This is a genomic window from Marinomonas sp. ABL3_031 (assembly GCF_056161265.1).
This window is the reverse complement of sequence record NZ_JBSWYU010000005.1, coordinates 115,344-230,686: the sequence shown is the minus strand read 5'-3', so window position 1 is coordinate 230,686 and position 115,343 is coordinate 115,344. Positions and strand designations below refer to the sequence as shown.

Genomic DNA, 115,343 nt, shown 5'->3' with positions numbered 1-115,343 from the left:
CCATTTTCTTACCGTAGACCTTTAAAAAAGATTCCGCCTATACCCCACAAACCGTACAAACAAAATACCGTCATCAGCACCAGAGAAGGCTCTAAAGCGATCAACACTAGTACCAGCACCGCTATTAGAAGCACAACAAAAGGCACACGCCCTTTCAAATTTAAATCTTTGAAACTGCGGTATTTAACATTACTGACCATTAAAAGACCCACCACGGGCACTAACAAAGCCATCAAGGTAGACAAACTTGAACCCGCTACATCACTTTCATTCGCAGCCCAAATAACACCAGCCACAATAGCAGCAGCCGCTGGACTTGGTAGTCCAGTAAAATAACGTTTTTCTTCCACGCTCAACATGGTATTAAAACGCGCCAAGCGCAATGCTGCCCCAACCGCATAAATAAAGGCGGCTATCCACCCTACCTTGCCAAGCGGTGCTAACGACCAAGTAAAAGCAACTAACGCTGGCGCGATACCAAAGGACACCATGTCCGCTAATGAATCGTATTCCGCGCCGAAAGCACTTTGGGTATGAGTTAAACGCGCCACACGACCATCCAACCCATCAAATACCATGGCAATAAAAATCGCTACTGCCGCATGGCCGTAGTCACCATTCATGGCTGCAATAATAGAGTAAAAACCTGAAAACAAAGCCGCTGTGGTAAATAAATTAGGTAGCAAGTAAACACCTTTTCTCGGCTGTTTAGGGTCATCCTCTACTTCGGCTGTCGAATCTACCTCGTCGAATTCATCCGCTACTGATTCTTTAACATCATCATTTGACATGACACAAACCTTCTAAACTCGTTTATTTCAGCTTAGCAAAAGCACGTTTTGCTGCAGCGATGGTAAAATCAATATCTTCATCCGTATGTGCTTGTGAGATAAACCCAGCCTCAAACGACGCCGGAGCAAAATACACACCTTCTTGCAGCATGTAATGAAAAAAAGCTTTGAACTTTTCTAGATCACATTCTTGAACTTGAGCAAAACTGGTTACCTTATCCGCTTCAGTAAAAAAGAAGCCAAACATACCGCCCACACTCACCGTACAAAATGGCACGCCTATTTCGTCCGCTGCGGCTTTAAGTCCGACCACCAAGCGCTTGGCTTTTTCCGCTAATCTTGTATGAAAATCTGGCTCACTGATTTTATTCAAAACCGCCAACCCTGCCACCATGGCAACCGGATTACCAGATAAAGTACCCGCTTGGTATACTGGGCCTAAAGGAGAAATACACTCCATAATTTCGCGTTTACCACCAAATGCACCAACCGGCATACCTGCACCTATCACCTTACCTAAGGTTGTCAGATCAGGTTGAATATTATAATGCTGCTGGGCACCACCTAGCGCCACTCGAAACCCCGTCATCACCTCATCAAAAATCAACACTGCACTGAATACGTCACAGACCTCACGTAAACTCTCTAGAAAGCCATCGACGGGAGGAATGCAGTTCATATTTCCCGCAACAGGCTCGACAATTATACAAGCAATTTGCTCGCCGATTTCGGCAAAACACTGTTTAACTCCGTCAATATCATTGTATTGCAAAGTAATTGTATGTTGCGCAAGGTCAGCAGGCACCCCGGGAGAATTTGGCACACCAAGTGTCAAAGCTCCAGAACCTGCTTTCACCAACAGAGAATCAGAATGCCCATGATAACAACCTTCAAACTTAACAATTTTATCGCGCCCAGTATAACCACGAGCTAGGCGAATCGCGCTCATGGTCGCTTCGGTACCCGAATTCACCATACGCACCATGTCCAACGACGGAACCAGCTCACAGACCTTTTCGGCCATGGTAATTTCCACTTCGGTAGGCGCACCAAAACTTAAACCTAAGTCCAATTGCTGACGCACTGCATCCAACACAGTTGGATCAGAATGACCAAGAATCATAGGCCCCCATGAACCGACATAATCAATGTAGCTTTGCTGATCTTCATCATAAACATAAGCCCCTTCACCACGATGAAAAAAAACAGGGGTTCCACCTACACCATTAAAAGCTCGAACAGGGGAATTCACGCCACCAGGAATACGACGTTGGGCGCGGTCATAAAGGTCTTCTGAGCGACTCATATTTTACTTAATCCTATCATTTATGTTGTCTCACAAAGACTGTGAGTAAATGCGTTAATCTTCATTTTTTAGCAGAAACTGATCCAATTTGCGTTTTGAAACTAAACCATAAGACTGCTTAGAAAAGCGTATCAATACTTTGTTATGATGCGTTTCTTGGAACCAGTTTAATAACTCTTCTAAAGAAGCCGGCTCATCAATCACAGCCACCTCTTCTGGTAATACAGCGCAGCTTAAATCCATCACATTGGTTTCATTCTCAATATCAAGCCAAGCTTGAGGACCTACTTCTAGAGTTTGCAATGCATCCAGCACTGCTGAAGAATGCACCCAGTAACATTTATGTTGACTGGTAAACACCACATAGCTTACCACATTTGAAGCCAAATCTTTTACCTGATCTAAAGACGGTTTTTGCGACCAATACAACACATTTTCCGAAACAGAAGAGACTTTATGATGACGTAAATGACGACGAAAAGGATTGATGGTAGAAGACATTCCCATATATTTTAATCGTTCAACAAAAATAGATTCTTGATGACATACCACCTTCACCAATAAGCAAGACAACACAATGACTAATAAAGCTGGCACGATAGAGGCTGAGGAATGTGTCATTTCAATCATGGCAACTAATGCGGTAAGCGGCGCCTGAAAACAAGCTGCCATCATTGCCGCCATGCCAAGCAAAGCGAACAAAGCCAGCTCTTCTACCGGCACACCAAACAACAAGGCTACCAATAAACCAGCCAAGCCACCAATCACAAAAGCAGGCCCTATCATACCGCCAGGAATACCCAAACCTATGGTGACAGCCGTTAATACAGTCTTAACCAATATCAATACAAATAAGAAATAAATGACCAGATCCGACAGCAGCAAACGACTCAAAGCACCGTAACCTATTCCCAAACTTTCAGGAAGGTAAGCCGCACTGATGGCCGTCAGCATAGCCACTACAGCAAAGCGCCACCACACAGACAAACGATGAAAGCGCCATGCTAGTTTTTGTGTATGAAAAAATAAAGCTGCCAACAACACAATCATCACGACCAGTAATAAACAAGCCGCAAAAAGTGCTGGCGATAACACCACATGACTAAGGGCCTGCACATTAAAAATGTTTAACGGCCCAATCACATAATGGCTCACTAACGTAGCCACCACAGAAGATAATAATACGGGCAAAACGTATCTTTGACGGTATTCTAAAAAAATCACTTCAAAAGCGAACAATACACCCGCCAATGGCGTCTGGAAGATTGCGGAAATAGCCCCCGCCACGCCGCAAGCCAATAACGCCTCCACCCCATATTGTGGCAATTTGGCTTTGCTGGCCACCACACTGCCTAAGGTAGCTCCCAAATGAACCGCCGGCCCCTCTTTTCCCATAGACAAACCACCAGCCAAACCGATGGCCGCAGAGAAAAACTGCACTACACCATTCCAAATCGGCAAATTACCGCCGTGGTAAGTTAATCTTTCCACGACATAGGGCACCCCCACTTTACAATACGTCTTAGGTATAAAATGAAACAGCAACGCTAAGCAAAAGCAGGCCAATACTGGGATAAAAATACGAATGGGTAAAGGTAAAGTCGAAAAAGAGTCAAATTCCATATCGATAAAGTAGCGAGCAGGCAAGTACATAACCATATAAAAAAAAGCCATTACAAAACCGCAAACTAAACCACATACGCCACCCAACAATGACATTTTAAACAAGTCATCGTAAGATTTTGCCGTTGCCAGCCATTTTTCCTTTAAATTTAACCCTTTCAGAACGCATCCTCACTTTTATCGAAAGCAAATTTCGTGCACTATTCAATCAGTTATCATAAACATTCGCAATCGCCTGTGTGCAAACCAATCGGCTGTACAGGCAACAATTAATAGGAAAACATCGTGTATAAAATAGGTATCGTTGGTGGTACGGGTTACACCGGAGCCGAATTATTAAGGCTACTTGCAAATCATCCACAAGTTGACGTGGTATCCATTACCTCTCGTAGCGAAGAAGGCAAACTGGTTTCTGATATCTACCCAAGTCTACGTGGGCATTATGATCTACGTTTCACCACACCAAGCCTTGATGAGTTGGCACACTGTGATTTGGTCTTTTTTGCCACACCTCACGGGGTTGCAATGGACCAGGTGCCTGAACTAATTGATCGTGGCGTCAAAGTGGTGGATCTGGGCGCTGATTTCCGCATTAAAGATACCGTAGAATGGGCTAAATGGTATGGCATGGATCATAGAACGCCAGAATACGTTGCAAAAGCTGTCTATGGCTTACCTGAGACCAACCGCGAAGCCATTAAAAATGCTTTACTGGTCGCCAACCCTGGTTGTTACCCAACGGCGACTCAATTAGGTTTGATACCATTATTAGAAGCCGGTATTGTCGACCCAGCGCACTTAATAGCGGACGCTAAATCTGGTGTAAGTGGTGCCGGCAGAGGGGCAAATGTTGGTACATTATTATGTGAAGCCAGCGAAAGCTTTAAAGCCTATGGCGTTGCAGGACATCGCCATTTGCCAGAAATCAAACAAGGCTTGAAGGCCGTTTCCAACAAAGAGATTGGTTTAACCTTCGTACCTCACCTAGTGCCTATGATTCGTGGTATTCACTCCACCATGTACGCAACCTTAACCGACACGACTATCGATCTTCAGGCGTTATTTGAAGAGCGTTACAAAGACGAGTTTTTCGTTGATGTGATGCCTCAAGGAAGCATACCCGAAACTCGCAGTACCAAAGGCGCAAACTTCTGTCGCATTGCCGTATATCGCCCACAAGATGGCGACAAAGTGGTGGTGCTTTCCGTGATCGACAACTTAGTGAAAGGGGCTTCTGGTCAAGCCATCCAAAACATGAACATCATGTTGAATTTACCTGAAAGCATGGGCTTAACTGCCCTAGGTATGATGCCTTAACAGTATATCCAAAACATAAAAAACGGATTAACGTGAAGTGATCCCCATTAGTTGGACTAATCCCATTAATGGGGATCTTTTTATGTCTCTAAACGATTCAAAACACAAGACTATTACCAGCGGTCTACACGCTTAGCCAAGCACATGTGTGTTACTACCTTATCCAAGTTCGGCCATGAGTCCATTTCACTGCGAATTTGATGCAAACGCGCCATAGAAGGGGCTTGCACAAGTACCATCAAATCCACATCACCGCTAATAGAGTGCGCCAATTTCACTTCCGGTATGGCATCGATGAGCGGCTGCACCAGATCACATGACAAAGGACGGAAAGTTAATGCCAAATAGGCAGTAACACCCTCTTCTTTTGACACCGAAGTATGCGCATGATAACCCGTAATGGTTCCCATCTCTTCCATACGCCTGATCCGATCCGTCACGGCTGAACGAGACAAATTCACCTGTCGACTGATATCCGACACAGACAAACGCGCATCTTCCACTAATAACGCCAGAATCTTTTGATCATACTGATCCGCCACTCAACACCTCTTTTTCTTCCGTCAGCCGAGACAAAGTGACGGAACTTCCGTCATTTTGCGCCTCAATGGCGTCATCTTGTATCGTTTCTTATTGAGCGCCTTATTTTATGCTAGAAGCCATAAAAAAACAGCTTATTCATACAGGCATAATATGACTCAATACCATCAAACTCTTGGCCCACTGCAGGGCATGGCAATGACAGTAACCACCTTCATAGGGACAGGTTTAATGATCTTACCTGCTATGTCAGTCGCACAAGCTGGCTCTTTTGCTTTTTACGCTTGGTTGATTACCGCTGGGATGATTATTCCCATCGCCTTTATCTTTGCTTTCTTGGGTGCCAAGTACCCATCTGCGGGCGGTGCATCACATTATATTGGTCGAGCCTTTGGTGGCGGCATTGAAAAAGCCGTAGGTTGGCTATTTTTAAGTATTTTACTGGTCGGGCCTGCCGTTGCCATAAAAGTTGCTGCCGCCTATCTCAGCATCATTTTCAATGTCACGGAATATTGGATTCTCACTTTTAGTCTCATCACCCTAGCTGGCATGATGCTGTTTGCCATAGCTGGCATTCAAACTTCCGCACGTTTCCAAAGTGGTGTGGTCATCGCCATGATTGCGACCATCATTTTGTTATGCTTTTTAGGGGATATTCCCTCCAGCACACAAGTGATTCGTTCACCTGCTAACCTAGTGGATTGGCAAACCACACTGTATGCAACAGGTGTTATTTTTTGGTGCTTTTTGGGCATAGAAGTGATGGCACATATGGGAGCTGAATTTAAAAATCCTACTCGTGACTTCCCAATTGCATTGTTGGGAGGAATTGTCATTGTGATCATTGCTTATCTCAGTCTAGTACTCCTAATTGCTTGGCATCAGACCTATGGCGACGAAGTCACCAACAGTCAATCGCTTGCTCTCTTGGTCAGCAAGTTACTGGGTGATACTGGTAGCCGTATTTTTGCCATTGGCGCTTATGTCATTGCCTTTGCTAATGTTGCGATTTACATCCTAGGCTTTTCTCGTATGGTGCAAACCATGGCGCAACAAGGCGCATTGCCATCCAAGTTTAATCAACTCAATACCCAAGGAGCACCTGCCAAAGCGGTATTTTTAGTATGCGCAATTACCTTGTTGTCGATTGTCTTCTCTGAACTATCAGGTTGGAAAATGGCGTGGTTTATTGAAATGACCAATGGCAGCTTTCTGCTCATTTACACCCTAACTTGCGTAGCGGCCATCAAGCTTTTAAACAAACATTTAAAACTGTTCGCCGTTCTGGCACTTTGTAGCTGTATTTTCATGGCTTTCTTTATCGGTGAAAATATGCTGTTTGCAGCGATTATGTTTAGCACGGCGCTTTTTTATGAATGGATAAGGCCCATTAAAAGCGGCAGTAAAGGCATCAATCTTAATGTATAATCTGGCTAAGTTCATTTTCACACACGATAAGCAGCATGCCTTAATTGCTGCAAAGGAGAGAATCTATGCCACTTCTAGACAGTTTCCGTGTTGACCACACTCGTATGGATGCCCCAGCCGTTCGTGTTGCTAAATCCATGTCGACACCAAAGGGCGACGAAATCACGGTTTTTGATCTACGTTTCTGCGTACCAAACAAAGAAATTCTATCTGAAACCGGTATCCACACACTTGAGCACTTGTTTGCAGGTTTCATGCGTGATCACTTGAACAGCGATCAAGTCGAAATCATTGACATTTCTCCTATGGGTTGCCGTACCGGTTTCTACATGAGCCTAATTGGCACACCATCTGAAGAGCAAGTTGCGACGGCATGGAAAAATGCCATGCAAGACGTGCTAGAAGTGAAAGCCAAAGGGGATATTCCAGAGTTAAATGAGTACCAGTGTGGTACTTACGAAATGCACTCTTTGGAAGAAGCAAAGAAAATTGCTGAAATGATCTTAGCCCGTGACGTCAAAGTAAACAGTAATGATGAACTTTACCTAAGTGAAGAGTTTCTAAAAGAACACAGCTAATTGAAAGCGCAGCTTAGATAGTAAAAGGTGACTCAAGGTCACCTTTTTTATAACCAGCATTCCCATCAAGCTGGCCATTCTTTCTTTTCTATCGAATTTATGAGCGCGTTGCCGTCGCAAGAAAGACACTGGCAAGAACAAAGACTCCACCCATACCACGATTCAGTGTTTTCATACCGCTTGGTTTCTTAATCAAACGGCGAATTTGTTTACCACCAAATGCATACACGTAAGCCGCAATAAACTCAGTCACGCAAAAAGTCACCCCTATCCAGAAGAATTGCATTGCCACAGGCTGTGTTAAATCCAGCATCTGTGGAAAGATCGCCGTAAACAATAAAATGGCTTTGGGGTTACTAATAGCAATCAAAAACTCTTGGCGCATACGAGCAAAATGATTGGACTTTGCTTTAACGCCATTTTCCGATTCATGTTCCTGAAGAGCCGTGGCGGCACTGCGCCAGGTTTTTACGCCAATGTAAAATAGGTACACCACTCCAAGCCATTTGATCACACTAAACCAAAATACCGAGGACACAATGATGGCCCCTAAACCTAACGCCGACACCAGCATCAAGATGCTGAACGCCGCATTACGTCCAAATACGGCAATCACCGCAGGTACAGCGCCGTATTGCATTCCGTTATGCATGGCAGTGAAATTATTCGGCCCAGGCCCAAGCGACAACAACATAATTAAAGGCGCAATCGTTAACCACAAACTCAAGGTCACTTCAGCTTACTCCTATATTGCAGACTGATCAGAAAACCATCAAAAGGAGCGACACTTTACCTTGAGTTTGTCCTTCTGCCAACTGCTTTCATCGCCCTCAATAAAAGACTTTTGAAGAAGCTCGCAGCAAGCTGTTTTTTCGTAAGTCATAGTCCCGGTTTTCTTTCGATTCTAAAGCCAATGGCTTGCCATACCTTGCCTTGCTTATGTCGTAAAAGATCACTTAGCCCTACAATTTCCATTCTTGCAAACAGACTGCTTTTAAACCTATTAAATAAGAGAAATAAAGATGACAATTTCCCATTTGTTTTTGTGGCTAACCGCTACGATTTGGGGCTTTGCCTTTGTCGCGCAAAGCGTTGGAATGGAATCCCTAGGCCCTTACAGCTTTAACGCTGCTCGCTTTACCTTGGCGGCGTTATCCATGTTGCCATTAGCCTATCTATTTGAACGTCATCGCAAGACAGACATTGGTTTAACCATAAGAGCGGGTGCGATTGCGGGTTTGATTCTGTTTTCTGGTGCGACCTTACAACAAATTGGCCTGCTTTATACTACAGCCGCCAACGCGGGCTTTATCACCACTATGTACATGCTTATTGTGCCAATCGCGGGGTTATTTCTAAAACACACCATTGAACGTCATACTTGGTTGGGTATCCTGCTTGCTGTTATTGGTCTATACACTCTTACCGTTGGACCCAACTTAAGCGCTCAAAAAGGCGATGCTATTGAGTTAGCAGGGGCTTTTTTCTGGGCCGCACACGTATTGGTAGTCGGCTTCTATTCACGAAAAGTGCCGATCATTAGCTTCACAATCGTACAGCTCATCATTGTTGCGGTACTTTCTTGGATTCTTGCTCTAATAACCGAACAGCCAAGCTGGCAAAACATTCAGCAAAGTTGGGTGCCACTGGTATATGCGGGTATTGCCTCTTCTGCCATTGCGTACTCTTTGCAAACCCTTGGGCAAAAAAATGTTGCCCCCAGTTCTGCTGCCTTAATCTTATCAACAGAAGCGGTTTTCGCTGCCATTGGTGGTTGGTTATTGATGAACGAATATCTATCAAATCGTGAGTTTATGGGCTGCGCACTGATCTTTGTCGGCATGATCATCAGCCAGTGGCCGCGACAAAATAAAATGCCAGCCAGTGTCGCTCAATAAGTCTCTGGGGGCTTCTCACTACCCGCCGGTATCTCTCGAGAGACCGGCGTCGACATTATCATCATGGTATTGGTATCACTTAAATCAATAAGACGTTCCAGTAATTGATCTAACTTAGACATGGAATGTACCGCTACACGTAACACAAAAGCATAAGGTCCTGTCACGTTATAACAATCTAATACTTCGTCTAAACTTATTACCAAGGCTTTAAATTCCCTCTCTTTTGTGCGATACACCTGACACTCCACCAGTGCCGTGATAGGAATACCCATTTTTTCCAGATTCACCTTAGCGCGATAACCTGTAATGACACCCGCCTCTTCTAGCTTGCGGATACGTTCTGCCACCGCAGGTGCAGACAGATGCACCAGTTTGCCCAACTCCGCATACGATAAGCGTGCATTTTCCTGTAATGCTTTTACCAATTTCCAGTTTGTTTTATCCATCTTGTTTATTCACTAAAACACTTTCTCGTTAGAAATAGAAAAGCCGCGATGATCGCGGCTTTTAGCAATAACAGCCTACATGGCTTTAGTACTCAATGATCAAAGTGATAAAGTTTTTTCACCCCGTGCGATACCAGACACACCAGTACGCACCACTTCCAATAAATGAGTACCACCTAAGGCTTGAAGGAAGCCATCCAACTTATCTGACTCGCCGACAATTTGAATAGTGTAAATAGAAGGAGTCATATCGACAATATTGCCACGGAAAATGTCTACGGTACGTTTCACTTCGGCACGTTGTGCGCCTGTTGCACGTACTTTAACCAACATCAATTCACGCTCGATGTGTTGTCCTTCCGTTAGATCCACCAGCTTCACCACATCAATCAGCTTATTCAGTTGCTTGGTGATTTGCTCAACGACCTGATCGGAACCAAACGTCGTCAGAGTAAGACGAGATAAACTTGGATCATCCGTCGGCGCTACGTTCAAAGACTCAATGTTGAAGTTACGCTGCGAAAACAAACCCACAACGCGCGACAAAGCACCAGGCTCGTTTTCCATCAATACAGAAATAATATGTCGCATAATTAGGTTCGCTCCGTCTTACTCAAGAACATATCGCGCATAGAGCCACGAGGCACTTGCATTGGATAAACGTGTTCTTCCGGGTCCACATAACAGTTGATGAATACCAGCTGGTCTTTCATTGCAAACGCCTCTTCCATCTTGGCATCCAATTCATCTTTGCTACGAATCTCAACGTATTTATGGCGGTAAGCGTCCATCAAGACTTTGAAATCAGGCAATGAATCCAAGTAAGAATTCGAATAACGACCTTCATAGTTCATATCTTGCCATTGGCGAACCATGCCAAGATAACCATTGTTAAGACATAAAATCTTCACTGGCAAACCATATTGCAAACAAGTAGACAGCTCTTGGATATTCATCTGAATACTGCCTTCGCCTGTTACACAAACCACGGTTTCATCTGGGAAGTTCATTTTAACCCCCATGGCTGCCGGTAAACCAAAGCCCATGGTTCCAAGACCACCAGAATTCACCCAGCGATTTGGCTTATCAAACTTGTAGTATTGAGCGGCAAACATTTGATGCTGGCCAACATCAGAAGACACAAAAGCATCACCTTTTGTTGCACGCCAACAGGCTTCTATCGCCGCTTGCGGTTTGATTTGCTCACTGCTGGTCTCATAACGGCCACCATGAACAGCACGCCATTCGTTAATTTGCTTCCACCAGGTTTCTAAAGCTTCAGTATTGCCTTTTTCGCCCGCCACCAAAGACAGCATCTCTTCCAATACTTGACGCACTGGCCCAACAATCGGCACATCGGCACGGATTGTCTTAGAGATAGCTGCAGGGTCAATATCAATATGAATGATTTTGGCACCCGGACAGAACTGATCAGGGTCATTGGTCACACGATCATCAAAACGCGCCCCTACGGCCAAGATGACATCACTGTGGTGCATGGTCATATTAGCTTCGTAACTGCCATGCATACCAAGCATGCCAACGAATTGGGGGTCTGTGCCCGGGAAACTACCTAACCCCATTAAGGTATTAGTGACAGGTACATTCAAGGATTTCGCAAGAGCAGCCAGCAATTCCGATGCGCCACCCATGATGACACCTCCACCAGCGTAGATAATTGGACGCTTCGCTGCCAACAATAAGTCCACCGCTTTCTTTATTTGCCCACTGTGACCTTTAGTCGGTGGCGTGTAAGAACGTAAACTTACCGATTCAGGGTATTTATATTCGTACTTTTCACCTGGCATGGTCATGTCTTTTGGCACATCAATCACCACAGGACCAGGTCGGCCGCTGGTAGCAATGTAATACGCCTTTTTCATGATGGCTGGTATTTCAGAAGGATGTTTTACCGTAAAACTGTGCTTCACGATTGGCCGAGATACACCCACCATATCGGTTTCTTGGAAAGCATCTTCACCAATCAAGTAGCTCATTACCTGACCACAAATAACCACCATGGGAATAGAGTCCATATAGGCTGTTGCAATGCCGGTTACTGTATTGGTTGCACCTGGGCCTGAGGTGACGAGTACGGTACCTGCTTTACCTGTTGCGCGCGCATAACCATCTGCCATGTGAGTAGCTGCTTGTTCATGCCTAACCAGAACGTGCTTAACATCAGATTGACGATGCAATGCATCATAAATGTGAAGTGCGGCACCACCTGGGTAGCCATAGATGTATTCAACCCCCTCATCTTTGAGGAAGCGGGCGATCATTTCACCACCGGATAATAACTCCACCTTGTTACCCTCTATAATATTTATCTGCTATTAAGATTATGAGTGGCGGCTATTGTAACCGCATACGACAAGCAGATTAAAGTTGATAGAACGAAGTTTGCTGAACTAACTGAGGTAACTTTAAAAAAAGAACACTCAAACGCAAGAAATCGCAGTTTTTACACTGCCCGCGTCTTTTCGCGAGGAGAAGCATAAAACAACCATATTGTGTCATGTTACGCTTGTGTTTATCAGATTGACTCTGACCGAAATGAGCTAGTGGCTCAAGAGTAAGACTTTAGTGACAGGGTGACGTCGACTTAAAAGGTTCACAATTCTCCCTTCGCTGCAAATTTTTGTCAATACTTAAGGGGGGAAAGACACAGAAAAACTTGCTCTAACGCCCGCTTCATGGTGTCATACGCAGATTATTTGACTAGGAGTTTTAATATGGCTAATGAACTAAATCAACAACGCATCATTGATGAATTCATGCGCTGCTTTCGTAAACTGCTGATGGATCCAAAACTTGCTGAAGAGTTAGTTCGCATCGCCAGAGAAAATATTAATCAACCTAATGCCTACCAGCGAATTGCTGAAGAAGTGTCTAGTCAAACTACCTTGAAAATACCAGAAGAGCATAGTGAAGCAGATCGTATGTTTATCAAGTTATTGATGGACGTGGTAAAAGGCGACGCTTTACTCTACTAATCAATTTTTGACGTTGGGCGGAACACCCTTTCTTCCCAGCGTGGAACCTGCATGGAATTGTCTTGCTCCCTTCGTCTTTATCCACTCCAAAACAACTTCAGCAACTGGCCACAGACATTAAACTCTGGGCTGAGGAATTTGGTTTTGCTGAAGCTCGCATCGTTGAACCTCAGCTTGCTCAGCACAAAGAGGAATTCAAGCAATGGCTGAACAAAGGCTACCACGCTGGCATGGATTATCTCGCCAACCATGGCGATATGCGCTTCTATCCAGAGCAACTTCATCCAGGCACGCAACGAGTTATCTCCCTGCGAATGCACTATTTGCCGCAATCCGTGGAGACGGTAAAACGCCTACAGACCAAAGAAAAAGCCTATATCGCGCGTTACGCACTAGGTCGTGATTACCACAAGCTAATCCGCAAACGCCTCACCCAGCTAGCAAAGAAAATCCAAGAACAAGTTGGTGATCATGGTTATCGCGCCTTTGTCGACAGCGCGCCGATTCTGGAAAGACAAATAGCCGAGCAAGCCGGCATGGGCTGGATTGGTAAAAACACACTCCTGTTAACCCCAAAGGCAGGCAGTTGGTTTTTGCTTGGAGAAATCTTCACTAACCTGCCTTTACCAGTTGATGAGCCCAGCGCCAGTCGACACTGTGGTAGCTGCGATGCTTGCTTAACACAATGCCCTACCGATGCCTTTGTCGAGCCCTGGGTATTGGATGCCAGCAAATGCATTTCCTATCTCACCATTGAGCACAAGGGTGCTATACCAGAAGAACTAAGAAGTAAAATGGGCAACCGTATTTTTGGCTGTGACGATTGCCAACTAGTGTGCCCATGGACCAAGTTTGCTAAGCATACTGAGGAAGCAGACTTTCAACCCAGACATAATCTGGATTCAGCGGATTTAATAGCGCTATTTGAGTGGGACGAAGAGACTTTCCTAAAAAATACCGAAGGTTCTCCTATCCGTCGCACCGGCTTTGAAAACTGGCGACGAAACATTGCCATTGCCCTTGGTAATGCTCCTAGCTCAGTAAGCACCCTCCAAACACTACAACAGGCTCTTGAACATGCCACACCACTTGTTCAAGAGCATATTGAGTGGGCGCTGAAACAGCATCAGCAAAAATAACGGCTGCTGAACCATCCCCTCACCTTAGGTTATTTGTTTTTCGAATAACGAATCAAACCTTCCTGAGCCGTGGACGCAACCAACGCCCCTTTTTGGTTAAAAATTTCCCCTCGAACAAAACCACGCGCCGCACTAGCAGAAGGAGAATCCGCCACATACAACAACCACTCATCCAAACGGAATGGACGGTGAAACCAAATAGCATGATCTAGACTAGCAACATTCAAATAAGGATTACCAATCGATATGCCATGAGGCATTAATGCTGTTTGAATAAAACCATAGTCTGTCGTGTAAGCCAGCATAGACTGATGAACCAACTCATCATCCGGTAAGGGTGCAACACTGCGAATCCACATATGACGTTTGGCAATACCAGGACGTGGGCGGAACGGATTTTGGTTCTCCACAATACGATATTCAATAGGACGATCAGCCGTGAACAATTCTCGTACTTTTTCTGGAATTTCTTCTGCGTGCGCGCGAAATAGTGACAATTCAGACTTGAATGACTCAGGTCCTGGCACATTTGGCATGGCATCTTGATGATCTAAGCCCGGCTCTTGCAGGTGAAAAGACACCGTCATCACCAAAATACTTTTACCAAACTGAGAGGCCACCACACGACGTAGACTGAAACTGCCGCCGTCACGTACGATTTCCACTTCATAATGAATGGGTTCAGAGGCATCACCTGGACGTAAAAAGTAGCAATGCAAAGAATGAGGAAAACGTCCATCAAGCGTTTGCGTAGCGGCACTTAAACCTTGACCAATCACATGACCACCAAAGAGTTTAGGAAACCCTAAATCCTGACTACGGCCAATAAATTCAGTTTCGGATAAGCGTTCTAATTTCAATAATTCAATGAGATTATTAACGACTGGGTTCAAGATGCCACTCCTAGACAAAAATAATTGTCTCTTATTATGACGTTTTTTACCTCATGCCACGATCCGAAAATTCAGATAAAATATGAATTCCTTGAATAAATGTTGCGAAAACCACCTTGCTACTTTACTAACACAGGTCTTTTTTGTTTCTATGACACTCTGCAAGTGGGAAAAATGTCTTAGCCATGTCTGAATTGATCGATCCTTTTGGTCGCAAAATTGATTATTTACGCATTTCGGTTACCGATCGATGTGATTTTCGTTGCACCTATTGTATGGACGAAGACGTTTCTTTCTTAGCCCGTGAACACATATTATCGCTAGAAGAAATTGTCTTTGTGGCGCAAACCTTTATTGCCATGGGCACCAAACGCATTCGTATAACAGGCGGCGAGCCGTTAGTTCGCAAAAACATTTTGTGGGCCATTGAACAAATCGCCAACACACCAGGGATAGATGAACTCACTATTACCACCAACGGTTCTCAATTGGCTAAAATGGCCCCAGCTTTACTCAATGCTGGTGTATCACGCATCAACATCAGCTTGGACACGCTAAAGGCTGAACGATTTTATCAACTAACGCGCCGAGACAAATTTCAACAAGTCATTGATGGGATAGAAAACGCGGCGCAATTGCCTTTTAAACGCCTCAAACTCAATAGTGTTATTCTCAAAGGCCGCAATGATGATGAAGTAACCGATTTAGCAGACTTTGCCCTGAGTCGAGGTTTGGACATCAGCTACATAGAAGAAATGCCCTTGGGCGTGATCCACGACCACGATAGAGCGGCGACTTACATGTCCAGCGATGATGTCATTGCCAGTTTAGAACAAACTTATCAACTCACTTCTAGTACAATGAAAACTGGCGGCCCAACTCGGTATTACCAGGTAGAAGGCTACCAAAATCGTATTGGTACCATTTCTCCACACAGCCACAATTTTTGCGATACTTGTAATCGTGTTCGCCTCACCGCAGAAGGCCGTTTATTACTCTGCCTCGGCAATGAACATTCGAAAGACCTGAAATCGCTTTTACGATCTCACCCTAATGACCGCCAGTTATTACAAGCTGGTATTATTGACGCTTTGGCTTTAAAGCCACAGCAACATCACTTCAATCTTGATGAAGCGCCGCAAATACTTCGCTTTATGAGCGCAACAGGCGGCTAAGAAGGAACACAATGGCGAAAACAGCAACTCCATTTCGACCACTGAACATCAGTGTTTTAACCGTTTCCGATACCCGTACATTAGCCGAAGATACCTCCGGTGACGCCTTAATTGATATGTTAAGCAATGCAGGTCACCACTTGAATCAGCGTAAAATCGTTAAAGACGACGTTTATCAAATGCGCGCTGTGGTATCACAATGGATTGCTGATGAGACAACTCATGTAGTACTCATTACGGGAGGCACTGGTTTTTATGCCCGTGATAGCACCCCAGAAGCCATGACCCCATTATTTGATAAAACCATTGAAGGCTTTGGTGAACTTTTTCGTCAGATTTCCTACGACGAAATTGGCACATCCACCATTCAATCTCGTGCGATCGCTGGGCTTGCCAATCGCACCTTAATCTTTTGTTTACCTGGTTCAACAGGCGCCTGTCGGACGGCGTGGAATGGCATTCTCAAAGAGCAACTTAACGCCACTCATAAACCTTGTAATTTTGTCGGCATGTTACTGGGCCCTTATTCTGCCAATGAGCAAAATGGAGCGCAGACCTAATGTCAGGATTGATGACATTTGAAGCGGCATTAACAGCCATTGAAGCGTCCGCGCGCCCTTTAGTCAAAACCCAAACCCTCGCCTTAACCAATGCGCTGGGGCATGTGTTGGCGCAAGATATCAAGGCCCCGATTAATGTTCCACCCGCAAACAACAGTGCAATGGATGGTTACGCGCTGGCCTTTCAAGATTGGCAACCAGACAAGCGTTATCAAGTCACGCAGCGCATTGCCGCTGGACACGCTCCCAGTTCGCTTGAGCCGGGCAGTTGCACGCGCATTTTTACAGGCGCCATGCTTCCCGCTGGGGCGGATACCGTCATTATGCAAGAAAACGCAGAGGTTACAGGTGACCAGGTTCGTTTTCTGGTCGCACCAGAGCAAGGTGCCAATGTGCGTCCCAAAGGACAAGACATGCAACAAGGACAAACGGTGTTGCAGGCAGGTCAGACCTTACAAGCCATTCAGATTGGTTTATTGGCCAGTCTCGGTATTACTGAGGTCAAGGTCTATTGTCGCTTAAAGGTCGGTATTTTAACCACAGGCGATGAATTGATCACAGCGGGACAGAGCCTGAAAACCGGACAGATATACAACTCCAATGGTCCTATGCTAGAAGCTTTAGTAACACAAGCAGGCCATCAAGTCAGTCACCTTGTACACGCAGCCGATACCCCACACGCAACGGAAACAGCACTGCAACAGCTTTTAGCCTGCAGTGATGTCATTCTCTCATCAGGTGGCGTTTCCGTGGGCGAAGAGGATCATGTCAAAACCGTATTGGAAAAACTCGGACAATTGCATTTATGGAAGATTGCCATCAAACCGGGTAAACCTTTAGTGCATGCAACGCTCAATGGCACTCCTTTCCTCGGCTTACCCGGAAACCCGAGCTCCACCTTAGTCACTTTTCACTGGTTTGCTCGTCTACTCTTGTCTGTTTGCGCTGGAAAAACCGCTAATCGCCCTCAAGGCTTCGCTGTTCAGGCAGGATTTGAACGCAGCAAGGCCATTCAACGAGACGAATTTTTGCGTGTACATATTGATGGTGGCAAAGCCTACCCTCACCCACAGCAAAGCTCTGGGGCTTTATTGGCTGCTAGCAACAGCGATGGCTACCTGCACATTAAAGCTGGCCAGAGCATCGACTTGCATATCCATTATGATTTTTATCCCTTTAGTGGTTTTTAATCACCAAACTAGAGGTTTCATTTCGCAATTTTCATTTCCTCTCCTACACTAATAAAACGCACTGAGTGCAGTGCGTTTAGCCTCTAGGAGAAGTAAAAATGAGAAATCCAGACTGGGAAAACGCACTCTACGAACATCAACACAGCATGATCAGACGCTTGGATGGCTTTCGAAAGCAAGCAAACAGCACATCATACGACAATGATGAGATGATGATCATTGAACACTCCTTTCAGTTACTGGTTGCCTCCATGCTGGATTTGGCAAGGTACGTTCTAAAACACCATTATCAAGTAGAAATATCATCGCGAGAAGATGTCCTGGAGGCACTGATTAGCAATAAAGACGTGACCTTTGAGCAAGCTGAGCAAATGAAGTATCTAATCAAACTGAGAGACACCATACTGCACGATTATTTGGAGGAAAACTTTGACCAGTTAGCCGAAGCCATGACCTTAAGACGCTACAGCCTAGTTGAGGTGTTAACCAAAGAATGGATAACGCGTTTATCTAACCTAAACAATTAAACTTGAGTCGCCTGCAAAAAAGCTTGTCTTAATAAGCCGCGAAACCATATATGAGCGGCGTCATGTTGAACACTTTCATGCCAAATCATGGAGTAATCAAAACTGCGGGTTTCAAAGGGTAATTCATGTAACACAATATTCGATGCGGTTTGCACCATATCTTCCGCAAACAAACGCGGTACAGTCAGCAGCAAATCACTGTCCATGACCGTTCGTGCCGCGGGTACAAAGTTGGGCAGATGAACCGCCACATGACGCTTGTGTCCTAATTTATCTAGCACTCTGTCTACGGCAAAAAACTCTCGCCGCCCAAGTACCACTTGAACATGATCTGCATTGAGATAGGCATCCAAGGTTAATGTATCGCCAATCAAAGGATGACCTTTACGTGCCAAACACACTATTTGATCACTCTGCAATCGCATTGCTCGAATCCCTGCAGGCGGTTCTTTAGACAACACAGCAACAGCAAGGTCAATGTTACTTTGATCAAGTTGCCCAACCATGTCTTCATCCCAAGACTTTACATCCAAAACGGCATTGGGCGCCTCTTGTCGAAATTGATCCAGAATTTTTGGTAATACGGTTAAAGTACCAAAATCTGTGGTGGATAAGCGAAAGCGGCGCTCACTTGTGGCAGGATCGAATTCAACCGGCTGAATCAGGCTCTCGAGAGACTTCAAGGTTTCCGTTAAAAACGGCTGCAAACTTTGCGTTTTCGCGGTGGCACTTAATCCATGCGAGGTACGAATGAACAATGGGTCATCAAATACATCACGCAAACGTGATAGTGAACGACTAACTGCAGGCTGTGATACCTTCAAACGTGCCGCGGCTTTGGTCACATTTTGCTCTTCTATCAGAACATGCAATACGTACAATAAATTAAGATCGATATCCGATAACTTAAGTTCAGACAAAACATCACCTCATGCGAGTTTATTATTATAGTGTGAAATCATAACCAGCTTTCCTTGCAGACAGTAGTCATCAATATAATATCTTTACAACTTTCTATTCAAAATAAGCTGTGTTTAATCATTTATCTCGCAAATTTCGGCAGAAGTCATACCCAAAAGGTATAAGATACCATCTAAACCTAATTGATTCATCGGACAAGGCGCCTGTTCACGGACCATAGGCTTAGCATGTAAAGCCACCCCCAAGGCCGCTTTATTCAACATTAATAGATCGTTTGCACCATCACCACAGGCAATGGTTTGCGACCAATCCACTTGTTGTTGAGTGACAATGTTTTCCAATAGAAATCTCTTTCTAGCACCGTCAACAATCTCACCTAAATGCTTACCTGTGAGTTTATCATCAACGATTTCAAGCACATTGGCATGCACTTCGCTCATCTTATAAGCATCTTTAACACGATCGGCAAAATAGGTAAAACCGCCGGACAAAATCGCAGTATGCCAACCAAAGTGATTTAACACCTTCATTAGGCGTGCAATACCATCCATTGGTTCAATACGTTGATACACGCCATCCATCACCTCACTACTTAAGCCATCAAGTAGCGCCAAGCGCTGCACAAAACTTTCGACAAAATCAATCTCGCCACGCATGGCGCTGGCCGTAACCGCAGCAATTTGCTCACCAATACCTGCCTCAACAGCCAACTCATCCATCACTTCAGCTTTGATCAAAGTAGAATCCATATCAAAGACCGCCACACCCGCTTTATGAATATCCACCCATTGTGTTTGCAAGATATGATCTATACCAGTGTTATCAGCTAACTTAAGTAAATCCTCTCGCATCTCACTATGATCAGACACTGGCGACAAAATTTGCCATTGCGCCACGCTGATAGCGTCGTCTTCATTGGACAAAATGCGCACATTTGCCGTCAGTTGACGATCCGATAACCAAGTTTGAAATTGCTCTAGATATTCAGCACTAAAAGCACCGATCAGAGTAATACTAGCTGACATAGGACTTCCTCATTCAATGTGGCGCCTACTATAACAAATCGCCTAACTTTCGCTAAGTAAGAATTACATTGTCCTAAATTATTGATATTGTAGTCAAAGCCAAAAAGTTTAGAAAAATAAAAACTTTACAAAATGCAAGCATCTGGGCTTAAGAAAACAGAAAATCGCCGTTATCATGTGTATACTTAAGTCATTGTTCTGTGAGTAAGCACCAAAGGATTTGAATGGAAACCCTATCTAAAAAGCAGGCCTTTTCCGCATTCGTTCGAAAAAGACTCAGTGCTGCAACCGTTACCGTCACAACCTTTCTTAGCCTAATGGTGCTAACCGTCTCCATTTTTTGGTACACAATGACCCATGCTCTGGGCAATTACCTCAATCAACAAACTGAAGTCTTAGGCAGTAGTCTTGCCACCCAAGCTGCATTCAATGCCACACAATCAATACTCACCAACGACTTACTGAGTTTGAACGTATTATTGAATCGCTTAGTGGTAGACGAAAACATTCTCAGCGCCCGGGTCTACAATAAAAAAGACGAACTGCTTGCCGAGGCAGACAGCAGTGGTGTAACAAGCCTCACCAAAGAGGAAGAATTGCGTCCTAATGAGCAACGCCGAGTTTACAGTTCAAGCATTAAATTTCGTGATGAAATTGTTGGCCATGTGCTCATCACATTAGACAGAACACCTTCTCAAGCCACTCTTCAACACTTAAATCATTTGTTGATTGGTGTAGCCATTTTCGTCTCAACCATTGCTCTCTTACTCATTGTCTTAGTCACTCGATGGCTGTTTAACCCAATCAATGACATTGCCGATGCCATGGTCAATTTAGACAAGAAGCAACGTCAAACCGCTCTAGATGAACCAATTTATAAAGAAGCCAGACAGCTCCACAAAGCTGTTACTGAAACACGCCCGCGTAAAAAAGCTAAGACAATCAGTCACAGCACTGACAATCTAGAATTATCAGAAGAGAAAGAGACAAAAAGCACTGATGACAGTCAATCCGCTATTGAAAAAGCGCAATTTGAAATCAATTTTGACGCCATTTTTGAGGAATCCAAACAACGTAGCTGCTTACTCTATTTCGATATTCTAAATCTAGATACATGGCGCGAATCTTTGCCCCCACTTCAGGTGGCCAACTTACTAACCCCCATTTATCGCGCTATGTTTCAAGCCAGTGAGACCTATTTAGGACAAGTTCATCAATATCAGAATGACGCCGCTATCATTCTGTTCAGTGCAGAACATAGCGAAGACAGTCTTTATATGAATGCGATTAGTACGGCTCAGCTCTTTATTGGTTTGGTAGATAAACTGTATGAAAATACGCTCTACGAAGCAGCACCCAAACTCGAATTCCACCTAGGTTTACATCAAGGTAATGTGCATATTTCGCACATGATCAAAGAAGACAAGTTAGAACCAGAGAAAATTACCAAATTGTTAGAAAAAGTGGCACAAATTCGTAATACAGAACATACCAATAAACTGGTCATTACCGATGACATTTTTACTCTGTCACAAATTCAGAATCGCGTTTTCACCAGCCTACCAGACATTATCGAAGAGGGTGATGAAGAAGTGTTAGCTTACGAAGTAAAAGGCATGTCAGACAAATACACCGCACTAATACAACAACACATCAACGACATAAGCACAGAAAAAGCCGAACAAGAATAAAAACTTAAACACATCGCTAATAGGCAACACAAATCAGCAAAGATAATAAACAACAAAAAATGCCCAAGCAGTATCGGCTTGGGCATTTTTTATAAGTGGCTGATTAATCAGCCTTGCATACCAATCACATCATCCAAAGACAGACCTTCTTTGTCTAATATCAAACGCAATTTGCGCAGTGCTTCGACCTGAATCTGACGGACTCTTTCACGTGTCAAACCAATTTCAGCGCCCACATGTTCAAGCGTACTGGCTTCGTGTCCACGCAAGCCAAAACGGCGCGTGATCACTTCACACTGTTTTTCACTTAACTCATCAAGCCATTGCTCAATGCCTTGTAACACATCACCATCTTGTCGATCCGCTTCAGGTCCTTGGTGTAAATCGTCGGCCAACACTTCTACCAAGCTTTTGTCGTTATTTTCGCCACCAAATGATGCATCAATTGAACTGATTTTTTCATTCAGACTCAACATTTTTTGCACGTCTTCTACTGGGCAATCCAGTTTCTGGGCAATTTCTTCTGGGCTGGGTTCGTGATCCAAGGTTTGCGTCAACTCACGGGCTGCGCGCAGATATACGTTCAACTCTTTTACCACATGAATAGGTAAACGAATGGTACGAGTTTGGTTCATGATGGCCCGTTCAATGGTCTGACGAATCCACCAAGTAGCGTAAGTAGAAAAGCGAAAACCTCGCTCAGGATCAAATTTTTCAACGGCTCGTATAAGACCTAAATTGCCTTCCTCAATCAAGTCAAGCAAGGATAATCCCCGGTTCAAATAACGACGCGAAATCTTAACCACTAAACGGAGATTGCTTTCAATCATACGCTTACGTGCTTGTTCATCACCTTTCAAAGCCAATCGCGCAAAATGTACCTCTTCTTCGGCCGACAAAAGAGGTGAAAAACCAATTTCACTCAAATACAACTGAGTGACGTCTAAACTTTTCGAAGAAGAATCATTGTGATCTGCATAACGAGCATTAACGGCAGATTCAAACTCTTCATCCACTACATCTTCTTCGTAATCATCAAGTGTATCAAGGTCAAAATCTCGTACATTAGAGACTTTGTTTGCGCTTTTATCCATACTTGCTAACTTCATACCCCCCCTCCTTAAAACGTCAGTTTTTACTCAATTTTTGGGTAATACATCTAACGGGTCAATCGGCTGTCCATCTCGGCGAACTTCAAAGTGAAGCAAGGGTCTATCCGCCCCCTTACCACCGATTACAGCAAGGGAATCACCTGCTCGAACACTTTGCTTTTCTTTAACTATTATTCTTTCGTTGTAAGCGTATGCACTCAAATAAACATCATCATGTTTTACGATCACCAGATTTCCATAACCAATAAGACCGCTGCCTGCATACACAACGATTCCATCTGCTGCAGCTTTCACCAAAACACCTTTCTGCGCCTTGATGTCTATACCTTTACTACTAACCCCAGCGTTTGAAAACCCCCTCTTCACTTCACCATCAACTGGCCAAGTCCATTTGATGTCTTTTGTAACTGGAGTGGAAATTTTTGTAGTCGCCGGAGAAGCCCCTTGAGCAGCAGTTGAAGAAGCCGATTTCGCAATAACTTGTGACGATTTTGTGTTCACTTTTGGTGTGGCTTTCGCTTGAGTTGCGGCCAAGGATTTAGCCTCTCTAAGGTGAATTTTTTGATTCGGGTAAATGGTATAAGGAGCGCTAATATTATTCGCCTTAGCCAAGGCTCGATAATCCAAACCATAGCGAAAAGCAATAGAAAACAGGGTGTCGCCACTACTTACTCGATGATAACCAGAAGATGGTAAGGACGACTCACGAGCATGACTAGACGAATAAGACGATAGGTTTTTATCTGGAAAATGCAGCACCTGATAGGAACAACCAGATAGAAAAAAACACGACAAAACCAGTCGCCCTAACCAATTAGTCAGAACTGATTTTGATGACTTCTGTAAATCCCACTGGCGAATAATTTATCCCTCAAACCATAGAATTGTAGCGTTTATTATCTTTTGTCTTCATTTCGTAAATAAATGTAACGTGAACAAAAAATCACCAAAAAACCAATTAAAATGAGAATCATTGGCAACAAAAAATCCGTCGTAAAATGATAATTCGATAATTGCCAAGGCAGCATCAAATGACTCTCCACAGGCAAATTTTTATCCCCTATCTGCTCCCAGCGTAATGTTTCTTTCCATGGCCAAACTTTCACTAAAGCGCCAAGCATAATGCCAGTCAATACAGATAAAGTCATAGCGTGGGCTCGTTTAAGCATAAAATTCAATAACTTAGAAAAACTCAACAAGCCAATCAAAGCACCACAAGCAAAAATACCAATAATCAGTAAATCCAAATTTTTCACGGCACTTAAGACATAACCATAAAGCCCCATGATCAACAGCAAAAAACTGCCTGAAATACCAGGTAAAATCATCGCACAAATAGCAATCATACCGGCAAAGAAAACCATCAGATGACTGGTCTCCAAGCGAGTAGGCACCAACAAAGACAAACTAGCACCAACGGCGATTCCCACTAAAAGCGCCAACAAATGACGCCCCGTAAAGCCCTTAATCTGCTGTAGCAAAAATATCGCTGAGGCCAAAATTAAACCAAAAAAGAAACTCCACACAAATACCGGATACTCAGCCAGCAAGTAAGTAATCACCCCAGCTATGAAAAAAATACTTGTGGCAATACCTGTTCCTAAAATAAACAGAAAAGTTCCATCAAAATGACGCCATAAGCCTTTGATATTACCTTTAAACAACATCATTAAACTGTCTTTATTGACACCACTAAGTGCCGCAATCAATCTATCATAAATACCTAAGATAAAGGCGACGGTTCCACCAGACACTCCGGGAACCACATCAGCAGCGCCCATCAAGGCACCACTTAAATATATTTTTAGCCATTTAGGCATGTTCCATTCCTTCTAATAATGGGACAAAAGAAGCCACTTCGCTCCCCAAACATTTCCAATGATCACCTTCTTTACGCCAGCAGCCAATTTGAGGTGTTGGATGATCGATTGGCATAATGAGTATGCCTCTGTCTTTTAAGCAATTGGTTAAAGCCAAAGGAATTTTACTGGCCATCGCAGTAATAATAACCGCATCCATTTCAATCTTATGTGGCCAACCCGCCTGACCATCAGCAAATAGATACTCTACATTTTTAATGCCCATACTTGCCAAACGCTGACGCGCCTTTGAATAGAGACTTTGTTGTCTCTCTATGGTGTGCACCTTGTTAAAGAAATGAGCCAATATGCAGGTCTGATAACCAGACCCTGTACCGATTTCCAATATTCGGCCTAGTCGCGCATGATGCAATAGCCATTCCGTCATGCGAGCTACCGTTAATGGCTGACTGATGGTTTGATTTCGTCCGATCGGCAAAGAAGTTGCTGAATAGGCCAAATGAGAAAAAGCAGGTTCCACAAAGTCATGACGTGGAATATTCCCCATCAAAGCCAATAGCTCAGGATGAGTTATGCCCTGCTGTTGCAATTGCTGGATCATACTAGAAGCACGAGGTTCAGTATGAGTGACTAAACCATTGAGATCATATTGGCTCATAAGGTAACAACATCAATCCACTTTTCGAGAGAGGTTTTCGCTTGATAACAAGTCATATCGGTATGTATCGGCGTAATGGATACATAACCATTGGCCACTGCATCAAAATCTGTCCCAGGTGAAGCATCATAAGGTTCTGACAATGCACCAATCCAATAACTCGGCAAGCCTCTTGGATGCTGAGCAGAAATGGGGGCTTGCGCTTGATGGCGATACCCTAACTTGGTCACTTTCAAGCCTTTGATTTGTTCATATGGCAAATCCGGCACATTGATATTCAATAACACACCCGCTGGCATTTGCAGGGTATGCGTATCCTTTAATAGGGCCATGACAACCTGAGCAGCACTATCAAAATGATGCGTACCCACTAATGATACCGCCAAAGCTGGACGCCCTAGATGCCTAGCTTCCATCGCCGCTGCTACGGTACCAGAATAAATCACATCGTCGCCCAAGTTGGGGCCATGATTAATACCAGAGACGACAATGTCGACTTGTCCATCAATCACCCCAGACAACGCCAGATTCACACAATCACTTGGCGTGCCATCGACTTTATAAGCATGCTCAGCAACTTTACTGGGTTGCAAGGGACGGGTTAAAGTCAGTGAATTACTCGCACCACTGCGATTTCGATCGGGAGCCACCAATAAGGTGCCGTATTGCGCTGATAAATGACGAGCAAGAGTTTTAATACCTAATGCATCAATACCATCGTCATTCGCGATCAATATTCTCATGAAGTTTCTCAGCAGATTTATCGGTAAAATCCAACATCTCGCGCAACACACTGGTTGCAAAACAACCTTTCGGCAACGAGAATTCTAAAATCAATTGTGGCTTTTCAGCACTATCGGTTCTCTCATTTAGCAATTCCCAGGCCATGTTCATCGGCATCAATCTGGCTAAACGACTATCACGTGACAATCCAAAGCTCATTAATCCTTCTACTAAAGACCAAGAGTCTACCAGTGAGGCTTTTATGGCCGCTTCACGTGCAGCTCCCGTACCAGCTTGCCAACCTTCACACAATAACGGCAACACAGGGCTGATCTGGCCTTGCTGCACTTTGAGGTGCATTAATGCCGACATCTGCTGAACCCGAAACTGTTCTTCATGGTGCTGAAATTGAGCAATGTCACCATCACACAAGCGCGCCCACATGCCGTTTGCTACCTGATCACTTAAGGCCTGATTGAAGCACCATGAACGAATCGCGGACAACCAAAAAGATTCTGTCTTAGATAATTTGCGACGACTTTGCCGCCCTTTGAGCACAAAGTCTTTGCCGTTATGCAGATTATTTCCGTTAATCCCAAAACGCTGTGGGCCATAATAGTTAGGCACACCCGCTTGCTTGATCAGCTGTAAACGCGCATTCAACTCCGCTAAATCGCCATCGACATTACGCAAACGAATCACAAAACGGTTGGCAAAATGGGTGCCCGTTTTAAGCTTCTTTGAGTGTTTTAATTGCGCGACTACACGCACACTTTCGGGCTCACGAAAAGCCTGCTGTATGTCACTTAAATCTGGCTCTTGGTTCAGTGTATGCAGACAGAACCATTGACGGGTACAAGCATGACGATCTTTTACACCACTGTAAGTCACCTTGTTAGGCGCAATGCCTGCAAGCTGCGCAAGACGCTTGGCTAAAAAATCCGTATTTACCCCATTCTTTTCGATGAATACATAACAAAACTCACCCTTCCCATCCGGCTCGAACCCCAATTGCTCTTCAACGTAAAAGTCCTGAGCAAAAGTTTTTAGATCGCCTGTATTAGAAGGTTTTGACCAAGCATAATGCCAATCAGTATTCATAAATGTCCTTTCTGTCATTGATAAAGCAAAGCAACCGCTTCGACCGCAATGCCTTCTTTACGCCCAGTAAAACCAAGCTTTTCTGTGGTGGTGGCTTTGACATTAACTCTGTCTACGGGCAAGTCTAAGTCTTCTGCAATATGAGCGCGCATGCCATCAATATGTGGGCGCATTTTAGGCGCTTGCGCCAATATGGTCACATCTACATTACCCACTTTATGACCTAAGGTTTTGATTTCAGCAAAAGCACGTTTTAGTAATACACGACTGTCTGCATTGGCAAACGCAGCATCCGTATCGGGAAAATGCTTGCCTATGTCCCCTAAAGCCGCCGCTCCTAATAAAGCGTCAGTTAACGCATGAAGCACCACATCACCATCAGAATGAGCGATCAACCCGCGCTCATAAGGAATACGCACACCCCCTAAAATAATGTGGTCACCTTCACCAAATTTATGTACATCAAAACCATGACCAATACGAAATGGCAACATAATCCTTCCTCTCTTAGACCGGATCAATCTGTTGCAGATGCGCAAATAAGGCTTCCGCAATCAATAAATCTTCCGGCAAGGTCACTTTAATATTACTGTTTTCACCCATAACCAAATCAGGTTGCCAACCCATGAGTTCCATAGCGGAACACTCATCCGTTACCGTGAGGTCTTGCTCAGCCGCCAGTTCTAGCGCTTTTTGCAATGCGTTGAATGGGAATTTCTGTGGCGTTTGCGCCAACCAAATATGACTTCTGTCTAGGGTTGACGATACTTGAGCGGTATCGTTTGTTTGCTGTTTAACCGTATCTCGAGATGGCATGGCCAACAAGGCACCTTGTCCTGCATTGTGTTCTATAATACGCGTTAATGCCTGTTGGGATAACAAAGGTCGCGCTGCATCATGCACCAATACGGCTTGCTCTGGGTCGCTGATTTGAGACTGAATACACAGCAAACCTTGCAGCACGGTATCACAACGCTCAGCACCACCAATAAATGTCATTACCTTGGGGTGCCTCACCCATTTAGACTCAGACCAATAGTCATCTTCTTCACTCAATCCTACTGCAACTCCCGCAACGTGTGGATGCGCTAAAAACACGCCAATAGTACGATCAAGTATGGTTTCTCCGGCTAACTGTAGATATTGTTTTGGGCAATTTGCCTGCATACGCTTGCCCACTCCAGCCGCGGGAATAATAACCCATAAAAGCTGACTCATTTTTTTTCCACCATACGATAAAACACTTCCCCTTCTTTTATGTATTGCAGCTCAGTTCGAATATGCTCTTCCACTGCCTCTTCGCCTAGACGCAAGTCTTCCACTTGCGCACGCAAAGCATCATTACGATGCTTTAATCTTTGATTAATGCGCTCCTGATAAGCAATTTGCTTTGCCAACCCTTCTTGTCGCTTAATGCCTTGCTCGCCAAAATACAAGTGATAACACTGATAACCAATGGCACAGACAAAAAGAGCCAATAACAAACGCGCCATAATATCCTCTATGCTGAAAACCCATTTTCCTATTATCAAAGGAATCGCATTAAAAAAAAATAAAAAAAGGGAGAACTGAGTTCTCCCTTTTTCAGATCAAGGCGATATTACGCCTGACCTTTGATCTCAGAAAGACCATTGTAAGGTGCTTTGCCACCCAATTGCTCTTCAATGCGCAACAATTGGTTATACTTAGCAACACGGTCAGAACGGCACAAAGAACCGGTTTTAATTTGACCCGCCGCAGTACCCACCGCCAAATCGGCAATGGTTGCATCTTCTGTTTCGCCAGAACGATGAGAAATAACGGCTGTGTAACCAGCGTCTTTCGCCATCTTGATTGCTTCCAGAGTTTCCGTCAAAGAACCAATCTGGTTGAACTTAATCAAAATAGAGTTAGCGATACCTTCATCGATACCACGCTTCAGGATTTTCGTATTGGTTACGAACAGATCGTCACCAACCAATTGGATCTTGTCGCCAAGAATCTTAGTTTGGTAAGCAAAACCTTCCCAATCTGATTCGTTTAAACCGTCTTCAATGGAAACAATTGGGTATGTTTCACACAGTTCAGCAAGGTAATCTGAGAAACCTTCTGAAGTGAAGACTTTGTTTTCACCTTTCAGATTATATTTACCCTCTTCATAGAACTCAGACGCCGCACAGTCCATCGCTAGAGTAATGTCTTTGCCTAGCTCGTATCCAGCCGCAGCAACCGCTTCTTTGATTACCGCCAAAGCTTCAGCATTAGAAGATAAATTTGGTGCGAAACCACCCTCATCACCCACGGCCGTGTTCAAACCACGAGCACTTAATACTTTTTTAAGTGCGTGGAAAATTTCCGCACCGTAACGCAACGCTTCACGGAAGTTCGGCGCACCCACTGGCTGAACCATGAATTCTTGAATATCAACATTGTTGTCGGCGTGCTCACCACCATTGATGATGTTCATCATAGGTACTGGCATTGAGTACTGACCAGACGTACCGTTTAGGTCTGCAATGTGAGCGTATAAAGGAACTTTCTTAGACGCTGCAGCGGCTTTTGCAGCAGCCAAAGAAACCGCCAGAATCGCATTGGCACCGAAAGTCGATTTGTTTTCTGTGCCATCCAATTCGATCATGGTTTTATCTAAATCTGCTTGCGCCAATGCATCTTTACCGATCAAGGCATCACGGATAGGGCCGTTTACAGCAGCCACAGCTTTTAAAACACCTTTCCCTAGGTAACGGCTTTTATCACCATCACGTAGTTCCAAAGCTTCGCGAGAACCGGTTGATGCGCCAGAAGGCGCACAAGCAGAACCAACAGAACCGTCAGCCAAAATCACATCCGCTTCGACGGTAGGGTTACCACGAGAATCCAATACTTCACGTGCTTTGATATCAACGATTTGACTCATAACAAACCTCTTTAAATAGATAAAAAATCACAAACAGCTTGTTTGCTTTAGAAAAGCCTTGGCAAGACAAACGCCTTGCTCATCCCTTTCTTTACTTATTTTTCTTTTCCTGCATATTTCAATGCCGCGTGAACGAAAGCACTGAATAAGCCGTGACCGTATCTAGGTGTTGACGTAAATTCTGGATGGAATTGACAGGCGACAAACCAAGGATGATCGGCGATTTCGACCATCTCAACCAAAGAATTGTCTTCTGAACGACCCGAGATCGTCAGACCTGCCTTTTCTAACGCAGACACATAAAAGTTGTTTACTTCATAACGGTGACGATGACGCTCTGTGATGACTGCACTGCCGTAAGCTTCGGAAGCTTTCGTGCCTTCCGTAAGATTACAGTTTTGCGCACCCAGACGCATAGTCCCCCCCAGATCGGATTCCTCTGACCGGATTTCTTTGGAACCTTCTGCGTTAGTCCATTCTGTAATCAGACCAACAACTGGATTCTCTGTTTTTAGATTAAACTCGGTACTGTGCGCACCTTGTAGATTTGCTACGTTACGAGCAAATTCGATGACCGCTACTTGCATACCTAAACAAATACCTAGGTAAGGCACTTTGTTTTCACGAGCATACTGAGCCGTCAAAATTTTCCCTTCTACACCACGTTCGCCAAAACCTCCAGGCACTAGAATTGCGTCCATATCGGTTAGTACATCAGTGCCATTTTCTTCAATGCTTTCAGAATCTATGTAGTGCAGTTTTACTTTAGTACGAGCATGGATACCCGCATGATCCATGGCTTCAATCAAAGATTTATAAGCGTCCAACAATTCCATGTATTTACCTACCATGGCAATGTTGATTTGTTTTTCTGGATTCAATTTTGCTTGTGCTACCTTGTTCCAGATTTCCAAATCGGCAATGTTGCAATCCAGATTAAAGCGTTGCACGATCAAGCTATCCAAACCTTGGTCAGCTAACATTTGCGGAATTTTATAGATGGTATCAGCATCTGGGAGAGACACAACAGCACGTTCATCCACATTGGTGAACAAAGCAATCTTCTTACGCTCAGGTGCCTCGATAGACACCTCGGAACGACATACTAGAATGTCAGGTTGAATACCGATAGAACGCAACTCTTTTACTGAGTGCTGAGTGGGTTTGGTTTTGGTTTCACCGGCAGTACGGATATAAGGAACCAAAGTCAGATGCATAAACAAAGCACGATGAGAGCCAAGTTCAACTTTTAATTGACGAACGGCTTCGAGAAAAGGTTGCGACTCAATGTCACCCACTGTGCCACCGATTTCCACCAAAGCCACATCGGCGCCTTCTGCGCCCGCAATCACACGACGTTTGATTTCATCGGTAATATGAGGAATAACCTGTACCGTACCACCAAGGTATTCACCACGGCGCTCTTTTTTCAGAACATGTTGATAAACACGACCACTGGTAAAGTTATTGCGTTTGCCCATTTTAGTGGAAATGAAACGCTCATAATGGCCAAGGTCAAGATCGGTTTCTGCGCCGTCTTCAGTAACGTACACTTCACCGTGTTGGAAAGGGCTCATAGTACCTGGATCAACGTTGATGTAAGGATCCAGTTTTAACATGGTGACTTTTAGCCCACGAGACTCAAGAATGGCCGCCAAAGAAGCGGATGCCAATCCTTTACCAAGAGATGATACAACACCACCTGTTACGAAAATATATCGTGTCGCCATGAGTGTTTAGCCCGCCTTAAAAATAGATAAAAATAAAATTTGATGGCGCAAATCAATGCACCTTCAGGACGGGAGCAAATAATAGCATCGCTGCCTTCATCACTCAATGTAAAACATCCCTATTTTGCATCCCGATGAAGGCTGTGAGTTATTGGTAAAAGTAGGTTATAAATCCAATTCCAAAATAGCGGATTTCGATCTTGAACAGCAAGGCATAACCCACTGGCCGCTTCGCTTTTCCTGTTCAGTCAAAAACACGTCTTTGTGATCAGGCGTGCCTGAAATAACAGCAGTTTGACAGGTTCCACACACGCCAGATTCACAAGATACAGGAAGATAAACACCATGTGCATCCAGCGCTTCAAACATACTCTGGTCGGGTGTCACAGTAATAAGCTCTCCTGTACTGCGAACTTTCACCTGAAAAATCTCGTTGTCGCTTGCAAGATCATCTTGTTCTGGGGCAGCAAAGAATTCCTTATGCAACCTATCTTCACTCCACCCCAACATTCTTGCCTGAGTTAATACTGCGGTAATAAAATCAGCTGGGCCGCAAAGATAAAGCTCGCTGCCAACCGCATGTCGTGACAGCACACTCACCAAATCCATTCGTCCAGAACCTTCTACCTGGCTAAAGTGAAAGTGCATTTTGTCAGCAAAGCTACCTCTTTCCAGTGCTTCGACAAAAGCTGCTTGATTGGGCGACTTGGCACAATAATGAAAGTCAAAAGGCCGACTCCCTTGTTGTAAAGTCTGCGCCATTGGCAATAAAGGCGTGACCCCAATGCCACCTGCTATAAGCAAGACGTGCCCCAGACCTTGCTGTAACCGGAAATGGTTACGAGGCTCACTGATTGCTAACTCAGTACCAATCATAAGATTATGCACTTCAAGAGATCCTCCGCGAGATTGAGGATCTTTTAACACAGCAATTTCATAATACTCGGGCTCCACTTGCAGTCGACAAAGTGAATATTGTCGAATTAAGCCACTAGGGAGATGAATATCAATGTGGGCACCAGCCGAAAAACTTGGCAAACTCTTTCCGTCTGATCGAGCCAATACCAAACGCACCACATTTTGAGTTTCCATCACACGATTTTTTACTACTACTGGAATCATACTCACTGCCTTCTCGTACGCTTAAAAAGTAATGACTTGCAAAGGTTTGTCACTTGTTTGCGCAACCTGCTGAGTCATTTCTTCAGCAATAACACGTTCAATGATTCTACGCGATTGAACGCCCCCCGCATCTATATCTAACTTTAGTAAATCATAGTCGGGAAAAGCGAGTAAATTTTCTTGTTGTCTTTCCAGCACTTCTAGGTCTTCGGCAAATATTTTACCTTGCCCCTCACGAATACTGTCGGTCAAAGCCTTATCCTCTGGCTTGAAATGTCGAGCCATTCCCCAAAAATACCAAATCGACGTTTCGGTTTCTGGTGTAATGAAATCCACTACCGTACTACTGGCTTTGTATTTAGCATCCGCTTGATAACCACCATGCCCTGCATGCGCTACTCCCACATCTATCATGACATGAGATGGCGGACTAAAACGGCAAATTTGCCAACGATCCACAGGTACATTATCCGCTAAACCATTGCCACGTAGAGCGGCTTGCCAGAATGGCGGTGGCATGATGTTTTCCATAAAACGACTGGTAATAACCTTGTCACCATCCACTTCCGTACTGACTGGAGATTCATCAATTTCTTTTTGCCCAATGCTGGAAGCATGAACATAGGTTTCGTGAGTTAAATCCATGAGGTTATCTATCATTAAGCGATAATCGCAATGGATGTGATAAAGACCGCCACCATAAGCCCACTCTGGGTTGACTGCCCACTCCAGATGGGGAATCAAATCTTTATTTGCTTTACTTTGATCGCCCGGCCAAACCCAAATAAAGCCATATCTTTCTTCCACCGCATAAGACTTCATACACGGAAAGCCTTTGACCCTTTGTAAAGGCATGGCTTGAGTTTTTCCGTCTGCCCCCATCTTTAAGCCATGATATCCGCATACTAGTAAACCATCTTCTACATAGCCTAGTGACAGAGCGGCACCACGGTGAGGGCAAAAATCCAATACTGCCGCGATTTGATTTTCTTCGGCTCGATAAAAAGCAATACTTTCACCACAGATCTTTCGGCCAAGAGGTTTGCTGCCCGCTACCTCTTCCGCCATGGCGGCAACATACCACGCATTTTTAGGATAGGTTTGTTGTTTCATTGGTTGACTCCTGCTTTGTTATTTTTATCTATTGGATCCAATATAAAACAAAAATCAAAAATAGAAAGCTAATATCCACAAAATTGGATCCATAAAATCATTTTTGAATGACTTAATCCTCTATAATAGGAAGATCAACAAAAGAAATGGATCCAATACTCTATATCTGGCAAGATTAAACGACTTTTAAATAGGTAAGCAGCGAGCATGAGCAAATCAGGACAAGAAGTAATCAGTCGACTTAGACAAATGATTTTGTCAGGCGAGCTCAGTGCTGGCCAACGTATCGCAGAGATTCCTACTGCTGAACAGTTAGGCGTTTCCAGAACTCCAGTACGAATCGCTTTTCGCAGTCTCGAGCAAGAAGGCTTACTGACCAAGCGCCCATCACGGGGTTACTGTGTTCGTGAAGTAACCTTGTCGGATATTACAGGTGCGATTGAAGTAAGAGGCGTACTGGAAGGATTGGCAGCCAGACAAGCAGCCGAGCGCGGGTTAACGGAACAACAAAGCACAGCCTTAAAAACACTGCTTATACAGGGCGATGCTTTGTTTGAAAATGGCCAAATTTCGGAGCATGATCTCACCCAATATCATGATATAAACCAAAGTATCCATCAGCTTATCATTGACGCAAGCGGCAATCAGGCCATCGCTGAAGCGCTCAGTCGGAATGAGCACCTACCTTTTGCCTCAGTACGATCACTGGCTTTTGATCACAATAATTTGGCATTAGAATTTCGCCGTTTTAACTTCGCTCACATGCAACACCACGCAGTATATGATGCCATCTGTCAGAGGCAAGGCAGCCGAGCGGAAGCCATTATGAGAGAACACGCTAACGCCACGCTAGGTTACGCCAAAGTGTTCTCGCAAAAAGAAAACAGCACAGACAAAATGAAAATGTTGCAAGCAAAATGAGTCGTGACTCTAGTGACAGCCGCGATGAAGTTAACTTAGATGCGTATTGCCGAGTGGCACCTCAAGCACATTACCACCCGTACCAATAGGTTGACCAACCATTTCATCGTAAGCACTTTGATGACACAACACCATTGAATCCACCTGCTTCTCTTTAAACAAAGATTGCAGGTCCAACTTATTATGACTGGTTACAAAACGTCCTTTGCCATCGACAACATATTCTTCTTGACCATCAATTACCACGGACAATTGATACAGATTGGGTTCTAATGAATGCAATTTTACTTTGTCAAAATGTTGTGTGTGTTTTAATTGTTTTAGTTCCATTTGCCTGTGCCTCGTGTTTTGTTGATATAGTTTGTACAACAAGATTTGATACGCAGGCATTTTAGAATCAGTTCAGATTAAATCCTCTGAGCAAACGCAGCACCTTATCTTCCTCTATCAACAAAATAAGAACAGACCATGTTTGATACATTACATTCTGCTAAAGCCATTCAACTGGCTTTAAACAAAATTCGGACACACTTACAAAACAATGAACGTACCATTATTGCCTTAGCAGGGGGGCCAGGTTCCGGCAAAAGCACCTTGACAAATTATCTGGTCAAGCAATCAGCATTTTCAAACACAGGCACAGAGATTCCCGCCGTGGTTAGCTTACCCATGGATGGCTTTCATTTTTCTCAGCAAGCCTTACAAGGCTTTGCTGATCCAGCCAAAGCCTTTGCTCGACGAGGTGCTGATTGGACGTTTAATAGTCGAGCCTTTGTCCAGCAAGTAGAAAAATTGGCGACAAGCTACCAGCAAGAAGATTGCTACTGGCCAAGCTTTGACCATAGCTTAGGGGACCCAATCGACAACGACATACTCGTTCACCGTCATACCAAAATAGTGATCATTGAGGGCTTATATTTGCTCCTAGATAACCATCATTGGTCACAGGCAAGACGTTATTATCAACAAACTTGGTTTTTGGATGTGCCGCTTGATACCGCCATGGCTAGATTATCCCAACGTCATCAGCAGGTTTGGGGCATCAGCGCGCAACAAGCCAATGAGCGAATTCAACAAAATGATGCATTAAACGCTAAAACCGTCGCTGACTCACGTTCAGCAGCAGATTGGTTAATACAAGTTTAGCGAGATGCCTGCTTAATGGGCAGAGGCAAACTTGGATCAGTTTGCCAACTCACTTGTAGATTCAAATAATCCGGATGACGCCATAAGTTGCCGATGGCCACTAACTCGTCTTGAATAAATAGATAAGGTAAATGCTCGCGCCACCATACTGGCACTTGCTGATCATTGAGCCATTTTTTCAACTCTCTGCGTTGACCATTGGCCAATAACAACTTTGCCCCAAGAGGTCGAGGTTTAAGTTCTACGCAATGGTCAGACAATAAAGTCAACTGATCAAAAGCGCGCTGATATTTTTGTCCAAAAATTAAGCTTCCATCCTGCACGGGGTGCTCCACAGGCAAGCAATATAAATACCCCTGATGACGCATTAAACGCCCTGTTGGAAAATCGCATTGCGGCTGCTTATCCGTTGAACTTACCAACATCTTGAGTAAGTTTAAGCGCTGGGCCTGAGTTAGATTAACCTGCTTTGTTTGCAGATATTCACGTAACCAAAATTCATGCTGAGTCTCTGGCTGTGATGTCAACCAGCCAATAGAAAGACCACCATACTCGTTCACTCCTTGGCTTAGCTTTTCCGCGGCTAATTCACTGAGAACCTGATAATCCTGTCTAAGCTTGTCGGCACTGGCGGCCAGATTCTGTGATACTTTAGCAAAGTGCTCTTGCAGCTTGGGAAGTATGCTATGACGTAGAAAATTACGGGAGAATCGGTTATCTTGATTCGACTCATCTTCGACCCATTGCAGCTGATGTTTTTGTGCATAGCGAAGAATCTGCGCTTTTGTAGCCTGCAACAGCGGTCGATACAAATACGCCCCTTGTTGACCAAGTGCTCTCATCTGCGGCATGCCCGTGATACCTTTACCGCCTGTGCCACGTAATAACCGGAACAAGATGGTTTCTGCCTGATCATCCTGATGATGTGCAAGTAACAACACATCTCGTGCCGATAGCACGTCTTCAAAAGCTTGATAGCGCGCATGACGTGCAGCTTCTTCCAAAGAGGCAGTAGAAGACACTTGCACTTTTCGATAGGCAAAGTGCAACGCATGTTGTTGGCAAATTTGCTCGGCGTTTTGTAACCAAGCATCCGCATTAGCAGCACTTAAACCATGATGCACATGCAACACAGCTAACTTTTGCTTTTGCTGTTTGCTGACTTGCTGAAGTAAAGCGTGCAACAAAACCTGTGAATCCACACCACCACTAAAGCCCACCCAAACGCGATCCGCATGAGCAAAAAGAGCCTCCAACCAAATAGGGTTGAACATCAGTTCGTATGGCTTAGTCAAATCCAGTGGCGAGTGTTGTTTCATTATGCACTTCAAGTCAATTTAGCGTCATTTTTATACACAAGCGTTATCCACAAAATGCGCTTTTACAAACAAAAAAGCCCCCTTTAAAAGGAGGCTCTCTCGATTCAAGGTCAATTACAAACCGTAAGACATCAAACGATTATAACGACGCGCCAACAACTCTTCTGTGGTCAGAGCTTCCATGCGATCTAATGCCGCTAGAATATTCTCTTTCAAGCTGTGAGCAATTTGCTCATGTGCATTGTGCGCACCGCCCATTGGCTCTTGGATAATGGTATCCACCAAACCAAGCTCTTTTAGGCGTGGTGCTGTAATACCCATGGCTTTCGCTGCATCAGAGGCACGTTCCGCGCTCTTCCATAGGATAGAAGCACAACCTTCAGGCGAAATTACTGAGTAAGTACCGTATTGCAACATCATCAATTCGTCGCATACACCGATGGCCAACGCACCACCTGAACCACCTTCACCGATAACCGTTGAGATGATAGGAGTTTTTAAGCGAGACATTACCGCAAGGTTGTAAGCAATGGCTTCACTTTGACCACGCTCTTCTGCACCGATACCTGGATATGCCCCAGGTGTGTCGATTAGAGTCACGATAGGCATGTTGAAACGCTCAGCGGTTTCCATCAAACGCAAGGCTTTACGGTAACCTTCTGGACGAGGCATACCAAAGTTACGCAATACTTTTTCTTTTACCTCACGACCTTTTTGATGGCCAATTACCATCACAGGGCGACCTTCTAAACGGGCAATACCACCAACAATCGCACGGTCATCAGCGTAATGACGATCGCCGTGCATTTCTTCGAAATCAGTGAAAGCATTTTCAATGTAATCCAATGTATATGGACGTTTAGGGTGACGAGAAAGTTGAGAAACTTCCCAAGCGCCTAGATTACTAAATAAGCTTTTTGTCAGCGCTACTTTTTTGTCTTCTAGTCGGCTGATTTCATCACTGATGTTCAGTTCGTTGTCATTGCCCACTAGACGTAATTCTTCAATTTTCTGTTCGAGCTCTGCGATCGGCTGCTCGAAAGGTAAATAATTTAAATTCATCGTTAACTACACTGCTGTCTGGTTGCCATTAATATAAGGCAAAAGGCATCATGCCGATTGCTCTAAAGCTATTTAACGTATTGCTACGCCGCACTCCTTTGCACTCATTATAAAAATGAGCCTAAGTATACACTAACTGAACATTTTGTTTACCGTATTGTTTCTGTAGTTGGTGAATTAATTCGTCATCAGGACGAACTCGCCAACTCGAACCTAAACGGATATCGCCAAAGGCTTCAGGGGTATCAAACCCAATGACCACATCACATCCATCTGCGCGGAATTCTGACATGTGATCAGCCAATAGCTGTATTTCAGATGGTGTTACCGTTTCTGAACTCCACATGATTCGCAATGCTTCCACATAACGAATACGAGCTTGAGCAATATCAAGTACATTTCGCGCAATGACCTTCTGACCACCGCGAAATTCGTCCACTGAAATTTCTCCTTCTACTACGACCACTTCATCTTTAACGATCACGTCTTTGAAGCTGTCGTAATTATCTGGGAATATCGTTACCTCAATACGAGCCGAACGATCATCCAGTGTGACGAATGCAATATTACCACCTTTTTTACTTTTTGTTACACGCAAATCAACAATCAAACCTGCCATGACTTGGGTATCGCCACGCTTGGGTTGCAAATCGACAATTTTGGAACGTGCAAAGCATCTGACCTCCTTTTCATACTCATCAATTGGGTGACCTGTTACATACAATCCTAGGGTGTCTTTTTCACCGTCTAAACGCTGTCTTCCAGGCCATTCATGTTGAATACCTATTTCCTTATAAGCATCTTCTGTACTTTCTTCAACGGCCACTCCGAACAAATCCATCATACCCGCATCTTGATTTTTAGCGTCTTGATCAGCACGCTTCAAAGCTTCGTCAATACAGGTATACAAGGTCGCACGATTTGGTCCTATGGTGTCAAACGCTCCAGAACGAACTAAGGCTTCCATGACGCGCTTGTTAACCTTCTTGCCCACCCGCTGACAGAAGTCAAATATGTGTTTGAACGGACCCTCTTTACGCGCTTCGACAATGGCTTCAATCGGCCCTTCACCCACCCCTTTAATGGCTCCTAAACCATACACAATGGCACCACTCGGGTTCACCGTAAACTTGTATACCGACTCATTAACATTGGGCAATTCCAACGCCAAATTCATAGATCGACATTCTTCAATGAAGATAACGATTTTGTCGGTATTCTGCATATCGGCAGACAATACTGCCGCCATAAAGGGCGCAGGATAATGATTTTTCAACCAAGCCGTTTGGTAAGAAACTAAGGCATAAGCAGCTGAGTGAGATTTGTTAAAACCATAACCTGCGAATTTCTCCATCAAGTCAAAGATGTTACCTGACAGGTCCTTGTCTACGTTATTTTTCAGCGCCCCTTCCATAAAGATCAAACGCTGTTCGGCCATTACTTCAGGCTTTTTCTTACCCATGGCTCGACGTAACAAGTCGGCACCACCCAGACTAAATTTCGCCAATACCTGAGCGATTTGCATTACCTGTTCTTGATACAAGATGATTCCGTAGGTGGGCTCCAAAACAGGAATCAAATCTTCATGCTGGTAATCTGGGTGTGGGAAAGCCAACTCAGAACGACCGTGCTTACGATTTATAAAGTCATCCACCATGCCCGATCCTAAAGGACCAGGGCGATACAAGGCTACCAAGGCGATAATATCTTCAAAACGTGAAGGCAAAAGCTTTTTAATAAGCTCTTTCATACCCCGGGATTCTAACTGGAATACCGCCGTGGTTTCGGCTCTTTGCAGCAAGTCGTAAGTGGACTTATCCTCCAAATCGATTAGGGCAATATCCAATGGCGGCTTGCCTTCTAAAGCATGAATATCATTGATATTTTTCACCGCCCAATCGACTACTGTTAGCGTTTTCAATCCCAAGAAATCAAACTTAACTAGCCCCGCTTCTTCAACATCATTCTTGTCATATTGAGTCACCAAGCCTGAACCGTCTTCTTCACAGTACAAAGGAGCAAAATCAATCAGCTTAGTTGGCGCAATAACCACCCCACCCGCGTGTTTACCAAAGTTACGAACTACGCCTTCAAGTGACATCGCCATTTCCATCACTTCCGCGGCTTCTTCGTCCGCCGACAAGAATTCCGGTAAGGCTGGCTCTTCTTCCAACGCCTTAGCCAAGGTCATACCAATTTCAAATGGAATCAGTTTGGACAACTTATCCCCTAAGCTGTATGGCTTTCCTTGCACTCGGGCCACGTCACGCACTACAGCTTTGGCTGCCATGGCACCAAAAGTAATAATCTGCGAAACCGCATCACGACCATAGGTACGTGATACATAATCAATCACCTTGTCACGATTATCCATACAGAAGTCGATATCAAAGTCTGGCATGGAAACCCGTTCAGGGTTCAAGAAACGTTCGAATAGAAGGTCATACTCTAGCGGGTCAAGGTCAGTGATTTTTAAGGCATAAGCCACCAATGAACCGGCACCCGAGCCTCGCCCCGGCCCCACCGGAATATCGTTATCTTTGGCCCATTGAATAAAGTCCATTACGATAAGGAAGTAGCCTGGGAACCCCATCTGATTAATGATATTCAGTTCAAATTCCAAACGATCCCAATATTCTTGACGACGTTTTTCAATACGATCACCGTATTTTAAAGTCAAAACATCAAAGCGCTCTTTCAAGCCATCAAAAGAAATTTTGTTAAAAAACGCCTCCATTGTCATGCCGTCAGGCACGGGATAATCCGGCAAGAAATACTTACCTAGCAACACATCCACATTACAACGCTTGGCAATCTCTACGGTATTTTCCAAGGCCTCTGGAATATCTCGAAACAGCTCTGCCATCTCTTCCGATGACTTAAAATACTGCTCTTCCGAGTAACGACGCACACGGCGTGGATCATCAAGGGTCACACCATCATGGATACAAACACGTGCCTCATGGGCTTCAAAGTTTTCTCGCTTTAAAAAGCGCACATCATTGGTCGCCACCACAGGGCAGCCCAGTTCAGCCGCTAACGGCACCACACTGTGGATATAAGTTTCTTCCCCAGCACGACTGGTACGCTGCAACTCTACATAAAAACGGTCAGGAAAGACCGACATCCAATAAGACATATGCTGTTTAGCCAATTCCATTCGACCTTTTTGCAACAAGATACCAACATCACCATAGCCTGCTCCAGACAAGGCAATCACATCTTCACTGGCAGCTTCAACCCATTCACGCTGAATGATTGGACGACCTTCAACTTGCCCTAATTGATAGCCTTTAGAAATAATTTCTATGATGTTTTTATAACCTTTGTTAGACATAGCCAATAAGGTCATACGATAGCGTGACTCCACTTCTCCAGTATCGTCTTCAATCACTATGTCTGTACCACAAATGGGCTTGATGCCTTTATCCATCGCCCCTTTATAAAAACGCACAAAACCACACAAATTATTCTCATCTGTGATCGCCACCGCAGGCATAGACATCAATTCAGTGGCGCCCAACAAACCTTTCACTTTGACCAACCCATCAACCAAAGAAAATTCTGTATGGACTTTTAAGTGTATGAATGACGTGGACAAAATTTATCCCTCAATGAGCTTTTTAACTGGACCAAAGGTGCGTCGATGCAAGGGCGTAACGCCCAATTCTCGAATCGCCTGCAAATGCACAGCTGTCGGATAACCTTTATGCTTTTCAAAGCCATACCCTGGATAAGTTTCCGCCGCTTTCACTATGTCTCTATCACGGGTCACTTTAGCCAAAATAGAAGCTGCCGAAATAGCCGCGTGACGAGCGTCCCCTTTCACCACAGCTTCAGCAGTGCAGCTAAGATTGGCTGGCACACGATTGCCATCAATTAACGCATGCTCCGCTTTGGCTGACAATTGCTCAACCGCACGGGACATTGCTAGCATGCTAGCATGCAAAATATTCAACTGATCAATCTCTTCCACTGAAGCACTGGCAATGGCATAACTCAAGGCTTTTTCTTTGATCTCTTGATACAAAGCATCGCGCTTCTTTTCCGATAGCTTTTTAGAATCCGCCAACCCCGTAATAGGACGTTGCGGATCCAAAATAACAGCGGCTGCAACCACCTCACCGGCAAGCGGACCACGACCAGCCTCATCAACGCCGGCAAGCAAATCACCAAAATATACTTGACTAACAAAGGCTTCCATCAAGCTTGTTTCTCCGCCAGTATTTCTTGTTTCTCCGCTAACATAGTCACAATTGCCTGCGCCCCTTGCTCGCCTGCATTTTTAAGCAGCATGTGATGCAGATCCACGTACTTTTGTTGAATATTCTTATCCTGCTGAAATGACTGCCAGGTTTGTAATAATCGCGTCGCCAAATTTTCTGGCTGAGCTTCGTCCTGCAACAATTCTGGCACTAGAGTTTCATTCGCCAATAAGTTAGGCAAAGACACATAAGGTACCTTGACCATACGTTTCATAATCTCATAGGTTAACCGATTCACTTTGTAAGCAACCACCATAGGACGCTTGACCAACATGGCTTCCAACGCCGCCGTTCCAGACGCCAGTAATATAGCATCAGCCGCTGCCATGACTGTTCGCGATTGTCCATCAATGATCACAGCGTCAGCTTGCGTCTCAGCCAAAATGTTTTCAATCTGTTCTCGCCGCGCAGCATTGGCCGCTGGCGTGATGAAGATAGCATCCTGTTGTCTCTGTTTAATCAGCTTAATCGTCTCAGCAAATAAGGGCGCAAGACGAGACACTTCACCTTCTCGTGAACCCGGTAAAATGGCAAATACAGGCCCATCAACTTTCTCCAAGCCAAGCTTTTCACGAGCTTCTGCCACATCACTTTGCAAAGGAATTTCATCTGCCAAGGTATGGCCAACACAGGTCACTGGAATTTGATGTTGATGATAGATAGGCATTTCAAATGGAAACAATGCCAACATTAGGTCGACCGATTGCTTGATTTTGAAAATGCGTTTTTGACGCCAAGCCCAAACGGATGGACTAACATAATGCACCGTTGGAATCCCAGCTTGTTTTAATTTTCTCGCTAAAGGTAAGTTAAAGTCAGGGGAATCAATCCCAATAAATGCTGTAGGCGGATTGTCAACGCAAGATTTATAAAGTCGTTTACGAATCCCCAACAATTCTCTGAGACGACCTAACACTTCTACGAGTCCCATAACCGACAAGCGATCCATAGGAACCATGCTAGTCAAGCCTTCCGCTTCCATCAGCGGTCCACCAATGCCTTCGAATACCGCTTCCGGTTGTAGGGCTTGTAGATGCTTAATCAAATTCGCGCCAAGAATGTCCCCAGACGCTTCACCTGCAACCAATACGTAACGTACTGTCGACGCCACCTTCATTAATACAACCTCTAATAACAAAAAAAACCCCGAATACTTCCGGGGTTTTCTTTTTACGGGGAAACTATCGCACAATCCCACGCCCAGATTTGCGAATAGAGGCGACAAATTCAGCCACTTCAGAAATCGCAAAATCTGCGCTTTGTTCAAGTTCGTTCAGTACAGTTTCAAGCGTCTGCCCTTTCAGGTAAACACTTTTATAGGCATTTCGTAGCGCTCTAATCACTTCTTTCGATGTGCCGCGACGACGCATACCTTCAAAGTTCATACCATGTGGTTTGGCTGGATTACCAGACACCATAACGTATCTTGGTATATCTTTCGTCACCATGGAGCCCATACCACACATGCTAAAGGAGTTCACCTGACAAAATTGATGAATTCCACTATAGCCAGCCAAAATAACATTATCACCCACTTTTACATGGCCTGCTAATGCTGCGTAATTCGCCATTATGTTATTATCACCAACCACACAATCATGACCGATATGAGTACTGGCCATAAACAAGTTACCACTTCCTATGATAGTAATACCTTGGTCTTGTATCGTGCCACGATGAATGGTGGCATTTTCACGAATAACGTTATTATCACCAATCACTAAACGCGTTGGTTCACCCTTATACTTTTTGTCTTGGTTCGCTTCTCCAACTGAAGCAAACTGGTAGATTTCATTCTTTTCACCTATTTCTGTGTGACCATTAATCACTACATGAGACTTAATAATACTACCCGCCCCAATTTTGACATTCGCTCCGATAATGCTAAAGGGACCAACCTCAACACTTGGGTCAAGTTCCGCATTGGGGTCAACTAAAGCGGTTGGATGTATCGCCACTATAACTTCCTATCAGCACACATTATGGTTGCAGAACACGCCAACTCGCCATCTACTGTTGCCTTACACTCAAACTTCCAGATACCACGCTTCTCGGTCACAATTTTGGCTTCTAATTGCAAACGGTCACCCGGTACAACAGGGCGTTTGAAGCGAGCATTGTCAGAGCCAACAAAGTAATAAATGGAACCATCTTCTGGCGTTTTGTCCATGGTTTTAAAACCAAGTACACCTGCAGCTTGTGCCATAGCCTCAATAATCAGCACTCCAGGCATCACTGGGTGATCCGGAAAATGACCATTGAAAAATGGTTCGTTCACAGTCACGTTTTTATATGCCACGATGGAATCGTTCAGATTTAACTCAACAACACGATCAACTAATAAAAATGGGTACCTATGAGGTAAATACTGACGAATTTCATTCACGTCCATCATTTAAACATCAACCTTTTCTGAAAGCTTATTAATTTTCTGTTCCAGTGTTGTAATTTGCTTCGCCATACTATCGATTCGTCTAAAGCGAGCCACCGAACGACGCCACTTGGACGTTGGTTCCATCCCCATTCCTGAGGAATATGAGCCGGCTTCTGGAATCGATTTACTTACCATACTCATTGCTGTGATATGAACATGATCTGTGATTGTGATATGACCCGCAATCCCTACGCAACCAGAAATTGTACAAAAAGCACCTATCCTCACACTTCCTGCAACTGCTGCACCTGCAGCAATGGCGGTATTATCGCCAATTACGACATTATGAGCAATTTGAACTTGATTATCTATTTTCACACCCTTGCCAATTTGCGTGTTTTCAATGGCACCTCGATCAATAGTCGTACTTGAACCGATTTCAACTCGGTCGCCAATAATAACACCACCTAGTTGATCAATTTTTTCCCATTCACCATTATCTGGCGCAAAACCAAAGCCATCGGCACCTAGGATACAGCCACTATGAAAAATACACTCTGCGCCTACATGCACATCATGATAAAACGTCACATTAGGATATAAACGCGTTCCTTGTCCCAACGAACAGCCGCGACTGACCACACTATTGGCTCCGACTACACAATCGTCACCTATGGTCACCTCAGCGTCTATGACGGCATTGGGGCCAATAACCACATTACTGCCTAATATAACGTCATCGGCAACCACTGCGGTAGGATGCACTCCTTGCCAAGATTCTTTTTGTGGAACAAAGAGATGGGTAAGCTGAGCAAAAGCAAGATAAGGATTGGCGACTATAATGGCGTTGTCTAATGTGGCAGCAAGTTCTTCAGTTTTGACAAGAACGGCACCCGCTTGAGTATTGACAAGCTGACTTTGGTATTTAGGATTGGCCAAAAAACTCAATTCGTTTTTTGTCCCCTTCTCAAGGGTTCCTAATTTTTCGATGACAAGCTGACTATCACCTTTTACCAAACCACCAACTTTCTCAGCCAATTGCCCTAGCGTATAACTCATATATTAATTATCCTTATTAATGCGTTCCACCAATTCACTGGTAATATCAGATCCACTATTTGCATACAAGCTTAGCTGTCTATTGAGCACTAAGTCTAGTTTACGTTCATCAATAATGGATTTTAACGCCGCTTCACCTTTTGGCGTTAAGCTGTCTATTAGGTTTTTCTCCAATATTTTGGCTTGTTGTTGCATTTGAGCGGCCATTTTTCGAATACCATTTTGACGTTGCACCAACTCCCTACGACGTTTATCAAACTCTTCTGGCGATAAGGTTAATTCTTCTCGCTTTAACGCCTCATCAGCTGCTTTCAGATCGTCTTGTGCTTTTTGCAATCTGGCATCCATTGCTTGAATTTTTTCTTGCGGTTCTTTAGCTGCTTGTTGACCAATATTGCTTTGCAAAAGTGCCGCCCTGAAATCCACCACCGCGACTTCCGTTGCCTGCACGCTTACCGTAACCAATAGCGAACACAGGGCCATTATCATTCTTTTCATCACAAATCCTCTTTATACTTTTACGTTAATATTGCTACCGAAAACGGAATCAGAATGTGCTACCTAACTGGAATTGGAAAGAATCAGTACTGTCGCCATCTTGTGCATTGAGTGGTCGTGCAAAGTTAAAGGACAAGGGCGCAATCGGGGTAATCCAAGTCCAACTCAAGCCAACACTGTAACGAATCTCAGACAAGTCGACACCTTCATTACACTGGGTATTGGCCGCTAAACAGTTATCTGTAAACACATTACCGGCGTCCAAGAAGAAAGAAGTACGAACCGACTTATGATCTTCGACCATAGGCAATGGGAAAATGAACTCGGCCGTACCAGTCATCAAGATGTTACCACCCAAAGCCGATGTGCTGGTGCTGGCATCGTCATAGGAGTTTTGCGGACCGAGAGAAGAGGCACCAAAACCACGTACCGAATAAGCACCACCCGCATAATAATTTTCAAAGAATGGTAGTTCTTCGCTGTCGCCATAGCCAGAGCCATATCCTAAGCGTCCTTTAAGACGGAATAACCAAAGATTGGACTCTGTTAAGCTCCAGTATCGTTGAGAGGTTAGGCCCAGTTTGTAGTATTCCTGATCACCCGCTGGTAACGATACCTCCACTGAAGCTCTAGTAGAATAACCGTCCGTTGGCAAAACTCCGCCAATCAAATCATTATCAGACCAGGTCAAACTGGCAATCAGATCATCGTAATTATCACCATATTTATCAATGTAATTTTCGGTCTCATTAGACGGTTCGCTACCCAGCTGAACAGTACTTTCTTTTATCGTCATACCAAAGGTTAAACGCTGGGTATCAGAAATCGGATAACCATAAGTCACACCCGCTCCAATTTCATCAAGATCGTAATCTTCAACATCATCATCTGCATGATCACTGGCTTGATAAAAAATCTGAAAGCCTCGACTCACGCCGTCAACGGTAAAATAGGGATTATCATAACTAATAGCATAGTTATCCGTCTGATCGGTTCGCGAGGCTTTGAAAGACAGCTTGTTCCCCGTGCCTAAGAAGTTACGCTTGGATATACCAAAACCAAGCACGGTGCCGTCTTCCTGTGAATAACCGATACTGGCTTGAATACTCCCAGACGCTTGCTCTTCTACTACAACATCAATATCCACTTGATCCGTGGTGCCAGGTACAGGTCGTGTGCGTAAATCTACATTACCAAAGAAACCAAGACGCTCAATACGACGCTTAGAAGATTGAATCTTCGAATGCGTCGCTAATGCACCTTCAAACTGCGTCATTTCACGACGCAACACTTCGTCTTGAGTTTCACTGTTACCACTAAAGGTTATACGACGAACATAAACCTGTGGGCCAGGCGTAATTTGGTAACTCAAATTTACCGTATGATTGTCCAGTTTCTCTGGGATCACATTTACATTGGTAAATAAATAACCATCATCACCTAGCTCAGTTGAGATACCTTCAATGATTTTTGTCACTTGGCTGCGGGAAAACAGATCGCCTTTTTTCTGAGGAATTTGCTTCCATACCCTGTCTTCCGAAATCGGCAAGCTACCACTCAGAGTGACGTTATTTAAATAATAAGGTAAGCCTTCATTCACATTAATGACGATATACACATCACGTTTATCAGCAGACAAACTGACCTGACTCGAAACCACTTGAAAATCCAGGTAACCATTGTCTAAGTAAAAGCTCTTTAAGGTATTAATATCACCTTGAATTTTTGCCTTAGCGTATTCATCTGCAGAGCTGAAAGGATTCCAATATCCCGTTTCACGGGATTCAAAATCTTTGGTTAGGGTCTCTTCATCAAAGGCTTTGTTACCGACAATATTAATGTGAACGATTTTAGCAGTATCACCTTCGTCGATATTAATTTTAATAGCGATACGATTACGTGGCATGTCCTCCACATCAAGATCTACCTTGGCACTGTAACGACCTAACGCATAATATTGACGCTGAAGTTCTTGAGTAATCTGGTTCAAGGTCTCAGGTTTATAAATTTCACCAATTTCCAATCCTGACAACTGTAAGCCACGCTCTAAATCTTCGGTTTTCACCAATTCATTGCCTTCGATGGTCAAGTTACCAATAGATGGACGCTCCACTACCTTAAACACCAACACACCATTCTCTTCCAGCACATCAATGTCGCTGAAAAACCCTGTATCAAACAAAGCACTAATGGCTTGATATACCTTATTTGAGTCGTATGACTGATCTTCATTAAAACCGATCAAATCAAAAGCACGAGACGATGGCATTTGTACTAAACCATCTATTCGAACGTCCTCAACCGTTTTGGCAACACTATACACACTAAAAAAAGCCAACAATACAGCTAAAACGACTCTCACATATACCTCTCTACAAGCGGGCAATATCATTAAAAATGGCAACGGCCATTAAAGCAAATAATAACGAAGCACCAACTCGGTAAGCCATGCCCTGTATCTTTTCTGAAACTGGCTTACGACGAATTGCTTCTATTCCAAAAAACAACAAATGCCCACCATCCAACATAGGAATAGGCAACAAATTTAGCACACCTAAACTCACACTTAAGTAAGCCATAAACTTTAAAAACGATTGCAAACCAGAATCCGCGGAAGCACTCGCCACTTTTGCAATGGTAATAGGACCAGATAAGTTATCCAGAGAAATTAACCCTTGCAGCATCTTACCAATTGACCCTATGGTCAGAGAGATCATCTTAGCGGTTTGTTCAACGCCATAACCCATGGCAGCAAACACTCCATAATGACGCTCACGAATTAAGCTTTCATCCCATTTAGGGGGGACTACAGCCAAACCAGCATAACCAACCAATTTACCATCACGTTCCGTCGCATCAGGTTGTAAAAACAAGGTTTTATTTTGCCCTTGCCTTAATACTACTACTGTCAGCTCATTACTTGGGCTGGTTTGCACTTTCTTTACAACCTGCTGCCAGCTGTCCATCGCTTCATCGTTGATGGCAGTAATCACATCTCCGACCAAAAAGCCTGCCGTTTGGGCCGCTCCTGAATCCACCACTTGCGCAATCACTGGTTTCACTTTTGGTTGCCAAGGCAACAGGCCAAACGATTGAATCAAGTTACTGGGCTCTTCGCCCACCAACCAACGATTCAGCATCACTTGATCTTGCTGGATACTCGACAAACCGTCTACGCGATAGCGAACGATAATAGTTCCTGTTTGACCAATCAAGCCCGCCAGCGCTAAATTTACCTCTTCCCAGGAAGCAACTGGCTCACCTGCAATTTCGACTAACTCATTACCTTCTTGCAATTGAGTTTGCGCAGCAAGGGAATTGTCTACGATATGGCCTACTTTAGGTGCTAAGCTTTGAATTCCTAATAAAGCCACTAAGGCATAAATCGCCACCGCAAGAATAAAATTTGCCAACGGACCTGCGGCAACAATGGCAATGCGCTGCCAAACATTCTTTTGCGTAAAAGCTTCATGCTTTAGAGCGTCCGGTACATTCCCTTCTCGTTCATCCAACATGCGCACATAACCACCCAAAGGAATCATGGCTAAGGTGAATTCAGTACCCGTTTTCTTGCTAACATAACGATAAATCGGCTTACCAAAGCCCACAGAAAAACGCAGTACCTTCACACCACAACGGCGCGCTATGTAATAGTGACCAAATTCATGAAAGGTAATCAGTACACCCAACGCAATCACAATCGATAGAATATTTTGCAGCATTATTTTTCACCACATGAAACACATTGTTCAGCCAGCAATCGCGCGACCGCATCCGCTTCAAAAACATCTTCAAGCTGATTTACAGGACAAATATTCGCTTGCTCTAACACAGTACGGTTTACTTCAGCTATCTGCAAAAAGCCAATTCGTTCCTGTAAAAATGCGGCCACCGCCACTTCATTCGCCGCGTTTAACATCGCCATGGCAGTCCCCCCCATAAACCAAGCATTGGCTGCTAACTGCAAATTTGGAAAACGCTGTAAATCAGGCGCTTCAAAATGCAATTTAGCCACTTCCGTTAGATTCAAAGAAGGCACATTAGTTTCAACTCGATTTGGCCAGGTCATACCATAGGCAATGGGAATCTTCATATCCGGGTTACCCATTTGCGAAATCACAGAACCATCTCGATATGACACCATAGAATGAATGATACTTTCAGGGTGAACCACCACTTCAATATCATCAGGCGTCACATCAAACAACCAGCAAGCCTCAATTAATTCCAACCCCTTGTTCATTAGAGAGGCTGAATCAATGGAAATTTTCTGCCCCATCGACCAATTAGGATGCTTACAGGCTTGAGCAGGTGTGACATTAGCCATCTCATCTAATGACCAAGTACGAAATGGCCCTCCCGATGCGGTCAAAATAATTTTATCCACATCCTGCTTATGAGTCCCTGTCGCATGCTGAGGTAAACTTTGATAAATGGCATTGTGCTCACTGTCAATCGGTAGCAACATAGCCTGACTCTGCGCCACTTCGTCCATAAACAACTTACCAGCAGTCACCAAGGATTCTTTATTGGCCAATAAAATACGCTTGCCTGCACGAATACCTGCAAGGGTTGGTTTTAAGCCAGCAAACCCCATAATAGCAGCCATGACCTGGTCCACTTCTGCATCCGCAGCAATACTCTGCAAGGCTTCATCACCCCATTCAAATGAGGTTGGCAAATCCGCACATTCTGCCGCTAATTCATCACGAGCTTGCTGCGTGCCCATGACGATTCTTTGGGGTTTAAAACGACGGCAAATCTGCGCCATTTTATCGACACTTACATTTGCCGAAGCGCTGACCAAATGAAACTTATCAGGATGCTGCGCAATGATATCTAACGTACTTTGACCAATTGAACCGGTCGCACCTAACAAACAAATACCCTGCATTTATAACCAACCAGCCAACATCAAGAAGACAACAAAAATGGGCGCTGCTGCCACCAAACTATCAACCCGATCCATCACACCACCATGACCAGGAATTAAGTGGCTAGAGTCTTTCAATCCCTCATAGCGCTTAAACAAACTTTCGGTTAAATCTCCCAGCACAGATACCGCTGTAGTGACGAATGCTACCAAGGCTAACAATAACCAATCCTGGGTTGTGTAAACCTGCCAGTAACTGAACACCACCACACCAATTTGCGTCAGCACTACCCCGCCGAACACCCCTTCCCAAGATTTACCTGGGCTAACATGGCGTGCTAACTTGCGTTTTCCAAAACGTCGACCAGCAAAATAGGCGCCTGAATCTGCCCCCCAAATCAAGCCCATTAACAATAATACCCAAGTCACAAAATCAGCGGATTGCTTCAACACCACTAAAGCCGCCCAAGTCGACACCATGACCAAAGCACCAAACAATAGCCTCACTGGCGTTTGCTGCCATAATAAAGGCGTTGGATAACGAATAACCCAATATAAAGCCACACACCACAATAAAGGACTCAACAATACACTCATCGTCAGCCAGTCGGCTTGAGCTGTCATATAACAAAAAGCGGCCACTAAGAGTGCAAACAATACTCGCAGCGCTTGGGTTTTCACCCCAGACAGACGAGCCCACTCCCAAGCTGCTAACACCACCACAGCGGCCAAAGACAAGGAGAAAGTTTGCTGCCCAAGAAAAAAAACGGCATAGATAAATAAAAACGCCATGACAATGGCACTAATAATACGAGGAAGTAACATGATTATCGCCCACCATAGCGACGCTGACGATTTTGATAAATACGAATGGCCTCATCAAAATCTTGTTGCTCAAAGTCCGGCCACAACACCGGTAAAAATACAAACTCCGTATAGGCTGACTGCCACAACATGAAATTACTGATTCGCTCTTCCCCAGACGTTCGAATCAAAAGATCCGGTTCGGGAAGGTCTGCTAGTTGAATATGCTGAGCAAGTGTTTCCTCTGTAATGTCTTCAGCATTCAATCGACCTGCGACCACATCAGCCGCTACCACTTTAGCCGCTTGAGCTATATCCCAACGACCGCCATAATTAGCAGCGATCACTAGCGTCATATGCTCATTGTCTTTGGTCGCCTCTTCCGTAGCACGAATCTGCTCTTGCAACCCCTTATTAAACCCTGACATATCTCCCACAACTCGCAACCTAATTTTATGCGTATTAAGACGTTTCAACTCTTTTTTTAAAGAACGCATAAACAATTTCATTAGGCCGTCCACTTCCGTCTGTGGACGCTTCCAGTTTTCACTGGAAAACGCAAATAGAGTCAGTACTTTCACACCAGAACGCGCAGCGGCTTCCACTGTTCGACGCACCGCCGCAGCACCCGCGGTATGACCCGCAATACTCGGTAAAAGTTTTTTCTTCGCCCAACGGTTATTCCCATCCATGATGATGGCAATATGCGCAGGACCGACTGCAGCATTATCGCCGCCGCCAACCGATTCAGACATATATCAATCCTAATCAATAAAAAAAGCGAGACAAGCTCGCCCTTCTCATTAAATTTCCATCAAGTCTTTTTCTTTCGCTGCAAGACGCTCTTCCACTTGCGCAACAAACTTGTCAGTGACTTTCTGTACTTGATCTTGACCACGACGCTCTTCGTCTTCAGAGATTTCTTTCTCTTTTACCAAGTCTTTTAAGCTAGTATTGGCGTCACGACGTATATTACGGATTGCAATTCGTCCATTTTCTGCTTCCGATTTTGCTTGCTTAAAATAGTTACGACGGGTCTCTTCGGTCAAGGCAGGCATAGGAATACGAATAAGGTTACCCGTGGTAGAAGGGTTCAAACCCAAATCTGATTTCAAGATAGCTTTTTCAATCTCAGGCACTAAATTTCCTTCCCAAGGAGAAATCCCTAAAGTACGGGCATCTTCAACCGTGATATTAGCCACTTGGCTAAGTGGTGTATCTGCACCGTAGTAGTTCACTTTAATTGGATCTAATAGACTTGGGTGTGCACGACCTGTACGGATTTTTTTAAATGCCGACTCCACCGAAGACACGGCTTTTGACATGCGTTCTTCTGCGTCTTTCAAAATTTCGTTAATCATAACTTCCTCACTCAATCACTGTGCCTTCATTGCCACCAACCATGATATTTACCAAGGCTCCCGGCTTGTTCATATTAAAAACTCGCACTGGCATACTGTGGTCGCGGGTCAAACAAATAGCGGTCAAATCCATCACCCCTAATTGCTTATCAAGCACCTCATCGTAACCTAACTTATCATATTTGACGGCATCAGGGTCCTTCATAGGATCAGCCGAATAAACACCGTCCACTTTGGTCGCTTTTAATACCACATCCGCATCAATCTCAATACCGCGCAAACAAGCAGCAGAGTCGGTGGTAAAAAACGGATTACCGGTACCAGCAGAAAAAATCAATACATCGCCTTCTTTCATTTGACGCATCGCACGACGACGATCATATGGCTCCACAATACCCGTCATAGTAATGGCTGACATAACACGAGTAGCAATATTAGCGCGCTCCAAGGCGTCACGCATTGCTAGCGCATTCATAACAGTTGCCAACATACCCATGTGGTCACCTGTTACTCGATCCATGCCCGCCTGACTTAAAGCTTGTCCACGGAACAAATTGCCGCCACCGATGACAATACCGACTTCCACTCCAATACCGCGCAACTGACCAATTTCCAATGCGATACGATTCAATACTTTAGGGTCTATACCGAAAGACTCATCACCCATTAAGGCTTCGCCACTCAACTTAAGCAAAATACGTTTGTAATTTGGATTCTTTTCTTTTGGCATACCCACCTCCAGTCTAGACTAGTTTTCAATAGAGCATTGAGATCACCAGAAAATGACTCTTTTGCATCCAACTTTCATAAAAAGGGGCAGTCAAGCTGCCCCTTTTTTTAAACATCTGCACAATTAGGAATTAACCTTTAAGTTGTGCTGCAACCTCTGCTGCAAAGTCCACTTCTTCCACTTCAATGCCTTCGCCCACTTCAAGACGAACAAAAGAAGTTACGGTAGCGCCAGCGTCTTTCACCAATTGACCCACTTTGATTTCTGGGTTCTTAACGAAAGGTTGTTCTACCAGACTGTTCTCAGCCAAGAACTTTTTCATACGACCAACAATCATTTTATCAACGATTTCTGCTGGCTTACCAGCCATGTCTGGCTGTGCGCGAATGATTTCTTCTTCTTTTGCAAGAATGTCAGCAGGCATGTCTTCGCCTTTAACGACACGAGGAGCAACTGCTGCAACGTGCATAGAAACATCTTTCGCCAGTTCGTTAGAACCGTTTTCTAGCTGAGTCAACACTGCGATTTGACCGTTACCATGTAGGTAACCACCGATTAAACCACCCTCAATGACAACCGCGCGACGAGGCGTAATGTTTTCACCGATCTTTTGAACCAAAGCTTCACGAGCTTCGCCGATCTCACCTGCCAACAAAGTCTCCATGTTGGTTTCTTTCGTGGTGAATACAACATCAGCAACTTTATTAGCAAAGGCAACAAAACCTTCATCACGAGAAGCAAAGTCAGTTTCAGAGTTTACCTCAACCAACACACCGTAAGAAGCATCATCAGCAACACGCATCACGATTGTTCCTTCCGCTGCAGTACGACCTGCTTTTTTAGCGGCCTTCATACCACTAGATTTACGAAGCTCTTCGATAGCCACTTCGATATCACCGTTAGCAGCGACAAGTGCTTTTTTACACTCCATCATGCCAAGGCCAGTACGCTCACGTAGCTCTTTTACCAATGCTGCAGATACTGCGGCCATGTTAAATCCTCTTATACCAATTCAAATTTAAAAAAGGAGGCGAGACTCTCAACCTCCCTTTAGAAACCAGCACAAACTCGAAAGTTTGCTTACGCTTCAGCCGCTTCGTTTACTTCAACGAATTCGTCAGCGCTTCCAGCAGTTGCAGAACGGCCTTCAAGAACCGCATCAGCAAACGCTGTAACATAAAGCTGAACCGCACGAATCGCATCGTCGTTAGCTGGAATGATGTAGTCAACACCATCTGGATCACTGTTAGTATCAACGATACCGATAACAGGGATACCTAGCTTGTTGGCTTCTTTGATCGCAATGCGCTCGTGATCAACATCGATAACAAACAATACGTCTGGTAGACCACCCATATCCTTGATACCACCCATAGAAAGCTCAAGTTTTTCAAGCTCACGAGTACGCATCAAAGCTTCTTTCTTAGTCAATTTGTCGAACGTACCATCATTCATTTGTGTTTCAAGCTCACGTAGACGCTTGATAGAAGCACGGATGGTTTTGTAGTTCGTCAACATACCGCCTAACCAGCGATGGTTAACGTATGGCATACCAGCACGAGCAGCTTGCTCTTTGATGGTTTTAGATGCAGCACGCTTAGTACCAACAAACAACACCTTGTTTTTGTTCTCAGCCATTTTCTTAACAAGCTCTAGAGCTTCGTTAATAGCAGGAACCGTGTGCTCAAGGTTGATGATATGAATCTTGTTACGAGCACCGAAAATGAATGGCTTCATTTTTGGGTTCCAGTAACGAGTTTGGTGACCAAAGTGTGAACCAACCTGTAGCAGGTCGCGCATAGAAACTGTAGGCATTTTACTATCCTTTTTTGGGTTACATTAAGCTTACCAGCTAAAAGCATCAGTCAAACCGGGTTTAAGGCAACCCATGACACCCCAGACACTTTCAATTTGTGCGGCAAGATCGTTAGTTTTAAGTTAATTACTCAATAGGACTTAAGTCTGTTGAGCGGGCGTTTTATACCATAAAATGACACATTTCAAAAGGCTTTATATGGCTTTTTGCCATCAAATCACTAGAATACTTTTTCTACATTGTATGGGGATTCTCAAACTTAACTCATGTAGAATAAGCAACAATTTATTAAAACCTTTTTAAGACAAAGACACTATGAGCAACGAAATCCTACAAAAAGTTGAACAACTCACTCAAAATGGCCGTGTAGAAGTACCTGTTGGCGTCACGCTTCCGGCAGCCACTCGCTTCACCGACATTAACGACATCGAAGGCATGCGCACCGCAGGCCGCCTTGCAGCAGAAGTACTGGTTATGCTGGAAGAATTTGTTGTACCAGGCGTAAGTACAGAACAGCTTGACATCATTGCTCACAACTACATGATTGAACAACAGGGTGCGATTCCTGCACCGCTTAATTACCATGGCTTTCCAAAATCTTGCTGCACTTCAGTGAACGATGTGGTTTGTCACGGTATCCCAAACGATAAAGCCTTAAAAAAAGGCGATGTGGTAAACATAGACATCACTGTCATCAAAGATGGTTACTATGGCGACACCAGTAAAATGTTTTTTGTTGGCCCAGTTGCCGCTCATGCAGAACGCCTTGCCAAAGTCACTCAGGAATGTTTATACCTCGCCATCGACATGGTAAAACCTGGTATACAACTTGGTGACATTGGTGCCGCTATTGCAGCGCACGCCCACAAAAACCATTATTCCGTGGTAGAAGACTATTGTGGTCATGGTGTTGGCACCACCTTCCACGGCGAACCTCAAGTAGCGCATTATGGCAAACCAGGCACAGGTTACACCTTAGAAGAAGGCATGACATTGACCATTGAACCTATGATTAATGCCGGTAAAAAGCAACTGAAACATTCAGGCCCAGATAATTGGATTGCAAAAACCAAAGATGGTCGTTTGTCTGCTCAATATGAGCACACACTTTTGGTCACTGCGGTCGGCGTAGAAGTCCTAACCCGTCGCCCAGAAGAAACGCGCTTTGCCTAGAAGCGCATCACTCATTTCATCAAACTGTTAAGTTATCTTGTCATTGATTGAGGCTTTTGTATGGACTTCCCTGCTTTTCCAGACGCTCCGCCACTGCTTTCTGCGGAAGAAAAATTTGAGCTTAGCCAAGCCAGCTGCTCAATTTCTCGCTATAAGGCTGTTATTGAAGAAAAAACTAACGCTTACAATGACTTATTTCACTCTCTTTACCCTATCGAAAAACTGGTAAAAGGGTTATCGGCGTTTTTTGATGAAGTGCTACAAGCCGCCTGGATTGCCAAAAACCTAGATAGCGAAAAGCATGTCAGCTTAATTGCAGTCGGTGGCTATGGACGTAGCGAACTGCACCCAAAATCTGATATTGATTTACTGATTTTAATTGAGAACGAAACCTCTGCACCAAAAGACAAACTAGAATCCTTCATTACTTTTTTGTGGGACATTAATTTGGACATTGGTCACAGTGTGCGCAGCATTAACGACTGCATAGAAATTGCCAAACAAGACATCACTATTATCACCAATCTCATTGAGTCGCGAACCTTAATTGGCCCAGACAGTCTTCACACTCATCTGCAAGCCAATATAGATACTAATAAGATGTGGGATGGCCGCTCGTTTTACAAAGCCAAGACGGAAGAGCAAAAACAGCGTCACGCCAAATACCAAAATACTGCATACAATCTTGAACCCAATCTAAAAGAGTGCCCGGGTGGTTTACGAGACATGCAGGTCATCGACTGGGTCGCCAAACGCCACTTACATACTCATCGCTTGAGTGCATTGATTGATAAACACTTTTTGTCTGAAGATGAATACATTCAAATCAAAGGGGCGGTCAGTCATTTATGGCGTATCCGTTGGGCACTGCACATGATCGCAGGGCGAAAAGAAGATCGCCTTTTATTCGATCATCAACGCACCTTAGCGAAGCTCTTTGGCTTTGACGATGACGACCTAAAACGCAATGTTGAACGCTTTATGCAGGGCTACTACCAAAGTGTGGCTGCTATACAACAACTTAACGACTTGTTGTTACAACACTTTGAAGAATCCTTCCTAAGTGGCGATGAACAAAACAATATTGAGGTCCTAAACGATCACTTTCAAGTTGCCAATGGTCAGCTAGAGGCTCGTTCTACTCACTTATTCCAAGACAAGCCTTCCTGCATGCTAGAACTTTATGTGCTGTACGGTACTCATGAGAGCATTCGAGGCATTCGCGCCAACACCATGCGCCAACTTCGTGACAGCTTAGATTTGATTGACGACAATTTTCGCAACAACAAAGTCAACACAGGCTTATTTTTAGACATCATTGCCAGTCGCTATCGCCTCACCAGCATATTGAGGTCAATGAAACACTTAGGACTGCTCGGACGTTATTTACCAGAATTCGGTGCCATCATAGGTCAGATGCAACATGACTTATTCCACATCTATACGGTCGATGCCCACACCCTTCAATTAATTGAAAACATGCGTCGCCTATGGCTGTCTGAATTCAAACAAAAATTCCCCATTTCTGCCCAAGCCATTCGCCACGTTCCGAAAGTCGAATTACTCTACATTGCAGGACTTTATCACGACATCGCCAAAGGTCGCGGCGGTGATCACTCGGAACTAGGGTGTGTTGACGCACAAGATTTCTGTGAACGTCATGGCCTATCAAAGCGCGATACCGAACTGGTTGTCTGGTTAGTACGCAATCATCTATTTATGTCGGTTACCGCACAACGCAAAGACATTTCAGACCCAGAAGTCATCTGGGAGTTCGCCAGCTATGTAAAAGACCAAGAGCACTTGGATTATCTCTTTATACTTACTGTCGCTGACATCAATGCCACCAACCCCACCATGTGGAACAGCTGGCGCGCTTCGTTAATGCGTCAACTTTACTTAGAAACCAAGCGCGCTTTGCGTCGTGGTCTGGATTCACCTATCGATGCCGACACCATTAGCGATGAACACAAGCAACGCGCGCTGGAATTTATCATTGAGCGCAATGTAGACATAGCCGAAGCGGAAGCCATTTGGGACACCATTGAAGAAGAATACTTCATTCGCTCTAACGGCGATGAAATTGCATGGAACACAGAAGCCATTATTCGTCACAGACCAAGTGACAAACCTCTTATTGCCATTACTCCGCTCGGTGGACGCAACTTCTCTGGTGCTAGCAAAATCTTTATTTACACTCCAATCAGCGACCACTTGTTTGCTGCGACTGCTGCCACCTTTGAACAACTTGGCTTAACCATTTTGGATGCTAAAATAAGCCACACCACTAACAACTTCACTCTAGATAGCTTCGTGGTAATGGACAGTAATGACACAGATACAAACCTTTATCTGGACAAACAGCGTATAGAATTGATTAAAACAACGCTTATGGAGCAACTTGAAAATCCTTCCTCTTATGGCAGCACTGTTCAGCGACACACACCGCGCATTTTGAAAATATTCAATTCACCAGCCACAGCACACTTTGTTAGCCAACCAGAAGAGGTTTGGTCAGCATTGGAAGTCACTGCACCAGATCGCCCTGGATTGCTCGCCTTAATTGGTCAATTCTTTATGCACAACAACATCATGTTGCATAAAGCAAAAATTGCCACATTGGGTGAGCGAGTTGAAGATACCTTTTACATTACCGATGACCAAGGTGAGCTGATCACTGATCCACAGCGTATGGACAGCATTTGTAACTTATTAAAAGAGAAAATTGACCGCTTCTCGCAAGCAACGGAATAACAGCACTATGAATCCACACATTCAATCTTTACATCCTTATCCCTTCCAGAAGCTTGCTGATTTGCTCGAAGGGTTAACACCGAATCCAGATAAAAAGCTGATCAAACTAACCATTGGCGAACCTCAGCACGCTGCACCTAAGGTGGCTTTGGAAGCTTTGGAAAAAAACTTAAAAGGCGTTAGTAAGTACCCAAGCACTAAAGGCGAACTAAACTTGCGTACAGCAATCAGTAATTGGGCTCAAAAACGCTTTGATTTGGATACATTAGATGCAGAGACACAAGTCTTACCCGTTACAGGCACTCGTGAAGCTTTGTTTGCTATTGCTCAAACACTTATCGGAGAAAAACCGTCACCTTTGGTAGTGAGCCCAAATCCTTTTTACCAAATCTACGAAGGCGCAGCGATTCTAGCAGGGGCTGAGCGTCATTTCTTGGCTTGCGACGCCAACAATCAATATCGCATTGATTACAGCCAAGTCAGCGATGAGATATGGCAGCGTTGCGAACTATTGTTTGTCTGCTCACCGAACAACCCTAGTGGCACAGTGACCACCTTAGAGGACTATGCCCTGCTGATCGAAAAAGCCAAGCAATTTAACTTCACCATTGTCGCGGACGAGTGTTATTCAGAAATTTACTTTGGTGACGAAGCCCCATTGGGCTTGCTCGAAGCTTGCCAAAAATTAGGCAACACGGATTATCAACATTGCTTAATTTTCCAATCTTTATCAAAGCGCTCAAATCTACCCGGGCTGCGCTCAGGTTTTGTGGCCGGCGACGCGAATATTCTGAAGCCTTTTCTGCTATACCGCACATACCAAGGCTGCGCCATGCCAATTCATCATCAGATAGCCTCGATAGCAGCATGGAATGATGAAGATCACGTGATTGAAAACCGTCAGATCTATACGCGCAAATTTGACGCAGTATTAGACATTTTGCAACCTGTTATGAAAGTGAGCAAACCCGAAGCCGGCTTCTACCTCTGGCCTGAGCTGAATATGTCGGATGAAGCATTCTGTACTGCCCTATATCAAGAAGAAGCCGTACTGGTCTTACCTGGCAGCTATTTGGGCCGTATGGTCAATGAACACAATCCGGGAAGTCAACATGCGCGTATGGCACTGGTTGCAGAAGAATCAGAATGCACTGAAGCAGCGCAACGTATTAAAGCTTTCCTCAGTCGCAGATAACTTTTATGTTATAAAACATTCGCTATAAAACACTCAGTTGGAGAAGATTACATGAGTAACTCAATTTTCGCATTTGGCCTTGGCATTGGCGCACAAAACAAAGAAGATCAGTGGCTAGAGGTTTTCTATACGGCACCTTGCCTAGGCGCGGAAAAAAGCACTTTAGACGCTATCGTTGAAAGCACTAACTATGAAAGTGGCAACAGCACCCTAGTTCTGGATGAAAGCGACCTAAATCGTCTTCACATGAATCTATTAAAAGCAGGCAACATTGAGCAAGCCGAACTGGCCTCGCGCCTAAAAGCCTCTACACAACCTGTGATTCTTTGTATATTAGCGACAGACGAAGCTCCCGCTAATCCAGCTGAAGTTTATCTAAAACTGCAATTGATTTCTCACCGTTTAGTACAACCACATGGCACAGTGTTAGACGGCATGTTTGGTCTATTGGTTAACACAGCTTGGACGAGCGAAGGCCCAATCGACGTTCGTGAATTGGCAGAACGCCAACTAAGTGCTCGCATGGAAGGCCGCACTATTGAAGTATTCAGCGTCGATAAATTCCCTAAAATGCTTAATTTTGTTGTTCCTGCTGGCATTCGTGTGGGCGATGCTGCACGTATCCGTCTTGGAGCTCACTTGGGTGAAGGCACGACTGTAATGCATGAAGGGTTTGTTAACTTCAATGCCGGTACACTTGGCACCAGCATGGTAGAAGGCCGAATTTCTGCCGGCGTTGTCGTTGGTAATGGCTCTGACTTGGGCGGCGGCTGTTCCACCATGGGCACACTTTCTGGCGGTGGTAACATTGTGATAGGTGTAGGCGAGCAATGCTTGATTGGTGCCAATGCTGGTATCGGCATAGGCCTTGGCGAACGTTGTACAGTGGAATCTGGTCTATACATTACAGCAGGTTCTAAAGTGACCTTATTGGACGAAAACAATCAAGTCGTTTCTGTAGTGAAAGCACGCGAGCTTTCTGGTCAATCCGATCTATTGTTCCGTCGCAACTCTGAAAGTGGCGCTATTGAGTGCAAAACAAACAAAACAGCCATTGCGCTTAACGAAGCCTTACACGCACACAACTAATCACCCTTAAAAAGTAGTCATGGCGTTCTCCAGTTTTGGATAGCGCCATTTTAAAATGCAACGTCATTGGAAAACACTATGTTAAATGTCTATGGCATTAAAAATTGCGACACAATGAAAAAAGCCTTTCGCTGGCTTGAAGACAACCAAATCGATTACCAATTTCATGATTATAAAAAAGTCGGTGTAAAGGCGGAACAGGCAAAAACTTGGATCGACAAACTCGGCTGGGAAAATGTGATTAATAAACGTGGTACCACCTGGCGCAAACTGGACGATACAACAAAAGAGACTATGGACGCTGAAAAGGCTGTGGAATTAATTCAACAACAACCTTCGATTATCAAACGTCCATTGATAGAGACGGCAACAGAAATGTATTTAGGGTTTAATGCTGAGCAATATGCTCAAGCATTTCACTAACGTAGAACCGGGGTATATATTCGACGCGGATCTTCTTTTTTTTGAATTATTGGCGTGACCGTGGGTGTGTACCCTGAAGTAGATACATCAGAACGAATAACGGGAACAAAGTATGATTCCTGAACGACTGGTGGCCCAATTGCATTGCACCCAGCAGTAATAAAGCTCAATAAAATAATAACGCTTCGCTTCATATGCCCACCTTTATAATCATCTCCTGTTATAGTAACAGAGTTTCTTATAAAGTAGCGAAAACCAACGAAAAGGTAAAGAATGTCTGACTTATCACCAACGCTAAAACTCGCCATTGATTTAATGTCACGTGCTTCTGTCACGCCTGAAGACGCAGGCTGCCAAGACCTGATGATTACACGCTTGGAAAAACTTAACTTCCAGATTGAAAAAATGCCTTTTGGTGAGGTAAAAAACTTTTACGCAAAGCGAGGTGATTCAGGGCCAAATTTGTGTTTCGCAGGTCATACTGATGTGGTACCAAGCGGCCCTGAGAATGAATGGAAAGTACCACCATTTGAGCCACAAATTATCGACGGTATACTTTATGGTCGCGGTGCTGCCGATATGAAAGGAAGCCTTGCAGCTATGATCACAGCAGTAGAAAATTTTGTTACTGCCTATCCTGATCATCAAGGACAAATTTCTTTCCTCATTACCAGCGACGAGGAAGGCCCCTTTGTTGACGGCACCACTCGTGTGGTGGATGCCCTTATGGCTCGTGAGGAACAAGTAGATTGGTGTATTGTTGGTGAACCTTCCAGTACGAAACAACTAGGTGATATTATTAAAAATGGTCGTCGTGGCTCCTTCAGCGGAGACTTAACGGTTTATGGTAAACAGGGTCATGTTGCCTATCCTCATCTAGCGGTTAATCCAATTCACTTAGCGACGCCTGCACTAGCAGAACTGGCAAGCACCCACTGGGATAATGGTAACGACTTCTTCCCGCCAACCAGCTTTCAAGTATCGAATATTCACTCTGGAACCGGCGCAACCAATGTGGTACCAGGCGACCTAAAAGCACAATTCAATTTCCGCTTCTCTTCTGAATTGGACTTCGACACACTCAAAGAGCGCGTGATCGCTATCCTAGACAAACATCAATTAGAGTATGACATTGATTGGACATATAATGGCCTACCATTTTTGACCAGGCCAGGGGAATTGGTGGACGCTATTGTCGATGCCGTCGAGGAAAAAGTAGGTATCATTCCTGAATTATCCACATCTGGCGGTACTTCTGATGGACGTTTCATTGCCAAAATGGGGACACAAGTGGTTGAGCTTGGCCCTGTCAACGCCACCATACACCAAATTAATGAATGCGTTGATGCCAATAGTTTAGATCAACTGAGTAATATTTATCATCGCATTTTAGAAAATTTGTTTATAAAGAACACCTAATTTTCATCATTGGCATAGTAAACAGCATGAGAGATAAGATTCACCGTCTAGCCATCAAACTTGGCAAAAATCCAAGACGGGCCCTGATTAAAATGATTCAGGGCGGCTTATTGTTTGTGTTTGGCTCGCTCATGCTGATGGTCGCTGATCGCGTTTTGAAAGATTCTTTTGCGCAGGAAGTCATCGCCTTTGCAGGCTTAATTTTAGCTGCTTGCGGTGTTATCTGGACCTTAGTAGGATACCTGTCGATGAGCGTCCTACGAATCTATCATATGATACAAAAAAGAGACGAAGACGATGCAAACTGACATCGAAATCTATGTGCTTTCCTGTCCACTAGAAAACATTATTGAGTGGCTTAAAAAAGAATTCACATTAATCAATAAGACCACTCTAAGCAAAGTCTGTACTAAGTTAAAAGTACAATATCAACAGCAAGAAATTGACGTCACCATACTGGAAGAAGCTGCTGGAAAACGCTTCACATCCGTTTGGTTTGATTCTGACCAAACCCCATGGGAAGACGATATGGCTTGTGCAAAACAAGCTTTTGCAGCCCTACAATGTGAAGTTCGCTGCAATTATCAAGGATGGCAAGAAGAAGACATACAAGATCCTGATCAATGGTGGCGCATTAATGACCAAAGTGAAGGACCTTTCATTTGGAAATAAAACACTGCCCATTCCGATCTCAGTGGCAGACAAAATAAGAGTAGAGAAATTGTAATGCAAGTAACACTTTTAAAAGGCAAACTGCACATGGCGAGCGTGACCCAAGCCGAGCTTTGGTATGATGGTTCCTGTGCTATTGATGAAGACTTAGTTAAACTCGCTGGTTTACGCGAATTTGAAAAGATTGATATCTACAACGTTGACAATGGCGAACGCTTCCATACATATGTGATTCTAGCGGAAGCAGGCTCCGGCACTATTTCCATGAATGGCGCGGCGGCGCGGCGTGTGCAAGTTGGGGATCGCGTTATCATCGCAGCTTACGGTCAATTTGAAGAACAAGAAGCCGATGCATATAAACCTAAGTTGGTGTATTTAAATAAAGATAACAGTGTAGAACGTTCCACCAATACCATTCCGGTGCAAAAAAATTAATTACTGTTTCGCTATTAGCAATGAGCACAAAAAATCCCGCGTCACCTAGGTCATGCGGGATTTTTTTAAGCTAGTATTTTTAGGTAATCGCTTTTAAGCTAGTTACTTTTTTAAGACAACACTGCTAGTTAAGAAAGAACGGCTAGAGCCGCATCGTAGTTTGGCTCATCAGCCGTTTCAGTTACCTGCTCAGAATAAATGATCTTACCTGACTCATCCACCACTACAACAGAACGTGACAGCAAACCAGCCAGTGGACCATCGGCAAAAGTCAAGCCATAATCATCACCAAAACTAGAACGGAAACTCGAGCCAGTATCTACATTATCAATGCCTTCCGCACCACAAAAGCGAGCTGTAGCAAAAGGCAAATCTGCAGATACGCAAACCACATTCACACCTTTCAGAGCCGCTGCAGACTCATTAAATTTGCGCACAGACGTTGCGCAAGTAGGCGTATCAATCGAAGGAAAAATATTTAATACCAATTTTGAACCTTGGTAATCAGCCAAGCTGCTTACTGACAAATCCATTTTAACCAACTCAAAATCAGGTGCTTGCGAACCAACAGCAGGCAATTCACCTACTGTATTGAAAGGATTACCTTTTAATGTAACTTGCGCCATTTTTATATAGCCTCTTAATAAAAACAGAAATTAACCGCGAACAATAGAAACGTTTTCAGCCTGCTTACCCTTCTCACCTTCAGTGACATAAAAGCGCACCAGCTGACCTTCCACCAAGAAACGACGACCACGTCCTCGAATAGCACGATAATGGACAAATACATCGTCACCATTTTCCATGGTAAGAAAACCAAATCCTTTAGAAGAATTGAACCATTTTACAGTACCTTGCTCCCTGTCATCATCGTCATCAAGTTGACTAGAAGATGCTGAGAAACGTGCTTGGCTAACCATGGTACCTAAATAAACAGAAAACAAAATAAAACCGAAGTATATTAGGTAATTGGTTGCAACCTCTTGTTTTAGAACCCCTGCAATTAATAGTGGCACAATCAGTGCGATGATGATGCTAACAATAAACGCGCGTAATGAAAAAAAACCGGCACTTGATGCGCCATTGGAATAATTATCTTGATTGTTCATAACAATATATCTCTTATCTCATTAAATAGTATTGTGATGCCAAATCGGCAAAGAACGCCGATTCCGTGTTAGTAAAATTGAATAAATAGATATTTTTACCAAACTCTTTCATAAATGCCATGTGAAGCCAATTAAGATAAGAGTAAAATATCCGCACTTAATTAATAGGCAATTTTCACGCCATTCTTACCGAATATATGACCGCAACATAAGTCATGTTGTTTTTTTAAGAATCGCTGAAAAAATATGAGCTTAGCTCAAACTTAAGATTAACACACAGAAGGCATCAATGAATACCTCACAAGTCAATCAACGTATCGAAGAATTGGAAATCAAACTGCAGTTTCAAGAAGATACTATCGACAGTTTAAATCATGCTTTGGTGCAACAACAAAAAGACATCATGTTGCTAAAAGAGCAATTAAACCTATTCGCAAAACAACTGGAATCTTATCGTCAGCAACAATCCATTAATGACTCAGAAAGACCACCACATTATTAAGGCAAACACTGAGCGAAAATTAATTGTGATCTAGGGATTTGATCACGTAAACATCAAAACGACCAGATTTCCCCTCAAGCTGATAAGTCGGCTCTTCTTGATTTAAAAAAGGCGCCCCTTTTGGGCGTTTCACCACCACACGATAGGCAGCCCTTTGCTTTGCCTCAACTAATAATTCATCGGCGTCTTCGTCTTTGCCTACCAAATCACGAAAGAAAGCCATTTCTTTTTTTGCGGCGGCGGAAGACTTATCAGTATGAGGATACATTGGATCAAGAAACACCACATCAAACTGAACTTGCTCGTCTATCTCGCTGATGTGGTTCCCTAGTATTGATAGTCGCGACACTATCTCAAAGACTTCGGCATGCATGCTGGCACGATAAAGACCATCTGCCAACAAATGCCTTACAAAGCCCACTCGTTCGCATAAACTCACTTGGCAACCTAGGGTCGCCAGAACGAAAGCGTCTCTTCCAAGGCCAGCTGTAGCATCTAAAACCGATAATTCATTGCGCTTATTGAGCCCCACGGCTTTAGCAATATCCTGCCCTTTGCCTCCGCCGAAGCGACGTCTATGATCTACTGCGCCAGCAGTAAAATCCACCATTACAGGCTTGGGTGCACCCTTACCTGTTTTAGCAATGGCTAGGCCCTGACTGTTTTTTAACAATAGGTAATCATAGTCGGTGACAAATTTAAGTGGTGTTTTCAGCACATAAAAAGGCAACAACAAGCTTGTGGATAAAGCCTTTGTTTCATCCACATAAACCAACTCATCTGTTGCCACTGCAATCGAATGCGCCATAGATGAATGCCCTATCGTAAATAGTCTTTATGCATAAACTACCAGTAAAAGAGCTAAGCCTAATACCAATCGATAGAGGAAAAAAGGAAAAAAACCAATGGTATTCAACCACTTCAAAAACAAATAAATACACAAATAGGCACTTATGGCAGATAGCACTACACCAGAGGTAATACTGGTCCAATCCACACTCATATGAGAGGACAAAAGCTCAATCAGCTTCAAGCCACCTGCTGCGACAATTAATGGTATTGACAGTAAAAAAGAAAATCTTGCGGCAGTTTGTCGCGTAAACCCCAAACTACGTGCGGCCGTCATGGTAATCCCTGAACGAGAGGTTCCAGGAATCAATGCCAAAGCTTGAGCAATACCAATCAATAACACACTACGCCAAGTAAAATCTTGCTCTGTTTTAAGGTGTCGACCATAACGATCAGACAACCATAACAACACACCGAAGCCTATCGTGGTATAAGCAATCACTTCGATAGAGCGCAAATAGGTTTCTATAATGTTCTCGAACAACACACCAGCCACACAAGCAGGAATGGTAGCCAGCACAATCCACCAGGCTAAGCGACTTTCGCCACAAGCTCCTTTGCCGGTAACCGAACGACACCAAGCGCAAATAATCTTCCACAGATCTTGTCGAAAATACCATACAATAGCAATCAGAGTACCGACATGCACCGCCACGTCAAATGCCAAACCTTGATCAGGCCAATTAAGCAGTTGCGCAGGTAGGATAAGATGCGCCGAGCTGGAAATAGGGAGAAATTCAGTTAACCCCTGAATCAAAGCCAAAAAAACAATCTGGTACCATAACATAAAATTACCGTTTTCCTATTCGAGGAGACTGTTTTTCCCAGCTAATCTCATCCCTTAGATAAGTCGGAATCGCCTCATAAGCCGATACCGTTTCCCCTTTTTCGAATTTGATTGCAGCCAGCTCAGCAATACAAGCTGCTCGCGGTGCGAACTCATCAAACACGAATTGAGGAGCAGACGGCAATAAAGCAGCAAGTTGCTCGGCATAACACCAGCCAGAACCCACCCCATTGTATTCATAAGAAAATGACAGTAACTGCTCAGGATTGATGACTTGCTCTGCTTGCAAGCACTCAATCTGATAACCCTGTGCATTTTTGTCCAGCTGGTAGCCCGCCATGTAAATCTCACCCATACGAGCATCCAGCGCAGCCAACCATTTGTGCTGACCTGATTTTTGAAACCCCTCTAATGCCAAGGCTTCTAATGTAGACACTGGCACCACAGGCAAATCGGCACCAAAAGCAAGCCCTTGCACAACACCTGCACTAATTCGGAGCCCTGTAAAAGAACCAGGTCCACGACCAAAAGCAATGGCGTCTAAATCCGCTAAGGTTAATTTTGCCTGCTGTAGAATCTGCTCTACCATTGGCAAAATCAGATCATTATGCTGGCGTGGCGCCATACGAAAATCTTCCAGCACCACACCATCAATATTCAACGCCACAGAACAAGCTGGCGTTGACGTATCTATCGCAAGAATGACGGTCATTGAATCATTAAGCCTGCAAAGAAGATAACAAGTTTTGTTTGATTTCGTTTAGGTCACCTACACCATTCACTTTGACAAATGTTGGCGCCGTAGTGCTGTCAGCTTTTTGCCAGTCTTGGTAGTAACCAATCAGAGGGGCTGTTTGTTCGTGGTAGACACCTAGGCGTTTACGAACCGTTGCTTCGGTATCGTCAGCACGTTGGATTAAATCTTCTCCCGTAACATCATCTTTGCCAGCCACTTTTGGTGGATTATAAACAAGATGGTAACTACGACCAGACGCTTCATGAACACGACGACCGCTCATACGCTGAACAATTTCTTCGTCGGCGACATCGATTTCAACAACGTAATCAATCTTAACGCCAGCTTCTTTTAGGGCATCGGCTTGTGGAATGGTACGTGGAAAGCCATCAAACAAAGCGCCTTTCACACAATCGTCTTGAGTTAGACGCTCTTTGACTAAGCCGATTATAATGTCATCGGACACGAGCTGACCAGCATCCATTACGGCTTTCGCTTTCAAACCTAATTCGGTGCCAGCTTTTACCGCTGCTCGCAACATATCGCCTGTTGAAATTTGTGGAATGCCGAACTCTTCGGTAATAAACTGGGCTTGCGTACCTTTACCGGCACCAGGTGCACCTAATAGTATTACTCGCATAATAAAGTCTCCAAAAGAAACGTTAACTGATTCGCAAGGATGACTGACACAATACCAACTAGACGCTCCTAAAAAGGTGCGCAAAACAGAGTGTACAGGCAAACCAATTGCATACTTAAAAATTGAATGGCCGCCAAGCATAACTAAGCAGCCCTTCATTATGCAAATTTACCTGCCATTTTTTGCCATTTTCTTTCTCATACTCACTATTTATTAAATTATTTGATTCATTAGCCCGTATTTTGCATACCGCTGGCAATACCTGCCATGGTAATCATCAAGGCTTTGTTCACCTGAGCATTTTCTGGGTCACGTCGACTACGGTATAAAAGCTCTGCTTGCAGATAGTGCAAAGGGTCAATGTAAGGGTTACGCACATCGATTGATTGACGAATGGTTTTGTTGTCCTCAATTAAACGCTCTTGCTGCTTAAGCATTTTCACCAGCTCACTGACCTGATGCAATTTTCCACGTAATAATCGACCTAGCCCCTGCAATTCATCAGGCACCAAACGTTTTTCATAATATTCAGCAATTTCCGGTTCCGCTTTTGCCAACACCATGTCTAACATATCAAGATAAGCACCAAAGAAAGGCCATTTGGCGTGCATTTCTCGTATTTTATCTAGGTTACCAGATTCCATGGCTTGTTCTATTGCACTCTCCGCTCCCAACCAAGCTGGTAGCATTAAACGAATCTGCATCCAGGCGAAAATCCATGGAATGGCTCTCAGGCTTTCTACTCCACCATCCAAACGTCGACGCGCTGGTCGAGAACCTAATGGCAACTTCGCCAACTCCTGCTCTGGCGTTGTAGCACGAAAGTAAGGTACAAAGTCTTCATGACCACGCACAATAGAACGATACTGATTCATGCCCACTTCCGCCATTTCATCCATAATCGCGCGCCATTCTTCTTTTGGCGCTTCGGCTGGTAATAAAGTCGCTTCCATCACAGCAGAACAATAAAGCTCCAAGGAGCGCACAGCGATATCTGGAATACCAAATTTGAAGCGAATCATCTCGCCCTGCTCGGTAACACGAATCGCTCCGTTTACGGAACCAGGCGGCTGCGACAAGATAGCCACGTGAGCAGGACCACCACCACGCCCCACCGTGCCACCACGACCATGGAATAACGTCAGGTGAATACCATGTTTCTGACATAAGCGTGTTAAGGCTTCCTGAGCACGATATTGACCCCAAGTCGCGGCAATCTGACCCGCATCTTTGGCCGAATCAGAATAACCTATCATGACTTCCTGATGACCATTGATATAAGACTTATACCAAGGCATAGAGAAAAGTTGTTCTATAATTGGCTCAGCATTGTCCAAGTCCGCTAAGGTTTCAAACAAAGGCACAATACGCATAGGAAAGCTGACACCAGATTCTTTCAACATGAGCGCAACGGCCAGTACATCGGAAGGCGCACTGGCCATGGAAATAACATAGGACCCAAAAGAGCTTTTCTCTCCTTGCGCTATCATGGCAAAGGTATCCAGCACTTCTTTAACCTCATCTGTCGGTGACCAGTCCAATGGTAACAATGGGCGTTTCGAATTCAACTCTGCCAATAAGAAGGCTTGACGAGATGCTTCGTCCCACTCAGCATAATCACCCAGCCCATAAAAGCGCGTAATGGCAGACAAAGTGTCAATGTGACGAGCAGAATCTTGACGCACATCTAAACGCACCAGCGTCATACCAAAGGTAGCGGCACAACGAATCAAATCCAGTAGTGATCCGTTAGCGATCACCTTCATGCCACAGTCTAATAAGGATTGATAACACAACACCAAATCACTAATCAGCTCTTCACTATTGAGAAAAATGTCATGCTCTGGCACAGGGTTACCATCCAAACTGGCTTTGGCCCAATTCTTGGTGGCGCGCATTTTGGTTTCTAGGTGACGCAACACTTCACGATAAGGCTGAGCACTGTCTCCAACACGCTGACGCAATGCATCATTACACTGAACCATAGAAAACTCTGAACGCAACAGATTTAAATCTTTGATGTATAAATCGGCCGCCATCCAACGAGCCAATAAAGCCACTTCCTTGGTTACTTTATGGGTTACATTCGGGTTGCCATCACGGTCTCCCCCCATCCAGGTCGCGAAACGAATAGGCGCTAAGTCCAATGGCAAATGCTCTTGATCAGAGTATTGACTAAATTGTTCATCCAACTGACGGAAAAAACGGGGCACAGCTTGCCATAAGGATTGTTCAATAACAGCAAAACCCCACTTAGCCTCATCCACCGGCGTTGGACGCTCTTCGCGAATCTCATCCGTATGCCAAGCTTGCGTGATAATCTCTTTGAGGCGACGTATATGCTTAGTTTCTTCCAACGGCAGAATATTGTCTTTATCGAGGGCTTCCAGTTCACTGGAAATATTATCGTATTTGCGAATCAAAGAACGTCGCACCACTTCTGTTGGATGCGCGGTTAACACCAGTTCAATAGACTGATCTTGCAATGCTTTGATCATTTGCTCAGGGCTGTATTTTTGCTCTGCCAAACGACTTAACAGATCGCCCACTGGGTTATGGTAAACCCCCAAACTTTCATTGGTACGACGACGATGAACACGATGATATTGTTCAGCAATGTTGGAAAGGTTTAAAAACTGATTAAAGGCGCGAGCAACGGGAACAATTTCTTTATCATCCAGCGCTTCTAGGGCTTCAATAAGAGCAGCTGAATCTCCTGACTGACGACCATCCTTAGAAAGTAAACGAATTTTTTCTACGTTTTCGAGGAAGTCTTCTCCTAAGTGATTACTCATGCTTTCACCGAGACAATCCCCCAGCAATCTAACATTCTCACGCAATGACGCCTGACGATCACTCACCTAAACCTCCTAAAGTACCGTACACATTTATTGAGTCGCGTTATTATTTATTGTGTTACAAAGCTATAAACCTTCGCTTTTAGCTTGTTCCCAATAACGGTCTAATTCTTCTAACGAACAATCTGTTAGCTTTCTTTGTTCTGCTGCTAACAAAGTCTCGATTCTAGCAAAGCGGCGTCGAAATTTACTATTGGTTTTCTGCAAGGCAATGTCTGGAGAAACCTGTAAATGACGCGCTAAATTGGTGACAGCAAACAAGACATCGCCCATCTCTGACGTTACATGATCTTGCTCACCAGCCACAATGGCTTCTTCCAATTCAGCCAATTCTTCATGAATTTTAGCAAATACAGGCTGAATATCGGGCCAGTCAAAGCCAAACTTTGCGGCTTTTTGCTGAAGTTTCACCGCTTGCATCATGCCTGGCATGGACACTGGCACATCATCCAAAATGCCCCGTGGCGGTTGCTGCGCTTTTTCTTGTGCTTTGATGTTTTGCCATTGTGCAGACATTTCTTCCTCAGATAAATGGCATGGTTCACCGAACCGCTGTAAATCTCCATCGGGAAAGATATGTGGGTGACGGCGCAACATTTTGCTCACTATGGCATCGACCACATCATCAAAGTTGAAACGCCCTTCTTCCTTAGCAATTTGAGAGTAAAAGATCACTTGGAATAATAAATCCCCAAGCTCGTCTTTTAGATGCTCAAAATCTGCCCTTTCTATTGCATCAATGACCTCATAAGCTTCTTCTAACGTATAAGGCGCTATGCTCTGATAGGTTTGCTTTTTGTCCCAGCTGCAACCAAATTCTTTGTCGCGCAAACACGCCATTAAATACTCTAAACCTTGGATGGCTTCGCTCACGCGTCTTTCTCTCTAAACACATTTAATACATTGGGTAACTGATTGATACGATGCAGTAATTTACTCAACACACTCAACTCTCCTACTTCGATTGTAAAGCGGATGTTCGCAGTATGATTTTCCTTGGCAGACAAGGTATTCATTGACAATAAATTGACCTTCTCATTCGCCAACAAGCCCGTAATATCATTTAATAACCCCGTGCGATCATAGGCTTCCACTTGAATGTTAACAGGATATTGATTGTCAACTCGCTCCCCCCAACTTACATCAATAATACGTTCTGGCTCATCCATGCCAAGCTGAATAATATTGATGCAATCTTGACGGTGAACCGATACACCACGCCCCTGAGTAATATACCCAGTAATGTCGTCGCCAGGAATGGGCGTACAGCATTTAGCCATTTGTGTCAGTAGTTTACCAACCCCTAGAATATGAATGTCATCGTCTGAAGATTTGTGACGACTCTTTTTCAAACGAATTGGACGCGTACTTGCCGCTTCACCATCCACAGTAAAAAATTCATCGATCACTCTAAGCACACGGGCTAGCTGGATATCGCCAGCCCCTAAGGCCACATACACTTCGTCAGCGTGTGAGAAGTTAAAACGAGAAGCGACAGTGGCAAGGTCAATACGACTCTCTTCAATGCCCAATCGCTTCAACTGTTTGTCCAACAAAGCCCTACCCGCTTCCAGATTCTTCTCACGATCTTCTTTTCTAAACCAGCTCTGAATTTTGGCGCGTGCTCGATTGGTCTGTACGTATCCCAATGTTGGGTGTAACCAATCACGGCTCGGACCACCCTCTTTGGTGGTTAAGATTTCGATCTTATCACCGGTTTTAAGATGGGTTACCAGTGAAATGATCTTGCCGTTAACTTTAGCGCCACGGCAACGGTGGCCAATTTCTGTGTGCACACGATAGGCGAAATCTACTGGTGTGGCATTGATTGGTAAATCCACGACATGGCCATCCGGAGTGAACACATAAATTCGATCTTGTTCAATATCACTGCGCACTTGTTCAGATAAGGATTCCAAATCCCCCTGTACTTCATGGAAGTCTAATATGGTTCTGAGCCACTGCAACTTTTCTTCGTAACTGCTGCTGTTAGAACTTAAATCCGTCCCCTTATATTTCCAGTGAGCACACACCCCCAATTCTGCATCTTCGTGCATTTTGTGCGTACGAATCTGAATTTCCAATGCTCGACCTTGCGGCCCAACTACGGCTGTGTGAAGAGACTGATAGCCATTGGATTTAGGATTACTGATATAATCATCAAACTCTTGAGGAATGGGCTTCCACAAGTTATGAACAATACCTAAGACGCCGTAACATTCCATTGGCTCATCAACCAAAATACGCACAGCGCGCACATCATAGACTTCATCAAAGCCAATGTTTTTACGCTTCATTTTGCGCCAGATACTGTAAATGTGTTTAGCACGTCCCATTAAGTCAGCATGAATGTTAATACCCTTTAAACGTTGATCAAGTAAGTTAATCACATCATCTATATACTGTTGACGATCAAGGCGTTTTTCATCCAACCATTTAGCGATGCGCTTATATTCGGTTGGGTACAAATAACGAAAAGAGAGATCTTCCAATTCCCACTTGATGTGGCCAATGCCTAAGCGATGAGCCAATGGCGCATAAACACTTTGCACTTCAAGAGCAACAGCAACACGACGATCTTCATCTTGATACTTAGCTTCTTTGATAGCACAAGCTCGCTCAGCCAGTTTAATCAGCACGACTCGTACGTCGTCAATGATGGACACCAGCATTTTGCGCAAGGATTCAAGCTGATTTTCATTACTGCCCAGTACTTCAGCGGCGCTATCTGCAGTAAGATTCTTGGACACTTCCCCCATGCGAATAACACCTTCTACTAAGGAGGCAACCTTACGGCCAAACATATCCACAACACGAGTTAACGGCAGCTGATCTTCGCGAACGGCTCGATACAATGCCGCGGCAACCAAGGAGTCCTGATCAGCACGAAAACCAGATAAAATTTCGACCATTTCCAAACCAGCTCGGAAAGTACTGGCCTGCGGCCCCCAATATGAAGGTCGGGCACACTGAAGTTCGGCTTGGCGCGACAGTTCACAAGCCATACGTAAGGGGACACGCGCACTGTCATCAATTAACTCGGCAAAACCCGCCATCCAAGCGTCGATATCAACACTGCCATCCTCTAACACTGGATGGTCTTTTCTTACTGTTACCATTTATCCGCCCTTTTTGTTACTTCTTGCTTTGCAACAGCATCATGGTTTCCACATGAGAAGTCTGCGGGAACATATCCATTAAACCTGTTTTTATTACTTGATATCCATTTGCCACCAGATACTCCGCATCTCTTGCTAATGTAGAAGCGTTGCAAGAAACATACAAAATTTGCTTAGGAGCCATTTTAATCATGGTATCTAAGAACTCAAACGCGCCAGCGCGAGGGGGATCCAAGAGTACTTTGGTAATTTTCTCATGCTGTAAAGCTCGAGGTGGCGCTTGCGTTAAATCCGCAGACAAAAAAGACACATTCCCTAGTGCATTATAATCTGCATTGTGTCGTGCTGAGTCCACCATACTTTCCAGTAATTCAACACCTATCACCTTGCCAGCCCGTTGTGCTAATGGCAAAGAAAAATTGCCCACCCCACAAAACAAATCCAACACCACATCTTCTTGTGTCGGCGCCAACCAAGATATGGCTTGCCCTACCATTTTTTGATTCATCTTGTCATTCACTTGAATAAAGTCTTGTGGATGATAAAACAAACGCAAGCCTGACAATTCATAATAGCGCATCTGCTCGGCAGACACCTTGGCTTTGCTCTCATTTGGTGCTTGCCAATACAAATTCAGCTGTTGCTGTGCAGCCCAATTCTCACATTGTTGTCGCTGCTCAGGAGACAGCACGTCAACTAGACGCAATACAACCGATACTCCCTTGTCGTCTGACAATAATTCGACATGGCCAAGTACAATAAAAACACCAGTCTCAGCCAACATATTTTTTAGCGACTGAAACACTTGCTGTAGTGTAGGCGTTAATACCTGACAGGTTTTGATGTCGATCACTTGGTTAGAGGATTTACCACGAAATCCCATCACTAAATTGCGAGTTTTATTCTGTATAGAAACTCGTGCTCGACGTCGGTAACCTGTGTCTTCCGCGTACAGGGCTTCAATGTCTTCTGCCAAACAGAGGTTACGCAGTTGTCCTGCCAACCATTGATGCTTAGCTTGACGTTGTGCAGTGCCTTCAAGATGCTGAAAACTGCAACCGCCACACTGAGTATAGTGCGCACAAATAGGCTCAACTCTTTGCTCACTAGAGGTAATAACTTCTCGCAGGATGGCCTCATCAAAACGGCGCCCCAACTTGTTAACCTGAGCCGTTACTGTTTCGCCCGGCAAAGCACCATCTATAAAGGTAACTTTACCATCAAGACGGGCCACGCCTTTGGCTTCATGGGTTAAGCCGTCAATACAATAAGTTTGCAATGGCCCTAATGAAGAGCGTTTTGGGCGGCGCTGGTTGGCATTTCTTCTTCTCAAGATAGACTCTTTCGTTGACAATGAGATGGGCAATGCAAACATTTTACCCCATCTCAAATTAGATCAATAACACAGTTAATCGAATACACCCGTAGACAGGTAGCGATCTCCGCGGTCACACACTATGGCGACAATAACCGCATTGTTAAGGGTTTCCGATAACTTCATGGCCATGGCAACAGAACCACCAGAGGAAACGCCACAGAAGATGCCCTCTTCTTTGGCTAAACGACGCATGGTTTGCTCCGCATCTTGTTGAGAGACATCCATTACCTGATCCACTCGAGAACCATCAAATATGGCTGGCAAGTATTCTTGCGGCCAACGTCGAATGCCCGGAATGCTGGCGCCATCTTGTGGTTGCAAGCCAATAATCTGCACCTCAGGGTTTTGCTCTTTTAAATATTGCGACACCCCCATGATGGTTCCAGTGGTACCCATTGAACTAACAAAGTGCGTTACTGTACCTTGGGTCTGCTGCCAAATTTCGGGTCCAGTTGACACATAATGCGCATTAGGGTTATCAGGATTAGCAAATTGGTTTAACACTTTACCTATGCCTTGGGCCTGCATCTCTTGCGCTAGATCACGAGCTCTTTCCATACCTTCAGCTTTGCTAACAAGATGCAAAATAGCACCGTAAGCCGCCATGGCAGACTTACGCTCTTGGCTCATATTATCCGGCATAATAAGATGCATTTTATAACCTTTGATGGCGGCCGCCATCGCCAACGCTATGCCGGTATTGCCACTGGTTGCTTCAATTAAACTGTCTCCAGGTTGAATATCACCACGTTGCTCAGCCTGCAATATCATGTTTAAGGCGGGACGATCCTTTACTGAACCGGCTGGGTTTTGTCCTTCCAATTTTAATAAAATGGTGTTACTTGGATTTGGGTTGATTCTCTGCAGGCGAACTAACGGGGTTTGCCCAATTAAAGATTCAATTGTTGAATACTCAATCATAATAAAACTTCGTTGACATTAATAACGGACAGAATGACACTAACAAAGGTGCTCTTGTTACTTGGATTGGGTCTCTGTGTTTAGCGCACATACTAGTGTGCTTTATTAGACCGACATTTTGAATTGGCCGCCAAGCGAATTACAAAATCAATCTGAAATACATAAAAGCTTCCACTCAATACGCCTATTTAAGAACACTTAACAGTAAGAGTACAATAAGAAAGCGTTATAAACTTAGTTTCTATATTGAAAGGCTGTAGCCATGATCAACAGATACTCCATTATTCTAGTATTTTTGGCTGTTCTTCTCAGTGCTTGTGATATTCAACAAGACAGCTTTCAGCAACTTTCTAATCAAGAACTTCGTACTCAATGGCGTGAATGCATTTATAATTCTTCTAAAAATCAACAAACAATTTGCCAAAACTATGAAGTAGAATGCCAACAACGAGAAAAGCAAGATAACTTTGCCTGTTATTAGACAATGCTAATATTAACATAGGATGCCATGATAAATATTCGCTTACCTCGCCTACGCCTGAATCACAGTAGCAAGTTATTTTTGTCCCTGTTTGCGCCTGTTTTTATTATCTCTATTTTGTCTTGTGTTTTTTTAGTATCTACTCGTTTTCAAGACCTAGACAACAATCTTTATCAACGCACCAGCCATATTACCGAACAAGTTGCCGCCACCAGCGAATATGCTATCGTCTTCTCAGATCAGAATATGATGTATCGTATTTTGCAAAATGCTTTAAGTAACCAATACGTAAGCAGCATTCAACTTTATAACAGTGAACAAAAAATCATTGCCGAGCTAGGCACGGAATTCGCGATTGAAAGATCACCATTTCCAACCAATAACGAGCTGCTTAATTATCCCAATCATTTATTGTCAATCGGCGCGATTCATTACAGTAATAATGCATTAGACGGTGCATTTAACCCACAAGCCGACTTGTTCAGTCCTATCAATCAAAAAAATCTCATTGGCTGGGTAAAAATCCAAGCAGACACAGCGGTTGTTAGCATTGAAAAATACCAATATGCCAGCTTAATTCTAATCGTATGGTTTCTCTTCAATTTAGTATCAGGCTTGATTACTCTTCGTATAACTAAAAATCTCTCACAACCCATTCGCAAACTTGAAGACGCCTTAAATAAGCTCACTAAAGAACAATTCTCTTCTGCCAAACTCATGCGACTACCAACAGAATACCAAGGCTTACAACGAGATATACTGATGCTCACAGAGCGGTTAGAACAACATCGCAGTGACTTGAATCTCGGCATTGAGCAAGCAACAGAAGACTTGCGCCGCAGTATGGACAGCATGGAAGAAAAAAGCGCTCAGCTTCACATCGCCAATCGTGAGGCAATGGAATCCAATCGCCTCAAATCACAATTTTTGGCTAACATCAGCCACGAAGTTCGAACGCCATTAAATGCTATTCTAGGCTACACAAAAACCTTACAAAAAGGCGTCAAAGACTCACAGCACAAACTCTATGTGGATACCATAGAACAATCTACTAACAGTCTGTTGGCGATCATTGGCGATATTTTAGACTTCTCTAAAATAGAGGCGGGTAAACTCAGTTTAGAGAGCAACCACTTTAACCTCCGAGCACTGATTGACGATGTTTATCAAACACTTAGCATCAACTTGTTAACAAAAGAAAAACAGATTGATTTGGTGACAGAATACGATACGCAAGTCCCAGAATGGATTATTGGTGACAGTACACGCGTTCGCCAAATACTGACCAATTTAATTGGTAATGCCATTAAATTCACTCATCAGGGATCGGTCAAGACAAAAGTCTCATGCCAGACACAAGCTGACAATAAGCTCGCCCTGTCGTTCCAAATCATTGATACTGGCATCGGCATCCCAGAACACAAAATAGATCGCCTGTTTAAACCATTTTCACAAGTAGATACCAGCACAACACGCCAATTTGGAGGCACCGGACTAGGCTTAGTCATCAGTAAAAAACTAGTGGAGCAAATGCAAGGTAAGATAGAAGTGAGCAGCGACCCCAGTATTGGCTCCACATTTCGCTTTACACTCAAACTACAGGCCTCACCTAATTTAATGGATCAAAAAGACCCATTGGATTGTCATATTATTCTTTTGGAACCCAGTAACACCTATCGCGCCCATTTATCCAGCTACTTGCAAAGCATTGGCGTCAAAAGTATTCGCTGTAGCGACATAGAACAAATGATTTCCGCACTACAAGATAAAGCTAAGCAGACGGATGGGTTGCTTATCAGCTTAGGGGCGGATGAAGACAATGTGGAAGAAGCACAAGAATTGATTCGTTATGCAGCGAAGCATTACGCCATCCCCAGTATACTCTTGATCCAACCCCCAAGAAGCATTGCCCAACATTCAGAATTGAAAGACTTATGCAGTGAAATTTTACTGAAACCCATTAGTCACGATCGTCTCTATAAAGCCTTGTCAAACATAAACCAATCTGTGATTCAATTAGAAGATGTAAGTCCGCTAGAGGAGATCGACTCTCCACGTCAAGGCTTGCGAATTCTTGCCGTAGACGATGCCCCCATTAATCTACAATTACTCAGTCACTGGCTACAACCTCATGGTATTCAGGTAAGCCTAGCCTACAGTGGTCAACAAGCCTTAAAAATAGCCACTGACAACGCCTTTGATCTGATCTTTATGGACATTCAAATGCCTGAGATGGATGGCATGGAAACCACTCGTCAATTACGTCAATTAAAAGGCTATGAAAACACCCCTATTATTGCTTTGACGGCTCATGCTTTGGGCTCGGAGCAGCAACAAATTCTCGCCAGTGGCATGAACGCCTATCTAACCAAGCCGATCGATGAAGACGTACTGTTCAGAACCATAGATGATTGGTGTTCCAATACGGAAACCTTCCAACAACAAATAGACGCTACCTTAGAAAATATTTTTGACGTACAAAAGGCACTCGATATCGTCAATGGCAAGACAGAAATCGCCAAAGAAATGTTTACCATGTTGGCGGATTCGTTAGAGAGTGAAAAGAAACTTGTCTTACACCATCTAGAAAATCAGGACTCCGAGAAACTCATTGAGGTGGTACACCGTATTCACGGTGCTTCCAAATACACAGGCACCATTAATATTGCACGACAAGCCGGCTTTTTAGAAACGCATTTAAAGGAGTTGGGCATGGAAGACGCTGCTGGCGTTGCGGAAGACTTCCTGCAAGCCATTGATGACCTTCTCAACCATCGTGAACTTATCCGCTGGCCTCAAGAATAACAAATGCTTGCGCATAAGCGATCTCGTCCGTCAGGCTAAGATGCCAGTGAACCCCTTGATCAAAGCGTGCTGCAATGCTGTCATCCACTTCTAAACAAGGTTGACCAGACGGTAAATTGATCACATTAAAGTGCTGAAAACTCACTCCTGCCCCTATTCCTGTTCCCAAAGCCTTGACGGCGGCTTCTTTGGCCGCAAAGCGTTTAGCAACATAAGCATTGGCTTGGTCTGGATGCGCAATCGCTTGCCAGCGCTGCTTTTCTTGCGGAGTTAAAATACGCTCCACAAAGCGCTCACCCAAGCGCTCAATCGAGTTTGCTATGCGCGCAATTTCCACTAAATCCGTACCCACACCAATAATCAATTTACTTGCCTCTTTACCCTAATTAATTTGTCTTCTCACCATTAACCTTGCGAAGGATTCTCTTGAGGAACAAGACGAAACACAGGAACCCCCATTAAACGTTCGCCTTGGTAGTCACTGTTTGGTAGCAAATCCCTGGCACTAATAGGTTTACCATGCAGCAAGTCATCCAACCAGTAACGGTGCAAGACCTTAGCGAGACTTAACACCTGTTTATCTCGCCACAATCCGGCATCATAATTCAGTGCCAATTGTCCCTCAACAAATAACAACGGCGCTTGCTTTAGCTGATCACCGTAATATGGGCGCAAACCAAACTGAGCATCAAATTGATACATTTGCTGAGCTTGAACTGACTCGCCACGCCCTGTGGACGCCATATTAATACCAGCCCCTAATTCTGCAAACAAACCCACCTCAAAGCGTCTTAATATGGGTGCTGCCGGCGCACCTGAGTGTAAGCTATCAATCAACCATTGATAAAGGTGGTAGACATCACTCAATGGAAGATTACTGGGCAATAATTTGGTCAGTAATTCATGAACATACAAGGCAGCGTATAAACTCAACCCTTGTAATGTCTTAGGAGCAGACAAAGATTCTAAACTCTTAATAGTCTTAAGGTCAGTACGTCCCGAATATTCCATTTCGTAACACAAAAAAGGCCCAGGTAAGACCCGAGCCTCTTTCTTCGGTAAGCGCCAGACACCTCGCATCAAACCCTGTTCTTGCGTCAAACAATCTACCAGAACCTTGTTATCCTGAAAGGGTCGGGTATGAATCACATACGCATTGGCGCGCATCAGAATCAGTCTTCCTGATAGCCCAAACTGGCCAACGCACGCTCATCGTCAGACCAGCCAGAACGCACTTTAATCCACAAATTCAGCATCACTTTATGCTGGAACAAGTCTTCCATATCGATGCGAGCTTCTTTACCAATCAGTTTAATTTTCTCACCACGATCACCAATGATGATGCGTTTCTGGCCATTACGTTCCACCAAGATCAAGGCGCTAATATGAATAGCCGATTCTTCGTAAACAAATTCTTCAATTTGCACGGCCACTTCGTAAGGCACTTCTTGCCCCAACTGACGAGTGATTTTCTCACGCACAATTTCTGCCGCTAGAAAACGTGAACTGCGGTTCGTTATTTGATCTTCAGGGTAATACTGCATACCTTCAGGCATGTAGCTTTCAACCAGACGCTCAAGACGATCTAAATTCTTATTACGTAAAGCAGAGATAGGCACAATTTGCGCAAAATTCATGCGCTCAGAGAAGTTGGCCAAACGGGGCAACAGTTCTTCTTTCTGCTCAAGCTGATCCACCTTGTTTACCACTAAGATCACAGGACAAGAGGCGTGCTTCACCTTTTGCAATACGGATTCGTCTTCTTCAGTCCAGCGATCGGCATCCACCACAAACAATACCAAATCCACGTCTTTTAGAGCGGCGGCGGCAGTACGGTTCATCATGCGGTTAATGGCTTTGGTTTCACCCAAATGCAGTCCGGGTGTATCCACATAAATCGCCTGTACATGACCTTCGGTTTTCACACCCAATATTTGATCTCGTGTGGTTTGTGGCTTACGAGAAGTAATGGACAATTTTTGTCCTAGAATGTGATTCAACAAAGTGGATTTCCCCACATTAGGACGACCCACAATGGCAATGTAACCGCAATGAGTTACTTCGACGTCAGACATTCGTTTGTTCCAATTTTTCTAGCGCTTTAGCAGCCGCATTTTGTTCCGCAATGCGACGACTGTTACCACTGCCTTTTATGGCTTCACTGCACAATTCAATATGGCAATGGACATGGAAAGTCTGATCGTGAGGTTCTCCCACAATATCAACCACATCGTACTGAGGCAAAGCATGCTTACGCGCTTGCAGATACTCTTGCAAACGGGTTTTGGCGTCTTTCGTCACCACTTTCAGAGAGGTTGCGTTCAAACGCTCTTTGTACCACTCCAAAATATGTTGACGACAAACGTCCATGCCGGCATCCAAGTACATAGCTCCAATAATGCCCTCAACGCTGTCAGCCAAGATAGAATCACGGCGAAAGCCGCCACTTTTCAATTCGCCTGCCCCCAACTTAAGGTAATCACCTAACTGAAACTCGCGCGCCAATTCCGCCAAGGTATCACCCTTAACCAATGACGCACGCAGACGACTTAATTCCCCTTCCTTGGCTTTTGGAAAACGATGAAACAAGTCTTCCGCAATCACATAATTGAGAATTGAATCACCCAAGAACTCTAAACGCTCATTATTCTTACCGCCATAACTACGGTGCGTCAGCGCCAGTTCAAGCAACCCAAGGTCAGCAAAATAGTAACCAATTCGCCGACACAACTTCTGATAAAGTGAACTCAAAATGTCTCCAATTATTATTTATTCAATCAAACCGTTATTCTTAAAGCTTGGGAGGCTGAGAAACTTATCCCAATGCAACCAAACATAAAATGCTTGGCCTTTCATATTCTCTTCTGGTACAAATCCCCAAAAACGACTGTCAGCACTGTTATCGCGGTTATCTCCCATCACAAAGTAATGACCTTCTGGAACAACCCAATCGCCCTCATGTGGGGTATTACGATTGCTGTTGTAAATATCGTGCTCTACTCCGCCCAAGTTTTCTTGATATAAAGTCACAGGTTCTCGGTTAGGATTAAGCGAGATAGGCAAATCGGCCACAAAGTCTTTGCTCACTTGCTCACCATTAATGGAGAGGATTTTGTTGTGGTAACTGATTTTGTCACCAGGCAAACCCACTAAACGTTTAATATAGTTCAGACTTGGATCAAGTGGGTATTTAAACACCACCACATCGCCACGTTTAGGTTCGGTGGTTTCAAACAGTGTAGTATTGGTGACAGGCAAACGAATACCGTAATCAAACTTATTTACCAAGATAAAATCGCCAATCTGCAAGGTCGGCAACATAGAACCTGATGGAATTTGGAAAGGCTCCACCACAAAAGAACGCAAACCAAAAATAACCGCAATAATTAGGAAGTAGGATTTGATTTCTAATACCAACTTTGGTGTATCGGCCAAACGCTCTTTCGCGTCTTTACTCAAGGTCTGTTTAGCGTCCTCACTCATACTTGCTAATACTTGCTTGCGCTTCGGTGCAAAGACAATTCTGTCGTACAACCAGAAAACACCGGTAAACAAGAAGGCAACAGCCAGTATTAATTCAAAATCAAACCCCATACTTCATACTCCATCGGGATGCGTGTGCATCATTTGGTTGTCTAATTAGCTGTCCAACTGTAAAACCGCTAGGAAGGCAGATTGTGGTACTTCAACGTTACCTACCTGCTTCATGCGCTTCTTACCTTCTTTCTGCTTCTGCAAGAGTTTCTTCTTACGACTCACATCACCACCGTAACACTTAGCCGTTACATTTTTACGTAACGCTTTTACTGTGGTACGAGAAATAATTTTAGCGCCGACGGCACCTTGAATTGCCACATCAAACATCTGACGCGGAATCAAATCTTTCATCTTTTCACACAAAGCACGACCTTTGAATTGCACATTATCTTTATGCATGATCAAAGCCAATGCGTCCACACGCTCACCATTGATCAGAATGTCCAAGCGACATAAAGATGCCGCACTAAAGTGCGAGAAGCTGTAATCCAAAGAAGCAAAACCACGGCTACACGATTTTAATTTATCAAAGAAATCCATCACCACTTCGTTCATTGGCAATTCGTAACGCAATTGCACCTGACGACCAACGTATTGCATGTCTTTTTGAATACCACGTTTTTCCACACACAAAGTAATGACATTACCCAAGTATTCTTGTGGTACTAGGATGTTGGCCTCAACAATCGGCTCACGCATTTCCTTCACCGTACCTGGGTCTGGCATTTTCGAAGGACTGTCCACGTAAACGACTTCACCACTGTTAAGCTCGATTTCGTACACTACTGTCGGTGCTGTGGTAATCAAGTCAAGGTTGTATTCGCGCTCCAAGCGCTCTTGGATGATCTCCATGTGCAACATACCCAAGAAACCACATCGGAAACCAAAGCCCAACGCATCCGAACTCTCTGGTTCGTAGAACAAAGAGGCGTCGTTGAGAGTCAATTTACCCAACGCCACACGGAAATCTTCGTAGTCGTCAGAGCTCACAGGGAACACACCAGCGTAAACCTGAGGTTTTACTTTCTGGAAACCAGACAATTGTTCAACGTCTGGCGTATTAGCATGAGTAATGGTGTCACCCACTGGCGCACCATGAATGTCTTTAATACCGGCCACCACGTAACCCACTTCACCGGCTTTCAGTACACCGGTTTCTTTGCGTTTTGGTGTGAAAATTCCGGCCATGTCCACAGGATGGGCTTGTTTGGTGGACTTGATGAAGATCTTATCTTTCTTACGCAAGGTACCTTGCTTGATACGTACTAAGGAAACAACGCCCAAGTAGTTATCGAACCAGGAGTCGATAATCAAAGCCTGTAAAGGCGCATCAACATCCCCTTCTGGCGGCGGAACCGTTGCCACAAGACGCTCAAGAACATCCTCAACACCTAAGCCTGTTTTCGCCGAACAGGTCACGGCATCCATAGCATCAATACCTATGATCTCTTCGATCTCAGCACTCACACGTTCAGGTTCAGCTTGTGGCAAGTCAATCTTGTTGAGGACAGGCATGACTTCTAACCCTTGCTCAATCGCGGTGTAACAGTTCGCAACCGATTGCGCCTCAACACCTTGCGCCGCATCCACCACCAATAAAGCCCCTTCACAGGCGGCTAAAGAGCGAGATACTTCATAGGAAAAGTCTACGTGTCCAGGGGTATCGATGAAGTTAAGCTGGTAGGTTAGACCGTCTTTGGCTTGGTAGTCCAAGGTCACACTTTGTGCCTTGATGGTAATACCGCGTTCCCTTTCAATGTCCATTGAATCCAGTACCTGTGCGGACATTTCACGTTCACTCAAACCTTCACAAGCTTGAATAAAGCGATCAGCCAAAGTCGATTTTCCATGGTCTATGTGGGCAATAATACTAAAATTGCGTATGTGCTTAAGGTTATTTGAAGACACTATTTTCTCACACTGTAAAAGCGATATTAAAATGATGACAGGCTGACGAGAAATGGTCGCGCACTGGCCAATCACTATCATCGATAAAGGATTGGCTGCTCGAGTCTGATCGGCAAGCTGATCAACATGTTATCTGGTTAGAATTTGGCGAGCATTCTACCGAAAATCCTGCACAGACTCCATTCATTTCACCAGCTTGGTGTTAATAGACGGTTGCTACTAGGGCAACACAATGCCTTTCTCTTTCAATACTCGCTCTACCGTATCCACAGTTGCTTGGGTGTGTGCGTCTATCTCCAGATTAACCTTGTCGCCAACGGTAAGAGAATCGAATGTGGTTAAACGTAAGGTTTCAGGAATCAATGACACTTCCAGCCAGTCATCACCAATGGCACTTATGGTCAAACTGGCACCGTTCAAGCCAACATAGCCTTTATCAAACAGATAACGACGTGCATCCACTTCATCTTGGCGATCAGTGACAAATCGAATATGTACGCTTTCACCGATGTGCTCTACTCGAGACACAAGCACGGACGTCATAATGTGTCCAGACATAACATGCCCACCGATTTCATCTCCCATGCGAGCAGCACGCTCAAAGTTCACTTCATCTCCCACTTGCAAGTCACCAATATTCGTTAAAGCAAGTGTGGTATCGATCACATCAAACGTCAGTACATCATGAGTAATTTCCGCCACCGTCAAACAAACGCCATTAATAGCAACACTGGCCCCCAGTTGTTGTCCTAGCATTACGCCTTCTGGAAAGGTGATATCTAAACGCTTATTGCGGCCAACCTGAGTAACCGACTGAACATTGGCTTTGCCTTGAATAATACCGGTAAACATAGCTTCCCCTACTGCTGAACAGCATAAAAATCAAACAAAGATGCGTAAGAATCATACTTGTTTTCGGGACTGAAGAAGAATTGAACACCCCTAAGCAAAGCACCATTTTTAGTGGCTTTCAATAAGTTATCATTGATTCACCAATAGGGTTATCCACAGCTTGCGGGGATAACCACAACGCACACGTCAAACCCTACTAATGCGATCAAATTTTTACTTTTCAAGCACTAATGAAGAACTTATTACAGGTGGAACCGGTGATGGAATAGATGGTGCAATTGATGGTGGCGCAGATAATGCCTCTATCATGTCTTGAGTCACTAAAGTAATACCATCATCATTGCGGTAAAAACGCGCTTTGTCCGCTTGTTCATCTTCGCCAATTATCGTTCCTTCCGGTATACGACAATCAGAATCAATGATGACATTATTGAGCCGACAATGTCGGCCTATTTCGCAGCGGGGCAAAATAACACTTTTATTTACATGTGAATAGGAATTCACTCGCACATTGTTGAATAAAATAGACTGCTCAACCGTAGAACCAGAAACAATACAACCCGCTGATACCACTGAATTTAATGCGGTACCGATACGCTCTTCGTAATTGTAATTAAACTTTGCAGCAGGTCGCTGATAATGTGCGGTACGAATCGGCCAACATTCATCATACAAATCCAATTCAGGTACCAACTTAGTTAAGTCCATATTGGCTTCCCAGTAAGCGGTTAAAGTACCCACGTCACGCCAATACGCCTGTTTCGGATAACTTGAGTTAGGCACCACACTCCTTGAAAAGTGATGTGCTTTGATTTTGCAGCGACCAACAAAATACGGAATTAAATCTTTACCAAAATCGTGACTGGATGCCATATCTTTGGCATCTAAACACAGGTTCTCAGAAAGAAATTTGGTATTGAAAATATAGATCCCCATACTGGCTAACGACACATCGGTTTTACCCGGCATGGTGGGTGGATGGCTGGGTTTCTCTTTAAAAGCAATAATATTGTCTTCCGTATCGACATGCATTATACCGAACTGGTTTGCTTCCGCTACAGGTACTTCAATACAAGAAACGGTGACATCGGCACCACTGGCAATATGCTCCCTAAGCATCAAGCTGTAATCTTGTTTATAAACATGATCCCCTGCTAAGACTAAAATGTATTCGCTGTGCAAATCTTTTATCATTGCTAAATTCTGATAAACGGCATCCGCTGTTCCTCGATACCAATCACCTCCCGTTTGTTGCTGAGCGGGCCATAATTCAATAAATTCATTAAAGTCCGAACGTAAAAAATTCCACCCCCGTTGCACATGCTGATTCAAAGTATGAGATCGGTATTGCGTCAACACAGCAATGCGGCGCATGCCTGAATTGATACAATTTGATAGTGGGAAATCAATAATTTTATACTTCCCTGCAATGGGGACGGCAGGCTTGGAACGTTGATCCGTTAATTGTTTTAACCTAGAACCTCGTCCACCAGCCAAAATAATAGCCAAGGTATTTGTGCACGCAGCATTTAAATCCATGTGTTGCCCTTAAAGTAATAAATGACTCTCATCCAAACGTCAGTTAGGTATACTTCAACAACCTACTACACAAACTAAAGACACCTAACCATGAAAATACTATTCGCAGCCTCGGAAATTTACCCTTTGATAAAAACTGGCGGATTGGCTGATGTCGCAGGGGCCTTGCCTCTTGCTCTGCGAAACAAAGGCCATGACGTCAAACTCATCATGCCAGCGTATCAAGGCATATTAGAAAAGGTAGACCCAATTCTACAATCTATCAACTTAGGCAACCCTTTTGGTGTGGGAGATTTACATCTTCTTGAAACTCGCATAAAAGAAAACAACACCCCTATTTGGTTACTTCAATGTCAAGCGCTATATGAACGTGAGTTTGGCCCCTACGTGGATCAGAATGGTCATGACTTTGCCGACAACCATCTGCGCTTTTGCGCGCTCTCCTGGGCTGCAGCAAAGCTTGTGGTCGACACCAGCATCAGCGATTGGCAGGCAGACATTTTGCATCTAAACGATTGGCAAACAGGCTTTGCTGCCGCTTATCTCGCCAGCTGGAAATTACCTCATCCTCCCGTAGTGACTACCATACATAATCTGAGATACAACGGCAGTTTTGATATGTATAAATTTGCTGACACGCAAATCTCTTACGATTTGCTCACTATGCATGGTATGGAATTCTATGGACGCTTTTCAGGGCTCAAAGCCGGCCTAGTGTATGCTGACGCCATTACCACAGTGAGCCCAACCTATGCTCGAGAAATACTGACACCAGAATATGGCGATGGACTAGACGGCGTGTTGAATGCCATGTCTGATAAATTAACCGGCATCTTAAATGGCGTCGATTATCAACAATGGAACCCAGCCAAAGATGAGCACATAGCGCAAACTTATGACTCAAACACCCTAGACAATAAACTCATCAATAAACAAGCGCTATTGCAAGAAAACGAATTAAATGGAGACACTTCACCGCCAGTTTTTGGCGTCGTCAGCCGTCTTACAGAACAAAAGGGCTTGGATTTGATTCTTCAGGCATTGCCTGAGTTTTTAGATACTGGCGTGAAGTTCGTTCTGCTAGGGTCTGGAGATAAATACCTAGAAGAAGGCTTCTTAGAATTGGAAAAATGCTATCCTCAACAGGTCGCCATTCGCTTAGGTTACGACGAAGCCTATTCGCATCGTCTACAAGCTGGCGTTGATGTATTACTGATTCCATCACGCTTCGAGCCTTGTGGATTAACACAATTATATGCACTGAAATATGGAACCTTACCTCTGGTTAGACAAACTGGAGGTCTAGCAGATACTGTATTTGAGATGGGTGAAACCGTCAATGGCTTTCATTTTGAAGAAGCCAACAAGGAAGCTTTGAGTGCTTGTATGTGGCGTGCTGTGGAAGCTTATCGTCATACCGATGAGTGGAAAAAAAGACAATTAAATGCCATGCAATACGACCATAGTTGGGAAAGCGTCACAAATGATTGGCAAGACTTGTATCAATCTTTAATCAACAAGAACTGAGACGAACTGCTTTGCCACTCTTCCAAACCTTGTTGTAAAGCCTGTTCCATAACCCCCCTTTGACTCATATCGCGCAATGCAATGGCAATTTGATGACGAATCAAGGGGGTATTACAAGGTGAGGCTTTCGACAGAGTCAAATACAAACCTTCACTGCTAATGTGCGGTTCGACTGCATGCAGTTGGTCATCCACTCTTAACGTGCTGGCATAGGCTTGTGCAGGACGCTTCTCATACAAAGCATAATCAACCTTATTACTGGCCAACATTTTTAACGCTTGAGACAAACTGGCCACGGTTAAAATATTCAGCTGCTCGGCAGCGAAACGATCAAACTCTTCACCAAAGCTATTATTTATGACAGTGACGCCCCAAAGACCAATTAGATCTTCTTTGCTATGGAAAGAAAAAGCATCAGATTTACGTTGCCAAACAACACTTTTGGTATGTAACAATACCGGAGTAAAATAATCCATATAATCAGCACGATGGCTGGTATAAAAGGCACCCGCCATGATATCCACGCGACCAGTTTTTACTTCATTTTGCGCTCGTGACCAAGGGCCTACATGCTGCAAGAGAATCGGCATCTGAATACGACGACTTAATTCATTAATGATGTGTTGGTTACTGCCTCGTAACCGATTTGGCTCAGCGGCATCACGCCACAAAAAGGGTGGATATTCGGAATTACCAGTAGCCGTTAAAACAGTGCAAGTTGGGGCATTCTCGGCATACAGCTTGGCTGAGCACAAGACCAAAAATAAGCCAAAAACACACATAAATCGACGTAAAACATTCATTGCGCAGCAACCCAAGCGCTTATATATTTCATACTATCTTTCAAAAAAACAATTTACACAACAATTAGTTAATTTATGACTAAGCCTAGAAAAATACAAGAGCAAAGCTGCTAATAGAAATCATTAAAATCCTCCCAAACCCTCAAAAAGGCCAAAGACATGAAGTCGACTTCTTAGGCTGCGTTCCCAAGATAAAGACCAAAGACACCCTATCATTACAACGATCAGCAGCCAATTCAAAGCTGTCTTTTAGCACTTGAAAACGCCCTACACCATGTGGCAATGAAGACGAAAGTGACGTTGGGTTCACATGCTGTGTAAAGTCTATCCATACTTTTTGAGCACCACTACTACCGGTAATCTTCATCGGTACATTATCATCATCACCTAACCAAACCGTGGTCGCATAGTCTCCAGTGATCCCCACATACCAACTGTCTTTTTGTTGGTTAGTGGTGCCCGTTTTGGCGGCAAATGTCAGCTTTGGGAAAACTGCTTGTGCCGCACGAGCAGTACCAATCTGTGGTGTTTTTGTCATTCCATCCAAGGTCACTGCCAACACTGCGTCCGTAAATGGCACCTCTGTTTGACGATTGAAGCGTTTCAACAAACGGTTATCTTGATCCATTACCGCCAAGACCACACCTAATTCATTACTTTGCCCCTGTGAGGCAATCGGTTGATATAAGCGAGATACTTCAAACGGAGACAGCTCTAATGCTCCTAACGCCATAGCTGGATGCATAGTAAAGGGACGTTTTACACCAAGCTGCCGTAACGTCTCCCCAATGCGATCAAAGCCAACTTGATTAGCTAAAGCAAGCGTCGCCAAATTGTAGGATTTCGCCATCGCTTCATATAAATGCACTTCACCGTGTTCACGTCTGTCATAGTTTTCAGGCGCCCACACTTCTGCACCGACTTTAAAACGCAAACGTTTGTCCTCTATTTTACTCCACCAGGTATATCGACCAGTGGCTAAAGCCGATAAATACAGGGGAGGCTTGACCAATGAACCGATTGGTCGCACCGCGCCTAGCGCGCGGTTAAAACCTGTATAATAGCGATCACTGGATCCGACGATGGCGCGTACTTGTCCTGTATTAGTGTCTGTTACTACCATAGCGCCTTGTAAGCCTTTCAGCTTGGGATCACGTTTTTCTAAATTCGCTACCTGACGCTGCATCGCTTGACTTGCGGCTAGTTGCGCACGAATATCCACGCCAGTGTAGATCTTTAAATTCTTGGTGGCTAAGGTGGTTTCATCAAAATCACGAGACAATTGTAGGGCTACCAGATCCAAATAATCGCCATAAATGGACTTTTGGCGCTTGTTATCAGCCAGCTTAATCGGCTGCTGGATCAGGCTTTGAAAGTCCTGTTCCGTCAATCGTCCTTGGCTTCTCAACACGCCCAACACAACATTGCGTCGTGATTTAGCCCTGTCTGGTGAGCGCTGCGGATTATAAAGTGAAGGGCCTTTTACCATACCAACCAGCAAGGCATATTCATCAATACTCAACTCATTCAATGGACGCCCAAAGAAATGCTGACTGGCCGCGGCAAAACCATGTAATGCACTGTTGCCCAGCTGCGCCAAATACACTTCGTTCATATAGGCGGTGATGATGTCTTGCTTAGCATAGTGATATTCAAGCAACAAACTCATAATCACTTCGGTCAGCTTACGTGTATAGGTTCGCTCCGAACTCAAATACATGTTCTTCACTAATTGCTGAGTTAAGGTAGACCCACCTTGGCGACGCGAGCCATGAGTCAAATTTACCACCAAGGCGCGAGTAATACCTATTATAGAAATCCCCCAATGATCATAGAAATCTCTATCTTCAACAGCGACCAGAATGTCGATCAAAGTTTGCGGAATTTGATCATAGCTGAGGATCTGGCGGTTTTCGGTATTACCACCGTACAAGAAGCCAATGCGTTGCGGCTCAATGCGCGCTTCAGCAACGCTATCTCCGTTTAACGCATTGATTTGTAAGTGCCCATCTTCAAACGAAAAAATACGTCGCTCACTTTCGTGGTAACCTTGATGATCAATATAAGAACGTAAGTGTGCACTCACCTTTGTACGACTTCGAGCCGCCCAACCCACTTTTTGACTGTTACGACCAAAGCGATAACCTGTGTTTTCCAATAAGTTTTCTAAATCTTGCTTCTTCCAAGGCGCACCGCTTTTCAGAATGATAGGCGCACTGTAAACCTCAGAAGGCACCTGCCACTTTTGTCCTTCAAAACGGCTCACTACCTGATCATTTAGCCACCATACCCATATGGCAAATGGCACGCTTGCTATCAGACCAATCACCACTAAGTATTTAAACAAACGAAGCAAGCAGCGCTTCAGGAAAGAAGGCTGATAGGAATTTTTACCTTTGCGCGAGGATTTTCGAGACGCTTTTTGCGGTGATTTTCTAGCCATGGGTGGCAAGTATAGGGAGCAAAGCCAAGCCAAGCAACGATGAAAATTAAACTAACTCAATTCTTGCATATTGACTCGATTAACTTAGCGAATTAGAGTCTTTGTAGGCGGAAAATGTAGGGTACTGACATTTTCCTCAGTTTCGTTACTTCAATCGGTAATAAATAGAAGCTTGGCTTCCGTTTATTTTTGTCACTCTAATCATTATAAAAAAGTACGGTCATAACGTGTTTCAAAAGCATTTAATACCTAATGCGCAAGACCTACCCGAAGGAAAAGCGCTTAACCTAAAAATTGAAGATTACAACTTTTTGATCACTCGCCAGCAGGGTGAAATCATTGCCTACGAAAACCGCTGCCCACATCAAAACAAAACATTAAACTGGTCAGAACAAGACCAAGTTGCGGAAGAGGATTACCTCAAATGCCAACATCATGGTGCTTTGTTTTCACCACTCGATGGCACCTGTATTACAGGGCCTTGCCAAGGCAGCCATCTAAAAAAAGCTACGGTTGGCATAGAACAGGGAAATTGCTATTTATTGCTCGCCTGATTGCTTCCAAAGATCATTCTCAGGACACATTTATGATAAAAAAATCGGCGGCATCGCGCAGGCGTTTTGACAAGATTAGCCAGCGTGTGCGCCTCGGTTTTGTCTTCATAACCGCTTCACTCACAGCCTCCATCACCACCGCAGAGACATTACGACTTGCTGTCGCATCCAACTTTATTCGACCTTTTCAGGCCATAGCAGAAGATTATCAAGGGTTAACTGGCCACAAAATTCTTGTCTCTTATGGCTCATCAGGAAAGCTGTATGCACAAATTCGTCATCAAGCCCCTTTCGATATTTTTCTCTCAGCCGATCAAGATAAACCGCAAAAACTGATTGAAAACCAACTGGCCATTGCTGATTCTTATGTCATTTATGCCAGAGGTCAATTGGCGTTATGGTCAACCACTCCCATCAGTCTCGACGAATTGAGTGATCGCTTATTACAAGCCAAACGAGTTGCCATCGCCAATCCGACATTAGCTCCTTATGGCCTAGCGGCACAACAAAGCTTGCAAAAATTGTCTCTCTGGCAGACCTTACAAACGCGTTTAGTAATGGGTGAGAACATAGGACAAACTTACCAATTCCTTCATTCAGGCAATGCGGATATGGGATTTATCGCACTTTCTCAGGCTCGCACACCACAAACGTTGCAAAGCTCTGTCTTTATTCTGGCTTTGCCTGTAGAAGACTATGAAGACATAAAACAAGCTGGAGTGATTCTTTCTCACAGCGCACACCCCATACTTGCCAAGCACTTTATGAGTTACCTGTTAAGCCCTAAAGTACAACAACGCATTACGCAATTTGGTTATTTGTCGAAGGGGCAAAACTAACATGGTATTCAGCTCGGATGACTTAACGGCCATATGGCTAACATTAAAACTTGCCAGTCTTGTTACCTTGATACTCTTGCTCGTCTGTACTCCCGCTGCATGGTGGCTGGCTCGTACCCAATCTCTATGGAAAGCGCCAATTAATGCTATTGTGGCCATGCCTTTAGTACTACCACCCAGCGTTTTGGGTTTTTATTTGTTGATTATGCTTGGCCCTCAAGGGCAAATAGGACAGCTGCTTCAACAACTTGGTATCAACTCGCTACCCTTTAGCTTTACAGGTTTGGTGGTGGCTTCCCTACTTTATTCTTTGCCCTTTGTGATGCAACCATTGCAAAATGCTTTTGCCAACATACCTAAGGCACGTTTAGACGCCGCTGCCACGTTGGGGGCCTCGCCTATTGATGCGTTTTTTTCTGTTGTGCTACCTCTGGCAAAACCCGGCTTTCTTAGCGCAACGGTATTAGGATTTGCTCATACGGTTGGTGAGTTTGGCGTGGTATTAATGATAGGCGGCAATATTCCAGGGGAAACCAAAGTTATTTCTGTACAAATTTACGATCACGTGGAAGCACTGCAATACGATCAAGCACATTCTTTATCCATACTCATGCTAGGCTTTGCTTTCGTGGTGCTGTGCTTGTTGTATCTGTTACAAAGAAAGCAAATGTCTCAAGCAAGGAGCATTTGGTAATGAATCAATCCAATCTATTAAAGGTTGAGCTCACCAAACAAGCTCAATCCTCAGTGCCTTTAAACCTAAGTTGCAGTATCAAGACGTCTGGCGTCACGGCTATTTTTGGCCCATCGGGCGCCGGTAAAACCAGTTTATTACGCTTTATCGCTGGTTTAGAACCAGATTGGAAAGGACAAGTCCATTTTAACCATCAAGTATGGCAGGACAGTCAGCATCAAATCCCTGCTTACAAACGCCCTATTGGCTATGTGTTCCAGCATGCCAATTTATTTGATCATTTATCCGTAAAAGGCAACATAGATTACGCAATCAAGCGTACCAATCGGCCTGAGAATATTCGTTACTCAGAAGTGATTGAATTACTAAATCTTACGCCGCTATTAAAACGTTATCCGCATCAAATTTCTGGCGGAGAAGCTCAGCGAGTGGCCATAGCAAGAGCCTTATTGCGCCAACCAGAACTCTTACTTATGGACGAGCCATTATCCGCATTGCATCAAGATTTAAAACAAGAGATCCTACCCTACCTTGAAACGGTTTGCCGTAACAGCCAATTACCCATTTTGTATGTCAGTCACTCATTGGAAGAAGTCAGTCGCTTAGCCGATCATATCCTGTTACTGGAATCAGGCGAACTCAATCAGGCAGGGCCAGCCGCAGAATTGATGAGCCAGCTTAATTCGGTATTTGCCAATCAAGCCGACGCCAGTGTGATCGTCACAGGTACACCGGTTTCAGAATGCGACGAATGGGGTCTTGCTAAGTTAGCGATTGGACAACAAAGCTTACTCTTTACAGCGCCCAACCTGTCTTTGTCCAATCAAGTTAGGTTGAGAATTCAAGCTCGAGATGTCAGTATCGCGCTGGACAATGCAACACCATCCAGTATTTTGAACAAACTTAATGCAGTGATTGAAGGTATACAACCGCTGAACCGCGACCCCAACATACTTCTAGTTCGCCTACTCGTAGATGGCACCCCATTACTTTCACGCGTCACAAGATATTCTGCGCTCCAGTTAGGACTCAAGCCTCAACAGCACGTCATTGCTCAGGTTAAATCTGTCGCTCTTATTTAAGAACACACTAAGCTTTTGCCCAATAAGCTGCCAGACGTCTTTTGACTAATAACGACATCACTACCGAAAAGAATATGCCCATAGGCAAAGCAGCCACAAAAGTAGCGCTCCACTTAGTCAGAAAGCTGTCCACGGCCATCCAACCATGTAAATTCAGTGTCGTAACAATCGACATGATGGACTCCATGATAACCGCCATAATCAGACCGAAAATAATGTTTTGTTGTATTTTGTGTAGACGTGGAACAAGCGCGTTTATCAGCTTATTCACCAAATAAGAGATCACACCACCAATCGGAGCAATACAGAGTACACAAAGAGCAAAAGAAGACAACCAAGCAAAAAGAAAGGCTTCTCCAAAGCCCAAATTACGCCATGTCATCACAAAGGTTAAGGTTCCACCTATCATGATCACCAAACAAGCAATGATAAGAATTTTTTCCAGTTTTTTTGACATACGCTCTCTCTCAAGTAATTCTATAGCAACACAAAGCATTTAGTTGACAAAGTCAATTATCAAAAATATGGTTGATTATGTCAACTATATTCACCAATCAATCACTGGACTGAGACATGCCATCCTTTGAAGAAGAACTACAACTAATTTTTATTCACAGCATTAACGCACTAAAAGAGTCTATGTGGGAAACTATGAAGTCACTGAAATTAGAACTGACCCCAGTGTCTTTTATGGCGTTAAAATTTATCCACCAGCAAGACATGTGTACGGCGCATACCATCAGTACCATTACCGGTAAAGACAAAGGGCAAGTAACACGTATTGTAAAAGATTTGTTGGCACAGCAACTGATTGAAAAGCAAACTCACCCAGCAGACAAACGCAGTCAAGTTTTACGTTTAACCCCACAGGGAGAAAGCGTTTTTGCTCAATTGCACAAGGCAGATCTAGCCGCTTTGAACGCCATGAAAACAGGTCTAAGTGATGAACAAATCGCGAGTTTTTTAAACATAGGTCACACTATGGTGAATAACATTCAACAACACAATGCGAGTAGAAAAGATTAAATTTCGTGACCTAGTTGCTGGAGAAATTGTCGCATGAAATTTTCTCTCTGCGCTCCTTCACTCCGCGCTGCAGCCGTATTCAAACTGAGAGCGATAAGCAACAACTTGCTGTAGAAATGGTCGATCGAGAATTGCCTATCGTCTGTTTCTCGCACTTCGCAAAAAGGGTCGTCTTCAGCATACAAAGCGCGATTCAAAGCACCACTTACCTGCATACAGCGTGCTATACCAATGGCGCCGAGTGCATCTAAACGATCTGCATCTTGTACAATTTTCGCCTCCAGAGTTTCAGGCACCACTTGGGCACTAAAACTATGAGCATGTATACAATGATGAATGTCGGCATAATACCTTTCTGGATAAGCGATCGAGCGCAAAAAATTGATCGCTTTATCTGCTGCCATTTTTGACGCTTGCTTACGCTCAGGATGATCTTTCGGCAAAGATACACAATCATGTAACCAAGCTGCTGGTAAAACAATTTCTAGTTGAGCGGACTCTTCTTTTGCCAATTGCTTGGCGACTTTCACCACGCGCTTAAGATGATTCAAGTCATGCGCTACGTCTGCACTTTCTTCCTTGGCTATAAAGGCTTGACAAGCGTGTTCTAAAGATGAGATTTGCTGTGGAGACATGGTAATGACCTTATCCAATTTGGCGATCATTATGCCGAATCAATAAGCAGAACAGAAGCTCTGAAAAAACGACAACAAACACAAAAGATTGAATTACGAACTCTAGTAAACTTTAATTTTATTATAAGTAAACTGCTATTATTGCTCATTAGAAATCAGTACACTTGCCGAGTTAAATTTGTTAATGGACGAAACTCATGCCGATTCTTCTCGCTGTTACCCTTTTATGGGCCTTTTCTTTTAGTTTAATTGGTGTCTACTTGGCTGGTCAGGTGGACGCATGGTTCTCTGTATTAATGCGTGTTGCTTTGGCAACCTTGGTATTCATACCTTTCTTAAAACTGCGTCAAATTGAAGCCAAAATTGCGTTACAGTTAATGGTCTGCGGTGCCTTACAACTTGGCATCATGTACGGATTTTACTATCAATCTTTCTTGTACCTTTCTGTACCAGAAGTACTGTTATTTACCGTCATGACACCGCTATACGTAACATTGCTGAATGATATTTTGGACAAACGTTTCAATATTGGCTTTGCCATCAGTGCTTTACTGGCGATTTTAGGCGCTGTTGCCATTCGTTATCAGGGGGTCGACAGTGGCTTTATTAAAGGCTTGTTAATCGTACAGGGAGCAAACATTTGTTTTGCAGCAGGACAAGTTGGCTACAAACGTGTGATCGAAAAACAACGCCCAGACCTGTCACAAAGAACTGTGTTCGGCTGGTTCTTTATTGGTGCTTTGGCGGTAGTGATTCCGTGCTTCCTATTATTAGGTAACCCAGAGAAATTACCAACCACCACTCAACAATGGTTGATCTTAACTTACTTAGGCATTGTTGCCTCAGGACTTGGCTACTTTGCTTGGAACAAGGGTGCCACCTTGGTTGATATAGGCACTTTGGCGATTGCGAATAATTTGCTTATTCCCGCAGGTATACTCGTTAATGTGTTGTTCTGGAACCGTGATGCCGATATCGTAAGACTAGCGATTGGTGGTGGCATCATCCTATTGGCACTTTGGGTAAACGATAAGTTTAACCAAAAAATTGCCGCTAGATCTCAACTAGTTAGTCAGTAAAACACTCAGTTTATGGTTTTCAATGAAAACGCCAACTCGGCTAGAGTCGGCGTTTTTCTCTAATGACGACTGCCAACTAGCCATATTTGGAAGGATTTTTTCGCTTCGTCATTCGCTCTATTAAACCAAAACTGCAGCATTTCTAGTTGAATTGACTCTTGCTGCATTGGCTGCTGAGAGTCAGCAATCCACACTCGCATGGCCGTACGCGTCGTTTTGTCGGATTGGTTATACCAGAATTTAAGCATGGACAGGGCTGGCGCCGGATTCATCTTTTCGGGTGCATCAAGCGGCGCGTCTTGTGATGCGCTTTTGACTCCATCTAAGGCTTTTATTTCGGCTAAATAATTCCGTAAGTTTTGCAAACCAGACTGTCCAGGCAAAATACGTTGCTGATAGCTCACATCACGACCACCGGCTTCGTCTTGTATGCTAAAACTGGGTTGCTTTGCATAATCTTGAGCCTGTCGATGAGAAGAAACATAGGGGGCTTGCAGTTGCAAGTAGGCTCCGGGACGCACGTCTAAATCTAAAACAATAGGCTCTGATTGATAGACTTCTGAATCGCCACCAGAGCGAATGATTTTATTAAACCGAAACACAATCTGATGCTGTCCGGCATCCAGTTCTATCTTGAAATCGCTACCAAAGTTACTGGCTGACTCTTGATCCACATACATGATCTCGAAAGATCGAGGCACTTCAAAGGTTTCAGCGAAAGCAGAATGTGCTGTACTAAAAGCCAATATAAAAGCCATCAGAATAAAATTTTGTCTTTTCAGCATATCAGTGTCCAATGAGATAAATAAGGCGAGGCTAACATAAATCATGAATTCTCCTATTCAATCCATGCTAGGTTTCGCATGATATTCATCTTTACTGTCATTTTTATGCTAGCTATAAGCTAAAATCTCTAAATGAACGCCTTTTTCACTACTACTTTTTACTCACAAAAAGCCTTTCATAGTTTACAAGTCAGTTACGAAAATGCTACTGACTCTCTGAAAGAGAAATGTACCATAGTCATGAAGTTTTCCCGTAACCGCTAGAATGCGAAAACAACATACATATTTTGTAAACAACTCCCCTATGCCAGATATCAACCAAGTATATTTAAATCAAAGACTTACATTAAGAATCATAGAAATGGCATGGATGACATTGGTTTTTTCTTTATTTATCAGACCATTAATCAGTGAATTACACCCGTATTATTTTTGGATTACCATTTTTAGTATTTTTTGGTTAAGTGCGGTTTATTTAGTAATACGCACTAACTTCAAACCAGAGCTGAACATTGCTATTTGCTTAGTTTCGGCAGTAATCATTATAATTCCTATGCTTCTGGTCTCCGGTGGTGTAAACAGCCAAGTAGCCTTCTTTATTCCTCTTTATCCTATTGTAGGTGCCTTGCTCGGCGGTAAAAAAGAATCTTTTTTTATGAGCCTTTTTCTTATCATTTGCATCATTATTAGCACTGTATATTGCGATAAAATACTAACGGTTTCAGGCGAATTTTATTCACAGGAAACCTCTTATTTGCGAGGTTTTTGGCTCTCTATCGCAACCGCTTTTAGCGCCGTGTTTGGTCAATTCTTCATTCACCGATACACCAAACTCACCAAAAAACTCAGCGATGAAAACCTGCTAGATCCTTTAACAGAAATCCTCAATCGACGCGGTCTGAACCTGCATTTTTCCAATGAATTAGAACAAGCTCAACGTACTAAATCTGACTTCAGTTTAATACTGATTGATATCGATTTTTTCAAATCGATAAATGATAAGTATGGTCACGACGTTGGCGACACCTGTCTAGTCGAAATGGCCGACCTGTTGGGCAAACATATTAAAAATGGACACGTCCTAGCACGATTTGGTGGCGAAGAGTTCATCATTATTTTGCCACATACTAAATTAGACACTGCGCAACATATTGCAGAACAATTACGACAGGCCATTACACAACATAGATTCAGTGAATTCCATTTGTCTTTAACCATCACCCTTGGGCTTGCTACTCTGCACAAAGATAATGATAATGCCTTGAAGCTTATTAAGCGCGCCGATAAAGCCCTTTATAAAGGCAAAATTAACGGACGCAATAGAATAGAAGTCGAAGAAAATAGCCAAACTACGAATCGCTAAACTCGTTTTCTTGACACTCAAAGTTGCGGCAGTTTACCCAGTTTAATACCTTCAACAATGGCTTGCAGTTCAACCATCAAAAATGGCTTACTCATAAAAGCATCCATACCGGCTTGCAAGCATTGTCGCTTAATATCTTCTTTCACATGCGCTGTAAGCGCCACAATAGGCGTGGCTTTTCTGCCATCTTGTCGCTCTATTTGACGAATCGCTCTGGTCGCCTCAAAACCATCCATTTCAGGCATATTACAATCCATAAAAATCACATCATAATGATTGGTATGGAGAAACTTATCCTGCGCGACTACACCATTCTCAGCGATGTCGACCTGACAACCTAAACGAATCAAAAATTGTTCCCCAACAATTTGATTTACCTTATTATCCTCCACCAGCAAAACATTCAAATTTGGATGCTCAGCAAGAGCTGTTTGCTGATCGACAAGACGGTGCAACTCGTCTTCTTCTCCTGAATCGTCTTGCGCCATTTTATTAGACGCCGCAACCATGTTAAATGGCAAAATGACACTAAATATTGTGCCTTTACCGACTTCACTTTGAACCTGAATATCACCGCCCATTAAATCTACAATACGTTTGGTAATACTTAGACCTAAACCTGTACCACGGACATTAGGATTAAATTGATTAATTTGATAAAACTGCTCAAAGATGTGTTTGATGTTGACTTGAGAAATGCCTATGCCTGTGTCCTCAACCTGCAGAATTAACTGAATCATCGGCTCGTTAGGGGCCGTCAATAGTTGCGACGAAACACTGACTTTTACCCAACCTTGTTGCGTAAATTTAATGGCATTTCCAATCAGGTTATAAAGGATTTGATGTAATCGATAAGAATCTCCGAACAAAGACTTTGGTACCTCATCAAAATCACAGCTTAATTGAAGGCCTTGCTGGTTTGCTTGACAGGACAACAAATGCACCACTTCTTCTACTAAACTCCTTGGGTCAAACTGTTTTTCTTCCAGCTCTAACTCAGCAGCATTCATCTTCGAGTAATCCAAAATATTATTAATAATATGCATCAGGTTACTACCGGCATTATTAATAACATTGACATGCTGCCTTTGTTCATCGTCCAGCTTACTCAAAGATAACAATTGCGCCATGCCCAATATGCCATTAAGAGGCGTACGAATCTCATGGGTCATAGCTGCTAGAAAGTTCGCTTTTGATTGCCCTGCCGCTTCCGCTTGTAACTTTGCTTTTTCCAACTCTTCAGCTTGTTCTGACAGCATTAAATTATCGTTCAAAGCTTGCCAATAAGAACGGTTTAGCTGCTTTCCCATCATCAAAATAAACACGCCATAACCAAGCGTCAGAATAACAATAATCCAATTAGAAGGTGTTTCTAGAAGCACTGCAGCAGCAAACGAAAATGGCAAACAAATAATCAGCCAATAGGTCCGCTGCATCTTATATGAGAAGGCCAGTACAGTCATACCTCCCATACTAATAGCAGCAGAAGACATAACATTCACCATGACACCATTGTCAATAATGGGATTAACATAAAACAGCCAAGCTGAACTGGCGACCCAAATACAGGCTGACACCTTGTACAATAGAAAATAGCGAGCCAAAAGAGAATGCACATCAAGATCACTCGGCTTCATTGCCTTGTGATAAAGGCGCAAACGTTCGACTTGCAGAACAATAAAGAGAATTGAAAAAAGACCAATAAACGACGAATGAACATATGCCATTGACGAACTGAATGCAGTTGCAAGAAATGCCATTAAATAAAAAACACCACCAAAACGCGAACGCTTTGCTAAATCCTTTAAACACATTTCACTGACTTGTTTATCACCAAGAAAGTATCGAGAATGCTTCAACTTTTATCCTTACGCGTCATCTTCCAGTTACAAAGAACATTTTTTGATTAGCGAGCTTTTCATAAATCGTACTCTTAAAGACAATTAAGACAAGTGCCTGCTTTGTAAAGACTTACTGAAACAGCCAATCAATAATTCATAAAATGCTACATAACCCCAAATGGAAAGAACGAAAATAAAAAAAGAGCGCACTGAGCGCCCTTTTTTCATCTTCTGAATGATAAAAATGACAGAATCAATCATTCAAAACACGCCGCTTATCTTGGCAGTAAGTCTGCTTCAATAATGTACAAATGATTCACATCAACTCGATCTTCATCCAGACGCTTTTGTTCTAATTGACCTTTTGTTGACCAAGTCGCAAAGTCGTCATCATTCAATACACCAAGATGATGATCATCAATGACCCATAACCCTTCCATCTTGTCGTGAGGATAAGCCACTTCATCGACCATATCGACGACCAGAGATTTGCTCACAGGCTTAATGCCGTATTCAGCCAAAGCTTGCCAGCCTTTTTGCTGAGCAAATTGTTCCAAGGTTAAGCCTTCTATCAACAAGCCATAATGTTCATCGCGCTGCATGCTATTCGATAATTCAACGCTGGAAAGTGGCGTACCTGAAGACAAATCAATTCGATATACCTGCTTTTGTGCATTGGGATTGGCTTTCTTCGGACCACCAAATAAAAAACTGCCGTCACGTTCAATGACTAAAAATTGTGATGCATTCAAGGCCGCAATTTCTGAGTTCGAATTTTCATTTTTATTCTGACGATACAAATATTGCTCGGTTTTTCCTGTTGCCAAATCAAGCGTCACAATACGAGTTAAATTGCCCTTTTGCGCAGCCTTATCAGGATTTCGCATGGTGGACTGCAAAATCCCTACGAGAATTTGCTCATCTGGTGTGATGGCTAATCCTTCCATCCCCCGGTTCGCACGACGATGCTGGAACACAGCTGGCAAAGAGTAAGTAGTGCGAGAGTCTTGTAAAAACGGATTGATTCTTTCTATCTCAACACCCTCAGCATCAAAGTGCACTATGTGTGGGCCGTATTCATCGCTAACCCAAAAACTGCCGTCTGTTAAAGCAACGAGACCTTCCCCATCCAAACCATAATCGTCTAATTTGATTGGATTCGTTTGCACATCATAGGGTTTAGTATCGTCCATTAGTACAGGCTGACCATTAGAGTGATATGGCGTTTCTCCCGTTCCGCCCAGTGCGGAAGTATTCGGCAAGCCAGAAATAAGACTGCCATCCGGACGTTTTAGTAAAATACTTTTTAGCAGCTTAATTTGCCCATCACCTTTTACTTCAAACAAACCAATTCGAGGTGTGTAATCTGCTACAGGAAAGGCTTTTCCCTTACCATAGTCACCAGTGTAATTCGCGTTTGGGCCACGATCTGTCAGTGCGTAAAACTGATTGGCATTCTCGGGGTGAGCCGTCATGGCTGAGCCAAAACCGCCATTACGTATTTCAAATGTCTGTCCTGATTTACCATCAATAAGATCATCACGAAGAAGAGTATAAGGTAAGTCACTGCCTTGTTTGGGAAAGCCATCAACAAATTGAGTAGCACCTTTTCCTGATGATGAAGCCTGACTTGCGCAACCATTCAACACAATCACCGACACCACACCAACTAACCAAGTTCTACTTATCATTACAGCCTATCCCCTTTGTTTGAAATGAAATACCTAACCAGCCTAAAAAATAGCCATGACGCTTTGATGACGTTTACAAGACAACAAAAAGCCCAGCGGGGGAACACGCTGAGCTTTTTGTCTCTCCCTAGTGGTTAGATGGCTGCAAATTGATTCATGGTGTTGTCTTTACCAGAGGCTTTCAGCGCGTTGTCGCCTGAGAAGTACTCTTTATGATCATCACCAATATTCGATCCAGACATGTCTTGGTGTTTCACACAAGCTAGACCTTGACGAATCTCCTTGCGTTGTACTTCTTTTACGTAGCCCAACATACCCTGCTCACCAAAGTAATCTTTTGCCAGATTATCCGTCGACAAAGCCGCTGTATGGTAAGTAGGCAAGGTAATCAAGTGATGGAAAATCCCTGCTTGCGCTGCCGCATCACGCTGGAAGCTACGAATACGTTCGTCAGCTTCATCAGACAAGGTTGTACCATCGTACTCTTGTGACATCAGACGATCACGATCATATCCACTGGTGTCTTTCCCTGCTGCTTGCCAAGCATCGAATACTTGCTGACGGAAGTTTAACGTCCAGTTAAAGGATGGACTGTTGTTGTACACCAACTTGGCATTTGGTACCACGTCACGAATACGGTTTACCAGCTCAGCAATCTGACCAATGTGTGGTTTCTCCGTTTCGATCCAAAGAAGATCCGCACCGTGCTGCAAGGAGGTAATGCAATCCAATACCACTCGATCCGCTCCAGTGTTCGGCTTAAAGCGCACTAGACCATTCGCCAAACGAGTTGGCTTAATGCATTTGTCACCTTGCTTCAACAACATATCGCCAGATTGCATTTGCTCTAAAGAAGTCACTTCTTCACCATCAATAAAGGCACTGTATTGCTCCGCCAAGTCGCCAGGCGTTTGTGACACAGGAATTTTCTGAGTCAGACCGGCACCCAATGAGTCAGTACGCGCCACAATCACACCATCATCTACGCCCAGTTCAAGGAAGGCGTAACGCACCGCATTGATCTTGGCGAGAAAATCTTCGTGAGGCACGGTGACTTTACCGTCTTGGTGACCACATTGTTTTGCATCCGATACTTGGTTTTCAATCTGAATACAGCAGGCCCCCGCTTCAATCATTTTCTTCGCCAACAAATACGTCGCTTCTTCATTACCGAAACCCGCATCAATGTCGGCAATGATTGGCACCACATGAGTTTCAAAATTATCGATGTTTTCTTGAGCAGCTTGTTCACGCACTTGATCACCAGCGGCTCTGGCGTCATCCAGCTCTTTAAACAAGTGTTGCAACTCACGGGCATCCGCTTGCTTCAAGAAGGTGTAAAGCTCTTCAATCAAAGCCGGCACTGACGTTTTTTCATGCATAGACTGATCAGGCAGCGGACCAAACTCGGAGCGCATAGCGGCCACCATCCAACCAGAAAGGTACAGGTAACGAGTGCGTGTTGTGCCAAAGTGCTTCTTAATGGAAATCATTTTTTGCTGACCAATGAAACCGTGCCAGCAGCCCAAAGACTGGGTGTAGTTAGCCGCATCTTGATCGTAACGCGCCATGTCTTCACGCATTACTTTGGCTGTGTATTTGGCAATATCAACACCTGTGTGAAAACGGTTTTGCAGTTGCATACGCGCAACGTATTCCGCATTCATGCCGCCCCAAGTGGCTTGTTGACCAATAAGTTGATTCGCTTGTTGCATTTTATTTTTATAAGTTATCATAGTATTTCTCGCTCTTTATGGTGTTAAATTGAATTATGTATTCGTGACATTCACGCTTGTTTTACTTTTAATCGATAAGCATGTAGCAAAGGTTCGGTGTAACCATTGGCTTGAATGACGCCTTTAAAAATCAAGTCATGAGCCGCTTTAAATGCCTGACTGATGCCTTGTTCGGACAACAATGGACGATAATCGGGTGTTGACTGATTTTGATCATCCACAATCTTGGCCATGCGCTTCATAGAGGCTTCCACTTGCTGTGGTGAACAGATGCCATGCAATAACCAATTGGCTAAATGCTGACTGGATATGCGTAACGTGGCTCTGTCTTCCATCAGTCCAACATTGTTAATGTCCGGTACTTTAGAGCAGCCCACACCGTCTTCTACCCAACGCACAACGTAGCCCAATAAACCTTGAATGTTGTTATCCACTTCGCGCTCAATTACTTGCTCAGACAAGGTCAAGTTGTCGGGAATTAAAGGCACTGTCAGCAAATCTTTAAGACTGGCAGGCGTGCGCTGCTTCACTCTTTCCTGACGCGCAAACACATCTATTTGGTGATAATGCAAAGCATGCAAAGTCGCCGCGGTAGGTGATGGCACCCAAGCCGTATTCGCACCGGATTTAGGGTGGGCTAACTTAGCTCCCATCATGGCTGCCATTTCATCTGGCATGGCCCACATGCCCTTACCGATTTGCGCTCGACCGGATAAACCACAAGCCAAACCAATTTCCACGTTGCGGTTCTCATAAGCTTGTATCCAAGCCTGAGTTTTGATTTGTTCCTTTGGTAGGAAAGCCCCCTCTTGCATGCTGGTATGAATCTCGTCACCGGTTCTGTCCAAGAAACCAGTATTGATAAACACCACTCTTTCTTTGGCAGCACGAATGCATGCTTTGAGATTCAAGCTAGTGCGACGCTCTTCGTCCATAATGCCGATTTTCAGCGTGTTTCTGGCTAAGCCCAGCATGTCTTCAACACGAGAAAATAATTCACAACTGAATGCCACTTCTTCTGGGCCGTGCATTTTCGGTTTTACAATGTAAATACTGCCGGTACGACTGTTACGTAAGCCTTCGGATTTCTTCAAATCCAAAGCCGCTATCAAGGAAGTGACTACTGCATCGACAATGCCTTCTGGTACAAAATTGCCCAAGCCATCTTGCATCAAGTCACATTCCATTAAATGGCCTACATTACGAACTAAGAGCAATGAACGGCCATGCAATGGATAAGCTTGGCCATCCAGATCCGTAAAGTGTTTATCTGGATTCATACGGCGGGTGTGAATTTCGCCGTCTTTTTTGAAGCTGGCTTCTAACGTGCCTTGCATTAAACCAAGCCAATTCCGGTACACCTCTATTTTGTCTTCCGTATCCACCGCAGCGACGGAGTCTTCGCAGTCAATGATGGTACTCAACGCCGATTCAATAAGAATGTCATTAATATTGGCTTTATCTTTCGCGCCATTTACACCATTTCGGTCAAACTGGATTTCCACATGCAAACCATTGTTGCGCAATAAAATGGCTTCAGGTTCACTGCGCTGACCATTTACTGCCACCAGCTGACAAGCTTGTTTCAAGCCAGATTGACTGCCATCGTCAAAGAATGCCAACAAATGATGGTAATAAACAACATAACTGGACACATCTTGGTGAGAGCCATTTTCTAATGGAAAAACCTCGTCCAAAAATGCTTTGGCCTTGGCGATGACCGCCTCTCCTCGAGCTGGGTTATAGCCTTTATCTGTCTCTAGGCCATGGCTTTTGGCAATCACATCTGTGCCATAAAAGGCATCGTATAAACTGCCCCAACGCGCATTGGCAGCGTTCAAAGCAAAACGTGCATTTTTAACCGGCACAACCAATTGCGGCCCTGCTAGCTTGGCAATTTCATCGTCTACATTTGTGGTCGTGATGGTGAAATCCTCACCCTCTTCTACCAAGTAGCCAATGTCTCGCAGAAACGCCTCATACTCATTGACGTCCATTGGTTGGCCTTTGCGCGCCAGATGCCAGTCATCAATTTGTTGTTGTAAGCTGTCACGTTTTGCCAAAAGTTGGCGGTTAATGGGCGATAGGTCATCAATCAATTGCGAAAAATCTTGCCAGAATTGATTGGCGTCCATCTGGTGCAATGGCAATACTTCTTCGTTGATGAAGCGACTAAAGTCGGGCTGTATCACACTATTATTTTTGGGTTGCGGCATAGTCATGTTGGTTACCTTTATTCTTATCTTCATCAAACCACATTCAATCAATGTGCTTTCACAAATGCCTGATCACTTGCTTGATTTATAGTCTATGCCGGACTAATCTAAAATTTCACAATAAGAATTACACAGTGTAAATTTTACAAAAATGAAAAATAAAAATAGCTTAAATCGCAAAGCCCATTTTCTTGGCACAAAAATCCGCAACCTTAGAAAACGTAACCGTTTGACGATGGAAGACTTGTCATCCCGTTGCATCAAACTCGACCCAGAATCCGCACCATCGGTTTCGTATTTGTCCATGATAGAAAGAGGCAAACGAGTCCCCAGTGAAGAGGTTTTAAAAGTCATTGCGGAGGTTTTCCAAAAAACCGTTAGTTGGTTTTTGGACGATATTCCGGAAGAGGAAGCCATCACCCCATCAAAAGGTTCTGGTGGTGGTATTAACGGCATGGCGCTAGAACCTAACTTTCTGTTTTCCAATGAAATTTTGCAAATTGCTATACCGGAAATGCTGTCTCAAACCGGCACCAGTGGACGCCAATTTGCCCATCTGCTGATTCGGGCACACCAAGAGCATCACCAGAATCACTTCCCTGACCTAGAAAGAGCTGCAGAAGAAGTCGGCTTAAAACGCTTGCCACTGAGCATTGATGAATTAATTGCCATCACAAAACAAATGGGCATGCAGATAAAATGGTTTCGCAAAACCCCATTATCTGTATTAGAAAACATGGGCATTGATGAAAACCATGTCGTTACTTCTTTTTTTGATCCGCCGAGTACCATCTACATCAATCACATCATGAAAAAGCAGACTCAACGTCTGAAATACAATTTGGCAGTACACATAGGTCATGCGGTTTTGCACGATAAAGACGGTGTCAAAAATGTCCTAGTAACAGGTCGCAATGAAATTACCCCAATCCAAGACAGAAACTTGAAATCACATAGCGCTGGTATGGACGCGCAAGATATTTTATTAGCCTGGCGTGACTTCGAGTGCAGCTTCTTTGCTGGAGCATTGTTGTGTCCTAAAGTTCCCTTTAGGCAGTTGCTCGATCGTAATGGCTATGAAATCAATACAGCCAAACTCGCTGGTGTCTCTGAATCCGTTGCCATGCGTCGCATGACAGCCACTTCACCCTACCCACACTGGCATTATTTTGATGCCTACGCACCTGGAAAACTTAAGGCTGTCTATCGCGGCAATGGCATACCTTTGCCTTGGGGCAATATGAGCTTGGTTGAAGATCCTTGTCAACATTGGGCGGTATTTCGCATGATAAATGAGAATTTCACCGGCACTTCAGCACAAATTTCCATATTAAATGTGGGTGATGAAGCGCGCATATACGCTTGTGAATCTATCAAGGTGGAAGACTTATCGGGCAAAAGTCATGTGCTTTGTTCAGGCATTGATTTAAACCCAGCCATCATAGCACAAGGCAAAGACGCGCTGAGTATTGCCAATGATTTAAAAGACGCTTGTGTAGGTCGCGACGGCTCCGCGCCCATTCCGCGCAGTATCAAAAAGGATTTGATGAGTGTGGCACGCATCCTCAACATTAACTGGGTTGAACGCGGCATAGAAAGTGACGCCAGAGTAATTTGCTCACGAGGTTCAGTGTGCCCAAGATCACCCAGCTGTTACCGCCAATGTGGTCAGTAAGTGAGCAAATATTCGAATCATTTTGATTAATAGGTAAATTTGGCCTTTAAAAAGAGAATGGCTACAGTGAATCAGTCATAAAAATCCATTTTGACAGTTCAGAAGAGAGAAATAGAAAGTCAGCAAAGCAGAGAAAATTTACCTTTTCTCTGCTTTCAGCTCTATCGAAACAACTCAACTCGTATTAGAATTGCACCAAATTTCCCCTATCCCTTAGTTAAGGATCTTTCATGACTATGTCGACCAGTCAGTCAACTAATGTCGTAGTTGTAAGTAACTCTTCTGATAACCCCTTTGCCATTGATATTGCCTACGCCATGGGCCAATTTGATGACATAGCAGACCTAATCAGTATGAAGCAGTTCATGAATTCAGAATTCTGCCCCCGCTTCATTTCAGACGAACAAGACTTCGAAAACATAGGCCAAAAACTGAATGGCAAATCTGTCGTCATTGTCAGTACCAACAGCCATATTAAGAGTCGTCAAGAACTGGCCATGGCCAACATGATCATTGCCAGAGCAGCCAAAGAGAATGGCGCGGAGCGCGTTATTTTGGTAGAGCCAGACTTGTTTTACAGTGCACAAGATCGGGGACCAAGCAAAGACTTAGGGGAAACCAGTTTCGAGCGCGATATTTACGATATCAAAAAATTCGACGGTCAACCCTTCACCGCCAAGCTGTATGCTCAGCTATTGAAGCTTTCCGGCGTTGATACGGTCATGACGATTCATAACCACTCCGAATCGGTGCAGAAAATCTTCAGCCAAGTCTTCCAAGGCGACTTCCACAACCTCATCCCCTACGAAATCTACGCTCACTACCTACTCAACTCAGACATTTTGCATTACGGCCCTAAAGGTGAAGGCTTAGTCTTGTGTGCACCAGACAAAGGTGCACGCGACTTCGTTAAAGAAATGTTTAACCGCCTCGGTTTGAGCAAAGCCAAATTCATCATGTTGGACAAAGAACGTACGGCAGAGCGTAAAGTCGAAATCACCCTTCACAAAGAAAGTGAACACACATTTGATGGCCTAGACGGTGCCAGCATCATCTTGTTTGACGACATGGTTCGTACTGGGTCAACCGTGGTGAAATCTTGTCAATTTTTGCGTCAAATTAATCCACAACGTATGGTCTTTGCCGTATCTCACTTCTACGCCAGTGACGAAGGCCGCGAGCGCATGTCACATCCTGCGCTGGGTGAGATTCTCACTCTCAATACCTTACCAACCATTCTAAACCGCGATGAGCAAGGTCGTTTACGTAAAAAGATGGTGGTGTTGAAAGTAGAAAAATGGCTCGCGCAAGAGTTGTGTCACATTTTGGGATTACCAGATCATCAAGAGCCAAATCCTTACAAGATCGACATGTCTTCAAAGAACCCTCGTTTTAAGCGCAAAATCTGGTTCAGTGAAGAGCTGCAAGAACTTCAAACAAAATAATGACAGCCAATAAAAAGGCCGCAATCGCGGCCTTTTTTGATGATAGTTTTTCCAATTAACCTCGAAAAGTCAGTAATAAAATGTCTCTCATTTTTCTTTCTATTGCCAATCCGGCTTGGTCAAAATCTGCCTTTTCTACTTTGTATAAAAGTGGCTGAATGCCTCGTAGCTTTTTGATTGCTTGCGGGTCATCAGCCAACAACACAGCCACATAGGAAAAAGCATCATAATAAGCAAACGCCTGCTCCTTTAATGCATTTAAATAAGAATCAACACTTTCTTCTCCGAATACTTGCTTTATACCCGTGATGGCACCAAATACCGCAGCGCCCTCACACAAATTACTCGGACTCTCTGCTGTTTCCATTGGCCAAAGGCCTTTAACCATTTCCTGTATTAGATCTGCTAATAAAATTACCTGATTGGAAAAACTGTGTACAGGAATCAGAATTTTGTATTGGTATGGAGTAGATTGATCGAGAATAGCAGCAGGTTTGGCGATATCTTGCCCTATTTCAAAGCCATCAAATTGGGCCTGCGGTGCCGCTTCACCAAACAAAAATTCAACAGCAGGTAACCATGCTGCGCGAAGTTTTTCTAACTGTTTACGCTGTGTATCTGACACGAACTTATCCTATCTGGAGAGACAACAAAGCAGATAAATCCACTTTACAAGTATTCATAATAGGCGCCACTTTACCATATGGCGCTCAACGAAGCAGATAAAATTCCCAAACTTTTGACTATCAATGTGCTAAATCATAATCCCCAAAAACAATAGGAACTGAAAACCTCCCTCTAATTCAACTCTCTAATTCGACTCTCTAATTCTACTTAGGTGACCTTTAAAACGGTAAAGGATATGATGCTAAGTAATATCAAGCCGTGCAGATAAAAATATAGCAAATAACCTATTATTGAATTATTTTCAAAAATGTATTAACCCATGTTTGTTGTAAGGTCTTTTATATCCGTTATAGTTTTTATCGCTTACTATAATTAAAAAAGGCGAATATCATGAAAAATAAGAACTTAAAATCAATTTTCGTTCCTTTGCTAGCGGCCTTCACGCTTGGTGTAACGGCAACAAGCGCGGTGGCAAATGACTTTCCTAGCAAACCGATCAACTACATCATTCCATTTAATGCTGGTGGTGAATCAGATCTGTCTGCTCGCTTTCAGCAATCCGTATTTGAAAAATACGCTGGAGTCCAAACGGTCATTCAATACATGCCAGGTGCCGGTGGTGCAGTAGCTTGGTCACAATTAAACGGCATGGAGGGTGATGGTTACACCATCATGGGAATCAACATCCCTCACAGTATTATGCAACCTATCGTTAAAGATTCGGGCTACACCACGGACGAGCTGACTCCTCTTTACTATTTCCACTACACCCCTAATGCGATCTTTGTACCAGCCAACAGTCAGTTTAAAGACTTAGGTCAACTGATTGACTTCGGTAAGAAAAACCCAGGCATGGTTACGTTTGCTGGTTCTGGTTCAAATTCTGCAAACCACATTGGTCAAGCAACCTTTGATAAGTTGACTGGTATCACCTCGACTTACGTACCATTCAGCGGTATCGGACCTGCGATGACGTCGTTAATGGGTGGTCAGGTCGCAGCCGGTTTTGCTTATGCAACATCGGGGGCAAGTGCTGGCGACAAATTACGCATGCTTGCAGTGTCTTCTGAAAATCGACTATCCGCATTTCCTGACGTTCCTACTTTCAAAGAGTTAGGTATTGATCTAGTTGGTGGTGCATACCGTGGTGTTGCTGTACCTAAGTCCACTCCTGAAGACGTTCGCCAAAAACTCTCTGATATCGTTGGTAAAATCAACAAAGACCCAGAGTTTGTCAAGAAAATGGAAGACAATGGCTTCGTACTAACCGATATCTCCTACCAAAATATGGATGCATTTATCGAGGCAAATAAAGCTGAGTACCAAGGCGTCGCGCAACTTTTGGGCTTAATCAAGTAACGAATAGGTAATTTAAATGGAACTAGTAAGCTATTTAATTGAAGCCCTTACGCCACTTAACCTTTTGTTAGCATTAGTGGGCGTAATTGCCGGTACCATTATAGGTGCCATGCCTGGGCTTTCTGCAACAATGGCTGTTGCTGTCTTAGTGCCATTTACCTATGTGATGGGGCCAGCTTCTGGCCTCATCGT

General features: G+C 44.0%; 109 protein-coding genes (1 of these 109 only partly in view). 37 read left to right on the top strand and 72 right to left on the bottom strand.

Annotation, left to right across the window (positions count from 1 at the left end):
• Nucleotides 1-8: 8 nt before the first annotated feature.
• From pssA to ACXAH2_RS08370, 3 genes are read right to left on the bottom strand one after another with little or no spacing between them, the layout of a single operon-like run.
• Nucleotides 9-791 (bottom strand): CDP-diacylglycerol--serine O-phosphatidyltransferase, encoded by a 783-nt coding sequence (gene pssA, locus ACXAH2_RS08380; protein WP_475077817.1) that lies wholly within the window; start codon nucleotides 789-791, stop codon nucleotides 9-11.
• Nucleotides 792-813: 22 nt separating this feature from the next.
• A complete protein-coding gene (hemL, locus tag ACXAH2_RS08375; protein WP_475077816.1) occupies nucleotides 814-2,097 on the bottom strand; it encodes a glutamate-1-semialdehyde 2,1-aminomutase in 1,284 nt (427 codons plus the stop codon).
• A gap of 54 nt (nucleotides 2,098-2,151) precedes the next feature.
• Entirely contained in the window at nucleotides 2,152-3,771 is a 1,620-nt protein-coding gene (locus ACXAH2_RS08370) for a chloride channel protein (RefSeq protein WP_475077815.1), read from the bottom strand.
• A 234-nt stretch (nucleotides 3,772-4,005) separates the two neighbouring features.
• Here ACXAH2_RS08370 and argC point away from each other — a divergent pair, with 234 nt between their 5' ends.
• Nucleotides 4,006-5,037, top strand: coding sequence for an N-acetyl-gamma-glutamyl-phosphate reductase (gene argC, locus ACXAH2_RS08365; protein WP_475077814.1), 1,032 nt, complete (start codon nucleotides 4,006-4,008; stop codon nucleotides 5,035-5,037).
• 113 nt (nucleotides 5,038-5,150) lie between these two features.
• Here the strand turns inward: argC and ACXAH2_RS08360 are convergent, their stop codons facing one another.
• Entirely contained in the window at nucleotides 5,151-5,579 is a 429-nt protein-coding gene (locus ACXAH2_RS08360) for an Lrp/AsnC family transcriptional regulator (protein WP_475077812.1), read from the bottom strand.
• A gap of 151 nt (nucleotides 5,580-5,730) precedes the next feature.
• On the opposite strand from ACXAH2_RS08360, the gene yjeH reads away from it, so the two are divergent.
• Both yjeH and luxS read left to right on the top strand, forming a co-directional pair.
• A complete protein-coding gene (gene yjeH / locus ACXAH2_RS08355) occupies nucleotides 5,731-7,005 on the top strand; it encodes an L-methionine/branched-chain amino acid transporter (protein ID WP_475077811.1) in 1,275 nt (424 codons plus the stop codon).
• A gap of 65 nt (nucleotides 7,006-7,070) precedes the next feature.
• Nucleotides 7,071-7,583 carry an S-ribosylhomocysteine lyase gene (gene luxS, locus ACXAH2_RS08350; protein ID WP_475077810.1) on the top strand — a complete coding sequence of 171 codons (513 nt, stop codon included), beginning with the start codon at nucleotides 7,071-7,073 and terminating at the stop codon, nucleotides 7,581-7,583.
• A gap of 97 nt (nucleotides 7,584-7,680) precedes the next feature.
• On the opposite strand, the gene ACXAH2_RS08345 is transcribed toward luxS, so the two are convergent.
• A complete protein-coding gene (locus ACXAH2_RS08345; RefSeq protein WP_475077808.1) occupies nucleotides 7,681-8,316 on the bottom strand; it encodes a LysE family translocator in 636 nt (211 codons plus the stop codon).
• 289 nt (nucleotides 8,317-8,605) lie between these two features.
• Between ACXAH2_RS08345 and ACXAH2_RS08340 the strand changes: the two genes are divergently transcribed.
• Nucleotides 8,606-9,481 (top strand): DMT family transporter, encoded by an 876-nt coding sequence (locus tag ACXAH2_RS08340; protein ID WP_475077806.1) that lies wholly within the window; start codon nucleotides 8,606-8,608, stop codon nucleotides 9,479-9,481.
• Here the strand turns inward: ACXAH2_RS08340 and ACXAH2_RS08335 are convergent.
• The 3 genes from ACXAH2_RS08335 to ACXAH2_RS08325 form a co-directional block, all read right to left on the bottom strand.
• Complete coding sequence (locus ACXAH2_RS08335; protein ID WP_475077804.1) at nucleotides 9,475-9,930, bottom strand: Lrp/AsnC family transcriptional regulator; 456 nt, start codon at nucleotides 9,928-9,930, stop codon at nucleotides 9,475-9,477. The genes ACXAH2_RS08340 and ACXAH2_RS08335 overlap by 7 nt on opposite strands.
• 99 nt (nucleotides 9,931-10,029) lie before the next feature.
• A complete protein-coding gene (ilvN, locus tag ACXAH2_RS08330; protein WP_353667646.1) occupies nucleotides 10,030-10,521 on the bottom strand; it encodes an acetolactate synthase small subunit in 492 nt (163 codons plus the stop codon).
• Between the two features lie 2 nt (nucleotides 10,522-10,523).
• Nucleotides 10,524-12,236, bottom strand: coding sequence for an acetolactate synthase 3 large subunit (locus tag ACXAH2_RS08325; RefSeq protein ID WP_475077802.1), 1,713 nt, complete (start codon nucleotides 12,234-12,236; stop codon nucleotides 10,524-10,526).
• Nucleotides 12,237-12,665: 429 nt separating this feature from the next.
• Here ACXAH2_RS08325 and ACXAH2_RS08320 point away from each other — a divergent pair, with 429 nt between their 5' ends.
• Together ACXAH2_RS08320 and queG are read left to right on the top strand one after the other, a co-directional pair.
• Entirely contained in the window at nucleotides 12,666-12,926 is a 261-nt protein-coding gene (locus ACXAH2_RS08320; RefSeq protein WP_475077801.1) for a hypothetical protein, read from the top strand.
• A gap of 62 nt (nucleotides 12,927-12,988) precedes the next feature.
• Complete coding sequence (queG, locus tag ACXAH2_RS08315) at nucleotides 12,989-14,065, top strand: tRNA epoxyqueuosine(34) reductase QueG (RefSeq protein WP_475077800.1); 1,077 nt, start codon at nucleotides 12,989-12,991, stop codon at nucleotides 14,063-14,065.
• 29 nt (nucleotides 14,066-14,094) lie between these two features.
• Here the strand turns inward: queG and ACXAH2_RS08310 are convergent, their stop codons facing one another.
• Complete coding sequence (locus tag ACXAH2_RS08310) at nucleotides 14,095-14,958, bottom strand: acyl-CoA thioesterase domain-containing protein (RefSeq protein WP_475077799.1); 864 nt, start codon at nucleotides 14,956-14,958, stop codon at nucleotides 14,095-14,097.
• Nucleotides 14,959-15,143: 185 nt separating this feature from the next.
• Between ACXAH2_RS08310 and moaA the strand changes: the two genes are divergently transcribed.
• The 4 genes from moaA to ACXAH2_RS08290 all read left to right on the top strand — a co-directional run bounded on the left by moaA (nucleotide 15,144) and on the right by ACXAH2_RS08290 (nucleotide 18,410).
• On the top strand, nucleotides 15,144-16,133 hold the full coding sequence (gene moaA, locus ACXAH2_RS08305) for a GTP 3',8-cyclase MoaA (RefSeq protein WP_475077798.1): 990 nt from the start codon (nucleotides 15,144-15,146) through the stop codon (nucleotides 16,131-16,133).
• Nucleotides 16,134-16,144: 11 nt separating this feature from the next.
• Nucleotides 16,145-16,693, top strand: coding sequence for a molybdenum cofactor biosynthesis protein B (gene moaB / locus ACXAH2_RS08300; RefSeq protein ID WP_475077797.1), 549 nt, complete (start codon nucleotides 16,145-16,147; stop codon nucleotides 16,691-16,693).
• Nucleotides 16,693-17,883 (top strand): molybdopterin molybdotransferase MoeA, encoded by a 1,191-nt coding sequence (locus ACXAH2_RS08295; protein ID WP_475077795.1) that lies wholly within the window; start codon nucleotides 16,693-16,695, stop codon nucleotides 17,881-17,883. The genes moaB and ACXAH2_RS08295 overlap by 1 nt, the downstream gene beginning before the upstream one ends.
• Nucleotides 17,884-17,981: 98 nt before the next feature.
• A complete protein-coding gene (locus ACXAH2_RS08290) occupies nucleotides 17,982-18,410 on the top strand; it encodes a HepT-like ribonuclease domain-containing protein (protein WP_475077794.1) in 429 nt (142 codons plus the stop codon).
• On the opposite strand, the gene ACXAH2_RS08285 is transcribed toward ACXAH2_RS08290, so the two are convergent.
• The gene (locus ACXAH2_RS08285) at nucleotides 18,407-19,330 is read right to left on the bottom strand and encodes a LysR family transcriptional regulator (protein ID WP_475077792.1); all 924 of its coding nucleotides are present in this window, start codon (nucleotides 19,328-19,330) and stop codon (nucleotides 18,407-18,409) included. The two genes, ACXAH2_RS08290 and ACXAH2_RS08285, sit on opposite strands and share 4 nt — an antisense overlap.
• A gap of 114 nt (nucleotides 19,331-19,444) precedes the next feature.
• Nucleotides 19,445-20,356, bottom strand: a complete 912-nt coding sequence (serB, locus tag ACXAH2_RS08280; protein WP_475077791.1) for a phosphoserine phosphatase SerB — start codon at nucleotides 20,354-20,356, stop codon at nucleotides 19,445-19,447.
• 224 nt (nucleotides 20,357-20,580) lie between these two features.
• On the opposite strand from serB, the gene ACXAH2_RS08275 reads away from it, so the two are divergent.
• The gene (locus ACXAH2_RS08275; RefSeq protein WP_475077789.1) at nucleotides 20,581-22,047 is read left to right on the top strand and encodes an AhpA/YtjB family protein; all 1,467 of its coding nucleotides are present in this window, start codon (nucleotides 20,581-20,583) and stop codon (nucleotides 22,045-22,047) included.
• A 107-nt stretch (nucleotides 22,048-22,154) separates the two neighbouring features.
• On the opposite strand, the gene rpoS is transcribed toward ACXAH2_RS08275, so the two are convergent.
• The 13 genes from rpoS to ACXAH2_RS08210 all read right to left on the bottom strand — a co-directional run bounded on the left by rpoS (nucleotide 22,155) and on the right by ACXAH2_RS08210 (nucleotide 34,322).
• The gene (rpoS, locus tag ACXAH2_RS08270; protein ID WP_475077788.1) at nucleotides 22,155-23,156 is read right to left on the bottom strand and encodes an RNA polymerase sigma factor RpoS; all 1,002 of its coding nucleotides are present in this window, start codon (nucleotides 23,154-23,156) and stop codon (nucleotides 22,155-22,157) included.
• Between the two features lie 30 nt (nucleotides 23,157-23,186).
• The gene (locus tag ACXAH2_RS08265; protein WP_475077787.1) at nucleotides 23,187-23,954 is read right to left on the bottom strand and encodes a peptidoglycan DD-metalloendopeptidase family protein; all 768 of its coding nucleotides are present in this window, start codon (nucleotides 23,952-23,954) and stop codon (nucleotides 23,187-23,189) included.
• Nucleotides 23,955-24,055: 101 nt separating this feature from the next.
• On the bottom strand, nucleotides 24,056-24,979 hold the full coding sequence (locus ACXAH2_RS08260) for a DUF368 domain-containing protein (protein ID WP_475077786.1): 924 nt from the start codon (nucleotides 24,977-24,979) through the stop codon (nucleotides 24,056-24,058).
• Complete coding sequence (locus tag ACXAH2_RS08255) at nucleotides 24,972-25,637, bottom strand: protein-L-isoaspartate(D-aspartate) O-methyltransferase (protein ID WP_475077785.1); 666 nt, start codon at nucleotides 25,635-25,637, stop codon at nucleotides 24,972-24,974. The genes ACXAH2_RS08260 and ACXAH2_RS08255 overlap by 8 nt, the downstream gene beginning before the upstream one ends.
• A complete protein-coding gene (surE, locus tag ACXAH2_RS08250) occupies nucleotides 25,634-26,380 on the bottom strand; it encodes a 5'/3'-nucleotidase SurE (protein ID WP_475077784.1) in 747 nt (248 codons plus the stop codon). The genes ACXAH2_RS08255 and surE overlap by 4 nt, the downstream gene beginning before the upstream one ends.
• Entirely contained in the window at nucleotides 26,358-27,461 is a 1,104-nt protein-coding gene (gene truD / locus ACXAH2_RS08245; RefSeq protein WP_475077782.1) for a tRNA pseudouridine(13) synthase TruD, read from the bottom strand. Before truD ends, surE begins: the two co-directional genes overlap by 23 nt.
• A 14-nt stretch (nucleotides 27,462-27,475) precedes the next feature.
• The gene (gene ispF, locus ACXAH2_RS08240; protein ID WP_475077781.1) at nucleotides 27,476-27,955 is read right to left on the bottom strand and encodes a 2-C-methyl-D-erythritol 2,4-cyclodiphosphate synthase; all 480 of its coding nucleotides are present in this window, start codon (nucleotides 27,953-27,955) and stop codon (nucleotides 27,476-27,478) included.
• Between the two features lie 13 nt (nucleotides 27,956-27,968).
• Nucleotides 27,969-28,679 (bottom strand): 2-C-methyl-D-erythritol 4-phosphate cytidylyltransferase, encoded by a 711-nt coding sequence (ispD, locus tag ACXAH2_RS08235; protein WP_475077779.1) that lies wholly within the window; start codon nucleotides 28,677-28,679, stop codon nucleotides 27,969-27,971.
• Nucleotides 28,676-28,954: a septum formation initiator family protein gene (locus tag ACXAH2_RS08230; RefSeq protein WP_475077777.1), complete on the bottom strand. Its 279-nt coding sequence runs from the start codon at nucleotides 28,952-28,954 to the stop codon at nucleotides 28,676-28,678. Before ACXAH2_RS08230 ends, ispD begins: the two co-directional genes overlap by 4 nt.
• A 107-nt stretch (nucleotides 28,955-29,061) precedes the next feature.
• Entirely contained in the window at nucleotides 29,062-30,357 is a 1,296-nt protein-coding gene (gene eno, locus ACXAH2_RS08225) for a phosphopyruvate hydratase (protein ID WP_475077775.1), read from the bottom strand.
• A 95-nt stretch (nucleotides 30,358-30,452) separates the two neighbouring features.
• Complete coding sequence (locus ACXAH2_RS08220; RefSeq protein ID WP_475077773.1) at nucleotides 30,453-32,087, bottom strand: CTP synthase; 1,635 nt, start codon at nucleotides 32,085-32,087, stop codon at nucleotides 30,453-30,455.
• A 165-nt stretch (nucleotides 32,088-32,252) separates the two neighbouring features.
• Nucleotides 32,253-33,209, bottom strand: a complete 957-nt coding sequence (locus tag ACXAH2_RS08215; protein WP_475077771.1) for a PDR/VanB family oxidoreductase — start codon at nucleotides 33,207-33,209, stop codon at nucleotides 32,253-32,255.
• 21 nt (nucleotides 33,210-33,230) lie between these two features.
• Nucleotides 33,231-34,322, bottom strand: coding sequence for a Rieske 2Fe-2S domain-containing protein (locus tag ACXAH2_RS08210; protein WP_475077770.1), 1,092 nt, complete (start codon nucleotides 34,320-34,322; stop codon nucleotides 33,231-33,233).
• A gap of 207 nt (nucleotides 34,323-34,529) precedes the next feature.
• Between ACXAH2_RS08210 and ACXAH2_RS08205 the strand changes: the two genes are divergently transcribed.
• Nucleotides 34,530-35,243, top strand: coding sequence for a GntR family transcriptional regulator (locus ACXAH2_RS08205; RefSeq protein ID WP_475077768.1), 714 nt, complete (start codon nucleotides 34,530-34,532; stop codon nucleotides 35,241-35,243).
• 30 nt (nucleotides 35,244-35,273) lie between these two features.
• On the opposite strand, the gene ACXAH2_RS08200 is transcribed toward ACXAH2_RS08205, so the two are convergent.
• Entirely contained in the window at nucleotides 35,274-35,573 is a 300-nt protein-coding gene (locus ACXAH2_RS08200) for a DUF6482 family protein (RefSeq protein WP_475077767.1), read from the bottom strand.
• Nucleotides 35,574-35,711: 138 nt separating this feature from the next.
• On the opposite strand from ACXAH2_RS08200, the gene ACXAH2_RS08195 reads away from it, so the two are divergent.
• A complete protein-coding gene (locus ACXAH2_RS08195; RefSeq protein ID WP_475077766.1) occupies nucleotides 35,712-36,389 on the top strand; it encodes a nucleoside/nucleotide kinase family protein in 678 nt (225 codons plus the stop codon).
• Here the strand turns inward: ACXAH2_RS08195 and tilS are convergent.
• The 18 genes from tilS to rpsB all read right to left on the bottom strand — a co-directional run bounded on the left by tilS (nucleotide 36,386) and on the right by rpsB (nucleotide 56,549).
• Nucleotides 36,386-37,708, bottom strand: a complete 1,323-nt coding sequence (gene tilS, locus ACXAH2_RS08190) for a tRNA lysidine(34) synthetase TilS (protein WP_475077764.1) — start codon at nucleotides 37,706-37,708, stop codon at nucleotides 36,386-36,388. The genes ACXAH2_RS08195 and tilS overlap by 4 nt on opposite strands.
• Nucleotides 37,709-37,822: 114 nt before the next feature.
• Complete coding sequence (gene accA / locus ACXAH2_RS08185) at nucleotides 37,823-38,770, bottom strand: acetyl-CoA carboxylase carboxyl transferase subunit alpha (RefSeq protein WP_475077763.1); 948 nt, start codon at nucleotides 38,768-38,770, stop codon at nucleotides 37,823-37,825.
• Nucleotides 38,771-38,891: 121 nt separating this feature from the next.
• Nucleotides 38,892-42,371: a DNA polymerase III subunit alpha gene (dnaE, locus tag ACXAH2_RS08180; protein ID WP_475077761.1), complete on the bottom strand. Its 3,480-nt coding sequence runs from the start codon at nucleotides 42,369-42,371 to the stop codon at nucleotides 38,892-38,894.
• 3 nt (nucleotides 42,372-42,374) lie between these two features.
• Nucleotides 42,375-42,974, bottom strand: coding sequence for a ribonuclease HII (rnhB, locus tag ACXAH2_RS08175; RefSeq protein ID WP_475077760.1), 600 nt, complete (start codon nucleotides 42,972-42,974; stop codon nucleotides 42,375-42,377).
• The gene (gene lpxB / locus ACXAH2_RS08170) at nucleotides 42,974-44,152 is read right to left on the bottom strand and encodes a lipid-A-disaccharide synthase (RefSeq protein WP_475077826.1); all 1,179 of its coding nucleotides are present in this window, start codon (nucleotides 44,150-44,152) and stop codon (nucleotides 42,974-42,976) included. Before lpxB ends, rnhB begins: the two co-directional genes overlap by 1 nt.
• A gap of 64 nt (nucleotides 44,153-44,216) precedes the next feature.
• The gene (gene lpxA / locus ACXAH2_RS08165) at nucleotides 44,217-44,993 is read right to left on the bottom strand and encodes an acyl-ACP--UDP-N-acetylglucosamine O-acyltransferase (RefSeq protein WP_475077759.1); all 777 of its coding nucleotides are present in this window, start codon (nucleotides 44,991-44,993) and stop codon (nucleotides 44,217-44,219) included.
• Complete coding sequence (gene fabZ, locus ACXAH2_RS08160) at nucleotides 44,993-45,430, bottom strand: 3-hydroxyacyl-ACP dehydratase FabZ (protein WP_475077758.1); 438 nt, start codon at nucleotides 45,428-45,430, stop codon at nucleotides 44,993-44,995. Before fabZ ends, lpxA begins: the two co-directional genes overlap by 1 nt.
• Nucleotides 45,431-46,468: a UDP-3-O-(3-hydroxymyristoyl)glucosamine N-acyltransferase gene (gene lpxD / locus ACXAH2_RS08155; RefSeq protein ID WP_475077756.1), complete on the bottom strand. Its 1,038-nt coding sequence runs from the start codon at nucleotides 46,466-46,468 to the stop codon at nucleotides 45,431-45,433.
• A 3-nt stretch (nucleotides 46,469-46,471) separates the two neighbouring features.
• Complete coding sequence (locus tag ACXAH2_RS08150) at nucleotides 46,472-46,966, bottom strand: OmpH/Skp family outer membrane protein (RefSeq protein WP_475077754.1); 495 nt, start codon at nucleotides 46,964-46,966, stop codon at nucleotides 46,472-46,474.
• A gap of 49 nt (nucleotides 46,967-47,015) precedes the next feature.
• Complete coding sequence (bamA, locus tag ACXAH2_RS08145; protein ID WP_475077752.1) at nucleotides 47,016-49,328, bottom strand: outer membrane protein assembly factor BamA; 2,313 nt, start codon at nucleotides 49,326-49,328, stop codon at nucleotides 47,016-47,018.
• 10 nt (nucleotides 49,329-49,338) lie between these two features.
• Entirely contained in the window at nucleotides 49,339-50,688 is a 1,350-nt protein-coding gene (gene rseP / locus ACXAH2_RS08140; RefSeq protein WP_475077751.1) for an RIP metalloprotease RseP, read from the bottom strand.
• The gene (gene ispC / locus ACXAH2_RS08135) at nucleotides 50,688-51,860 is read right to left on the bottom strand and encodes a 1-deoxy-D-xylulose-5-phosphate reductoisomerase (protein WP_475077750.1); all 1,173 of its coding nucleotides are present in this window, start codon (nucleotides 51,858-51,860) and stop codon (nucleotides 50,688-50,690) included. Before ispC ends, rseP begins: the two co-directional genes overlap by 1 nt.
• On the bottom strand, nucleotides 51,861-52,664 hold the full coding sequence (locus tag ACXAH2_RS08130; protein ID WP_475077748.1) for a phosphatidate cytidylyltransferase: 804 nt from the start codon (nucleotides 52,662-52,664) through the stop codon (nucleotides 51,861-51,863).
• A 2-nt stretch (nucleotides 52,665-52,666) separates the two neighbouring features.
• Nucleotides 52,667-53,398 carry a polyprenyl diphosphate synthase gene (gene uppS, locus ACXAH2_RS08125; RefSeq protein ID WP_475077747.1) on the bottom strand — a complete coding sequence of 244 codons (732 nt, stop codon included), beginning with the start codon at nucleotides 53,396-53,398 and terminating at the stop codon, nucleotides 52,667-52,669.
• A 48-nt stretch (nucleotides 53,399-53,446) separates the two neighbouring features.
• Nucleotides 53,447-54,004 carry a ribosome recycling factor gene (gene frr / locus ACXAH2_RS08120; protein ID WP_353667604.1) on the bottom strand — a complete coding sequence of 186 codons (558 nt, stop codon included), beginning with the start codon at nucleotides 54,002-54,004 and terminating at the stop codon, nucleotides 53,447-53,449.
• Between the two features lie 7 nt (nucleotides 54,005-54,011).
• Nucleotides 54,012-54,734 (bottom strand): UMP kinase, encoded by a 723-nt coding sequence (gene pyrH / locus ACXAH2_RS08115; protein ID WP_353667603.1) that lies wholly within the window; start codon nucleotides 54,732-54,734, stop codon nucleotides 54,012-54,014.
• A 130-nt stretch (nucleotides 54,735-54,864) separates the two neighbouring features.
• Entirely contained in the window at nucleotides 54,865-55,725 is an 861-nt protein-coding gene (gene tsf / locus ACXAH2_RS08110) for a translation elongation factor Ts (protein ID WP_475077745.1), read from the bottom strand.
• Between the two features lie 89 nt (nucleotides 55,726-55,814).
• A complete protein-coding gene (gene rpsB, locus ACXAH2_RS08105; protein WP_475077744.1) occupies nucleotides 55,815-56,549 on the bottom strand; it encodes a 30S ribosomal protein S2 in 735 nt (244 codons plus the stop codon).
• 316 nt (nucleotides 56,550-56,865) lie between these two features.
• On the opposite strand from rpsB, the gene map reads away from it, so the two are divergent.
• The 9 genes from map to panD all read left to right on the top strand — a co-directional run bounded on the left by map (nucleotide 56,866) and on the right by panD (nucleotide 65,710).
• Nucleotides 56,866-57,723: a type I methionyl aminopeptidase gene (gene map / locus ACXAH2_RS08100; protein ID WP_475077743.1), complete on the top strand. Its 858-nt coding sequence runs from the start codon at nucleotides 56,866-56,868 to the stop codon at nucleotides 57,721-57,723.
• A 60-nt stretch (nucleotides 57,724-57,783) separates the two neighbouring features.
• Complete coding sequence (glnD, locus tag ACXAH2_RS08095; RefSeq protein WP_475077741.1) at nucleotides 57,784-60,477, top strand: [protein-PII] uridylyltransferase; 2,694 nt, start codon at nucleotides 57,784-57,786, stop codon at nucleotides 60,475-60,477.
• A 7-nt stretch (nucleotides 60,478-60,484) separates the two neighbouring features.
• Nucleotides 60,485-61,672: a succinyldiaminopimelate transaminase gene (gene dapC, locus ACXAH2_RS08090; protein ID WP_475077739.1), complete on the top strand. Its 1,188-nt coding sequence runs from the start codon at nucleotides 60,485-60,487 to the stop codon at nucleotides 61,670-61,672.
• A gap of 51 nt (nucleotides 61,673-61,723) precedes the next feature.
• The gene (dapD, locus tag ACXAH2_RS08085; protein WP_475077737.1) at nucleotides 61,724-62,761 is read left to right on the top strand and encodes a 2,3,4,5-tetrahydropyridine-2,6-dicarboxylate N-succinyltransferase; all 1,038 of its coding nucleotides are present in this window, start codon (nucleotides 61,724-61,726) and stop codon (nucleotides 62,759-62,761) included.
• A 78-nt stretch (nucleotides 62,762-62,839) separates the two neighbouring features.
• Nucleotides 62,840-63,184 carry an ArsC family reductase gene (locus ACXAH2_RS08080; protein WP_475077735.1) on the top strand — a complete coding sequence of 115 codons (345 nt, stop codon included), beginning with the start codon at nucleotides 62,840-62,842 and terminating at the stop codon, nucleotides 63,182-63,184.
• Nucleotides 63,185-63,457: 273 nt separating this feature from the next.
• Nucleotides 63,458-64,603: a succinyl-diaminopimelate desuccinylase gene (gene dapE, locus ACXAH2_RS08075; protein ID WP_475077734.1), complete on the top strand. Its 1,146-nt coding sequence runs from the start codon at nucleotides 63,458-63,460 to the stop codon at nucleotides 64,601-64,603.
• A gap of 26 nt (nucleotides 64,604-64,629) precedes the next feature.
• Nucleotides 64,630-64,911 carry a hypothetical protein gene (locus ACXAH2_RS08070; RefSeq protein WP_475077733.1) on the top strand — a complete coding sequence of 94 codons (282 nt, stop codon included), beginning with the start codon at nucleotides 64,630-64,632 and terminating at the stop codon, nucleotides 64,909-64,911.
• Nucleotides 64,901-65,275, top strand: coding sequence for a hypothetical protein (locus ACXAH2_RS08065; protein WP_475077732.1), 375 nt, complete (start codon nucleotides 64,901-64,903; stop codon nucleotides 65,273-65,275). Before ACXAH2_RS08070 ends, ACXAH2_RS08065 begins: the two co-directional genes overlap by 11 nt.
• Nucleotides 65,276-65,329: 54 nt before the next feature.
• Nucleotides 65,330-65,710 carry an aspartate 1-decarboxylase gene (panD, locus tag ACXAH2_RS08060; RefSeq protein ID WP_475077731.1) on the top strand — a complete coding sequence of 127 codons (381 nt, stop codon included), beginning with the start codon at nucleotides 65,330-65,332 and terminating at the stop codon, nucleotides 65,708-65,710.
• A 128-nt stretch (nucleotides 65,711-65,838) separates the two neighbouring features.
• On the opposite strand, the gene tpx is transcribed toward panD, so the two are convergent.
• Together tpx and ACXAH2_RS08050 are read right to left on the bottom strand one after the other, a co-directional pair.
• A complete protein-coding gene (gene tpx / locus ACXAH2_RS08055) occupies nucleotides 65,839-66,336 on the bottom strand; it encodes a thiol peroxidase (protein ID WP_475077730.1) in 498 nt (165 codons plus the stop codon).
• Between the two features lie 30 nt (nucleotides 66,337-66,366).
• The gene (locus tag ACXAH2_RS08050; protein ID WP_475077729.1) at nucleotides 66,367-66,819 is read right to left on the bottom strand and encodes a cold-shock protein; all 453 of its coding nucleotides are present in this window, start codon (nucleotides 66,817-66,819) and stop codon (nucleotides 66,367-66,369) included.
• Between the two features lie 289 nt (nucleotides 66,820-67,108).
• Here ACXAH2_RS08050 and ACXAH2_RS08045 point away from each other — a divergent pair, with 289 nt between their 5' ends.
• The gene (locus tag ACXAH2_RS08045) at nucleotides 67,109-67,321 is read left to right on the top strand and encodes a SlyX family protein (RefSeq protein ID WP_475077728.1); all 213 of its coding nucleotides are present in this window, start codon (nucleotides 67,109-67,111) and stop codon (nucleotides 67,319-67,321) included.
• A gap of 19 nt (nucleotides 67,322-67,340) precedes the next feature.
• On the opposite strand, the gene ACXAH2_RS08040 is transcribed toward ACXAH2_RS08045, so the two are convergent.
• The 9 genes from ACXAH2_RS08040 to cysM all read right to left on the bottom strand — a co-directional run bounded on the left by ACXAH2_RS08040 (nucleotide 67,341) and on the right by cysM (nucleotide 78,609).
• The gene (locus tag ACXAH2_RS08040; RefSeq protein WP_475077727.1) at nucleotides 67,341-68,129 is read right to left on the bottom strand and encodes a class I SAM-dependent methyltransferase; all 789 of its coding nucleotides are present in this window, start codon (nucleotides 68,127-68,129) and stop codon (nucleotides 67,341-67,343) included.
• Between the two features lie 27 nt (nucleotides 68,130-68,156).
• Nucleotides 68,157-68,957, bottom strand: coding sequence for an undecaprenyl-diphosphate phosphatase (locus ACXAH2_RS08035; RefSeq protein ID WP_475077725.1), 801 nt, complete (start codon nucleotides 68,955-68,957; stop codon nucleotides 68,157-68,159).
• A 4-nt stretch (nucleotides 68,958-68,961) separates the two neighbouring features.
• Nucleotides 68,962-69,669 (bottom strand): tRNA (adenosine(37)-N6)-threonylcarbamoyltransferase complex dimerization subunit type 1 TsaB, encoded by a 708-nt coding sequence (gene tsaB, locus ACXAH2_RS08030; protein WP_475077724.1) that lies wholly within the window; start codon nucleotides 69,667-69,669, stop codon nucleotides 68,962-68,964.
• A gap of 7 nt (nucleotides 69,670-69,676) precedes the next feature.
• Entirely contained in the window at nucleotides 69,677-70,333 is a 657-nt protein-coding gene (gene adk / locus ACXAH2_RS08025) for an adenylate kinase (protein ID WP_475077723.1), read from the bottom strand.
• A gap of 230 nt (nucleotides 70,334-70,563) precedes the next feature.
• Nucleotides 70,564-73,194 carry a phosphoenolpyruvate carboxylase gene (gene ppc, locus ACXAH2_RS08020; RefSeq protein ID WP_475077722.1) on the bottom strand — a complete coding sequence of 877 codons (2,631 nt, stop codon included), beginning with the start codon at nucleotides 73,192-73,194 and terminating at the stop codon, nucleotides 70,564-70,566.
• A gap of 63 nt (nucleotides 73,195-73,257) precedes the next feature.
• Nucleotides 73,258-74,064, bottom strand: a complete 807-nt coding sequence (gene mazG, locus ACXAH2_RS08015; protein ID WP_475077720.1) for a nucleoside triphosphate pyrophosphohydrolase — start codon at nucleotides 74,062-74,064, stop codon at nucleotides 73,258-73,260.
• The gene (gene relA, locus ACXAH2_RS08010; RefSeq protein WP_475077719.1) at nucleotides 74,061-76,310 is read right to left on the bottom strand and encodes a GTP diphosphokinase; all 2,250 of its coding nucleotides are present in this window, start codon (nucleotides 76,308-76,310) and stop codon (nucleotides 74,061-74,063) included. The genes mazG and relA overlap by 4 nt, the downstream gene beginning before the upstream one ends.
• 16 nt (nucleotides 76,311-76,326) lie before the next feature.
• The gene (rlmD, locus tag ACXAH2_RS08005) at nucleotides 76,327-77,685 is read right to left on the bottom strand and encodes a 23S rRNA (uracil(1939)-C(5))-methyltransferase RlmD (protein ID WP_475077718.1); all 1,359 of its coding nucleotides are present in this window, start codon (nucleotides 77,683-77,685) and stop codon (nucleotides 76,327-76,329) included.
• Nucleotides 77,686-77,718: 33 nt separating this feature from the next.
• Nucleotides 77,719-78,609, bottom strand: a complete 891-nt coding sequence (cysM, locus tag ACXAH2_RS08000; RefSeq protein WP_475077717.1) for a cysteine synthase CysM — start codon at nucleotides 78,607-78,609, stop codon at nucleotides 77,719-77,721.
• 262 nt (nucleotides 78,610-78,871) lie between these two features.
• Here cysM and ACXAH2_RS07995 point away from each other — a divergent pair, with 262 nt between their 5' ends.
• Both ACXAH2_RS07995 and ACXAH2_RS07990 read left to right on the top strand, forming a co-directional pair.
• The gene (locus ACXAH2_RS07995; protein ID WP_475077716.1) at nucleotides 78,872-79,090 is read left to right on the top strand and encodes a hypothetical protein; all 219 of its coding nucleotides are present in this window, start codon (nucleotides 78,872-78,874) and stop codon (nucleotides 79,088-79,090) included.
• Nucleotides 79,091-79,117: 27 nt separating this feature from the next.
• A complete protein-coding gene (locus tag ACXAH2_RS07990) occupies nucleotides 79,118-81,895 on the top strand; it encodes an ATP-binding protein (RefSeq protein WP_475077714.1) in 2,778 nt (925 codons plus the stop codon).
• Here the strand turns inward: ACXAH2_RS07990 and acpS are convergent.
• The 8 genes from acpS to glgC form a co-directional block, all read right to left on the bottom strand.
• Nucleotides 81,873-82,259 carry a holo-ACP synthase gene (gene acpS, locus ACXAH2_RS07985; protein ID WP_475077713.1) on the bottom strand — a complete coding sequence of 129 codons (387 nt, stop codon included), beginning with the start codon at nucleotides 82,257-82,259 and terminating at the stop codon, nucleotides 81,873-81,875. The two genes, ACXAH2_RS07990 and acpS, sit on opposite strands and share 23 nt — an antisense overlap.
• Before the next feature lie 41 nt (nucleotides 82,260-82,300).
• A complete protein-coding gene (gene recO, locus ACXAH2_RS07980) occupies nucleotides 82,301-83,062 on the bottom strand; it encodes a DNA repair protein RecO (protein ID WP_475077712.1) in 762 nt (253 codons plus the stop codon).
• Nucleotides 83,063-83,067: 5 nt separating this feature from the next.
• Nucleotides 83,068-83,970, bottom strand: coding sequence for a GTPase Era (gene era / locus ACXAH2_RS07975; protein WP_475077710.1), 903 nt, complete (start codon nucleotides 83,968-83,970; stop codon nucleotides 83,068-83,070).
• Complete coding sequence (rnc, locus tag ACXAH2_RS07970; RefSeq protein WP_475077709.1) at nucleotides 83,963-84,646, bottom strand: ribonuclease III; 684 nt, start codon at nucleotides 84,644-84,646, stop codon at nucleotides 83,963-83,965. Before rnc ends, era begins: the two co-directional genes overlap by 8 nt.
• 18 nt (nucleotides 84,647-84,664) lie before the next feature.
• Entirely contained in the window at nucleotides 84,665-85,489 is an 825-nt protein-coding gene (gene lepB, locus ACXAH2_RS07965; RefSeq protein ID WP_475077707.1) for a signal peptidase I, read from the bottom strand.
• A 45-nt stretch (nucleotides 85,490-85,534) separates the two neighbouring features.
• A complete protein-coding gene (lepA, locus tag ACXAH2_RS07960) occupies nucleotides 85,535-87,340 on the bottom strand; it encodes a translation elongation factor 4 (protein ID WP_475077706.1) in 1,806 nt (601 codons plus the stop codon).
• Between the two features lie 219 nt (nucleotides 87,341-87,559).
• On the bottom strand, nucleotides 87,560-88,192 hold the full coding sequence (locus ACXAH2_RS07955; protein WP_475077704.1) for a riboflavin synthase subunit alpha: 633 nt from the start codon (nucleotides 88,190-88,192) through the stop codon (nucleotides 87,560-87,562).
• 213 nt (nucleotides 88,193-88,405) lie between these two features.
• On the bottom strand, nucleotides 88,406-89,731 hold the full coding sequence (glgC, locus tag ACXAH2_RS07950) for a glucose-1-phosphate adenylyltransferase (RefSeq protein WP_475077703.1): 1,326 nt from the start codon (nucleotides 89,729-89,731) through the stop codon (nucleotides 88,406-88,408).
• Between the two features lie 90 nt (nucleotides 89,732-89,821).
• Here glgC and glgA point away from each other — a divergent pair, with 90 nt between their 5' ends.
• A complete protein-coding gene (glgA, locus tag ACXAH2_RS07945) occupies nucleotides 89,822-91,258 on the top strand; it encodes a glycogen synthase GlgA (RefSeq protein ID WP_475077701.1) in 1,437 nt (478 codons plus the stop codon).
• Here the strand turns inward: glgA and ACXAH2_RS07940 are convergent.
• On the bottom strand, nucleotides 91,234-92,061 hold the full coding sequence (locus ACXAH2_RS07940) for a substrate-binding periplasmic protein (RefSeq protein WP_475077699.1): 828 nt from the start codon (nucleotides 92,059-92,061) through the stop codon (nucleotides 91,234-91,236). The two genes, glgA and ACXAH2_RS07940, sit on opposite strands and share 25 nt — an antisense overlap.
• Nucleotides 92,062-92,203: 142 nt before the next feature.
• The gene (mrcB, locus tag ACXAH2_RS07935; RefSeq protein WP_475077698.1) at nucleotides 92,204-94,417 is read right to left on the bottom strand and encodes a penicillin-binding protein 1B; all 2,214 of its coding nucleotides are present in this window, start codon (nucleotides 94,415-94,417) and stop codon (nucleotides 92,204-92,206) included.
• A gap of 314 nt (nucleotides 94,418-94,731) precedes the next feature.
• Between mrcB and ACXAH2_RS07930 the strand changes: the two genes are divergently transcribed.
• Genes ACXAH2_RS07930 through modC form a run of 4 tightly spaced genes read left to right on the top strand, consistent with a single transcriptional unit; the run spans nucleotide 94,732 to nucleotide 97,673 of the window.
• Nucleotides 94,732-95,058, top strand: a complete 327-nt coding sequence (locus tag ACXAH2_RS07930; protein ID WP_475077697.1) for a Rieske (2Fe-2S) protein — start codon at nucleotides 94,732-94,734, stop codon at nucleotides 95,056-95,058.
• Between the two features lie 32 nt (nucleotides 95,059-95,090).
• Nucleotides 95,091-95,897, top strand: coding sequence for a molybdate ABC transporter substrate-binding protein (gene modA, locus ACXAH2_RS07925; RefSeq protein ID WP_475077696.1), 807 nt, complete (start codon nucleotides 95,091-95,093; stop codon nucleotides 95,895-95,897).
• A gap of 1 nt (nucleotide 95,898) precedes the next feature.
• Nucleotides 95,899-96,591, top strand: a complete 693-nt coding sequence (gene modB, locus ACXAH2_RS07920; RefSeq protein WP_475077695.1) for a molybdate ABC transporter permease subunit — start codon at nucleotides 95,899-95,901, stop codon at nucleotides 96,589-96,591.
• Nucleotides 96,591-97,673 carry a molybdenum ABC transporter ATP-binding protein gene (gene modC, locus ACXAH2_RS07915; protein WP_475077693.1) on the top strand — a complete coding sequence of 361 codons (1,083 nt, stop codon included), beginning with the start codon at nucleotides 96,591-96,593 and terminating at the stop codon, nucleotides 97,671-97,673. The genes modB and modC overlap by 1 nt, the downstream gene beginning before the upstream one ends.
• A 7-nt stretch (nucleotides 97,674-97,680) precedes the next feature.
• On the opposite strand, the gene ACXAH2_RS07910 is transcribed toward modC, so the two are convergent.
• Entirely contained in the window at nucleotides 97,681-98,130 is a 450-nt protein-coding gene (locus ACXAH2_RS07910) for a DUF2798 domain-containing protein (protein WP_475077691.1), read from the bottom strand.
• Between the two features lie 116 nt (nucleotides 98,131-98,246).
• Here ACXAH2_RS07910 and ACXAH2_RS07905 point away from each other — a divergent pair, with 116 nt between their 5' ends.
• Complete coding sequence (locus ACXAH2_RS07905; RefSeq protein WP_475077690.1) at nucleotides 98,247-98,699, top strand: MarR family winged helix-turn-helix transcriptional regulator; 453 nt, start codon at nucleotides 98,247-98,249, stop codon at nucleotides 98,697-98,699.
• Here ACXAH2_RS07905 and ACXAH2_RS07900 read toward each other — a convergent pair.
• Nucleotides 98,696-99,334: an HD domain-containing protein gene (locus ACXAH2_RS07900; protein ID WP_475077689.1), complete on the bottom strand. Its 639-nt coding sequence runs from the start codon at nucleotides 99,332-99,334 to the stop codon at nucleotides 98,696-98,698. The two genes, ACXAH2_RS07905 and ACXAH2_RS07900, sit on opposite strands and share 4 nt — an antisense overlap.
• Nucleotides 99,335-99,531: 197 nt before the next feature.
• Between ACXAH2_RS07900 and ACXAH2_RS07895 the strand changes: the two genes are divergently transcribed.
• Complete coding sequence (locus ACXAH2_RS07895; protein WP_475077688.1) at nucleotides 99,532-100,413, top strand: carboxylate/amino acid/amine transporter; 882 nt, start codon at nucleotides 99,532-99,534, stop codon at nucleotides 100,411-100,413.
• Between the two features lie 59 nt (nucleotides 100,414-100,472).
• Here the strand turns inward: ACXAH2_RS07895 and ACXAH2_RS07890 are convergent, their stop codons facing one another.
• The gene (locus tag ACXAH2_RS07890) at nucleotides 100,473-101,243 is read right to left on the bottom strand and encodes a YccT family protein (protein ID WP_475077687.1); all 771 of its coding nucleotides are present in this window, start codon (nucleotides 101,241-101,243) and stop codon (nucleotides 100,473-100,475) included.
• 259 nt (nucleotides 101,244-101,502) lie between these two features.
• On the opposite strand from ACXAH2_RS07890, the gene ACXAH2_RS07885 reads away from it, so the two are divergent.
• A complete protein-coding gene (locus ACXAH2_RS07885; protein WP_475077685.1) occupies nucleotides 101,503-102,561 on the top strand; it encodes a GGDEF domain-containing protein in 1,059 nt (352 codons plus the stop codon).
• Between the two features lie 17 nt (nucleotides 102,562-102,578).
• On the opposite strand, the gene ACXAH2_RS07880 is transcribed toward ACXAH2_RS07885, so the two are convergent.
• The 4 genes from ACXAH2_RS07880 to ACXAH2_RS07865 all read right to left on the bottom strand — a co-directional run bounded on the left by ACXAH2_RS07880 (nucleotide 102,579) and on the right by ACXAH2_RS07865 (nucleotide 110,051).
• Nucleotides 102,579-104,420 carry an ATP-binding protein gene (locus ACXAH2_RS07880; protein ID WP_475077683.1) on the bottom strand — a complete coding sequence of 614 codons (1,842 nt, stop codon included), beginning with the start codon at nucleotides 104,418-104,420 and terminating at the stop codon, nucleotides 102,579-102,581.
• A gap of 257 nt (nucleotides 104,421-104,677) precedes the next feature.
• Entirely contained in the window at nucleotides 104,678-106,093 is a 1,416-nt protein-coding gene (locus ACXAH2_RS07875; protein ID WP_475077681.1) for an esterase-like activity of phytase family protein, read from the bottom strand.
• Nucleotides 106,094-106,227: 134 nt separating this feature from the next.
• Entirely contained in the window at nucleotides 106,228-107,808 is a 1,581-nt protein-coding gene (locus tag ACXAH2_RS07870; protein ID WP_475077825.1) for an isocitrate lyase, read from the bottom strand.
• Between the two features lie 71 nt (nucleotides 107,809-107,879).
• Nucleotides 107,880-110,051: a malate synthase G gene (locus ACXAH2_RS07865; protein WP_475077680.1), complete on the bottom strand. Its 2,172-nt coding sequence runs from the start codon at nucleotides 110,049-110,051 to the stop codon at nucleotides 107,880-107,882.
• A 145-nt stretch (nucleotides 110,052-110,196) separates the two neighbouring features.
• On the opposite strand from ACXAH2_RS07865, the gene ACXAH2_RS07860 reads away from it, so the two are divergent.
• The gene (locus ACXAH2_RS07860) at nucleotides 110,197-111,720 is read left to right on the top strand and encodes a DUF3612 domain-containing protein (protein WP_475077679.1); all 1,524 of its coding nucleotides are present in this window, start codon (nucleotides 110,197-110,199) and stop codon (nucleotides 111,718-111,720) included.
• A 230-nt stretch (nucleotides 111,721-111,950) separates the two neighbouring features.
• A complete protein-coding gene (locus ACXAH2_RS07855) occupies nucleotides 111,951-113,165 on the top strand; it encodes a ribose-phosphate diphosphokinase (protein WP_475077678.1) in 1,215 nt (404 codons plus the stop codon).
• Nucleotides 113,166-113,220: 55 nt separating this feature from the next.
• On the opposite strand, the gene ACXAH2_RS07850 is transcribed toward ACXAH2_RS07855, so the two are convergent.
• Nucleotides 113,221-113,790 (bottom strand): hypothetical protein, encoded by a 570-nt coding sequence (locus tag ACXAH2_RS07850; RefSeq protein WP_475077676.1) that lies wholly within the window; start codon nucleotides 113,788-113,790, stop codon nucleotides 113,221-113,223.
• A 392-nt stretch (nucleotides 113,791-114,182) separates the two neighbouring features.
• Between ACXAH2_RS07850 and ACXAH2_RS07845 the strand changes: the two genes are divergently transcribed.
• Together ACXAH2_RS07845 and ACXAH2_RS07840 are read left to right on the top strand one after the other, a co-directional pair.
• Nucleotides 114,183-115,151, top strand: a complete 969-nt coding sequence (locus ACXAH2_RS07845; protein ID WP_475077675.1) for a tripartite tricarboxylate transporter substrate binding protein — start codon at nucleotides 114,183-114,185, stop codon at nucleotides 115,149-115,151.
• A 16-nt stretch (nucleotides 115,152-115,167) separates the two neighbouring features.
• Nucleotides 115,168-115,343: the start of a tripartite tricarboxylate transporter permease gene (locus ACXAH2_RS07840; protein WP_475077674.1), read on the top strand. The gene runs 1,777 nt beyond the window's last position; 176 of the gene's 1,953 nt are visible here — the first part of the coding sequence; the start codon lies at nucleotides 115,168-115,170; the stop codon falls past the right edge of the window.

What these genes read in the sequence shown, in the direction of transcription:
- pssA (WP_475077817.1), bottom strand. Translation starts at nt 791, where the DNA reads ATGTCAAATGATGATGTTAAAGAATCAGTAGCGGATGAATTCGACGAG.
- hemL (WP_475077816.1), bottom strand. Translation starts at nt 2,097, where the DNA reads ATGAGTCGCTCAGAAGACCTTTATGACCGCGCCCAACGTCGTATTCCT.
- ACXAH2_RS08370 (WP_475077815.1), bottom strand. Translation starts at nt 3,771, where the DNA reads ATGGCTTTTTTTTATATGGTTATGTACTTGCCTGCTCGCTACTTTATC.
- yjeH (WP_475077811.1), top strand. Translation starts at nt 5,731, where the DNA reads ATGACTCAATACCATCAAACTCTTGGCCCACTGCAGGGCATGGCAATG.
- luxS (WP_475077810.1), top strand. Translation starts at nt 7,071, where the DNA reads ATGCCACTTCTAGACAGTTTCCGTGTTGACCACACTCGTATGGATGCC.
- ACXAH2_RS08340 (WP_475077806.1), top strand. Translation starts at nt 8,606, where the DNA reads ATGACAATTTCCCATTTGTTTTTGTGGCTAACCGCTACGATTTGGGGC.
- ACXAH2_RS08335 (WP_475077804.1), bottom strand. Translation starts at nt 9,930, where the DNA reads ATGGATAAAACAAACTGGAAATTGGTAAAAGCATTACAGGAAAATGCA.
- ilvN (WP_353667646.1), bottom strand. Translation starts at nt 10,521, where the DNA reads ATGCGACATATTATTTCTGTATTGATGGAAAACGAGCCTGGTGCTTTG.
- ACXAH2_RS08320 (WP_475077801.1), top strand. Translation starts at nt 12,666, where the DNA reads ATGGCTAATGAACTAAATCAACAACGCATCATTGATGAATTCATGCGC.
- moaA (WP_475077798.1), top strand. Translation starts at nt 15,144, where the DNA reads ATGTCTGAATTGATCGATCCTTTTGGTCGCAAAATTGATTATTTACGC.
- moaB (WP_475077797.1), top strand. Translation starts at nt 16,145, where the DNA reads ATGGCGAAAACAGCAACTCCATTTCGACCACTGAACATCAGTGTTTTA.
- ACXAH2_RS08295 (WP_475077795.1), top strand. Translation starts at nt 16,693, where the DNA reads ATGTCAGGATTGATGACATTTGAAGCGGCATTAACAGCCATTGAAGCG.
- ACXAH2_RS08290 (WP_475077794.1), top strand. Translation starts at nt 17,982, where the DNA reads ATGAGAAATCCAGACTGGGAAAACGCACTCTACGAACATCAACACAGC.
- serB (WP_475077791.1), bottom strand. Translation starts at nt 20,356, where the DNA reads ATGTCAGCTAGTATTACTCTGATCGGTGCTTTTAGTGCTGAATATCTA.
- ACXAH2_RS08275 (WP_475077789.1), top strand. Translation starts at nt 20,581, where the DNA reads ATGGAAACCCTATCTAAAAAGCAGGCCTTTTCCGCATTCGTTCGAAAA.
- rpoS (WP_475077788.1), bottom strand. Translation starts at nt 23,156, where the DNA reads ATGAAGTTAGCAAGTATGGATAAAAGCGCAAACAAAGTCTCTAATGTA.
- ACXAH2_RS08260 (WP_475077786.1), bottom strand. Translation starts at nt 24,979, where the DNA reads ATGCCTAAATGGCTAAAAATATATTTAAGTGGTGCCTTGATGGGCGCT.
- ACXAH2_RS08255 (WP_475077785.1), bottom strand. Translation starts at nt 25,637, where the DNA reads ATGAGCCAATATGATCTCAATGGTTTAGTCACTCATACTGAACCTCGT.
- surE (WP_475077784.1), bottom strand. Translation starts at nt 26,380, where the DNA reads ATGAGAATATTGATCGCGAATGACGATGGTATTGATGCATTAGGTATT.
- truD (WP_475077782.1), bottom strand. Translation starts at nt 27,461, where the DNA reads ATGAATACTGATTGGCATTATGCTTGGTCAAAACCTTCTAATACAGGC.
- ispF (WP_475077781.1), bottom strand. Translation starts at nt 27,955, where the DNA reads ATGTTGCCATTTCGTATTGGTCATGGTTTTGATGTACATAAATTTGGT.
- ispD (WP_475077779.1), bottom strand. Translation starts at nt 28,679, where the DNA reads ATGAGTCAGCTTTTATGGGTTATTATTCCCGCGGCTGGAGTGGGCAAG.
- ACXAH2_RS08230 (WP_475077777.1), bottom strand. Translation starts at nt 28,954, where the DNA reads ATGGCGCGTTTGTTATTGGCTCTTTTTGTCTGTGCCATTGGTTATCAG.
- eno (WP_475077775.1), bottom strand. Translation starts at nt 30,357, where the DNA reads ATGAGTCAAATCGTTGATATCAAAGCACGTGAAGTATTGGATTCTCGT.
- ACXAH2_RS08220 (WP_475077773.1), bottom strand. Translation starts at nt 32,087, where the DNA reads ATGGCGACACGATATATTTTCGTAACAGGTGGTGTTGTATCATCTCTT.
- ACXAH2_RS08215 (WP_475077771.1), bottom strand. Translation starts at nt 33,209, where the DNA reads ATGATTCCAGTAGTAGTAAAAAATCGTGTGATGGAAACTCAAAATGTG.
- ACXAH2_RS08210 (WP_475077770.1), bottom strand. Translation starts at nt 34,322, where the DNA reads ATGAAACAACAAACCTATCCTAAAAATGCGTGGTATGTTGCCGCCATG.
- ACXAH2_RS08205 (WP_475077768.1), top strand. Translation starts at nt 34,530, where the DNA reads ATGAGCAAATCAGGACAAGAAGTAATCAGTCGACTTAGACAAATGATT.
- ACXAH2_RS08200 (WP_475077767.1), bottom strand. Translation starts at nt 35,573, where the DNA reads ATGGAACTAAAACAATTAAAACACACACAACATTTTGACAAAGTAAAA.
- ACXAH2_RS08195 (WP_475077766.1), top strand. Translation starts at nt 35,712, where the DNA reads ATGTTTGATACATTACATTCTGCTAAAGCCATTCAACTGGCTTTAAAC.
- tilS (WP_475077764.1), bottom strand. Translation starts at nt 37,708, where the DNA reads ATGAAACAACACTCGCCACTGGATTTGACTAAGCCATACGAACTGATG.
- accA (WP_475077763.1), bottom strand. Translation starts at nt 38,770, where the DNA reads ATGAATTTAAATTATTTACCTTTCGAGCAGCCGATCGCAGAGCTCGAA.
- rnhB (WP_475077760.1), bottom strand. Translation starts at nt 42,974, where the DNA reads ATGGAAGCCTTTGTTAGTCAAGTATATTTTGGTGATTTGCTTGCCGGC.
- lpxB (WP_475077826.1), bottom strand. Translation starts at nt 44,152, where the DNA reads ATGAAGGTGGCGTCGACAGTACGTTACGTATTGGTTGCAGGTGAAGCG.
- fabZ (WP_475077758.1), bottom strand. Translation starts at nt 45,430, where the DNA reads ATGATGGACGTGAATGAAATTCGTCAGTATTTACCTCATAGGTACCCA.
- lpxD (WP_475077756.1), bottom strand. Translation starts at nt 46,468, where the DNA reads ATGAGTTATACGCTAGGGCAATTGGCTGAGAAAGTTGGTGGTTTGGTA.
- ACXAH2_RS08150 (WP_475077754.1), bottom strand. Translation starts at nt 46,966, where the DNA reads ATGAAAAGAATGATAATGGCCCTGTGTTCGCTATTGGTTACGGTAAGC.
- rseP (WP_475077751.1), bottom strand. Translation starts at nt 50,688, where the DNA reads ATGCTGCAAAATATTCTATCGATTGTGATTGCGTTGGGTGTACTGATT.
- ispC (WP_475077750.1), bottom strand. Translation starts at nt 51,860, where the DNA reads ATGCAGGGTATTTGTTTGTTAGGTGCGACCGGTTCAATTGGTCAAAGT.
- ACXAH2_RS08130 (WP_475077748.1), bottom strand. Translation starts at nt 52,664, where the DNA reads ATGTTACTTCCTCGTATTATTAGTGCCATTGTCATGGCGTTTTTATTT.
- uppS (WP_475077747.1), bottom strand. Translation starts at nt 53,398, where the DNA reads ATGTCTGAATCGGTTGGCGGCGGCGATAATGCTGCAGTCGGTCCTGCG.
- frr (WP_353667604.1), bottom strand. Translation starts at nt 54,004, where the DNA reads ATGATTAACGAAATTTTGAAAGACGCAGAAGAACGCATGTCAAAAGCC.
- pyrH (WP_353667603.1), bottom strand. Translation starts at nt 54,734, where the DNA reads ATGCCAAAAGAAAAGAATCCAAATTACAAACGTATTTTGCTTAAGTTG.
- tsf (WP_475077745.1), bottom strand. Translation starts at nt 55,725, where the DNA reads ATGGCCGCAGTATCTGCAGCATTGGTAAAAGAGCTACGTGAGCGTACT.
- rpsB (WP_475077744.1), bottom strand. Translation starts at nt 56,549, where the DNA reads ATGCCTACAGTTTCTATGCGCGACCTGCTACAGGTTGGTTCACACTTT.
- map (WP_475077743.1), top strand. Translation starts at nt 56,866, where the DNA reads ATGAGCAACGAAATCCTACAAAAAGTTGAACAACTCACTCAAAATGGC.
- glnD (WP_475077741.1), top strand. Translation starts at nt 57,784, where the DNA reads ATGGACTTCCCTGCTTTTCCAGACGCTCCGCCACTGCTTTCTGCGGAA.
- dapC (WP_475077739.1), top strand. Translation starts at nt 60,485, where the DNA reads ATGAATCCACACATTCAATCTTTACATCCTTATCCCTTCCAGAAGCTT.
- dapD (WP_475077737.1), top strand. Translation starts at nt 61,724, where the DNA reads ATGAGTAACTCAATTTTCGCATTTGGCCTTGGCATTGGCGCACAAAAC.
- ACXAH2_RS08080 (WP_475077735.1), top strand. Translation starts at nt 62,840, where the DNA reads ATGTTAAATGTCTATGGCATTAAAAATTGCGACACAATGAAAAAAGCC.
- dapE (WP_475077734.1), top strand. Translation starts at nt 63,458, where the DNA reads ATGTCTGACTTATCACCAACGCTAAAACTCGCCATTGATTTAATGTCA.
- ACXAH2_RS08070 (WP_475077733.1), top strand. Translation starts at nt 64,630, where the DNA reads ATGAGAGATAAGATTCACCGTCTAGCCATCAAACTTGGCAAAAATCCA.
- ACXAH2_RS08065 (WP_475077732.1), top strand. Translation starts at nt 64,901, where the DNA reads ATGCAAACTGACATCGAAATCTATGTGCTTTCCTGTCCACTAGAAAAC.
- panD (WP_475077731.1), top strand. Translation starts at nt 65,330, where the DNA reads ATGCAAGTAACACTTTTAAAAGGCAAACTGCACATGGCGAGCGTGACC.
- tpx (WP_475077730.1), bottom strand. Translation starts at nt 66,336, where the DNA reads ATGGCGCAAGTTACATTAAAAGGTAATCCTTTCAATACAGTAGGTGAA.
- ACXAH2_RS08050 (WP_475077729.1), bottom strand. Translation starts at nt 66,819, where the DNA reads ATGAACAATCAAGATAATTATTCCAATGGCGCATCAAGTGCCGGTTTT.
- ACXAH2_RS08045 (WP_475077728.1), top strand. Translation starts at nt 67,109, where the DNA reads ATGAATACCTCACAAGTCAATCAACGTATCGAAGAATTGGAAATCAAA.
- ACXAH2_RS08040 (WP_475077727.1), bottom strand. Translation starts at nt 68,129, where the DNA reads ATGGCGCATTCGATTGCAGTGGCAACAGATGAGTTGGTTTATGTGGAT.
- ACXAH2_RS08035 (WP_475077725.1), bottom strand. Translation starts at nt 68,957, where the DNA reads ATGTTATGGTACCAGATTGTTTTTTTGGCTTTGATTCAGGGGTTAACT.
- tsaB (WP_475077724.1), bottom strand. Translation starts at nt 69,669, where the DNA reads ATGACCGTCATTCTTGCGATAGATACGTCAACGCCAGCTTGTTCTGTG.
- adk (WP_475077723.1), bottom strand. Translation starts at nt 70,333, where the DNA reads ATGCGAGTAATACTATTAGGTGCACCTGGTGCCGGTAAAGGTACGCAA.
- relA (WP_475077719.1), bottom strand. Translation starts at nt 76,310, where the DNA reads ATGGTAACAGTAAGAAAAGACCATCCAGTGTTAGAGGATGGCAGTGTT.
- rlmD (WP_475077718.1), bottom strand. Translation starts at nt 77,685, where the DNA reads ATGTTTGCATTGCCCATCTCATTGTCAACGAAAGAGTCTATCTTGAGA.
- cysM (WP_475077717.1), bottom strand. Translation starts at nt 78,609, where the DNA reads ATGATTGAGTATTCAACAATTGAATCTTTAATTGGGCAAACCCCGTTA.
- ACXAH2_RS07995 (WP_475077716.1), top strand. Translation starts at nt 78,872, where the DNA reads ATGATCAACAGATACTCCATTATTCTAGTATTTTTGGCTGTTCTTCTC.
- ACXAH2_RS07990 (WP_475077714.1), top strand. Translation starts at nt 79,118, where the DNA reads ATGATAAATATTCGCTTACCTCGCCTACGCCTGAATCACAGTAGCAAG.
- recO (WP_475077712.1), bottom strand. Translation starts at nt 83,062, where the DNA reads ATGCGCGCCAATGCGTATGTGATTCATACCCGACCCTTTCAGGATAAC.
- era (WP_475077710.1), bottom strand. Translation starts at nt 83,970, where the DNA reads ATGTCTGACGTCGAAGTAACTCATTGCGGTTACATTGCCATTGTGGGT.
- lepB (WP_475077707.1), bottom strand. Translation starts at nt 85,489, where the DNA reads ATGGGGTTTGATTTTGAATTAATACTGGCTGTTGCCTTCTTGTTTACC.
- ACXAH2_RS07955 (WP_475077704.1), bottom strand. Translation starts at nt 88,192, where the DNA reads ATGTTTACCGGTATTATTCAAGGCAAAGCCAATGTTCAGTCGGTTACT.
- glgC (WP_475077703.1), bottom strand. Translation starts at nt 89,731, where the DNA reads ATGGATTTAAATGCTGCGTGCACAAATACCTTGGCTATTATTTTGGCT.
- glgA (WP_475077701.1), top strand. Translation starts at nt 89,822, where the DNA reads ATGAAAATACTATTCGCAGCCTCGGAAATTTACCCTTTGATAAAAACT.
- ACXAH2_RS07940 (WP_475077699.1), bottom strand. Translation starts at nt 92,061, where the DNA reads ATGAATGTTTTACGTCGATTTATGTGTGTTTTTGGCTTATTTTTGGTC.
- modA (WP_475077696.1), top strand. Translation starts at nt 95,091, where the DNA reads ATGATAAAAAAATCGGCGGCATCGCGCAGGCGTTTTGACAAGATTAGC.
- modB (WP_475077695.1), top strand. Translation starts at nt 95,899, where the DNA reads ATGGTATTCAGCTCGGATGACTTAACGGCCATATGGCTAACATTAAAA.
- modC (WP_475077693.1), top strand. Translation starts at nt 96,591, where the DNA reads ATGAATCAATCCAATCTATTAAAGGTTGAGCTCACCAAACAAGCTCAA.
- ACXAH2_RS07910 (WP_475077691.1), bottom strand. Translation starts at nt 98,130, where the DNA reads ATGTCAAAAAAACTGGAAAAAATTCTTATCATTGCTTGTTTGGTGATC.
- ACXAH2_RS07905 (WP_475077690.1), top strand. Translation starts at nt 98,247, where the DNA reads ATGCCATCCTTTGAAGAAGAACTACAACTAATTTTTATTCACAGCATT.
- ACXAH2_RS07900 (WP_475077689.1), bottom strand. Translation starts at nt 99,334, where the DNA reads ATGTCTCCACAGCAAATCTCATCTTTAGAACACGCTTGTCAAGCCTTT.
- ACXAH2_RS07895 (WP_475077688.1), top strand. Translation starts at nt 99,532, where the DNA reads ATGCCGATTCTTCTCGCTGTTACCCTTTTATGGGCCTTTTCTTTTAGT.
- ACXAH2_RS07890 (WP_475077687.1), bottom strand. Translation starts at nt 101,243, where the DNA reads ATGATTTATGTTAGCCTCGCCTTATTTATCTCATTGGACACTGATATG.
- ACXAH2_RS07885 (WP_475077685.1), top strand. Translation starts at nt 101,503, where the DNA reads ATGCCAGATATCAACCAAGTATATTTAAATCAAAGACTTACATTAAGA.
- ACXAH2_RS07875 (WP_475077681.1), bottom strand. Translation starts at nt 106,093, where the DNA reads ATGATAAGTAGAACTTGGTTAGTTGGTGTGGTGTCGGTGATTGTGTTG.
- ACXAH2_RS07870 (WP_475077825.1), bottom strand. Translation starts at nt 107,808, where the DNA reads ATGCAACAAGCGAATCAACTTATTGGTCAACAAGCCACTTGGGGCGGC.
- ACXAH2_RS07865 (WP_475077680.1), bottom strand. Translation starts at nt 110,051, where the DNA reads ATGACTATGCCGCAACCCAAAAATAATAGTGTGATACAGCCCGACTTT.
- ACXAH2_RS07860 (WP_475077679.1), top strand. Translation starts at nt 110,197, where the DNA reads ATGAAAAATAAAAATAGCTTAAATCGCAAAGCCCATTTTCTTGGCACA.
- ACXAH2_RS07855 (WP_475077678.1), top strand. Translation starts at nt 111,951, where the DNA reads ATGACTATGTCGACCAGTCAGTCAACTAATGTCGTAGTTGTAAGTAAC.
- ACXAH2_RS07845 (WP_475077675.1), top strand. Translation starts at nt 114,183, where the DNA reads ATGAAAAATAAGAACTTAAAATCAATTTTCGTTCCTTTGCTAGCGGCC.